At 59.2% G+C, this 88,165-nt stretch carries 74 protein-coding genes and 2 pseudogenes; 32 read left to right on the forward strand and 44 right to left on the reverse strand.

The window, feature by feature from the left end; translation table 11 throughout:
- Nucleotides 1-189 precede the first annotated feature (189 nt).
- From lapG to PMI18_RS31870, 5 genes and pseudogenes are all read left to right on the forward strand, one after another.
- On the forward strand, nucleotides 190-897 hold the full coding sequence (lapG, locus tag PMI18_RS18525) for a cysteine protease LapG (RefSeq protein ID WP_007899008.1): 708 nt from the start codon (nucleotides 190-192) through the stop codon (nucleotides 895-897).
- Between the two features lie 22 nt (nucleotides 898-919).
- Entirely contained in the window at nucleotides 920-2,860 is a 1,941-nt protein-coding gene (lapD, locus tag PMI18_RS18520; protein ID WP_007899009.1) for a cyclic di-GMP receptor LapD, read from the forward strand.
- Between the two features lie 125 nt (nucleotides 2,861-2,985).
- Nucleotides 2,986-4,389: an AAA family ATPase gene (locus tag PMI18_RS18515; protein WP_007899015.1), complete on the forward strand. Its 1,404-nt coding sequence runs from the start codon at nucleotides 2,986-2,988 to the stop codon at nucleotides 4,387-4,389.
- 18 nt (nucleotides 4,390-4,407) lie between these two features.
- Nucleotides 4,408-5,058 (forward strand): retron Ec78 anti-phage system effector HNH endonuclease PtuB, encoded by a 651-nt coding sequence (gene ptuB, locus PMI18_RS18510; RefSeq protein WP_007899016.1) that lies wholly within the window; start codon nucleotides 4,408-4,410, stop codon nucleotides 5,056-5,058.
- Nucleotides 5,049-5,149, forward strand: a pseudogene (locus PMI18_RS31870) (IS110 family transposase); the annotation flags it as partial. The gene ptuB and the pseudogene PMI18_RS31870, both read left to right, overlap by 10 nt.
- A gap of 28 nt (nucleotides 5,150-5,177) precedes the next feature.
- Here the strand turns inward: PMI18_RS31870 and PMI18_RS18505 are convergent.
- The 5 genes from PMI18_RS18505 to PMI18_RS18485 all read right to left on the reverse strand — a co-directional run bounded on the left by PMI18_RS18505 (nucleotide 5,178) and on the right by PMI18_RS18485 (nucleotide 9,498).
- On the reverse strand, nucleotides 5,178-6,233 hold the full coding sequence (locus PMI18_RS18505; protein ID WP_007899017.1) for an AI-2E family transporter: 1,056 nt from the start codon (nucleotides 6,231-6,233) through the stop codon (nucleotides 5,178-5,180).
- An 82-nt stretch (nucleotides 6,234-6,315) separates the two neighbouring features.
- Nucleotides 6,316-7,122 carry a DUF4892 domain-containing protein gene (locus PMI18_RS18500; RefSeq protein WP_007899018.1) on the reverse strand — a complete coding sequence of 269 codons (807 nt, stop codon included), beginning with the start codon at nucleotides 7,120-7,122 and terminating at the stop codon, nucleotides 6,316-6,318.
- 8 nt (nucleotides 7,123-7,130) lie between these two features.
- Nucleotides 7,131-7,790, reverse strand: coding sequence for a glutathione S-transferase family protein (locus PMI18_RS18495; RefSeq protein WP_007899019.1), 660 nt, complete (start codon nucleotides 7,788-7,790; stop codon nucleotides 7,131-7,133).
- A gap of 50 nt (nucleotides 7,791-7,840) precedes the next feature.
- Nucleotides 7,841-8,695, reverse strand: coding sequence for an alpha/beta hydrolase (locus PMI18_RS18490; RefSeq protein ID WP_007899020.1), 855 nt, complete (start codon nucleotides 8,693-8,695; stop codon nucleotides 7,841-7,843).
- Nucleotides 8,692-9,498 carry an alpha/beta fold hydrolase gene (locus PMI18_RS18485; RefSeq protein ID WP_007899021.1) on the reverse strand — a complete coding sequence of 269 codons (807 nt, stop codon included), beginning with the start codon at nucleotides 9,496-9,498 and terminating at the stop codon, nucleotides 8,692-8,694. The genes PMI18_RS18490 and PMI18_RS18485 overlap by 4 nt, the downstream gene beginning before the upstream one ends.
- A gap of 200 nt (nucleotides 9,499-9,698) precedes the next feature.
- Between PMI18_RS18485 and PMI18_RS18480 the strand changes: the two genes are divergently transcribed.
- Nucleotides 9,699-12,605 (forward strand): RHS repeat-associated core domain-containing protein, encoded by a 2,907-nt coding sequence (locus PMI18_RS18480; protein ID WP_033036265.1) that lies wholly within the window; start codon nucleotides 9,699-9,701, stop codon nucleotides 12,603-12,605.
- 43 nt (nucleotides 12,606-12,648) lie between these two features.
- Here PMI18_RS18480 and PMI18_RS18475 read toward each other — a convergent pair whose 3' ends face one another.
- From PMI18_RS18475 to PMI18_RS18455, 5 genes are all read right to left on the reverse strand, one after another.
- Entirely contained in the window at nucleotides 12,649-13,092 is a 444-nt protein-coding gene (locus PMI18_RS18475) for a hotdog fold thioesterase (RefSeq protein ID WP_007899024.1), read from the reverse strand.
- A gap of 32 nt (nucleotides 13,093-13,124) precedes the next feature.
- Nucleotides 13,125-14,792 (reverse strand): AMP-binding protein, encoded by a 1,668-nt coding sequence (locus tag PMI18_RS18470; protein ID WP_007899025.1) that lies wholly within the window; start codon nucleotides 14,790-14,792, stop codon nucleotides 13,125-13,127.
- Nucleotides 14,793-15,011: 219 nt separating this feature from the next.
- The gene (sixA, locus tag PMI18_RS18465) at nucleotides 15,012-15,464 is read right to left on the reverse strand and encodes a phosphohistidine phosphatase SixA (RefSeq protein WP_007899028.1); all 453 of its coding nucleotides are present in this window, start codon (nucleotides 15,462-15,464) and stop codon (nucleotides 15,012-15,014) included.
- Nucleotides 15,461-15,808 (reverse strand): DUF4389 domain-containing protein, encoded by a 348-nt coding sequence (locus PMI18_RS18460; protein ID WP_007899029.1) that lies wholly within the window; start codon nucleotides 15,806-15,808, stop codon nucleotides 15,461-15,463. The genes sixA and PMI18_RS18460 overlap by 4 nt, the downstream gene beginning before the upstream one ends.
- Before the next feature lie 30 nt (nucleotides 15,809-15,838).
- Entirely contained in the window at nucleotides 15,839-16,864 is a 1,026-nt protein-coding gene (locus PMI18_RS18455; RefSeq protein ID WP_033036267.1) for an NAD(P)H-dependent glycerol-3-phosphate dehydrogenase, read from the reverse strand.
- A gap of 196 nt (nucleotides 16,865-17,060) precedes the next feature.
- On the opposite strand from PMI18_RS18455, the gene PMI18_RS18450 reads away from it, so the two are divergent.
- From PMI18_RS18450 to PMI18_RS18425, 7 genes are all read left to right on the forward strand, one after another.
- The gene (locus PMI18_RS18450) at nucleotides 17,061-19,184 is read left to right on the forward strand and encodes a TonB-dependent receptor plug domain-containing protein (protein WP_007899043.1); all 2,124 of its coding nucleotides are present in this window, start codon (nucleotides 17,061-17,063) and stop codon (nucleotides 19,182-19,184) included.
- 1 nt (nucleotide 19,185) lies between these two features.
- Nucleotides 19,186-20,118, forward strand: a complete 933-nt coding sequence (locus PMI18_RS18445) for an ABC transporter substrate-binding protein (protein WP_007899044.1) — start codon at nucleotides 19,186-19,188, stop codon at nucleotides 20,116-20,118.
- The gene (locus PMI18_RS18440; RefSeq protein WP_007899045.1) at nucleotides 20,115-22,016 is read left to right on the forward strand and encodes a response regulator; all 1,902 of its coding nucleotides are present in this window, start codon (nucleotides 20,115-20,117) and stop codon (nucleotides 22,014-22,016) included. Before PMI18_RS18445 ends, PMI18_RS18440 begins: the two co-directional genes overlap by 4 nt.
- A gap of 247 nt (nucleotides 22,017-22,263) precedes the next feature.
- A complete protein-coding gene (gene fabA, locus PMI18_RS18435; protein ID WP_007899046.1) occupies nucleotides 22,264-22,779 on the forward strand; it encodes a 3-hydroxyacyl-[acyl-carrier-protein] dehydratase FabA in 516 nt (171 codons plus the stop codon).
- A gap of 11 nt (nucleotides 22,780-22,790) precedes the next feature.
- Complete coding sequence (fabB, locus tag PMI18_RS18430; RefSeq protein ID WP_007899047.1) at nucleotides 22,791-24,011, forward strand: beta-ketoacyl-ACP synthase I; 1,221 nt, start codon at nucleotides 22,791-22,793, stop codon at nucleotides 24,009-24,011.
- A gap of 56 nt (nucleotides 24,012-24,067) precedes the next feature.
- A complete protein-coding gene (locus PMI18_RS31045) occupies nucleotides 24,068-24,319 on the forward strand; it encodes a hypothetical protein (RefSeq protein ID WP_157221669.1) in 252 nt (83 codons plus the stop codon).
- A 70-nt stretch (nucleotides 24,320-24,389) separates the two neighbouring features.
- Nucleotides 24,390-24,578 (forward strand): hypothetical protein, encoded by a 189-nt coding sequence (locus tag PMI18_RS18425; RefSeq protein WP_007899050.1) that lies wholly within the window; start codon nucleotides 24,390-24,392, stop codon nucleotides 24,576-24,578.
- 158 nt (nucleotides 24,579-24,736) lie between these two features.
- Here the strand turns inward: PMI18_RS18425 and PMI18_RS18420 are convergent, their stop codons facing one another.
- From PMI18_RS18420 to PMI18_RS18385, 8 genes and pseudogenes are all read right to left on the reverse strand, one after another.
- Complete coding sequence (locus tag PMI18_RS18420; RefSeq protein WP_007899055.1) at nucleotides 24,737-25,279, reverse strand: DUF2058 domain-containing protein; 543 nt, start codon at nucleotides 25,277-25,279, stop codon at nucleotides 24,737-24,739.
- Nucleotides 25,280-25,307: 28 nt separating this feature from the next.
- Nucleotides 25,308-26,141 carry a nucleoside triphosphate pyrophosphohydrolase gene (mazG, locus tag PMI18_RS18415; RefSeq protein ID WP_007899059.1) on the reverse strand — a complete coding sequence of 278 codons (834 nt, stop codon included), beginning with the start codon at nucleotides 26,139-26,141 and terminating at the stop codon, nucleotides 25,308-25,310.
- A gap of 127 nt (nucleotides 26,142-26,268) precedes the next feature.
- On the reverse strand, nucleotides 26,269-28,512 hold the full coding sequence (gene relA / locus PMI18_RS18410) for a GTP diphosphokinase (protein ID WP_007899061.1): 2,244 nt from the start codon (nucleotides 28,510-28,512) through the stop codon (nucleotides 26,269-26,271).
- Nucleotides 28,513-28,640: 128 nt separating this feature from the next.
- Nucleotides 28,641-29,993 carry a 23S rRNA (uracil(1939)-C(5))-methyltransferase RlmD gene (gene rlmD, locus PMI18_RS18405; RefSeq protein WP_007899064.1) on the reverse strand — a complete coding sequence of 451 codons (1,353 nt, stop codon included), beginning with the start codon at nucleotides 29,991-29,993 and terminating at the stop codon, nucleotides 28,641-28,643.
- Nucleotides 29,993-30,895 (reverse strand): cysteine synthase CysM, encoded by a 903-nt coding sequence (gene cysM, locus PMI18_RS18400; RefSeq protein ID WP_007899067.1) that lies wholly within the window; start codon nucleotides 30,893-30,895, stop codon nucleotides 29,993-29,995. Before cysM ends, rlmD begins: the two co-directional genes overlap by 1 nt.
- 107 nt (nucleotides 30,896-31,002) lie before the next feature.
- Nucleotides 31,003-32,024: pseudogene (locus PMI18_RS18395) on the reverse strand (PDDEXK nuclease domain-containing protein).
- Between the two features lie 176 nt (nucleotides 32,025-32,200).
- Nucleotides 32,201-33,631, reverse strand: a complete 1,431-nt coding sequence (locus tag PMI18_RS18390; protein WP_007899076.1) for a sensor histidine kinase — start codon at nucleotides 33,629-33,631, stop codon at nucleotides 32,201-32,203.
- Complete coding sequence (locus PMI18_RS18385; RefSeq protein WP_007899079.1) at nucleotides 33,618-34,340, reverse strand: response regulator transcription factor; 723 nt, start codon at nucleotides 34,338-34,340, stop codon at nucleotides 33,618-33,620. Before PMI18_RS18385 ends, PMI18_RS18390 begins: the two co-directional genes overlap by 14 nt.
- Before the next feature lie 215 nt (nucleotides 34,341-34,555).
- On the opposite strand from PMI18_RS18385, the gene PMI18_RS18380 reads away from it, so the two are divergent.
- Nucleotides 34,556-37,306 carry a response regulator gene (locus PMI18_RS18380; protein WP_007899083.1) on the forward strand — a complete coding sequence of 917 codons (2,751 nt, stop codon included), beginning with the start codon at nucleotides 34,556-34,558 and terminating at the stop codon, nucleotides 37,304-37,306.
- A 105-nt stretch (nucleotides 37,307-37,411) separates the two neighbouring features.
- Complete coding sequence (locus tag PMI18_RS18375; RefSeq protein WP_007899086.1) at nucleotides 37,412-38,401, forward strand: 2-hydroxyacid dehydrogenase; 990 nt, start codon at nucleotides 37,412-37,414, stop codon at nucleotides 38,399-38,401.
- 5 nt (nucleotides 38,402-38,406) lie between these two features.
- Here the strand turns inward: PMI18_RS18375 and PMI18_RS18370 are convergent, their stop codons facing one another.
- Entirely contained in the window at nucleotides 38,407-38,793 is a 387-nt protein-coding gene (locus PMI18_RS18370; protein ID WP_007899087.1) for a hypothetical protein, read from the reverse strand.
- A 134-nt stretch (nucleotides 38,794-38,927) separates the two neighbouring features.
- Between PMI18_RS18370 and PMI18_RS18365 the strand changes: the two genes are divergently transcribed.
- Both PMI18_RS18365 and PMI18_RS18360 read left to right on the forward strand, forming a co-directional pair.
- A complete protein-coding gene (locus PMI18_RS18365; protein ID WP_007899088.1) occupies nucleotides 38,928-39,362 on the forward strand; it encodes a hypothetical protein in 435 nt (144 codons plus the stop codon).
- Nucleotides 39,362-39,766, forward strand: a complete 405-nt coding sequence (locus tag PMI18_RS18360; RefSeq protein WP_007899089.1) for an META domain-containing protein — start codon at nucleotides 39,362-39,364, stop codon at nucleotides 39,764-39,766. The genes PMI18_RS18365 and PMI18_RS18360 overlap by 1 nt, the downstream gene beginning before the upstream one ends.
- A gap of 178 nt (nucleotides 39,767-39,944) precedes the next feature.
- Here the strand turns inward: PMI18_RS18360 and PMI18_RS18355 are convergent, their stop codons facing one another.
- Nucleotides 39,945-40,412, reverse strand: coding sequence for a TlpA family protein disulfide reductase (locus PMI18_RS18355; protein ID WP_007899090.1), 468 nt, complete (start codon nucleotides 40,410-40,412; stop codon nucleotides 39,945-39,947).
- A gap of 114 nt (nucleotides 40,413-40,526) precedes the next feature.
- Between PMI18_RS18355 and arsC the strand changes: the two genes are divergently transcribed.
- From arsC to PMI18_RS18340, 3 genes are read left to right on the forward strand one after another with little or no spacing between them, the layout of a single operon-like run.
- On the forward strand, nucleotides 40,527-40,880 hold the full coding sequence (gene arsC, locus PMI18_RS18350) for an arsenate reductase (glutaredoxin) (protein WP_007899091.1): 354 nt from the start codon (nucleotides 40,527-40,529) through the stop codon (nucleotides 40,878-40,880).
- Entirely contained in the window at nucleotides 40,877-41,473 is a 597-nt protein-coding gene (gene wrbA, locus PMI18_RS18345) for an NAD(P)H:quinone oxidoreductase (protein WP_007899092.1), read from the forward strand. Before arsC ends, wrbA begins: the two co-directional genes overlap by 4 nt.
- Before the next feature lies 1 nt (nucleotide 41,474).
- Complete coding sequence (locus PMI18_RS18340; RefSeq protein ID WP_007899093.1) at nucleotides 41,475-41,900, forward strand: DUF2069 domain-containing protein; 426 nt, start codon at nucleotides 41,475-41,477, stop codon at nucleotides 41,898-41,900.
- A 115-nt stretch (nucleotides 41,901-42,015) separates the two neighbouring features.
- On the opposite strand, the gene PMI18_RS18335 is transcribed toward PMI18_RS18340, so the two are convergent.
- Nucleotides 42,016-42,690 (reverse strand): DNA-3-methyladenine glycosylase I, encoded by a 675-nt coding sequence (locus PMI18_RS18335; RefSeq protein ID WP_007899094.1) that lies wholly within the window; start codon nucleotides 42,688-42,690, stop codon nucleotides 42,016-42,018.
- A 182-nt stretch (nucleotides 42,691-42,872) separates the two neighbouring features.
- Complete coding sequence (gene ttcA / locus PMI18_RS18330; protein WP_007899095.1) at nucleotides 42,873-43,697, reverse strand: tRNA 2-thiocytidine(32) synthetase TtcA; 825 nt, start codon at nucleotides 43,695-43,697, stop codon at nucleotides 42,873-42,875.
- Nucleotides 43,698-44,115: 418 nt separating this feature from the next.
- On the opposite strand from ttcA, the gene PMI18_RS18325 reads away from it, so the two are divergent.
- Together PMI18_RS18325 and PMI18_RS18320 are read left to right on the forward strand one after the other, a co-directional pair.
- Nucleotides 44,116-44,718 (forward strand): Yip1 family protein, encoded by a 603-nt coding sequence (locus tag PMI18_RS18325; RefSeq protein ID WP_007899096.1) that lies wholly within the window; start codon nucleotides 44,116-44,118, stop codon nucleotides 44,716-44,718.
- Nucleotides 44,719-44,876: 158 nt separating this feature from the next.
- Nucleotides 44,877-45,371 (forward strand): SprT family zinc-dependent metalloprotease, encoded by a 495-nt coding sequence (locus PMI18_RS18320; protein WP_007899097.1) that lies wholly within the window; start codon nucleotides 44,877-44,879, stop codon nucleotides 45,369-45,371.
- 120 nt (nucleotides 45,372-45,491) lie between these two features.
- On the opposite strand, the gene PMI18_RS18315 is transcribed toward PMI18_RS18320, so the two are convergent.
- The gene (locus tag PMI18_RS18315; RefSeq protein ID WP_007899098.1) at nucleotides 45,492-46,673 is read right to left on the reverse strand and encodes a CaiB/BaiF CoA transferase family protein; all 1,182 of its coding nucleotides are present in this window, start codon (nucleotides 46,671-46,673) and stop codon (nucleotides 45,492-45,494) included.
- A 146-nt stretch (nucleotides 46,674-46,819) separates the two neighbouring features.
- Complete coding sequence (locus PMI18_RS18310) at nucleotides 46,820-48,154, reverse strand: dicarboxylate/amino acid:cation symporter (RefSeq protein WP_007899099.1); 1,335 nt, start codon at nucleotides 48,152-48,154, stop codon at nucleotides 46,820-46,822.
- Nucleotides 48,155-48,493: 339 nt separating this feature from the next.
- On the opposite strand from PMI18_RS18310, the gene PMI18_RS18305 reads away from it, so the two are divergent.
- Entirely contained in the window at nucleotides 48,494-49,507 is a 1,014-nt protein-coding gene (locus tag PMI18_RS18305) for an AraC family transcriptional regulator (protein WP_007899100.1), read from the forward strand.
- Nucleotides 49,508-49,633: 126 nt separating this feature from the next.
- On the opposite strand, the gene PMI18_RS18300 is transcribed toward PMI18_RS18305, so the two are convergent.
- The 4 genes from PMI18_RS18300 to PMI18_RS18285 all read right to left on the reverse strand — a co-directional run bounded on the left by PMI18_RS18300 (nucleotide 49,634) and on the right by PMI18_RS18285 (nucleotide 53,400).
- The gene (locus PMI18_RS18300) at nucleotides 49,634-49,993 is read right to left on the reverse strand and encodes a DUF6124 family protein (protein ID WP_007899101.1); all 360 of its coding nucleotides are present in this window, start codon (nucleotides 49,991-49,993) and stop codon (nucleotides 49,634-49,636) included.
- 595 nt (nucleotides 49,994-50,588) lie between these two features.
- Complete coding sequence (locus PMI18_RS18295) at nucleotides 50,589-51,935, reverse strand: ATP-binding protein (protein ID WP_033036268.1); 1,347 nt, start codon at nucleotides 51,933-51,935, stop codon at nucleotides 50,589-50,591.
- Nucleotides 51,932-52,609, reverse strand: coding sequence for a response regulator (locus PMI18_RS18290; protein WP_007899104.1), 678 nt, complete (start codon nucleotides 52,607-52,609; stop codon nucleotides 51,932-51,934). The genes PMI18_RS18295 and PMI18_RS18290 overlap by 4 nt, the downstream gene beginning before the upstream one ends.
- 188 nt (nucleotides 52,610-52,797) lie before the next feature.
- Entirely contained in the window at nucleotides 52,798-53,400 is a 603-nt protein-coding gene (locus PMI18_RS18285) for a hypothetical protein (protein WP_007899105.1), read from the reverse strand.
- Between the two features lie 147 nt (nucleotides 53,401-53,547).
- Here PMI18_RS18285 and PMI18_RS18280 point away from each other — a divergent pair, with 147 nt between their 5' ends.
- Entirely contained in the window at nucleotides 53,548-54,339 is a 792-nt protein-coding gene (locus PMI18_RS18280) for a dienelactone hydrolase family protein (RefSeq protein ID WP_007899106.1), read from the forward strand.
- Between the two features lie 204 nt (nucleotides 54,340-54,543).
- Entirely contained in the window at nucleotides 54,544-55,269 is a 726-nt protein-coding gene (locus tag PMI18_RS18275; RefSeq protein WP_202949738.1) for a 4'-phosphopantetheinyl transferase family protein, read from the forward strand.
- A 117-nt stretch (nucleotides 55,270-55,386) separates the two neighbouring features.
- On the opposite strand, the gene PMI18_RS18270 is transcribed toward PMI18_RS18275, so the two are convergent.
- Nucleotides 55,387-56,997 (reverse strand): ATP-binding protein, encoded by a 1,611-nt coding sequence (locus PMI18_RS18270; RefSeq protein ID WP_007899108.1) that lies wholly within the window; start codon nucleotides 56,995-56,997, stop codon nucleotides 55,387-55,389.
- Nucleotides 56,994-57,716: a response regulator gene (locus PMI18_RS18265; RefSeq protein WP_007899109.1), complete on the reverse strand. Its 723-nt coding sequence runs from the start codon at nucleotides 57,714-57,716 to the stop codon at nucleotides 56,994-56,996. Before PMI18_RS18265 ends, PMI18_RS18270 begins: the two co-directional genes overlap by 4 nt.
- Nucleotides 57,717-58,451: 735 nt before the next feature.
- Between PMI18_RS18265 and PMI18_RS18260 the strand changes: the two genes are divergently transcribed.
- Nucleotides 58,452-61,346, forward strand: a complete 2,895-nt coding sequence (locus PMI18_RS18260) for a ribonucleoside-diphosphate reductase subunit alpha (protein WP_007899110.1) — start codon at nucleotides 58,452-58,454, stop codon at nucleotides 61,344-61,346.
- Between the two features lie 297 nt (nucleotides 61,347-61,643).
- Here PMI18_RS18260 and PMI18_RS18255 read toward each other — a convergent pair whose 3' ends face one another.
- The 9 genes from PMI18_RS18255 to PMI18_RS18215 form a co-directional block, all read right to left on the reverse strand.
- A complete protein-coding gene (locus tag PMI18_RS18255; RefSeq protein WP_007899112.1) occupies nucleotides 61,644-64,031 on the reverse strand; it encodes a beta strand repeat-containing protein in 2,388 nt (795 codons plus the stop codon).
- Nucleotides 64,032-64,088: 57 nt separating this feature from the next.
- Nucleotides 64,089-65,399, reverse strand: coding sequence for an HlyD family type I secretion periplasmic adaptor subunit (locus PMI18_RS18250; protein WP_007899114.1), 1,311 nt, complete (start codon nucleotides 65,397-65,399; stop codon nucleotides 64,089-64,091).
- On the reverse strand, nucleotides 65,399-67,138 hold the full coding sequence (locus PMI18_RS18245) for a type I secretion system permease/ATPase (RefSeq protein ID WP_007899116.1): 1,740 nt from the start codon (nucleotides 67,136-67,138) through the stop codon (nucleotides 65,399-65,401). Before PMI18_RS18245 ends, PMI18_RS18250 begins: the two co-directional genes overlap by 1 nt.
- A gap of 232 nt (nucleotides 67,139-67,370) precedes the next feature.
- The gene (gene flgE, locus PMI18_RS18240; RefSeq protein WP_007899118.1) at nucleotides 67,371-68,684 is read right to left on the reverse strand and encodes a flagellar hook protein FlgE; all 1,314 of its coding nucleotides are present in this window, start codon (nucleotides 68,682-68,684) and stop codon (nucleotides 67,371-67,373) included.
- Between the two features lie 31 nt (nucleotides 68,685-68,715).
- Entirely contained in the window at nucleotides 68,716-69,405 is a 690-nt protein-coding gene (gene flgD / locus PMI18_RS18235) for a flagellar hook assembly protein FlgD (RefSeq protein ID WP_007899120.1), read from the reverse strand.
- 15 nt (nucleotides 69,406-69,420) lie between these two features.
- Nucleotides 69,421-69,864 (reverse strand): flagellar basal body rod protein FlgC, encoded by a 444-nt coding sequence (gene flgC / locus PMI18_RS18230; protein ID WP_007899122.1) that lies wholly within the window; start codon nucleotides 69,862-69,864, stop codon nucleotides 69,421-69,423.
- Nucleotides 69,865-69,867: 3 nt separating this feature from the next.
- Nucleotides 69,868-70,275, reverse strand: coding sequence for a flagellar basal body rod protein FlgB (flgB, locus tag PMI18_RS18225; protein ID WP_007899124.1), 408 nt, complete (start codon nucleotides 70,273-70,275; stop codon nucleotides 69,868-69,870).
- A gap of 284 nt (nucleotides 70,276-70,559) precedes the next feature.
- Nucleotides 70,560-71,387 (reverse strand): protein-glutamate O-methyltransferase CheR, encoded by an 828-nt coding sequence (gene cheR, locus PMI18_RS18220; RefSeq protein WP_007899126.1) that lies wholly within the window; start codon nucleotides 71,385-71,387, stop codon nucleotides 70,560-70,562.
- Nucleotides 71,388-71,433: 46 nt separating this feature from the next.
- The gene (locus tag PMI18_RS18215) at nucleotides 71,434-72,366 is read right to left on the reverse strand and encodes a chemotaxis protein CheV (protein WP_007899128.1); all 933 of its coding nucleotides are present in this window, start codon (nucleotides 72,364-72,366) and stop codon (nucleotides 71,434-71,436) included.
- Between the two features lie 82 nt (nucleotides 72,367-72,448).
- Between PMI18_RS18215 and flgA the strand changes: the two genes are divergently transcribed.
- The 4 genes from flgA (at nucleotide 72,449) to PMI18_RS18195 (ending at nucleotide 75,066) form a co-directional block, all read left to right on the forward strand.
- Nucleotides 72,449-73,210 (forward strand): flagellar basal body P-ring formation chaperone FlgA, encoded by a 762-nt coding sequence (gene flgA / locus PMI18_RS18210; RefSeq protein WP_033036271.1) that lies wholly within the window; start codon nucleotides 72,449-72,451, stop codon nucleotides 73,208-73,210.
- Nucleotides 73,211-73,388: 178 nt separating this feature from the next.
- Nucleotides 73,389-73,715 (forward strand): flagellar biosynthesis anti-sigma factor FlgM, encoded by a 327-nt coding sequence (gene flgM / locus PMI18_RS18205; protein WP_007899130.1) that lies wholly within the window; start codon nucleotides 73,389-73,391, stop codon nucleotides 73,713-73,715.
- A 48-nt stretch (nucleotides 73,716-73,763) separates the two neighbouring features.
- Complete coding sequence (locus tag PMI18_RS18200; protein ID WP_007899131.1) at nucleotides 73,764-74,231, forward strand: flagella synthesis protein FlgN; 468 nt, start codon at nucleotides 73,764-73,766, stop codon at nucleotides 74,229-74,231.
- An 88-nt stretch (nucleotides 74,232-74,319) separates the two neighbouring features.
- Nucleotides 74,320-75,066, forward strand: coding sequence for a flagellar brake protein (locus tag PMI18_RS18195; RefSeq protein WP_007899132.1), 747 nt, complete (start codon nucleotides 74,320-74,322; stop codon nucleotides 75,064-75,066).
- 63 nt (nucleotides 75,067-75,129) lie between these two features.
- Here PMI18_RS18195 and PMI18_RS18190 read toward each other — a convergent pair whose 3' ends face one another.
- From PMI18_RS18190 to PMI18_RS18175, 4 genes are all read right to left on the reverse strand, one after another.
- Nucleotides 75,130-76,512, reverse strand: a complete 1,383-nt coding sequence (locus PMI18_RS18190) for an MFS transporter (protein ID WP_007899133.1) — start codon at nucleotides 76,510-76,512, stop codon at nucleotides 75,130-75,132.
- Nucleotides 76,513-76,583: 71 nt separating this feature from the next.
- On the reverse strand, nucleotides 76,584-77,825 hold the full coding sequence (locus PMI18_RS18185; RefSeq protein ID WP_177319019.1) for a glutamine synthetase family protein: 1,242 nt from the start codon (nucleotides 77,823-77,825) through the stop codon (nucleotides 76,584-76,586).
- Between the two features lie 234 nt (nucleotides 77,826-78,059).
- Nucleotides 78,060-78,752 carry a sensor histidine kinase gene (locus PMI18_RS18180; RefSeq protein WP_007899135.1) on the reverse strand — a complete coding sequence of 231 codons (693 nt, stop codon included), beginning with the start codon at nucleotides 78,750-78,752 and terminating at the stop codon, nucleotides 78,060-78,062.
- The gene (locus PMI18_RS18175) at nucleotides 78,749-80,353 is read right to left on the reverse strand and encodes a tetratricopeptide repeat-containing response regulator (RefSeq protein ID WP_007899136.1); all 1,605 of its coding nucleotides are present in this window, start codon (nucleotides 80,351-80,353) and stop codon (nucleotides 78,749-78,751) included. The genes PMI18_RS18180 and PMI18_RS18175 overlap by 4 nt, the downstream gene beginning before the upstream one ends.
- Before the next feature lie 384 nt (nucleotides 80,354-80,737).
- Between PMI18_RS18175 and PMI18_RS18170 the strand changes: the two genes are divergently transcribed.
- Nucleotides 80,738-84,874 carry a CheR family methyltransferase gene (locus tag PMI18_RS18170; protein ID WP_007899145.1) on the forward strand — a complete coding sequence of 1,379 codons (4,137 nt, stop codon included), beginning with the start codon at nucleotides 80,738-80,740 and terminating at the stop codon, nucleotides 84,872-84,874.
- Between the two features lie 15 nt (nucleotides 84,875-84,889).
- Here the strand turns inward: PMI18_RS18170 and PMI18_RS18165 are convergent, their stop codons facing one another.
- Nucleotides 84,890-85,429 (reverse strand): hypothetical protein, encoded by a 540-nt coding sequence (locus PMI18_RS18165; RefSeq protein ID WP_007899146.1) that lies wholly within the window; start codon nucleotides 85,427-85,429, stop codon nucleotides 84,890-84,892.
- 856 nt (nucleotides 85,430-86,285) lie between these two features.
- On the opposite strand from PMI18_RS18165, the gene PMI18_RS18160 reads away from it, so the two are divergent.
- A partial coding sequence (locus PMI18_RS18160) for a beta strand repeat-containing protein (RefSeq protein ID WP_007899147.1) occupies nucleotides 86,286-88,165 on the forward strand: 1,880 nt, incomplete at its 3' end.

Raw genomic sequence — 88,165 nt, forward strand, 5'->3', positions numbered from 1 at the left:
CCCCAAACCCTGCGACCCAATTTTTCCTGACACACCGCATTAGCTAGTTTTGCGACTGCTGCGCAGCCGAGCGGGAGCAAGCTCCCTCGCCACAGAAAGCAACCCGCCGATGCCCTTCGTCCGACGACCTGCCCTTCTTCGCTGAAAACACCGCCTAGACTTCAGACATCTGCACCCGAGCAGCCAGACATGTCCCGCAGTCCGCGTAGTCCAGGATGGTCAACGCTCCGACTTCGGTTCGGCGGATGGCTGCTGCTGACGAGTTTTCTGCTGGCTGGGTTGGGCAGTGTCAGGGCCGAGTGGGACTTTGCGCAGATTCTGCAAACGGCCGAAAAACGCTATGGCCCCCTTGGCCCGGCCCGGGGACGGATCGAGGCCTGGAGTCAAATGCTGCAAAGCGAACTCAACGCGCCCGAGCGCGAACAACTGAATGCAGTCAATCGCTTCTTCAATCAACAACTGAGCTTTCAAGACGACACACGTATCTGGCGTCAGACCGATTACTGGGCCACGCCAGTGGAATCACTGATCAAGGCCGCGGGCGACTGTGAAGACTACGCCCTGGCGAAATATTTCAGCTTGCGACACCTCGGAATTCCCAGCGAGAAACTGCGCATCACCTACGTCAAGGCCCTGACCCAGAACCAGGCGCACATGGTGTTGACCTTCTACAGCAGCCCCACGGCCGATCCGCTGGTGCTGGACAATCTGATCGGCGAGATCCGTCCCGCGTCCCAACGCAAAGACCTGTTGCCGGTGTACGCCTTTAACGCCGAAGGCCTGTACTTGCCGGGAGCCAATGGTGGCAAACGCAGCAGCGACTCGAAAAATCTGTCGCGTTGGCAAGACGTGTTGAAAAAGATGCAATTTGAAGGGTTCGCCGTGGGCGAAGGCTAGCCGCTACTGCAAGGAGCGTTTTATGTCACTGCGCAAACAGTTGTTTCTCGCCATTTGCCTGTTCTTGCTGGTGGCCTTCGGCGGCAGTTTTTTTGTCAGCCTGGAAAGTTCTCGCGAACAGATGCTCGGCCAGTTGCGCTCCCACGCCCAAGACGCCGCCACGGCGCTGGGTTTGTCATTGACAGCACAGATCGACGACCCGGCGATGATCGAGTTGATGGTCAGCTCGATTTTCGACAGCGGCTACTTCAGCAGCATCCGTATCGTCAACATTGTGGATGAACGGGTGTTGGTGGAACGCAGCGCACCGCCGCAAATCGAGGGTGTTCCCGCCTGGTTCATCAACCTGGTTAACCTGCGCCCACAAGGTGGCGATGCACTGATCATGCGTGGCTGGGAGCAAGCGGCTCGGGTCGAAGTGCTGAGCAATCCACAATTCGCCTTGGCCAAACTCTGGGACAGTACCCTCGGCAGCCTGATCTGGTTGTTGATTTGCGGACTGCTCAGCGCTGTGTTTGGTGGCTGGCTGTTGCGCCGGCAATTGCGCCCGCTCGACAACATGGTCAAACAGGCTGAAGCCATCAGCAAACGCGAGTTTCGCAGTTTGCCGAAACTGCCGCGTACGCCGGAACTCAAACGCGTGGTGCTGGCCATGAACCAGATGGTCGAAAAACTCAAAGCGTTGTTCGCCGAAGAGGCGGCCCGCAGCGAAAAGCTGCGCTGCGAATCTTATCAGGACAACCTCACGGGCCTGGCCAACCGGCGCTTGCTGGATGAACAACTGGCCGATCAATTACTGGTTTCCGAGCAAAGCCGCGATGGTCATTTGCTGATGCTGCGGATCAATGACCTGAACGGCCTGAACCAACGTCTGGGCGGCCAGCGCACCGATAGCCTGATTGGCGCCGTCGGTGAATTGCTCAAACGCCTGACACAGCCACCGGAACGTCGAACCTGGCTCGCGGCGCGCAATCGCGGTGGCGAGTTCAGCTTGCTGACCCCGGGCCTGGACGGAAAGGATGCTGCACGCCTGGCTTCCGAAATCAGCGCCACCCTGGAAAACCTGCGTCTGACCGGTGCCAGCGACTGTATGCCGGTGGCGCATCTGGGCGTGGTCGCCTATCACCCTGGCGAACCGGCGAACGACGTGCTGCTGCGCCTCGATCAGGCGCTGACCCAGGCCCGGCAACATCCCGAGCGGCCGTGGATACACATGACCCATTCCGATACCGCACAGAACCAGTCCCAACACGACTGGCGCAACTGGATCGACGAAGCGCTGACCGAAGGCAAGATGCAGCTGTATTTCCAACCGGTGGTGCAGTGTGCCGACACCAGCCAGGTGCTGCACCACAAAGTCCTCGCTCGCCTGCTCGATCCGCAGGGCGAGGCGATTGCCGCCGGGCATTTCCTGCCGTGGATCGAGCGTCTTGGCTGGTCGGCTCGATTCGACCTGGCGATGCTCGAAACCACTCTCGAATATCTGGCCGCCAACCGTTGGCCGCTCGCGTTGAGCCTGTCCGGCAGCACCCTGCGCGATCAGACCCAGCTAAAACTGATCTGCGACATACTTGAATCACTGCCGGAACTGGCGCCGCTGCTGACCCTGGAAATCGACGAACGCCAATTGCCGCCCCCAGAAGAACTGCAACGGCTGAGTCACAGTCTGCTCAACACCGGTTATCGCATCGGACTGCAGCACTTCGGCGGCAGCTTCAGCCAGATCGGCAACCTGACGCAACTGGGGCTGGCTTACCTGAAAATCGACGGAGCCTATATTCGGGGTATCGATGAACAGACTGACAAGCGCCTGTTCATCGAGGCGATTTTCCGGGCGACCAACAGCATTGATTTACCGTTGATTGCCGAGATGGTGGAAACACAGGGGGAGTTGGAAGCGATTCGGGAGTTGGGGTTGTTCGGGGTGATGGGAAGACTGATTGGGCCGCCGGAACCGATGTAGTTTTGCAACGCCCTGTGTCCATGGTATTCACCTGTTTTCATTCACAGTAGAATCCGCGCCATGTATGTTCCCCGGAAACATCACCTCTGCCGCAGCCTGGCATCGGTCTACATGGAGGAAAGTCTGTGAAACTGATCAGGCTGGAGCTGGAAAACTATCGCTGCTTCCCCACACTCACTCTCGAGATCGATGAGCAACTGACTTTGTTGGTTGCCCGAAACGGCCAAGGCAAGACCAGCTTGCTGGATGCCATCAAAGTTGCATTGTGGCCCTATCTCCGTGGGTTTGACCTCGGTAGCACCACCAATGACATCACTGGCATACACCCAGATGACGTTTTTTTGCGTCCCGTCAAAGCGCATCAGATGGAGCCTTCGCTCCCCGCTCGCCTGACCGCCCATGCTTTTTTTCTGGAAAAAGAATGGCAGTGGTCACGTCGCCGGGAAAGCATCCGAAAAGGTACACAAACCCGGGGGGATGCCGACGCCACCAGGCTAGAAGCCACAGCCGAAGTACTTGAAGTACAGATCTTTGACAGAGCGGTTTCCGGGCAACTGAAACCGTTCGACTTACCTGTACTGGCTTACTACGGCACCGGACGGCTCTGGAGTCAGAAAAAACTGACGGCAGCTTTTGAAAAAGCCGAAAACGCTGAGTTTTCTAGGACCTATGGCTATCGCGATTGCCTTGACCCGGCCTCCAGCTATAAACACTTTGCCAAATGGTACACACGAATTTTCCGCAGCTATCGTGAAGAACAAATTCGTAATCTTGAGCGTGGAAAGCTCAGCATTGACGTGAAGGATGAGTTCGCCCATCCGGTTCTAGCGGTGCAGAACGCAGTGAATGCTGTCCTGGCAACTCAAACAGGATGGCGAGATCTGGCCTATAGCAGTGAGTTCGCCGATCTGGTGCTAGAACATCCAGTTCACGGAGTTCTGAAAGTCAGCCAACTCAGCGACGGGATTCGCAATATTGTCGCCTTGGCTGCCGACATTGCCTACCGCTGCGTAAAACTCAATCCTCACTTGGGTATCCTCGCCCCCCGTAAAAGTACTGGAGTCGTGTTGATTGACGAGGTCGACATGCACCTTCATCCCTCGTGGCAGCAAACCGTCATACCTGATCTCCTCGGGGCTTTCCCGTGTATCCAGTTCATTGCGACGACACACAGCCCTCAGGTAATTACTTCAGTGCCAGCACGCTGTATCCGAGTTCTACAAACCGTGACTGACGATAAAGGGCGTAGGGTCACCGTGAGCAATGTGGATCAACAGACTCAGGGCGTAGCCAGTTCGCAGGTGCTCGCCTACGTCATGGATATCGATCCGACGCCGGACAATGAACCTGCTCAAAAACTGAGCGAGTACATGGCGCTTATCCAGCAGGACCTTCATGAGTCAGCAAAGGGCTTAGCCCTCCGTGAGTACCTGGATGAACATTTCGGCACTCAACATCCCAACATGCTTGACTGCCAGCGGCTGATCAGACTGGAAACGTTCAAACGCAAACAGCTGACAAAACAGTAAGAAAAGGGAGTCGGGGACATGCGTAAGCTCGTTCGGGGTGAAGGACCACGCTGTCTTACCCGCTACAGACATGGATTGCACAAATGGTCGCTGGACTCGCCGACGCTGCCGGAGCGTGCGCAGATCTGGGAGCATCTGCGAGCCATGCAAGATACTCGTTGCGCCTACTGCGAAGCCGATATCAGCAAACACACCAATGCGCACATCGAACACTTTCGGCAGAGAGAAAGATACCGCCAGGGTATTTTCGATTGGAGCAATTTGTTCGGCTCATGTAAACGGGAAGAATCGTGTGGGAATTTCAAAGACCGGTGTCGTCCCTATGATCACACCGTCCTGATAAAACCCGATGAAGACAATCCTGACGACTATTTCATTTTCGTCAGCGACGGCACAATTGCAGCACGTGCAGATCTCGATGCCCCATTGCGCCACAGAGCAGTCGAAACCTTGCGCATCTTCAATCTGGATGCTGAGAATGGTGCGCTTCGTGAAATGAGGCGAGAAGCTGTGCGTCGCTGCCTGGATACGGCGGAAGCACTCCAACAACTGTTTCTGGAGAATCCGGACAGCGAGGGCTTTCAGCAATTTCTTGAAGAAGAAATTCTGGAAACCGCCCAACAGCCCTTTGCGACGGCGATTCGCCATACATTATCGATGTGCCTTTGACCGGAAAACTCTGCCGGGTGGCATTGGCCCTGATGAAAAATCAGAGCGAATACCAGCCGACCTGAAGTTACAGGGTTGCCCTGCAACATAGAAACTCCCCGGTGTTCAGTGTCGGCACCTCAGGGCCGGCGATCATCGACCCGAGCCTGACTCTTGCTCCAATCGGTCAGCAGGCTGTAAGCCACGGCTAACAATGTCGGGCCGATGAACAGACCGATAAACCCGAACGCAATCAACCCGCCAAACACCCCGAGCAGCACGATCACTAACGGCAGATTCCCGCCCCGGCTGATCAGGTACGGCTTAAGTACGTTGTCGACCCCGCTGATAATGAATGTCCCCCAGCACCCAAGGAACACCGCCATCCCGTACTCCCCTTTCCAGGCCAACCACGCCGTGGCTGGAATCCACACCAACGGCGGCCCCATCGGAATCAGGCTGAGCAGGAAGGTCACGATCCCCAGCACCAACGCCCCGGGTACACCGGCAATCAGGAAGCCGATCAACGCCAGAATAGCCTGAGCCGCCGCGGTGCCGATCACCCCATTGACCACTCGCTGCACGGTACCCGCCACCAGTTCGATGTAATAGCCGGCACGGTCACCGATCAGCCGCTCCAGCAGCCCATGAACAAACACCGCCAACCGTGGCCCGTCGCGGTAGAAAAAAAACACGAACACAATACTCAGCGTCAGCTCGAGAATTCCGCCGCCAATCTGCGCACTGCGTGCCAGCAACCAGTTACCGACCTGCCCCAGATAAGGCTTGATCGCCAGCATCATCGCCGCGCCTTGCTGATCGATGCTGTTCCAGATCCCCACCAACCGAGCGCCGACCAAGGGAATATCGCCCAGCCAGGTCGGCGCCTCAGGCAGTCCATCGACCTGTAAATCCTTGATGAGCGCCGTGGCATCGCGCACATGATCCGCCAGATTGAACCCCAGCCACACCAGCGGCGCCGCCACCAGCACCATCCAGCCGAGTGTCAGTACCAACGCCGCCAGGGATTCACGGCCATTGAGCCAACGGGTCAACAAACGCATCAGCGGCCAACTGGCAAACGCCAGCACCGCCCCCCAGAACAGCGCCGACCAGAACGGCGCCATCACCCAAAAGCTCGCGCCAAACAGCACCAGGAGCAGAATTTGCACCAACAGCCGATCGTTATTGGGCATGTATGATCCTGAAAAAAGTCAGACGAAAAAGTCAGTCAGCAAAGAGTAGGCGAACGCGCAGAACGCGCTCGCCCAATGAAGCTTATCGCAACAGCTCGAAGTGCAGGCCAGAGCCTTCGACGTTGCCGGTTTCCATCCGTGCCGACCGCACACCCTGGCCGATCAGCGCCTGGCGCCAGGCTTCGGCATTGGGCCCCGATACATTGACGCGCAATGTGGTGTCCAGGTTCAGGCCTCGGGAAATCAAACGCAGCCAGGTGTCATCAGGGTCGCCGTCGAGTTTGGGGAAATCAAGCTCACCGGTGCTCTTGAGCTGTCGCAGCAAGGTCGCGGAAGTTGGCAGCAAATCGCCCAATGGCGCAGCAGCGTCGAACTGTTCGACGTGCAGATAAGCCCTGCGATTGCCACGCGTGATGCTGTAAAGCGCCACCAGTGTGTTGTCTTGAGGGGCCGCCAAACGCAGCAACAAATAAGCCTGCTGATTATCGGCGCCATATAGCTTGGCGTTGCCGAAGACTTCATTGGCCCACAGGCTGCTTTCACCACAATCCCGGGCCTGGCACCAGAACAACAACTCGGCGCCCTGCTTTTGCAAGGCTTCGCGAGCGGCTGTGAAGGCATCGGTAGAGGAATGTTCCGGTGGCAATTCGTAGGTCACCGAGGTGGTTTGCCCCCGAGCAGTGACCTGACCGTCGAAACGCAGTTGGCCGCTGATCTTGCGGATCGAACCCAACGGGTAAATCCGCTCGAGCTCGACAGCCGGGCGATAGTCGACGATCTGCGCATCGGCCATACGCGGCACGATCGGCAGGTCCTGACTGCCAGGGATATCAGCGGCAAATAAAAGAGGACTGAAACAACACAGCGCCAGCAGAGTGAGTGAACGCATGGATGGACTCATCGAATCAGCATGGCCTGGGCACCCTTGATGACACTGTCGTCATCAATTCGCTCGGGCACCAGTAAACCGCGTTGTACCGCAGGACGCGCCTCCATTGTCGCCATCCAGCGCTGCAGGGCTGACAAGCCATCCACCGCGACACCAGACCATTCATGGCCACGGACCCATGGATAAGTGGCAATGTCGGCAATGCTGTACTCGCCCGCCAGAAACTCTACGGCTTGCAGACGCGTGTCGAGCACTTCATACAAGCGCCGGGTTTCATGTTGATAACGGTCGATAGCGCCTTGGAGTTTTTCCGGGAAGTAACGGAAAAACACGTTGGCCTGGCCCTGCATCGGCCCGATTCCGCCCATCTGGAACATCAGCCACTGCAATACCACCGAGCGCCCCTTGGGGTCCTGGGGCAGCAGTTTGCCGGTCATCTCGGCGAGGTAAATCAGGATCGCGCCGGACTCGAACACGGCGAAATCGCCATTGGCACGGTCGACAATCGCCGGAATCCGCCCATTGGGATTGATCTTGAGAAAGTCCGGGGACTTCTGTTCCTTTTTGTCGAAACTCAAGGCATGCACCGTGTAGGGCAGGCCGAGTTCCTCGAGCACGATAGAGACCTTGTGGCCATTCGGGGTCGCAGCGGTGTACAGATCTATCATGGTTGTCTCCCATTTCAACCCGCCCAGCCTCGACAGTTGCCGGGCGCAAGTCAAGGAACGGCGAAGAACCGATTGAAACAGTCTGCGACAAGGTCGGCACCGGGTTCGTCATTCAGGTGCAAATGATGGCCGCCAGGCAACTGTTCACGGCTAAAGGGTAGACGTTCCAGCAACTCAGGATGTTTGGCGAGCATGCCGTCAGCCGCGACCACCAGGTGTGCAGGACAACTGACACGCTGGACGAAGGCCATCGCCTGTTCCGTGGTCAGACGTAGCGGCGATGGCAGGGTCAGGCGGTTGTCGGTGCGCCAGGTATAACCGCCCGGCACCGGCATCAAGCCGCGCTGGGCCAACAGTTCGGCGGCTTCACGACTGACCGCCACCAAGCCTTTCATTCGTGCTTCGATGGCGCGATCCAGGGTGTTGTAGACCGGTTTGCGTTTTTCCCGCAGATCCAGCTGCGCTTGCAGGGCCATGCCCATGCGCTCGGCGGCGTTTTCGCCTTTGTCTGTAGGAGGAATGATGCCGTCGATCAAGGCCAGATGCGTGACCCGCTCCGGCAACGACCCGGCCAGCACCAGCGAGACGATCGCCCCCAGGGAATGCCCCAGCAGTGCAAAACGTTTCCACCCCAACTGCTCGGCTACTTGCAGCACATCGTGGGCGTAGTCCCACAGCGCGTAACCGGCGCCGTTCGGTCGATGCCCCGAGTGACCATGCCCGGCCATGTCCAGCGCAATGATGCGCAAGCCTTTGAGCTTGGGCGCCAGCCGGGCAAAGCTGTTGGCGTTGTCCAGCCAGCCGTGCAAGGCGATCACCGGCAAGCCGTCCTCGGGACCGAACAAGTGCGCCGCCAACTCGATATGCGGCAGGCTCAGGCGAACTTCTTCGACGACGCTGTTCATGCACAATCCTGTTGGCTGCGACCGTCCCAGCGACTGAACAGATTCTTCAGCAGCGTGGCCGTATCTTGTGGGCGTTCGAGGGGAAACATATGGCCGCCGGGCATGGTCAAGGACTCACCCAAGGGCATGCGCCCGACGGAACGGGCGTGATGACGCAGCACCACGCGGCTCTTGTGCCCGCGAACCACCGCCAGCGGCACTTTCAACTGCCGTGCACGGCCGGGGCTGGTGTGGGGCACGCCGCGGTAGATGCTGATTTCCGTGGCCGGGTCGAAACGCAGGCGCAGCTTGCCGCCGACATTGTGCAAACCATGTTGAAGATAGGCGTCGAAGCATTCCGGATCAAAGCCACGAAACAGGGTTTTATCGGCGAAATACAGGCGGGCCGCGTCCAGATCGGCGAACTCTTCCCGTCGCCCCAATGTGCGGCCGGCCGGGGTCAGGCGATCGATGAAACCGAAGCGCTTGGCGGCACGGATCACCCATTGATCGGCGCGGGTCAGCACCGGCGAATCGAGCATCACCACGCCGCGATACAGCTCAGGGCAACGCAATGCGGCGTGCAGGTGCAGCACGCCGCCAAAGGAGTGACCGACGCCCCAGACCGATTCCGGCTGCTGCTTGAGGTGATGGATCAGCTCATCCACCAGATTGTTCCAGTTGTCGTCCGCAGGAAAACGCGGGTCATGGGCGTGCTGCTCCAGATGCGTCACCTGATACTCGGGCGCCAACGCCGTGAACAACTTGCCGTAGGTCCCCGAAGGAAAGCCATTGGCGTGGGCGAAAAATATCTGTTGCGACATACCTGCAAATCCATAGCGAGAACAGAGCACGATTGTCCGCAAGCCTACTGGTATCTGCAATGACCGTAACTGCCAGGAATGATGACAGTCGTGCCGTGGCTATGTCAGTTTTAGCGAGTACCTGTTAGTTCTGACAGTTGACAGTCAAGCCTGATGACGCCGATAAGATCATTGTCGCCAAGCCACAGGCAACGCCAGTCATGACCCACGCAAACACTCCAGCTATCGAAGCTTTCGACTCTCGAGGACAAGGGGTGCGGGCCATCGCGTATCACCGTCGTGACGGTGTGACCGCTCCTGAGAGTTGCATCACCCAACAGATGCACGACATTGCCGGTCGTGCGGTGCTAAGCCGCGATCCGCGACTGTTCCTTTTACATCAAAGCACTCGGCAGACGGCCGCCAATCAAAAAAATGTGTTCAGTCTGTCGGGCGTCGTGCTCCTGTCCGAAAACAGTGACGCTGGTTGGCGCCTGGGGTTGTTCGGCGAAGATGGACAAGGTGTTGACGGGTGGGATCAGAAACTCAGCCATAGCCGCGTGGACTATGACCGGCAGCGGCGTCCCATCGCCACATTCGAGCGCGCCCACGGCGGACCGGAGAATTGCGTTGCACGTTTTTCCTACATGGATGCCAGCGCCGATGAAACCCATAACCAGCGCGGCCAATTGATTCGGCATGACGATACCGCAGGAACGCAGCACTTCGCCCAATTCAGCCTCGCCGGCACACCGCTGCAAATCAGCCGTACATTCGTCGCGGATCCACAATGGCCGATTGACTGGCCCGTGGCGGAAGCAGAGCGCGATACTTTTCTGGAAACTGAATCGGCCATTACACGCATCCGCTGTAATGCCGCAGGTGACCCCGTCAGCCAGTCCGACGCACGGGGTAACACACAGACATTTCTTCAGGATCGCGCCGCGCAAATGCGCGAGGTCAGCCTGAAACTCACCGGGCTGGCAAAACAAAAAACGCTGATCAGTGAAATCCAGTACAACGCCTTCGGCCAGATCGAGCATCAACGTGCGGGAAATGGTGTTATTTCTACCGCGACTTTTCGCCCGGAAGATGGTCGACTGGAGCACTTGAAGGCCTGCCTGCCTGGACAGCCTGCGCTGCAGGATCTGACGTACGAATACGACGCTGTGGGCAATGTCACGTGTTTGACCGACGCCGCTGAAGCGGCTCACTACCACCGCAATCAACGGATCGATCCGACCCTTCACTACCGGTACGACAGCCTTTATCGACTGATCGAAGCCCGTGGCCGACAGGTTCGCAATGCCCCCGCCGGGCCGCAATTACCCGATTTCCAGTCCGTCCCCGATCCCGGACAACTGGAAAATTACACGCGGTTCTACACCTACGACAACGCGGGAAATATGCGGGTCATGCAGCATCAGGCGGATAGCGCCAGCCGTACCGAATGTACCGCCATCGCCGGATTGAGTAATCGCAGCCTCCCCCAAAAAGCCAATGGAGAACTGCCGGAGGAGAACGAGATTGCCGCAGGCTTTGACCTGAACGGTAACCGCAAGTACCTCCAACCCAGACAAGACCTGCTATGGGACCTGCGCAATCAGTTGCGTCAGGTCGAGCAGGTAGTGCGCGAGAACGAACCTGACGACATCGAGTTTTACCTATACGACGGCAGCGGCCAGCGACAGCGCAAGATCCGCCAAGCCTACACCGGCACATTGACTCGCACGCACGAAACCCGCTACCTGCCGGGTGTGGAAATTCGCACCTCCCCCGACGAAATCCTCCATGTCATTACGGTCAAGGCCGGGCGTGGGACGGTTCAGGTCCTGCACTGGGAGAAAGAGCCCCCGTCAGGCATTTCACAGGACCAGCACCGCTACAGCTTCACCGATCATTTGAACTCCAGCACTGTCGAGCTGGATGGGGCAGCCAGAATCATCACGTGGGAAAGTTATTACCCCTATGGCGGAACCTGTTGGTGGGCCGGGCGAGACAAACAGGAAGCCAGCTACAAAACGGTTCGCTACTCAGGACAGGAGCGGGATGCTACAGGACTGTATTACTACGGCCAGCGGTACTACATGCCCTGGCAACAGCGTTGGCTGAGTGCCGATCCGGGTGGTACGGCGGACGGGTTTAACTTGTATGCGATGGTTCGCGGCAATCCGATCGGTTATATCGACAATCAAGGTCTCAACCGCACCACTGCCGTGGCGACTAATACCGCCGTCGACGGCATGGCCAGTTTTTTTGGGACAGTGACCCGAATGATCGTTTCCGTCAGCCTTTCTCAGTTGCCTCCCACGGAAACGAGCAACAACTTGCTCTTGGCAACGGCAATTGCACTGGAAAGCAGCTCTGCCGCGTACACGACAGCAGGATTGGCGGCCAATAGCCGGTACAAAAAAGCCCTGCCACTGCTGGCAGGTATAACCGCAGCTACGCTGGCTGCCGTACCAGCGTTCTACAATCGTACCGATCTCGAAGAAGGCCAGTTGAACACTGACGCCATTGATCGGATCGCCACGGTAGCTGGCAACTTTGTTCGAGAAAGTATTCAAGTCGCTGGCAACCAACAGGGCGCAAATTACCCTTGGGGGGATACCGACCTTCTCAGCCGCCTCGGATCTGTGGGGCCGACCGCTCTCGTCTATGGGGGAATAAGGGCTGCATCCAGCTATTTACAAGCCGGATTGCATTCATCCATAAGCGGCTTATTCGCCTTCCTTGCCGAAGCTGCAGACGGCGGCATCGGGACCCTGTTCCGCTCCCTTCACCCCAATACGTCCTATCAGGAAGGCTCTGGGCAAATCAGGTTTGATCGGAATTATGCTCATAACGTTTTGCATGGCAGCATAGGCAGAAACGTATCGGCGACGATCAATCGGGAGTTGACCCGCGTACTCAGACCGCTTATTTCGACACTGCCGTCTGAAATCCAGTCAGCGATACTCGGCGCCTCGGGGTTCTGGACCGAAGGTCGTGGAGTTGTCATGGCAGCGGTCAAACGAGGTTACGACGGTATCCCTGAGAGCCGAGTAACAGGCCCAGTACTCGGCGACTCCAGAAGCGAACACCCTCCGTCCAGGCGAAGCTCCATCAACAACGTGCATCAGGTCTGAAATGACCAAACACTACCGGTTTTCCAGCACTGTAATGGGCGACCTACCGTGCTGGCGGGGCCTCACCCAACGGCACCACTGCCATGGTCAGCCGCGACACGCAACTGGCCTTCCCTTCATCACTGCTCAACCGAATATCCCAGACATGCGTCGTGCGACCGATGTGAATCGCCTTGGCCACCGCCGTCACTCGCCCACTGCGCAGGCCGCGCAAATGGTTGGCGTTGATTTCCAGGCCCACGCAATAAAACTTGCTGGCGTCGATGCACAGGTAACTGGCCATCGAGCCAACGGTTTCGGCCAGCACCACCGAGGCACCGCCATGCAGCAAACCATAGGGCTGATGCGTGCGATGGTCGATGACCATACTGGCAGTCAGGGACTCGTCATCGAAGGCTTCAAAGCGAATATCCAGCACTTCGCTGATGGTATTTTTCCCGATTGCATTCAACTGCTCGACGTTGGGAATGGTGCGCCACAGACTCATCGTTACGTTCCTTTGCTGGAGTTGTTCGTGGCTCAATCCTGCCACAGCACCGCCTCACTACGCTCGCTCCATTCTTCAAAGCGCGCACCGTAAGCCGCTTCGATCATGTTGCGCTTGATCTTCAGGGTCGGTGTCAGGAAGCCGTTTTCCACCGCCCAACTGCCCTTGACCACTACCAGCCGATGCAAGCGCTCATGTCTGTCGAGGACGCCGTTGACCTCCTCCAGCAGTTTTTCCAGGCTTGAATGCAAGCCCGCCCGGGCCGATCCCTTCGCGTCCTGCTGACCGACTGCCGACAACACGCACAACCCCAGCGGTGCGCTCAGCCCATCGCCAACCACACACACTTGTTCGATCCGCGCATGCACCGCCAGGCGATTTTCAATCGGTGCGGGGGCGACGTATTTGCCTTTGCTGGTTTTGAAAATTTCCTTCAGGCGCCCGGTCAGGCGCAGGTTGCCTTCGGCGTCTTCCTCGCCCTTGTCGCCGGTGCGCAGGTAACCGTCCTCAGTGATGGCTTCGGCGGTTTTCCCAGGTTCCTTGAAATAGCCGAGCATGGTCGCGCCGCTGCGCACCAGTACTTCGCCAGACAGTTCGATGCGCACTTCGACTTCCGGGCATGGCTTGCCGATCCAGCCGGGTTTGTTCAGGCCTGGCAGGCCGATGTGGGAATAACCGCAGCTTTCGGTCATGCCGTACACCTCCAGCACATCCAGCCCCAGTTTTCGGTACCAGAGCAGCAAGGTCTGCGGCACTGGCGCCGCACCGGACAAGGCGATGCGCAAGGCATCCAGCCCCAGCCCGGCGAGGACTTTGTGCCCTACCCGTTTGCCAATGAAGGGCAAGCCGAGCAGGAAGTCGAGGCGCTTAGCCGGGATCTTGCTGTACACGCCCATCTGGAATTTGGTCCAGATTCGCGGCACGCCAAACAGCGCGGTCGGCCGGGCACGTTTTAGATCAGTGAGAAAGGTATCGAGGCTCTCGGCAAAAAATACCGTTTGCCCGGTATAAATCGACGCCAACTCGACGAACATCCGCTCGGCGACGTGGCACAGCGGCAGGTAGGACAGCAGGCGATCCGACTCATTCAGGCCAAATAACTGCGTGCCGCGAGTGGTGGCAAATCCAAGCGTGCCGAAACTGTGCATCACACCTTTGGGCTGCCCCGTGGTGCCGGAGGTGTAAATGATGGTCGCCAGCTGATCGGCGGCAGGTTTTGGGTCGTCCTGAATCGGCGAGCTGCGCTGCAGATCGGCCCAGCTGAAATCGAAGGACCCGGCCGGGCACAGCGGCAGGCTGATGGTTGGCAGATCGGACCTGACCCCGGCGGACATGCCCGGCCAGCCATCCAGCTTGCCGATGAACACCAGTGCGGCTTCGGAATGATCGAGCACCTGGGCCACGGAATCGGCGGTCAGATTGGGATAAAGCGGCACCGAGACATGTCCGGCCATCCAGATCGCCAGGTCGGCGATGATCCAGTGGGCGCAGTTTTTCGAGATCAGCGCGATGTGGCTGCCTTGTGGCAACTCGCGAGCCCGCAGCCAGTGAGCGGCGCAGCGCGCCTGATGGCCGACGTCGGCCCAAGTCAACGTTTCGACCTGGCCGCCCCCCGTCGGCTGAACCAGAAAGCGCTGGCGGGGATGACGGGTTTCACGCTCGTAGAAGGCGTCCAATGGCAAACGGAAAGCAGCAGACATGCGACTTGCTCCATTATTTTTTGTCTGGAGCAAGCGTAGTCAACCAAGCAAGTGCTTGGTTGACTATTTCACACAAAAACCAAGAACAAATACGGAACGCCACCGCCCCTGTAGGAGCGAGGCTTGCCCGCGAAGGGGTCTTCGAAAACGCTAAAAGCTTCGCGGGCAAGCCTCGCTCCTACAAGAGCAGAAACAAACCACAGCTAAAACAGAAGCAGATTAGGGGTGCTTGATGCCGTTGAGCTTCATCGACCCGATCAACAGTTCATTATTCTCCAGCTCAGCCAGGCCGGCGGTGCTGACTTTTTCCGGTGGATGGCCGGCGCCATGCTGCAGATAGCTCAGCAAGTTGCCCACCAGCGGATTGTGACTGACCAGCAGCACATCACTCACCGATACAAGCTGCTCCGCCACCTTGTCCGGATCGGTATCCGGGGTCAGCCAGTCGACGGTGCGGATCTCCGGCGCGAAATTGAGCGCCGCACGCACAATTTCTGCCGTCTCCTGCGCTCGCTGATAAGGACTGGCATAAATGGCGGTGAGTGGTTTGCCCATCAAATAGGCGGCAGCACGCAACACCTCTTCACGGCCATGGGCGGTCAATGTCCGCTCGGAGTCGGGACGAGTACCGTGAGGCTCGGCTTCACCATGACGCAATACCCAGAGTTTCATAGCTTCGGTTCCTCATCTCGGGCCGGATGCGGTGCTGGCGCCACAACGTGCGGGGCTTCACCTTCCGGTGTACGCGGCGTCGGCCAGTCGGCGAACGGCCAGGGCTTCTGGTCGCTGTGAAAGCTGCCGAAACGACCGATCTGCGCCAGAAACTGGCTCAGACTGTCGCCGAAGTTCATCAAGCTGGCGCTCGGCGCGCCATAAATCAAACGATAGATCAGCTGCATAAACACCACCGCACCGAGGATCAATTGCGCCACTTGCCATACCAGCACATAAACAATCATCCACAGCACCCGCAGCAGGATGGATTCGTACTTGGCTTCTACCTTCGGATCATTCATGTTTCGCTCCCTGCCCTGTAGATGGGGTATTTAGTTGAAACCGCTGATGGAGATAAAATCGACGTCGGTTTTAGGCTCGGCACGCATCAGTAGACCGATGACCTGCTCCAGCGTGCGCCCTTCGAAGAGGATGGCATGCAATCCGGCGACCAGCGGCATATACACGCCTGCTTCCTGCGCCTTGGCCTTGAGTACCTTCAGGGTGTTCACGCCTTCGGCGACTTCGCCAAGACGCGTCACCGCCTCCTCAAGGCTCAACCCCTGACCGAGGGCAAACCCGACCTGATAATTCCGGCTTTTGGGCGACGAGCACGTCACGATCAAGTCGCCCACGCCCGCCAGCCCAAGGAACGTCATCGGGTTGGCACCCTGATTCACCGCGAAGCGGGTCATTTCCGCCAATGCCCGGGTGATCAGCATGCTCTTGGTGTTTTCACCCATGCCCAACGCCACTGCCATGCCGGCGATGATCGCGTAAACGTTTTTCAACGCCCCGCCCAACTCCACGCCATAGCGGTCGGCGCTGGCGTACACACGAAAGGTCTTGCCGTGCAGCGCTTCCTGAACCTGTTGGCAAAGCGCTTCGTCTTCGCTGGCGACCACCGTGGCGGTCAGCGCGTGCTCGGCGATTTCACGGGCCAGATTCGGGCCCGACAGCACGCCGATGCGCGCTTGTGGGGCGATTTCCTCGAGGATCTCGCTCATCAGCTTGAACGTATGGGCTTCGATGCCTTTAGTCAGGCTCACCAGCAGTTTGCCGCTCAAACGTTCGGCGTGAGGGACCAATACCGAGCGCAGCGCGCTGGACGGCAGCGCGACAAAACACAGGTCGCAGGCCTCCAGGGTGGCTTGCAGGTCCGTGACCGCTTCCACTGCCGGAAGAATCTTGATGCCTTTGAGGTAACGCGGGTTCTCACGATTGACCCGAATGGCCTCGGCCTGTTCCGGGTCGCGCATCCACAGCCGGACCTGATGCCCATTCTCGGCCAACAGATTAGCCACGGCGGTACCAAAACTTCCGCCTCCCAGGACCGCAATTGGGCGCTGTTCAGTCATATGCAATCCGTTAATCCATACCAGTGGCGATGCCGGCATTATACGGAGCGGCCCGGTCGCGGCCAGCCCCAGCATCATTTACCGACACTTGTAGGAAGAAGACCAAGAAAACCGAGGAAAATGCCCATAACGTGACTGGAAAAGTCTTTGCGCTCGGTTAACATGCGCGCCAACTAATCGCTATCAAGGCCGTGCCGTGTCTTTTGGCTTTCCCCGCCCTCGCTCGTCGCTGGTATTGGCGCTGATCTTCAGCTCGCCATTGCTGGCCGACGACCTGTTCCTCGACAATGATCCGTTGCCACAAGTGCTGACGGCGACACGCCTGAAGCAGTCGCCTGCGGCCGTGCCGGGGAGCATGACGGTGATCGACAGCGAACTGATCAATGCCAGCGGCGCGCGGGACATCAGCGAGTTGCTGCGGCTGGTGCCGGGAATGATGGTCGGTAATATCAGTGGCAATCAGGCGGCAGTGAACTATCACGGCACCAATGCCAGCGAAGCGCGGCGCATGCAGGTGTTGATCGACGGCCGCTCGGTGTACCGCGCCGGCCTGGCCACAGTGGACTGGAGTGATATTCCGGTGGCCATGGAAGACATCGAGCGCATCGAGGTTTTCCGTGGCCCGAACACTGTCAGCTACGGCGCCAACGCGCTGATGGCGGTGGTCAATATCATCACCCGCAAACCGGCCGACAGCCACGGCACGCGGCTGAAAGTCACCCGTGGCCAGCGCGGTATCAACGACTTCTATGCCAGCCAGGGCATGGGCTGGGACAACGGCGACTTGCGCCTGTCGCTGTCCGGCCAACAAGACGATGGCTTCGACTCGAACCGCACCGGTGCCGATTACCGCGACAGCCGTCGCTTGAACCGCTTCAGCCTCGCCGTCAGCCAGACGCTCAATGAAAACCAGAGCATCGACTGGCAACTGAATGCCAAGGACGGGACCAACCAGCGGCCCTATACCTATCGTCCAGTATTTTCAGGCATTACCGCCGCAGGGAACAATTCCGATGTCATCGCCAAGGACTATGCCGGCTCGCTGCGCTGGAATCTGGACATCAATCCCGATCACAGCCTTTATATTCAAGGCTCGGCACAACACTGGGATCGCCAGCAAACCTGGCGAGCCTGCGATGCCGAGGTCTCGTTCAGCCCGGAACTGACCCAACTTTGGCAGCTCAATCCCAATTACACCGAACGTCTGGCGCGCAACATCGCACGTTTCGCCGGCCTCGGCGCGCCCTCCGGCACAGCGGCGGAACAAGCCCTGGCCAATCAGGTTCTGACGCAATGGCGAAACGGCGCCAGCAAAACGCTGTGCGGCGACATTGACCAGAGCGCCCGGGAATCACGCTATGACCTCGAACTACAAGACACGCTCAGCCTGTCCGACAGTCTGCGGCTGGTCAGTGGCATGAACTATCGTTACGACCGGGCCAATTCCGAGACCTACTTCAATGGCACGCTCGACGACACCACCTGGCGGGCGTTCGGCCAACTCGAGTGGCGCGCCACCGAACACTGGTTGTTGCAGGGCGGTGCGATGTACGAAGACACGCAATTGACCGGCAACTCGCTGACCCCGCGGGTAGCGGTCAATTACCTGATCAACCCGCGCCACGGCTTGCGCGCGGTGTATTCGGAAGCCATCCGCTCGCCGGACATGTTCGAGAACAACGTGAACTGGAGTTATCAGGTGACCAACCTGAAGCCCAGTGCCTACGGCCAGTCCAGCGCCCGCTATTTCGTCAAGACCCGTGGCCCGGGTGACCTCGAACAGGAACGCATGCGCTCCCGGGAATTGGGCTACAACGGCTACTTCGCAGAGTGGGGGCTGGCGGTCGACGTGAAGCTGTTCTACGACGAAATCACCGGCATGATCAGCGAACCACTGCGCAACAATCAGTACATCGCCAGCAACTCGAACAGCTCGCGCTTCACTGGAACTGAAACCCAGCTGGATTGGCGCATCAGCAGCGCCGATCGTCTGCGCCTGACTTATGCCTATGTCGATGCCGAAGCCAGCAACCCGCTGGATGCACAACAGACTGCGCGCAACAGCGGCTCCGCCGGTTGGCTACACAGCTGGGGCCAGGGCTGGAACAGCGCGCTCTTCTACTATGGTGCCGATGCCCTCAACGGTTATCGTTTCGAACGGGTCGACACCCGCATCGCCAAACGCATCGGTTTGGGCAGGGCCAATCTGGAGCTGGCCGGGGTCCTCCAGCAACGGCTCGACAATCAGCCCACCACCTTCGTCGACAACAACTACGACGATCGCCGGGTACTCTACTTCAGCGCGGAGCTGGAGTTCTAAGATGCAGCATCGCCCGTCACCGAAGACGCCAACCCTTGGCCGCCTGCTGGCCGGGTTGTGCCTGGTGTTTATCGGGCTGCTGTGCAATCTGCCGGCAGGGGCCGCCGACATTCTGCTGACCAGTGCCGAGGACAGTCCCGGCGTGGAGTCTTTCGTTCAGGCCCTCAGCGAGTTGCGCCCCACCGACAGCGTGCGCTTCCAGCCTCTCGCCAGCCTGCCGGCGCCAGGCCAACTGCCCGTCGACACCCGCCTGGTGCTGCTCGACTTGCCCAGCCTCGACTGGCGCCTGCAAGACACTCAGGGCCCCGCAACGCTGGTGCTGCGCATCAGCCGCCTGCAAGCCCGCCAACGCTTGGGCAATGAAATGCCCTCGCACCTCAGCCTGCTCTGGAGCGATCCGCCACTGGACCGACAGTTGCGCCTGACCCGAGTGCTCCTGCCTGAGGCCCGGCGGGTCGGCGTGCTTTTCGACAGCCACAGCGAATTCTTGTTGAAGGAACTGCGTCAGGCCGCCCTGCCCCTGGGCCTTGAAGTGGTCACCGAGCGTTGGGATAACACCAATGACAGCCGCCCCTTGCAGGCCCTGCTGAAGACCAGTGATGTGCTGCTGGGCCTGGACGACCCTGATCTGTACAACCCGAAAACCGTGAAAAACCTGCTGCTCAGCAGCTATGCGCGGCAACTGGCCCTGATCGGTCCCAACGCAGCCTTTGTCAGGGCCGGTAGCCTGGCCAGTACTTACAGTGACCAGAACGACTGGCTGAAAATTCTCGACGAGCTGCTCGACCGCCCCTCGAGCACCTGGCCGCGCGCCCTTTATCCGCAGCACTTCAAGGTCTTGAGCAACCCGCAAGTGGCTCGTTCACTCAGTATTGAACCGATGAATGAAGCCTCTGTCGCAACACAGCTGGTCGAAGGAGAACACCGCCCATGACCTTCCGTCGCGGTTGGGACATCAATACCCGCACCCAGATCATCAGCCTCGGCCCGGCCCTGCTGCTGACGTTGCTGCTGATCAGTTTTTTCACCTTCGTGCGAATCCAGGACCTGCGTCAGGAACTCAATCACACCGGTCAACTGATCGCCAATCAACTGGCGCCGGCCACCGAATACGGGGTGATCTCGGGCAACAACGAGGTGCTCGAAAGTTTGCTCAAGGCCACCCTGGCCACGCCCAACGTACGCTTTCTGGAAGTACAGGACAGAGCCAACCGGATTCTGGTGTACGTCGAGCAACCGTCGGAAGCCCACAACCGCTCGCATCAGGTCGAAGTGTTCCAGGCACCGGTGCGCCTGCAACGCATCGCGCTCCACAATGACTTTTTTCAGAACAGCCGGAGCGCCGCCAGTGCGCCTGGCGAGGATTATCTGGGCCGGGTGATCGTCGGCCTGTCCAATGACGCCTTCAACCAGCGCCAGCAGGAAATCCTCTTCAAGGCCGGGATCCTGGCCTTGTTCGCTCTGCTGTTTACGTTTCTGCTGGCTCGGCGGCTGGCAGGCAGCCTGTCGCAACCGATCCACGACATCGGTAACGCCGTCAAGGCGATCCAGAAAGGCGACTACAAAACGCCCCTGCCGATTGTCGACGACACTGAACTGGGCGCCCTGTCGCAGCACATCAACAACCTTGCCCAAGGCCTTGAGCAAGCCAGTCGCGAACAGCATCAGGCCATGGCGCAATTGATCCAGACCCGCGAGGAAGCGGAAAAAGCCAACAACGCCAAATCCGATTTCCTCGCGATGATGAGTCACGAATTGCGCACGCCGATGAATGGCGTGCTGGGCATGCTGCAACTGCTGGAAACCACCGAGATGACCGAGGAACAGATCGAGTACGCGGCGCTGGCCTCCGAATCCACTGAACACCTGCTCAAAGTGATTAACGACATTCTCGATTTCTCGCGCATCGAGCGTTCGGAACTGGAGCTGGAGCACATCCCGTTCAACCTCGCAGACCTGATCGGCAGTTGCGCCCAGTCGTTCCAGCACAGCGCGGCGCAACGCGGGCTAAAACTGCAACTGCGGATACCCGAAGACATGCGCGTCCTGCAGGTTCAGGGCGATCCGACGCGGATCCGGCAGATTCTGGTCAATCTGGTCGGCAACGCGCTGAAATTCACCGAACGGGGCAGCGTCACGATCGAACCGCAGTGGCAGTCCCTGGATCACGAACTGCTGTGGTTCACCTGCTCCGTGCGCGACAGCGGGATCGGTATCCCGCACGAAAGCCTGGAGTTAATGTTCAATGCGTTCCAGCAGGCTGACAGTTCTATTTCAAGACGTTACGGCGGCACCGGACTGGGGCTGCCGATTGCCCGCACTCTGGCTGAGCGGATGGGCGGCACCTTGCGTGCTCAGAGCGAAGAAGGCGTTGGCTCGGTGTTCACCCTGGAAATCCCTTTGGCTCTGTACAAGCAGCCACTGCCAGTGCTGACACCGCGAGGACATACCGGCAATGACCACGGCGAAGGTCGCGATGTGCTGCTGGTGGAGGACAACGCGGTCAATCGCACCGTTGTCGAAGCAATGTTGCGCAGTCTGGGCTTTACTGTCAGCGTCGTCACCGATGGTGCTCAAGCGGTGCGCAGCGCCGAGAGCCGGACTTTCGACGCGATTCTGATGGACTGCCGACTGCCGGTCATCGACGGCTACGAGGCCACCCGACAGATTCGCCAACTGCCCGGCTGTGCTGACGTGCCGATCATCGCCCTGACGGCCAATGCCTTGCAGGGCGACCGGGAAACCTGTTTATCGGCGGGAATGAACGATTACCTGGCCAAGCCCTTCAAACGCACTGATCTGCAGCAGATTCTGCAGCGTTGGGTGCAGTAGTACAGGCCTTTCGGCTATCTGCGACTGGCGTGAATGACGAAAGTGCGGCAGTCTTAAGCACCCGAACAGGCCCGAAAAGGGGCTTGAATAATAATTTCAGTGCACAAGTGTACATTCATGTCCTTGGTGCTGTGACTTTCACCACAACGCAATAGTCTATGAGTAGGCTGCTGACTCGAGGCATGAACGCTTCGATCGGCCGGGAAGATTCGCCCCACCCTGCCGCATGGACTATTGAGGAGCTCGCATGACCAAACAAAACGCCTTTACTCGGGAAGACCTGCTGCGCTGCAGTCGTGGTGAGTTGTTCGGCCCAGGTAACGCGCAACTGCCCGCCCCGAACATGCTGATGGTCGATCGCATCACCCATATCAGCGAAGAGGGTGGCAAGTACGGCAAAGGTGAATTGGTCGCCGAGCTGGATATCACTCCAGACCTGTGGTTCTTCGCCTGCCACTTCGAAGGTGATCCGGTAATGCCGGGCTGCCTGGGCCTTGACGCCATGTGGCAACTGGTCGGTTTCTTCCTCGGCTGGCAAGGCTTGCCGGGCCGCGGACGCGCCCTGGGTTCGGGCGAAGTGAAATTCTTTGGCCAGGTACTGCCGACCGCCAAGAAAGTCACCTATAACATTCATATCAAACGCGTCCTGAAGGGCAAGCTGAACATGGCCATTGCCGATGGTTCGGTGACCGTCGACGGCCGCGAAATCTATACCGCCGAAGGCCTTCGGGTCGGCGTTTTCACCTCCACTGACAACTTCTAAGGGTTATCCGCATGCGCCGCGTCGTTATCACTGGTCTGGGCATCGTTTCGTGCCTGGGCAATGACAAAGAGACCGTCTCCGCTAACCTGCGTGCAAGCCGCCCTGGCATCCGGTTCAACCCGGAATATGCTGAAATGGGTCTGCGTAGCCAGGTTTCCGGCTCCATTGACCTTCCCCTCGAAGAGCTGATCGATCGCAAGATTTTTCGCTTCGTCGGCCACGCGGCGGCTTACGCCTATCTGGCCATGAAAGATGCCATCGCAGACTCCGGCCTGACCGAAGAGCAGGTTTCCAACGTGCGTACCGGCCTGATCGCCGGTTCCGGTGGCGCGTCGACCTTGAACCAGATGGAAGCGCTGGACATCCTGCGCGAGAAAGGCGTCAAACGCGTAGGCCCGTACCGCGTCACGCGGACCATGGGCAGCACCGTTTCGGCTTGCCTGGCCACACCGTTCAAGATCAAGGGTGTGAACTACTCGATCTCCTCCGCGTGCGCCACCAGTGCTCACTGCATCGGTAACGCTGTGGAGCAGATCCAGTTGGGCAAGCAGGACATCGTGTTCGCCGGTGGCGGTGAAGAAGAACACTGGAGCCAATCGTTCCTGTTCGACGCCATGGGCGCACTGTCCAGCCAGTACAACGAAACCCCGGAAAAAGCTTCCCGTGCCTACGACGCCAAGCGTGACGGTTTCGTCATCGCCGGCGGTGGCGGCATGGTCGTGGTCGAAGAGCTGGAACACGCTCTGGCCCGCGGCGCGAAGATCTACGCGGAAATCGTTGGCTACGGCGCGACCTCCGACGGCTACGACATGGTCGCCCCAAGCGGCGAAGGCGCCATCCGCTGCATGCAGATGGCCATGGCCACCGTCGACACTCCGATCGACTACCTGAACACCCACGGCACCTCGACTCCGGTCGGCGACGTCATGGAAATGAAAGGTGTGCGTGAAGTGTTCGGCGACAAGGCTCCAACCATCAGCTCCACCAAGAGCCTGTCGGGTCACTCTCTGGGCGCCGCCGGCGTTCACGAAGCGATCTACTGCCTGCTGATGATGGAAGGCAACTTCATGGCCGGTTCCGCCAACATCGACGAACTGGACCCGGAAGTGGCAGACATGCCAATCCTGACCAAGACTCGCGAAGACGCCACCATCAACACCGTGATGAGCAACAGCTTCGGCTTCGGTGGCACCAACGCCACGCTGGTACTGAAGCGCTGGCAGGGTAAGTAATACCCTGTCGATTCGCCGTAAATAAAAACGCCCCGACTGGTTCGGGGCGTTTTTTTGTGCCTGTAAATAATGTTCATGATGCGTGGATTGCTCTTGTAGGAGCCAGGCTTGCCGGCGAAGGCGTATTCAAGGACGCTTTCGCCGGCAAGCCTGGCTCCTACAGGTGCAAGCTGCGTTTTCTGCCTTTTGAACATGAAACATTTGTCATGAAACTCAACAGCCTGCGACTGAATGTCGCGTATTTCGCGGGCTGCAGGACTTTTGCCGATTTTGCAAAAATGGGTTGCCGAACTCTGCCGTTTACTTAGCCAGCTAACAAAATATATAACGGAGGCCTGCACACGCCTTGCTGCAGATAACAGAGATTGGAGCTAGCAGATGACTGTAAAAGTAACTGAACGCGACGATTCACATATGTCCCATGAAGGCATCGCCGCCGGTATCCGCATCTGGGATGTACATCAACAAGACCTGTTGGTCGGGATGTTCCACTCCGAGACCGAAGCCCACCAGTACAAGGCCGAACTGGAAATACTGGAGCAGCAACGCGAAGCGCGTTCTGCATAATGACCGCATTGAAAACGACAAACCCCTGAACCAGTGAGAAACTGTGGCGAGGCTTGCTCCCGCTTGAGTGCGTAGCACTCACAAAAATCGGCAATTGCTGCCAGATTTTCAGGGCCGCTACGCAGCCCAACGCGAGCAAGCTCGCTCGCCACAAAGGTTTACCACATCAGATCATCAGGAATCTGATAGGCCGCGTACGGATCGTCTTCGGCGCTGACTTCTTCTGTCTTCACATTCAGCTGCACGATGCGCTGTGGATCGCGCTCCTGAATCTTCAGGGCCGCTTCACGAGGGATCACTTCGTAACCGCCAGCGTGATGCACGATCGCCAGCGAGCCGCTGCTGAGCTTGTTGCGCATCAGCGTGTTGACGGAGATGCGCTTGACCTTCTTGTCGTCGACGAAGTTGTAGTAGTCCTCGGTGGTCAGCTTGGGCAGGCGCGAGACTTCGATCAATTGCTTGACCTGGGCGGCACGGGCCTTCGCTTCGGCCTTCTCCTGCTGCTGGCGGTTCAGCTCCTGGTCGCGCTTGACCTTCTCGGCCATGGCTTCCTGAGCGGCACGCTGCTGGGAGTCATCGAGTTCAATCTGACCTTTATGGGCCAGACGTTGCTGCTTCTGCTTCTCTTTGCCGACCTGTTTGGCCTGCTTTTGATTGACCAGCCCTGCTTTGAGCAACTGGTCGCGAAGGGAAATGCTCATGGTGCTTATTTCTCACTTAGGCAACTGCTCAACCGCAGCTGGGCAAATTCTTTTCCTGACGTTTGGCTTCGCCCCACAAGGCGTCCAACTCTTCGAGGGTGCAATCTTCTATGGGACGGTGGGTGTCGCGCAATGCCTGTTCGATAAATCGGAAGCGTCTTTCAAACTTTGAGTTCGCGCCGCGCAGTGCGGTTTCCGGATCGACCTTGAGGTGCCGAGCCAGATTGACCACGGAAAACAGCAGGTCGCCGACTTCATCGGCAATCGCTGCCGAGTCATTGTCGGCCATGGCTTCGAGCACTTCATCGAGCTCTTCGCGAACCTTGTCGAGCACTGGCAAGGCGTCCGGCCAGTCAAAACCGACCTGCCCTGCGCGCTTCTGCAGTTTTGCCGAACGGGACAGCGCCGGCAACGCGGCAGGCACGTCGTCGAGCAAGGACAACTGCTCTGGTGCCGAAGACTTCTCGGCACGCTCTTCAGCCTTGATCTCTTCCCAGCGTTGCTTGACCTGCTCTTCATTCAGACGCGGGATGTCCAGCGGCGCATACAGATCACCGGTGGGGAACACGTGAGGATGACGGCGGATCAGTTTGCGCGTGATGCTATCGACCACGCCATCGAACTCGAAGCGCCCTTCTTCCCGGGCCAGTTGGCTGTAATACACCACCTGGAACAACAAGTCGCCCAACTCCCCCTGCAAATGATCGAAGTCCCCGCGCTCGATCGCATCGGCGACTTCGTAGGCTTCTTCCAGGGTGTGCGGGACGATGGTCGCGTAGGTTTGCTTGATGTCCCACGGGCAGCCGTACTGCGGGTCGCGCAGACGGTTCATCAGGTGCAGCAAGTCTTCAAGTGAATACATCTTCCAATCTCTACACACTTCACTTGTAGGAGCGAGGCTTGCCCGCGAAGGCGGCATACCTGACACACCGCCTTCGCGGGCAAGCCTCGCTCCTACAGGTGTTACCATCCATTTCCGTGCAGGTCTCTCACGGCGTGCGGTTACGGCGGGTTTCGATGATGTTCGGCAACTGGGAAATCCGCCCCAGCAACCGCCCCAGTGCATCCAGCCCCGGAATCTCGATGGTCAGGGACATCAATGCCGTGTTGTCCTCTTTGTTCGAACGGGTGTTGACCGCCAGCACGTTGATCCGCTCGTTGAGCAGCACCTGCGACACGTCACGCAGCAGACCGGAGCGGTCGTAGGCGCGAATGATGATGTCCACCGGATAGGTGAGCACCGGCACCGGGCCCCAGCTGACCTGGATGATCCGCTCCGGCTCGCGCCCGGCCAGTTGCAGCACCGAGGCGCAGTCCTGACGGTGGATGCTCACACCACGGCCCTGGGTGATGTAACCGACGATCGCATCCCCCGGCAGCGGCTGGCAGCAGCCGGCCATCTGGGTCATCAGGTTGCCGACGCCCTGGATCTGAATGTCACCACGCTTGCCCGGTTTGTAGCCGGTGGCTTTGCGCGGGATCAGTTCCAGCTGTTCGTTGCCGCGTTCCGGCTCGACCAGTTGCTGCGCCAGATTCACCAATTGCGCCAGGCGCAAATCGCCTGCGCCCAATGCAGCGAACATGTCCTCGGCGGTCTTCATGTTGGCCTTCTCGGCCAGCTTGTCGAAGTCCACTTGCGGCAGGCCGAGGCGATTGAGTTCGCGCTCGAGCAAGGTTTTACCGGCCGCGACGTTCTGATCGCGGGCCTGCAATTTGAACCAGTGAACGATTTTCGCCCGCGCCCGCGAGGTGGTGATGTAACCCAGGTTCGGGTTCAGCCAGTCGCGGCTCGGCGTGCCGTGCTTACTGGTGATGATCTCGACCTGTTCACCGGTTTGCAGGCTGTAGTTGAGCGGTACGATCCGCCCGTTGATCTTGGCGCCGCGGCAGTTGTGACCGATTTCGGTGTGCACGCGGTAGGCGAAGTCCAGCGGTGTCGCGCCCTTCGGCAAGTCGATGGCGTGACCGTCCGGGGTAAAGATGTAGACCCGATCCGGCTCGATATCGACCCGCAGTTGCTCAGCCAGACCGCCGATGTCACCCAGCTCTTCGTGCCACTCGAGAACCTGACGCAGCCAGGAGATTTTCTCTTCGTAGTGGTTCGAACCGGACTTGACGTCGGTGCCCTTGTACTTCCAGTGCGCGCACACGCCCAGCTCGGCTTCTTCGTGCATCGCATGGGTGCGAATCTGCACTTCCAGCACCTTGCCTTCAGGGCCGATTACCGCGGTGTGCAGCGAGCGGTAGCCGTTCTCTTTCGGGTTGGCGATGTAGTCGTCGAACTCTTTCGGGATGTGCCGCCACAGGGTGTGGACGATGCCGAGCGCGGTGTAGCAGTCGCGCATTTCCGGCACCAGCACGCGAACGGCGCGCACGTCGTAGATCTGGCTGAACTCCAGCCCTTTGCGCTGCATTTTGCGCCAGATCGAATAGATGTGTTTGGCCCGACCGCTGATGTCGGCATCGACGCCGGTGGCCTGCAACTCGTCTTTGAGTTGGGTCATCACGTCGGCGATAAAGCGCTCGCGATCCAGCCGTCGCTCGTGGAGCAACTTGGCGATCTGCTTGTACTGGTCGGGCTCAAGATAGCGGAAGGACAAGTCCTCCAGCTCCCACTTGATATGACCGATACCGAGGCGATGGGCGAGCGGCGCGTAAATGTCGAAGACTTCACGGGCCACGCGGTTGCGCTTCTCGTCGTCGGCGGTTTTCACCGCGCGGATCGCGCAGGTGCGCTCAGCCAGTTTGATCAGCGCGACGCGCACGTCGTCGACCATGGCCACCAGCATCTTGCGCAGGTTTTCCACCTGGCCCTGAGTGCCCAGCACCAGCGATTGACGCGGGCTCAGGCTCGCGCTGATCGCCGCCATGCGCAACACGCCGTCGATGAGTTTGGCGACCACCGGACCGAAACGCTGGCTGACTGTCGGCAACTGGATCTGGCCTTCGCGCACGCCGCGGTACAGCACGGCTGCGACCAACGAATCCTGGTCGAGTTTGAGGTCGGCGAGAATCTCGGCGATCTCAAGGCCCGTGCGGAAACTCGAGGTCCCTTCGGACCACAGATTCTTCGCCGCATTGGCTTGTTGTTCGGCCTGGCGAGCGAACTCGCAGGCTTCCTTCAAGGCTTCGCGATCCAGTGCCGCATCGACACTGACCGCATGATCGAGCCAAGCCTCGAGATTGATACTGCCGTCGGTGTTGATCGGCTGGTGTGCTCTCACCTGTACCATCTTGCTTTACCTTCCCTACGACGCAGATTCAATGCGTCAAATCGCTGACCCTTGCTGCCCGTGTGCACTCGCGGGGCTAAGACGAATGCGCTTTGCACGAGCGGGTCAGTCGGACCAGACGAGCCGTCCTAGCTCGCTTCAAATAACGCCATGGCCTCGACATGTGCCGTCTGAGGAAACATATCGAGAATCCCGGCACGTTTTAACCGGTAGCCCTGCTTGATCAATTCGACCGTGTCGCGCGCCAGCGTTGCCGGGTTGCACGACACATACACCAATCGTTTGGCGCCCAGGGACGCAATCTTGCGCACCACCTCGAAAGCACCGTCGCGAGGTGGGTCCAAGAGTACCGCACAAAAGCCTTCATCGGCCCATTCGGCATCGGCCAAAGGCTGGGATAAATCGGCCTGAAAAAACTTCGCGTTATGCAGATTATTGCTGACAGCATTCGCGGCGGCACGCTCGACCATCGCCTGCACGCCCTCCACCGCCACCACTTCACGAACCGCTTTGGCCAGCGGCAAGGCAAAGTTGCCCAACCCACAAAACAGATCCAGAACCCGCTCATCAGGATTCGGCGCCAACCACGCCAACGCCTGGGCAACCATCGCTTCGTTGACCCCGGCATTGACCTGAATGAAATCTCCCGGCCGATACGCCAGGTTCAAGTCCCACTGTTCAAGACGATAACCCAGCGACTGATCGGCCTCGACCGGTTGCGGCTCACCATCGCCATGCAGCCACAACTGGGCTTCATGGAACGCGCAGAATTCCTTGAGGATGGTCATGTCGGCCTCGGACAACGGCGCCATGTGCCGCAGCAATACCGCCAGTGACGAACCGCTGAACAACTCCACATGCCCCAGCGCCTGAGGTTTGCTCAAGCGCCGCAGCATCTCCGGCAAGCGGCTCATGATCGGCTGCAAGGGCTGTACCAGCACCGGGCATTCGTTGATGGCGACGATGTCCTGACTGCCGGCAGCGCGGAAGCCGACTTCGAGTTTTTTCGCTTTCATGTCCCAACGCACCGCCACTCGGGCGCGACGACGGTAGCCGAATTCCGGACCGCTCAACGGCGCTGCCCACTCATCAGGTTCGACACCGGCAACCCGCGACAATTGCTCGGCGAGCATGCGCTGTTTCAGGGCGAGTTGTTCATCGTGGGGCAGATGCTGCACGCTGCAACCGCCGCAGCGAGCGGCATGAGCGCACGGCGCCGGACGGCGCAATTCATTGGCCTGGAACACGCGCTCGGTGCGCGCCTCGACCACTTTGCCGTGGGCACCCAAGACCCGCGCCTCTACATCTTCACCGGCCAATGCGCCGATGACGAACCAGGTGCGACCTTCGAAAAACGCGATACCGCGACCGTCATTGGCCAGACGCTCAATCGTCAAGCGCTGCTTTTTGCCGGTCGGGACTTGCGGGGCCTTGCTGCCGCCCGTGGGCTGGAAGCGCAGGCCTCTCTCTTGCTTGGCCATCAGTTGGGCGCGTCGAAAATGCCGGTCGACAGGTAACGGTCGCCACGGTCGCAGATGATCGCGACGATCACCGCGTTTTCAACTTCCTTGGACAGACGCAGCATCGCCGCCACGGCACCGCCCGAGGACACGCCGCAGAAGATGCCTTCTTCGCGCGCCAGACGACGGGTCACGTCTTCGGCTTCGCTTTGCGCCATGTCGACGATCCGGTCCACGCGCTCGGCCTGGTAGATCTTCGGCAGGTATTCCTGCGGCCAGCGACGGATGCCCGGAATCGCCGAGCCTTCCATCGGTTGCAGGCCGATGATCTGCACGTTGTCGTTCTGCTCTTTCAAGTAGCGCGAAACGCCCATGATGGTGCCGGTGGTGCCCATCGAGCTGACGAAATGAGTGATGGTGCCTTCGGTCTGGCGCCAGATTTCCGGACCGGTGGTGGTGTAGTGCGCCTCGGGGTTGTCACCGTTGGCGAACTGATCCAGCACCTTGCCACGGCCTTCGGCTTCCATTCGCTGGGCGAGGTCGCGAGCGCCTTCCATGCCTTCTTCCTGGCTGACCAGAATCAGCTCGGCGCCATAAGCCGTCATGGCGGCTTTACGCTCGGCGCTGGAGTTGTCCGGCATGATCAGGATCATCTTGTAACCCTTGATCGCGGCAGCCATGGCCAGGGCGATCCCGGTGTTGCCCGATGTCGCTTCGATCAGCGTATCGCCGGCGTGGATCTGCCCGCGCAATTCGGCGCGGGTGATCATCGACAGCGCCGGACGGTCCTTGACCGAACCCGCCGGGTTATTCCCTTCGAGCTTGAGCAAAAGGGTGTTGCTGGTGGCGCCAGGCAGGCGCTGCAAACGGACCAGCGGAGTGTTGCCGACGCAATCGGCGATGGTTGGGTACTGCAAGGTCATGGCGTATTCGCAATCCAGACTGCGGGGGCGCCTATCATACCGGCAAACGTGCGCAGGCCATATCACGCAAAGTAAGGGGCTTATGGCGAATGGGAATAAGAAGGAGATTACCCGCTCTTCTCCTGCTCAAAATCCAGCGCATAAAACTCATGCAATTTAGCCTGCAACAACTGCTTGTCCGGCAGGCGAGTCTGGTATTCGGCAATTAACGCTGGCGACAGGCTACGGTTAAGGGCGTACTCGACCACCTCGTCATCCTTGCTGGCACAAAGCAACACACCAATGGCAGGGTTTTCGTGGGGTTTGCGCTCATTGCGATCCAGCGCTTCCAGATAGAAATCCAGCTTGCCCAAATACTCCGGCTCAAACCGACCGACCTTGAGCTCAATGGCTACCAGACAGTTGAGCCCACGGTGGAAGAACAGCAGATCCAGGGCGAAATCACGCCCGCCGACTTGCAGCGGGTATTGGGAGCCGACAAAACAGAAATCACGACCCAGTTCGATCAGAAACTCCTTGAGACGCGCCAGCAGCCCCTTATGCAAATCGGTTTCGGCATGGCCGCCGGGCAGGTCGAGAAACTCGACCATGTAGGCATCGCGGAAAATCTCAAGCGCCGCAGGGTGAGTATGTCTTAGCACTGCGGAGGTTTTTGCCGGTTGGGTCACGCTACGCTCGAACAGCGCAGTTTTGAACTGACGCTCCAGCTCGCGCTTCGACCACTTCTCCTGAACCGCCATACGTAGATAAAACTCCCGCTCTTCCGGGAGTTTGCCCTGACTGAAGATGACCAGATTATGGGTCCAGGGTATTTGTCTCACCAGCGGTGAGACTTTCTCGTCACCCCGGTAAGTCTCGTAGAACTGACGCATGCGGAACAGATTGGGGCGAGTAAAACCACGTAACCCTGGTTGAGTCTGGGCCAGATGCTCGGCCAATTGACTGACTACAGAATCGCCCCACTCAGCCTTTCCAGCTTGCGACTGATATAGGCACCCACCTGCCAATACAGCTCAATCAGCTGAGTATTCACCGCCTGCATGGCTTGCTGTTTGGCACTTTGAATCAACGCAAGCACTTCATTGAAACGGTCGTCGGTTGCGTTGTCGGGGACGCTGGATGCATTCATGCCGAACTCCTTGAGGACGAGGAAAAACGCGAGTCTATTCCGTCGAATCAGGCATAAGGTGTCGGCAATACCCTTTAGGAAAGGTCGTACAAATAATCGGGAACGCTCCGGCAAAAGCTGAACGGCGGTGACCGGGAGCCGCATCGCGAGCAGGCTCCCACAGGAGTCAAGGTTGATCACACAATGTGTGGCAGACACACATCAACTGTGGGAGCGGGCTTGCCCGCGATGGCGTCATCACTAACACCGTCATCATCCGCCAATAACCGCATATTCAATCGCAGCCCTGCCCCGCTGTTCTCCGCCCACAAACGCCCACCCTGCCTCTGCACCGCATTCCTCGCGATGCTCAACCCAAGCCCAAATCCACCATCCCCCGGTCGCGATCCATCAAGCCGGATGAACGGCGAGAAGATCCGTTCAAGATCCTCGTCCGCCACTCCACCGCCCTCGTCCTCCAGCCACAGGTGCCAGAAGTCGCCATCGCGCCGACCGCCGAGCGTCACGACACCTCCCTTGGGTGAATGACGAATGGCATTGCGCAGTATGTTTTCCAGCGCCTGGGCCAGGGTATTGAGATGGCCGCGCACCCAGCAGGATGCATCTACCGCGCAGTGCAACTGACTCGCCGGCCAGCCACTTTCATAGCAGGCGTTTTCCGTGAGCATTTCCCACAAGGCCTGGACCTGGATCGCTTCATCGGGCAATGGCGCGCGCTCGGTGTCGAGCCAGGCCAGTTGCAGGGCGTCCTCGACCAGACGCTGCATGCCGTCGACTTCCCGGCCAATGCGTTCGCGCAATTGCCCCAGGTCTTGCTCGCTTTCGCTGGCCACCCGCAGCCGGCTCAGTGGCGTGCGCAATTCGTGGGACAGGTCGCGCAGCAATTGTTGTTGCAGAGCCACTGTGCTTTGCAGGCGCTCGGCCATGTGATCGAAGGCCCGGCCCAGTTCACCCAATTCATCCGAGCGGTTGGTGGTGCGACTCGATAAACGCACAGTCAGTTGGTCGGCGCGCCAGGCGTTGGCTTGTTCGCGCAGGCTGTTCAGCGGGACGACCAGCAATCGATACAGCCCCACGCACAGCAGCAGGGTGAACAGCCCGGGAATCACCCCATTGGTGATCACCCGCCAAAACACCCGGTAGCGTCCGGGCATGAAACGCTGAGGCAGCTCGATCACCAGACTGCCGGCAGACGGGTCGTTGGGAAACGGGATTTTCAACCATGGCAGGCCCTGGTGACGCCGACTCACTGGCCAATCCAGACCGCGCAAAAAAGTCAGGCGCTGGATTTCCTGGTTGGCCAGCGGGTAACTGCTTAGCGATTGCAAGTCGCCGCCGATGACGCCGACCCAGGTCGACTCGTGCTCGCCGACACGCTGCAACCAAGCATCAATGCCGGCACTCTGCTGCTCGTTCCACGCCCGCTCCGCCTCCGCGGCGTAGCGAGTCAGGGCGCCCCGGGCCTCGTCGGACAGGAACAGGTTTTTCTTCTCCATGTAGCGGCCCCAGGACCAGCTCAACCAGATCATCAGCAGACAGAACGCCACCAACAAACAAGCCAGTTTCCAGAACAGTGAATGCTTGCCCGGCACGTCAGACCATTTCATCGGCCGCGCTCAAAACATACCCCTTGCCCCAGACCGTACGCACTTCGCGCTCGGTGTAACCGATGGCTTTGAGCTTGCGGCGAATCTGACTGATGTGCATGTCGAGGCTGCGGTCATGGGGCGCATAACCGCGCTGCAACACCTGCTGATAAAGGAACGCCTTGCTCAGCACTTCATCGCCGTTGCGGTTCAGCGTGTCCAGCAATCGGTACTCGCTGCGGGTCAGGCCGGCAGCGTGCTCGCCAAAAAACACCTCGCACAGCTCATCGTCGAAACGCAGGTTGTCCATCGCCGGGGCTATCGGTGCCGGCGCCGGCCGCCGGTCAAGCGCCACCCGCCGCAGGATGGCTTCGATGCGCACCCGCAGCTCGGCCATGCTGAAAGGTTTGGGCAGGTAATCGTCGGCGCCGAGGCGAAAGCCACTGATGCGATCCGCCTCCGCGCCCAGCGCCGACATCAGCACCACCGGCGTAGGGTGGCTCTGGCGCAGTTGAGTCAGCACCGCCAAGCCATCCAGCCCCGGCAGCAGAATGTCCATCAACACCACATCGAAGACCTGCTCGCGCGCAATGGCCAGCCCTTCCTGGCCGTTCTGACACCAGGTCACCTGAAAACCGCAGCGCCCCAGATGCTCATGGACATAAGCACCGAGCACCAGATCGTCTTCGATGGAGAGGATACGGGGATGACTGATAGAGATGGGAGTCATGAGTATCTGCAAATAATTCTCAGTTGCCGATTATTCAAGATCGCCTCACCAGGGGCAACCCAAGGTTTGCCTCTCAAGACCAAAGCGCGGAACTAGCCGACGAATGACGACATCAATTTTACGAAGATTGCCCGCATGCAAGTCGCTACACTGCGCAGGTGGCGCGTGCCGGACGCATGTGCAGGTCAATAAACAGCTGGATGCGGGAGAGATGCGTGCTCAAGAAACTGGGAATTAAAGGCCGCGTGCTGTTGCTGACCCTGTTACCGACCACCCTGATGGCGCTGGTTCTGGGCGGCTATTTCACCTGGATGCAGCAATCGGACCTGCAATCGCAACTCATGCAGCGCGGCGAAATGATTGCCGAACAGCTGGCACCGCTGGTGGCCCCGGCCATGGGTCGCAAAGACAACGACCTGCTGGAACGCATCGCCACCCAGTTCCTGGAACAAACCGACGTGCGCGCGGTGACCTTCCTCGCCCCCGACCGCACGACACTGGCCCATGCCGGCCCGACCATGCTCAATTCGGCGCCTTTGGGCAGCGGTTCACAGATGTTGCGCCGCAGTGGCAATGACGCCACGCGCTACCTGCTGCCGGTGTTCGGCAAGCACCGCAACCTGGCCGGCGACCTGATCCCCGATGAATCCGACCGTCTGCTGGGTTGGGTCGAACTCGAGCTGTCCCACAACGGCATGTTGCTTCGCGGTTACCGTAGCCTGTTCGCCAGCCTGCTGCTGATCGGCGGGGGACTGGTCGGTGCGGCGCTGTTGGCGTTGCGCATGGGTCGGACCATCAACCGACCGCTGAGCCAGATCAAACAAGCCGTGGCACAGCTCAAGGACGGCCACCTGGAAACCCGCCTGCCGCCCCTCGGCAGCCAGGAGCTGGATGAACTGGCGTCCGGCATCAACCGCATGGCCGGAACCCTGCAAAACGCTCAGGAAGAATTGCAAAACAGCGTCGAACAGGCCACCGAAGACGTGCGTCAGAACCTGGAAACCATCGAAATCCAGAACATCGAGCTGGACCTGGCGCGCAAGGAAGCCCTGGAGGCGAGCCGGATCAAATCCGAGTTCCTGGCTAACATGAGCCATGAAATCCGCACACCGCTCAATGGCATTCTCGGCTTCACCCATTTGCTCCAAAAAAGCGAATTGACGCCACGTCAGCTCGATTATCTGGGCACCATCGAAAAATCCGCCGACAGCTTGCTGGGGATCATCAACGAGATTCTCGACTTCTCGAAAATCGAGGCCGGCAAACTGGTACTCGACCATATTCCGTTCAACCTGCGCGATCTGCTGCAAGACACCTTGAATATCCTCGCCCCGGCCGCCCATGCCAAAGAGCTTGAGCTGGTGAGCCTGGTTTATCGCGATACGCCACTGTCACTGGTGGGCGATCCGCTGCGACTCAAGCAAATTCTCACTAACCTTGTGAGCAACGCGATCAAGTTCACCCGCGAAGGCACCATCGTCGCCCGAGCCATGCTCGAAGAAGAGTACGAAGACAGCGTGCAATTGCGCATCAGCATTCAGGACACCGGCATCGGTCTGTCGAATCAGGATGTGCGCGCCTTGTTCCAGGCCTTCAGCCAGGCTGATAACTCGCTGTCCCGACAACCTGGCGGCACCGGCCTGGGGCTGGTGATTTCCAAACGCCTGATCGAACAGATGGGCGGCGAGATCGGCGTCGACAGCACACCGGGCGAAGGTTCGGAATTCTGGATCAGCCTGAGCCTGCCCAAAACCCGCGACGACGCCGAAGACCTGCCCGGCCCACCGCTACTCGGGCATCGGGTGGCGGTCCTGGAAAACCATGAGCTGGCCCGTCAGGCCTTGCAGCATCAACTGGAAGACTGCGGCCTGGCAGTCACGTCGTTCAACACTCTGGAAAGCCTGGCCAATGGCGTGACCGGCGCCCATCAGACCGATCAGGCCATCAGCCTGGCAGTGCTCGGCATCACCAGCAACGACATGCCGCCGGAGCGCCTCAACCAGCATATCTGGGACCTCGAACACCTGGGCTGCAGAGTGTTGGTGCTGTGTCCGACCACCGAACTGACGCTGTTCCACCTATCGGTGCCCAACCCCCACAGCCAACTCCAGTCCAAACCGGCCTGTACGCGCAAACTGCGTCGGGCCCTGTCCGACATGGTCAACCCTCGCCAACAGCGCAGCGCCCCCGGCGAGCCGCTTTCGAGTCGCGCACCGAAGGTCCTTTGCGTCGATGACAACCCGGCCAACCTGCTACTGGTGCAAACCCTGCTCGAAGACATGGGCGCCAAGGTGCTCGCGGTGGAAAGCGGTTACGCCGCGGTCAAGGCCGTGCAGAACGAGACCTTCGATCTGGTGCTGATGGACGTGCAGATGCCTGGCATGGATGGCCGCCAGAGCACCGAAGCCATTCGCCAGTGGGAAAGCGAGCGGCATTGCACGCCATTGCCGATCGTTGCCCTTACCGCCCACGCGATGGCCAACGAAAAACGTGCGTTGCTGCAAAGCGGCATGGACGACTACCTGACCAAACCCATCAGCGAGCGGCAACTGGCGCAGGTGGTGTTGAAATGGACCGGCCTGGCGTTGCGTAATCTGGGGCCGGAGCGCTCCAGCGAAAGCAACAACGGTAATGAATTGCAGGTGCTCGATCACGAAGAAGGCCTGCGCCTGGCGGCCGGCAAAGCCGATCTGGCGGCGGACATGCTGGCAATGCTGCTGGCCTCCCTGGAGGCCGACCGCGAGGCCATCCGCATCGCTCGTGAAGCCAATGACCAGAACGCCCTGATCGAGCGAGTCCACCGCCTGCATGGGGCGACCCGTTATTGCGGCGTCCCGCAACTGCGCGCCGCCTGCCAACGCAGTGAAACCCTGCTCAAGCAACAGGACCCCAAAGCCCCCGGCGCGCTGGAAGAACTCGAACGAGCCATCAATCGCCTGGCAGCCCATGCGCGTATCAATGCCTGATGCAGCGCAATAACGCCGGGCGCCTTGAAGGCTAAGCTCAAGGTCTGTAGCAGCTGCCGAACGCAGGCTTCGCCAGCTGTTACAGGTAACTTCCAGGAGGACAACATGCGCACGATTCTTTTCAGCAGCCAGGCCTATGACCGCGACAGTTTTCTGAGTACCGACCTGCCCGCCGGCATCGAGCTGCATTTCCAGCCGGCGCGACTGAGCCTCGACACGGTGGCGCTGGCGGAGCATCACGAAGTGGTCTGTGCCTTTATCAATGATGACCTCAGCGCTCCGGTACTCGAACGTCTGGCCGCGGGTGGCACACACCTGATCGCCCTGCGCTCGGCCGGTTACAACCATGTCGATCTGGCGGTAGCTAAGCGCCTGGGGCTGGCGATTGTGCGGGTTCCGGCTTACTCGCCTCACGCGGTGGCCGAACACGCGGTGGCGCTGATCCTGGCGCTTGATCGCCGCCTGCACCGTGCCTACAACCGTACACGCGAGGGGGATTTCAGCCTGCATGGGCTCACCGGTTTCGACCTCGTGGGCAAGACCGTCGGCGTAGTCGGCACCGGGCAGATCGGCGCGACCTTCGCGAAAATCATGAACGGCTTCGGCTGCCGGTTGCTGGCCTGTGATCCTTACCCGAACCCACAGGTCGAAGCGCTCGGCGCGCGCTACCTCAGCTTGCCGCAACTGCTGGCCGAGTCGCAGATCATCAGCCTGCATTGCCCGCTCAACGAACAGAGCAAACACTTGATCAACAGCGAATCGCTGGCGTACATGCAGCCCGGCGCGATGTTGATCAATACCGGGCGTGGCGGTCTGGTGGACACCCCGGCGCTAATCGACGCGTTGAAGGACGGCCAATTGGGCTATCTGGGGCTGGATGTTTATGAAGAGGAGGCGCAGCTGTTCTTCGAAGATCGCTCCGACTTGCCGCTGCAAGACGATGTGCTGGCGCGCCTGCTGACCTTTCCGAATGTAATCATCACGGCGCACCAGGCCTTCCTCACCCGCGAAGCCCTGGGCGCGATTGCCGCGACCACCCTGCAGAACATCGCGGCCTGGGCAGCCGGTTCGCCACAGAATCAGGTCGAGAGCTGATCGGCTCAGGCCTTGGACAAAAGGATCATCAGGGCCAGCCAGCCAAAACCCAGCAAGCGCTGCCCCAGCGAATGCCCGCGACGCAGCAGGAACCAGACAAAAAACGGCGGCAGAAAGAAAATCATCAGTTTCAGCCAGAGTTCCACAGGACGCGGCCCGCCGGGTGCCACTGCCGGGATCTCTGCCTCGACTTCGACTTTACGTTTGCGCCCAAAAGCGGCCGGGGTCACCCTGGGCACGCTCTCATTGGTCGGTAAACGCCCGAAAGAAAGAGGCGCCTGCGTTGCCGTCGATGTAGCCGCTTCTGCCACCGAAGGCGCACCGCAATGAATGCAAGCAGGCGCCGTGGAGCTGATGCGTTGCTTGCACTCAAAACATTCGATCAACGCCATTTCTATTCCTTAGAGATGCAAAAGCGGCAGTTTGCCATGAGTCGGCAGGTAATTCGAACCAGATCGAAGGTCACATGCCCGCGCCATGCTGCGTTCATGCCCGTGCTAGCATATCGCGCATATTTGGAGGACCCATGGTCGAACACGATTTCCGCTACAGCCTGATGAACCCGCAACACACCCTCACCGAATGCCGCGCCCTTGTGCCGGGGCGTTATCAAGTCACCGGCAACGGCGGCTCGATTCGTAATAACGACGTGCTGGTAGTGACCCTTAAAGGCAGCAAGGACTTGTCCATGCGCCTGACCGTCGAAACGGTTCGCCATCTGATCAACCCGCCGGGCCAATGGGTCGCGGTGGCCAGTGGCCCGGTGTTCGGCGAACTGGCGATCCACACCTGGAAAGTCAACTGCGACAGCTGCGCCAAAGAGCTGAGCTTTGAGTTCGCGGTCGACGCCAAGCTGGGCAACAAGGCGGAAAAACCGGCGGCCACTGCGCGCATTGCCGAGCTGGGCTGGGCCACGGTTGCCGACAAGCACCTGTGCAAGAAGTGCCAGGAGCCTGCGTGATGAAACGCCTTGCTCTGACCGCCGTGGTTGGCGCCAGCCTGTTGGGCTGCGCCGCCGAGCCGGTGCAATTGCAACACAACCGCAGCTACATTCTGGAGTGGATCGGCGAACGTCCGCTGATGGACTACAGCCATCTGACCATCACCCTGGATGATGACGGTCGGGCCTATGGCAATGGCGGCTGCAACCACTGGTTCGCGCCGTATACCCTGCAAGGCGACAAGCTGAGCTTCGGCAAGATCGGCAGCACCCGCAAAATGTGTGCGCCGGCGTTGATGGAGCAGGAAAAACGCTTCCTGCAGGCGTTGGAAAACGTCCAGCGCTGGGACGTCTCACCGATCGACCAGATGCGCTTCTGGTCGGCGCAAGGCAAACCACTGCGTTGGTGGCTTGAAGAGGGTTGATCACCACGGCTGTAGCCAAGTGAATGACTGTGGCGAGGGAGCTTGCTCCCGCTGGGCTGCGAAGCAGCCCTAAACCCAGTCACCTTGTTTTGTCAGGTGTTCCGCGCATACCGTTTTTGCGACTGCTGCGCAGTCGAGCGGGAGCAAGCTCCCTCGCCACAAAAGCCGCCCTGCGCAATCAGTTGGTTGCCTGCAACGCCTCAAGCTTCGCCATCACCCCCGCCGCCGTCTGCTCCCCCATCAACTGTTCCCGCACCTTGCCCTTGTCATCAATGATGTAAGTCACCGGCAACGCTTCACTGCGCGGCAATTCGAAAAGGTCGGCCGGGTCCTGGGCCAGCACGGTGAAGGCGATCCCCAGTTTCTCACTGGCGCTTTTCAGCTCTTCGCCCTGCACATTGTCGAAGTTGACCCCGAACACACCGATCTTCTTGCCCTTGAGCTGCTCGGCCAGCACGTTCAACTCGGGAATCTCGGTACGGCACGGGCCGCACCATTCGGCCCAGTAATTGAGCACCAGCCATTGTTTGTCCAGACGCTCGGCGGCGACTTTGTGACCGTTCTGGTCGACGCCATAGTCGTTGCCGCAACCCCCCAGCAATAACGTCCCCATAATCGCCAATGCCGCTGCCAGTCGCCTTGTCATGTCTCAATCCTTGTCAAAAATGGAATGCACCTGCGACCCATCGCCTCCCAAGGTTCTGGATTACGCGCCGCACAGTTAGAATAGCCGCCACCTTACGCAAGATGCGACCCGCACATGACCGATCTGACGCTTTATCACAACCCGCGCTGCTCGAAATCCCGCGGTGCGCTCGAACTCATCGAAGCCCGTGGCCTGGCGCCAACGGTCGTCCGCTACCTGGAAACCCCGCTGGACGCCGCGCAAATCCAGAGCCTGTTGAGCAAACTGGGCATCAACGCCCGGCAATTGCTGCGCACCGGTGAGGACGAGTACAAAACCCTCAACCTGGCCGACAACAGCCTGAGCGAGGCGCAATTGATTGCCGCCATCGCCGCGCACCCAAAACTCATGGAGCGACCGATTCTCGAGGTCGGCGACAAAGCCATCATCGGCCGTCCGCCGGAAAATGTGCTGGAGTTGCTGCCGTGAGTACGCCGTACATTCTGGTGCTGTATTACAGCCGCAGCGGCTCGACCAATGAAATGGCCCGGCAGATTGCTCGTGGTGTCGAGCAGTCCGGTATGGAAGCGCGCCTGCGCACCGTGCCGGCGATCTCTACCGAGTGCGAAGCCGTGTCGCCGGACATTCCCGATGAAGGCGCGCTATACGCCAGCCTCGACGACCTGAAGAACTGCGCCGGCCTGGCCCTCGGCAGCCCGACCCGCTTCGGTAACATGGCCGCACCGTTGAAGTACTTTCTCGATGGCACCAGCAATCTGTGGCTGACCGGCGCCCTGGTAGGCAAACCGGCCGGGGTCTTCACCTCCACCGCGAGCCTGCATGGCGGCCAGGAAACTACGCTGCTATCGATGATGTTGCCGTTGCTGCATCACGGCATGTTGATCACCGGCCTGCCCTACAGTGAATCGGCGCTGCTGGAAACCCGCGGTGGCGGCACGCCGTACGGCGCCAGTCATCACGCCGGTGCCGATGGCAAAAGCGGTTTGAATGAACACGAAGTTGCGCTGTGCCGGGCCTTGGGCCTGCGGTTGGCGAAGACTGCGCAAAAGTTGGTGAGCTGATATGGCCAAAAAGCCGAAAATCCTGCCTTCCATCGAATGGCTCGAACCGCGAGTACGGGCGATGCGCGTCATCAGCCTGCTGTGCTTTTTCGGCCTGGTGGGACTGCTCTGCGCCTACTACCTGGTATTCGCCGACCTGCATGGCGCGCGGCCGTGGGTGATACTGCTGATCGAACTGGTGCCGCTGCTGTTGCTGGCGCCGGGGATGATCGTCGGCAGCGCCCGCGGGCATTCGTGGATGTGTTTTGTGGTGAACCTGTACTTCATGAAGGGCGCATTGGCCGCGTATGACCCGAACCGGCAACTGTTCGGTTTACTGGAGATGGGCGCGAGCCTGGCGGTGTTCTGCTCGGCAATGTTGTATGTGCGGTGGCGGTTTCAGTTGAACCGCAAATTGGCGGGTGAAGGCGAGACCTCTGTCGCCTGACATATCGCCATCGCGGGCAAGCCCGCTCCCACAGTGACCGGGGTCGTTCACACATTTTGTGCTCAAAACCAATACCTGTGGGAGCGGGCTTGCCCGCGATGGATTCGATGCGGTCTCAATGATTCACTGTGTAAGCCAGCATCATCGAAATCTGGCTCATCGGCCGCCCACCGCTCTCTTCGTGCCACTGGTTGAACGCATTCTGCACTGTGGCCATGTCCCTCAGACTAGTCGGGACCTTGTCGACGATCTTCTGCGCGCTCAGCGCTGCTACCACGTCGTAGCTCGGCACGAACGTGTCCTTGCCCACCATCCGCAAGAATCGCGGTGCCGATAATCCGCCCAACTGATGCCCGTGTTTTTTCAGATAGGTCCACAACCCGACAATATCGGTCACCGGCCATTCGGCGATCAACGCGCCAAAACTGCCCTTCTCATGGGCCACGTCCAGAATGAACTGCGCATTGCGCGGCACACTCTTGAGCTTGCCCAGGTGGCGGATGATCCGCGCATCCTGCATCAAGCGCTCCAGATGTTCAGCGCTCATCAGCACGACTTTTTCCGGGTCGAACTTGAAGAACACCTCTTCGAACGCCGGCCACTTGGCGTCCACCAGGCTGTGCTTGAGCCCGGCGCGGAACACCCGCAACGCCATGGTCGAGAGGTAGCGGTCGTCGCTGATCTTGCGCAATTGCGCCGGGGTCTTGGGAACCGGCAGATGGGCTTCCAGTTCAGCCGCTGAACCGAAGCGGTTCAAGCAGTATTCGTTCAGCCACTTGTAATCGCGCATGCCCTCTCCTGAGGATTGAAGCGAAAAACCAACTGTGGGAGCGCCCCGTGGCGAGGGGGCTCGCCCCCGTTGGGCTGCGAAGCGGCCCCAAAGTCTCTGATGTACCAAAGATCTTGTGAGTGCTACGCACTCAAACGGGGGCAAGCCCCCTCACCACAGGCTGGCTCCCACAGTGATTGTGTTTAGAGGTTTACAACGTTGACGAACCGCGAAGCCGCGGTTTCATCGATGCGCAGGTTGGTGAAGTCAAACAGGTTACGGTCCGCCAGTTGCGAGGGGATCACGTTCTGCAAGCTGCGGAAAATGCTTTCGGTACGGCCCGGGGTCTTGCGTTCCCACTCCTGAAGCATCTCTTTAACCACCTGGCGTTGCAGGTTTTCCTGGGAGCCACAGAGGTTGCACGGGATGATCGGGAATTGCTTGAAGTCCGAGTAAGCCTGGATATCTTTTTCGTTGCAGTAGGCCAGCGGGCGGATCACCACGTTGCGACCGTCGTCGGCGCGCAGCTTCGGCGGCATGGCCTTGAGCGAACCGTTGAAGAACATGTTGAGGAAGAACGTCTCGACGATGTCGTCGCGATGGTGACCGAGGGCCATTTTGGTCGCGCCGATTTCATCGGCAAAGGTGTAAAGCGTGCCGCGACGCAGGCGTGAGCACAGCGAGCAGGTGGTCTTTCCCTCAGGAATAAGCTCCTTGACCACCGAATAGGTGTCTTTCTCGACGATGTGGTACTCGATGCCCAGTTCTTTAAGGTAAGCCGGCAGCACGTGCTCGGGAAAGCCTGGCTGCTTCTGGTCCATGTTCACGGCCACGATATCGAACTTGATCGGGGCGACCTTCTGCAAATGCATCAGCACGTCGAGCATGGTGTAGCTGTCTTTGCCACCGGACAGGCAGACCATGACCTTGTCGCCGTCTTCAATCATGTTGAAATCGGCGACAGCCTCACCGGCCTGGCGGCGAAGGCGCTTTTGCAGTTTGTTCTGGTTGACCGTAAGAGTGCCCATGACGCGAAATCCGTGAGGTGTGACGAAAGGCCGGCATTTTACGCAAAAACCCTTTCGGGGCGAAGCCTGCACTTGTATGACTTGAGCATACCCCTGTGGCGAGGGAGCTTGCTCCCGCTCGGCTGCGCAGCAGTCGCAAAACCTGCCGACACGGTTTGCCTGACACAACATCAGGGCCGCTTCGCGTCCCAGCGGGAGCAAGCTCCCTCGCCACAGGTTCATTCGGCACAGACCTGGCGGCGATTAACAAGATTGTTTACAGCGCGATTTGCTCTAAGCCCCTCGCACTATTTCCGGTAACTCCTTTCTATACTGCGGCATAAGGTCGCACACGTATTCAGACCTGTACTTACCTGGCCACTTTGGCCCGTAAGCGCTCCGCTGGGGGGCGATGGCAACAACAAGAGGAGTGACTGGCATGATCCATCACGTAGTGGGGCTCTTCACCCACCCTGACCAGGAATGGAAAGAAATCCGTGGCGACCAGGAGGAAAGCATCAGCCACATGTATCTCACGCACACCCTGATTCTGGCGGCGATCCCTGCCGTGTCGGCGTTTATCGGCACCACGCAGGTCGGCTGGGTCATTGGTAGTCGAGCGCCGGTAATGCTGACCACGGAAAGCGCGCTATGGATGACCATCATGTCGTACCTGGCGATGCTTGGCGGTGTCGCGGTGATGGGCGCGTTCATCCACTGGATGGCCCGCACCTATGACGCCAACCCGAGCCTGGCACGCTGTGTCGCGTTCGCCACGTACACCGCAACACCACTGTTCATCGGCGGTCTGGCGGCGCTTTACCCGCACATGTGGCTGGGAATGATCGTCGGCACCGCAGCCATCTGCTACACGGTGTACCTGCTGTATGTGGGGCTACCCACTTTCATGAACATTCCATCAGACGAGGGATTCCTGTTTTCAAGCTCGGTGCTCGCCGTTGGATTGGTGGTGCTGGTAGCGATCATGGCGTTCACGGTGATTGTCTGGGGACTTGGCGTGGGGCCGGTCTATACGAATTAGCGACACGCCCACCAAAAACAAGATCTGCCAACACAGGCCGCCGCAAGGCGGCCTTCTACTCTCTAAGAAAGAGCAGGAGGTACGACCATTCAGCGCCTCGGCGATTCGCAAGTCCCGAGGGTTGCGGCATACTCGACGTCTCTGGAGATCCATCAAGCATGCCCGAGCAACTCAATACCCGCGTCGAAGACTGTTTCCAACAAGCTGAATCCTTTTTCAAACGACCTTTCAAACGCCCCGTGGTGAGCCTCAAGCTGCGCGGGCAAAAAGCCGGTGTCGCGCATTTGCACGAGAACCTGCTGCGCTTCAATCCGCAGTTGTACCGTGAAAACACCGAAGACTTCCTCAAGCAGACCGTGGCGCATGAAGTCGCGCACCTGATCGCCCATCAACTGTTCGGCGACCGCATCCAGCCTCATGGCGAAGAGTGGCAACTGATCATGCGCGGTGTTTACGAACTGCCACCCAATCGCTGCCACACCTACGACGTCAAACGCCGCAGCGTGCCCCGCTACATCTACAAATGCCCGTGCCCCGACAGCGATTTCCCGTTTTCGGCGCAGCGACATGGTTTGGTGAGACAGGGGCGGCGGTATCTGTGTCGGCGGTGCAGGAGCACATTGGTGTTCAGTGGGGAGATGCGGGTCGAATAGTCAGATTTGTGGTGGTTGGGCCGGCCTCTTCGCGAGCAAGCCCGCTCCCACACTGGGCCTGCGTCGCGCCGAAGATCAAATGTGGGAGCGGGCTTGCTCGCGAAGGCGTCCTTACAGGCACTACACAACCACCTTGGCACGCCGCAATTCCTCGATCCGCTCAACACTGAACCCCAACTCCCCCAACACCTGATCGGTATGCTCACCCAGCCCCGCCCCGATATGCCGCGGCTCAGGCAGCCCTGCTGAAAACTTCAACGGGCAAGCCATCTGCGCCTGAGTCGTTCCATCGCCCCTCGGCACCTCCGTCACCAATTCCCGCGCTTTCAACTGCGGATGCCGCACCGCTTCGCCCAGGCTTAATACCGGCTCGACGCACGCATCGACCCCGGCGAACAGCTCACACAACTGGGCAAAGTCGTATTTTTCGAATTCAACTTTCAACGCCTCCTTGAGCGCCTGTTGCCGGGCCGGCTCGGGTGAGAGCCCCTGGGTCGCCAGTTCCGGCCGGCCCAGCGCCGCGCAGAGTTGCTGCATGAACGCCGGTTCCAGACTGCCCACCGACAACCAGCGTCCATCGCGTGAACGGTAATAGTCGTAAAAGCTGCCGCCATTGAGCATCTGCTCTTCCCTGTCCGGCTCCACGCCACAGGCCAGGTACCCGGCACCGGCCATGGCGTTCAGGCTGAAGGCGCAGTCGGTCATGCTCACATCCACATGCTGCCCCTGCCCTGTCTGCTGTCGCGCGATCACCGCCGCCAGCAGGCCGATCACCCCGTGCAGCGAGCCGCCCGCGACATCCGCCACCTGCATGCCCAACGGCAACGGGCCGCTGTCGGCGCGACCGGTGTAGCTCGCCAGCCCCGCCAGCGCCAGGTAGTTAATGTCGTGACCGGCGCGGTCCTTGTAAGGGCCGGTCTGGCCGTAGCCGGTGATCGACACATAAATCAGCCGCGGATTGATCGCCTTCAAGGCCTCATACCCCAGACCAAGTCGGTCCATCACACCGGGACGGAACTGTTCCAGCACGATGTCGTAGTCCAGCAGCAACCGCTTGATCACTTCCAGCGCCTCGGGCTGCTTGAGGTCCAGGGCCAGGCTGCGCTTGTTGCGATTGAGGTACGCGTGGCTGGCCGACACGCCTTGATCATGCGGCGGCAATACTCGCAGCAGGTCCATGCGGGTCGGCGATTCGATGCGCAGCACCTCGGCGCCCATGTCTGCCAGCAGCAACGAGGCGAACGGCCCCGGTAGCAGTGTCGAGAAATCCAGAACCTTGAGTGATGCCAGTGGACCGAGCATAAGTGTTCTCCAGTGCAATCCCCCAAGCCTAGGTAGCCGAGGACATTGCAGCAATCACCTTATGTGTCAGCGGCAGTGACCGTTGTGCTCAAATCGCAGCTATGAAAAAACCCGCCGAAGCGGGTTTTTCATTACAGTCAGAGCGTTTACTTGACGGTGCTCGGGGCCGGGCCTTCAGCCACGCCCAGATCGTCTACTTCACGCTCATCGGAGATACCGCGACCGCCGGAAGCCAGCTCGACTTGCAGCGTGTCTTCGTCCAGCTCTTTGACCCACTTGGCGACCACGATGGTAGCCACGGCGTTACCCACAAGGTTGGTCAGCGCACGGGCTTCGGACATGAAGCGGTCGATACCAAGGATCAGCGCCAGGCCGGCAACCGGCAGGTGGCCAACGGCGGACAGGGTAGCGGCCAACACGATGAAGCCACTGCCAGTCACGCCCGCAGCACCTTTGGAGGACAACAGCAGCACCAGCAGCAAGGTGATCTGGGCAGTGAGGTCCATCGGGGTGTCAGTCGCCTGAGCGATGAACACAGCCGCCATGGTCAGGTAGATCGACGTACCGTCGAGGTTGAACGAGTAGCCAGTCGGGATCACCAGACCTACAACCGATTTCTGCGCACCCAGGCGTTCCATCTTGATCAGCATGCGTGGCAGCGCGGATTCCGAAGAGGAAGTACCCAGTACGATCAGCAGCTCTTCACGGATGTAGCGAACCAGTTTCAGCACGCTGAAGCCGTGCGCGCGGCAGATCGCGCCCAGTACAACGACCACGAACAGGATGCAGGTGATGTAGAAGCAGATCATCAACTGACCGAGTTGTACCAGCGAACCGACACCGTAGGCACCGATGGTGAAGGCCATCGCACCGAAGGCACCGACTGGCGCCAGCTTCATGATCATGTTGATGATGTTGAACATCACGTGAGCGAAGCGATCGATGAAGTCCAGCACCGGTTTGCCGTAGGCACCCAGGCGATGCAGGGCGAAACCGAAGATCACCGAGAACATCAGCACTTGCAGGATGTCGCCGTTGGCGAAAGCGCCGACGATGGTGTTCGGGATCACGTTGAGGATAAAGCCGATGATGCTCTGGTCTTTACCGGCCGAGATGAAGCCAGCGATTTTGCTGGTGTCCAGGGTCGATACATCGATGTGCATGCCGACGCCCGGTTGCACAACGTTGACCACGACCAGGCCGATCAGCAAGGCGATGGTGGAAACGATTTCGAAATACAGCAGCGCATAGCCGCCGGTCTTGCCGACCGATTTCATGTTCTGCATGCCGGCGATACCACTGACGACGGTACAGAAGATGATCGGCGCGATGACCATTTTAATCAGTTTGATGAACCCGTCACCCAGCGGCTTGAGGGCTACACCAGTCTGCGGGTAGAAGTGACCGAGCAGGATGCCGATAGCGATGGCAACGATCACCTGGAAGTACAGGGATTTATACAGTGGCTGACGAGTCGTCATTGTAAGTTCCTCAAGAGTGCCTCAGTAACAACATCCATCTGTTGCCCCTGACACCTCAATTGCGAACCCTCCTGCACTGGAGGGATTTGTTTTGTCGAGCTGCACGCCGGCAGACCTCTGCGGCTTGTATCGCAAGCGCCGTGCCACCTTCGAAAAAAACCCCGCCAGCCTTGCGACATCAAGGGTTACATGTTTTTTTGGGTCACTCACCCGCTACAACGATGTGGCGGGTTTCCGCCCACCAGCCAAACCTCGTCCTGCAATTTGGCGGATATCCGCCTTGTTCATTCTCGACGGGCACCGCTACCATCCATTGCTCAGTGGACGGACCTGCCCTCTATGCGCGAACGCACCATCGCCAGCCATTTCGCCCGTGCCGCCCTCGGCGGCGCGTGTCGGCGTGGCTACGACTATTCAAGTCTTTTGCAGCAACTGGGGATCAGCCCCGAGTTGCTTGAGGAGCCGCGCGCCCGAATCGCGCCCGAGCAGTTCGCCCGATTGATCCAGGGGCTGTGGCTGGCCCTGGACGATGAATACCTGGGCTTCGGGCAGGCGCCGAGCAAACCCGGCAGCTTCGCGATGATGTGCCACGCGGTGATCCACTGCCGCACACTGGAGAAAGCGCTCAATCGCGGTTTATTGTTTTACAGCCTGTTCCCCGGCGCGCCGCATCTGACGCTGAGCCGCGAAGGCGACAGGGTTCGCCTGAGTCTGGACGATTCGCCGCTGTGGGATCCGGACCATTTCCTCAGCGAAAGCCTGTTGGTGATCTGGCATCGGTTCGGCAGCTGGCTGATCGGCCAGCGCATTCGTCTGGAGCAGGCCACGTTCAGCTACCCGAAGCCCGGACACGGGGCCGAATACGACTTGCTGTTTTCCTGCCCGCTGAGCTTTTCCACCGTAAAGAGCACGACGGCGCAAAGCAGTCTGTTATTTCACAGTCGCTACCTGAATATGCCGCTGCTGCAGGACGAACGAACCCTCAAGCTCTTTCTCGAGCGCTCCCCCGCCGACCTGCTATCGCGCCCCGACGAAGGCGACAGCCTGAGCAGCCAGTTGCGGCGCTTGCTCAGCCGCGACAATGCGCGCTGGCCGGACCTGGAAGCGGTGGCCGCGCACCTGCACATCAGCCCGCAAACCTTGCGTCGGCATTTGCGCGAAGAAGGCACGAGTTTTCAGGAATTGAAGGATCAGTTGCGGCGGGACATCGCGATTTATCACCTGGGGCGTGCGGATCTTTCGTTGCAACAGATTGCCGAGCAGTTGGGGTTTTCCGAGCCGTCGGCGTTTCACCGGGCGTTCAAGAAGTGGACCGGCCTTACGCCTGGGGCTTATCGAGCTCAGGAGCATTGAGTTCTAGTGATCGTTCCCACGCTCCGCGTGGGAATGCAGCCCGGGACGCTCCGCGTCCCATCTAAAGCCGAACGCGGAGCGTCCGTTGAGGCATTCCCACGCAGAGCGTGGGAACGATCATCCTCGCTAGCCTCGCGGGTCGAGGTTATCCAGCACCCGATTCACGGCCAACTCTCCGAGCATGACCACCGATTGAATCCCCAACATCATGTTGCGATGTGGCATGTCCATCAATCCGGCGAACTCACTGAGCATCATGCTCGCTGACGCCAAGGATTCGCAGGCGTTGACCAGCAGGGTTTCGTTATCGACCTCGGTGCCCACATGGTAAATGGTGCTGGGCTTGCGCTTGGTGTCTTTGGGAATGTCCGGTTTTAGGTAGTAATCGAGGGCGCGGTCGGCGGCTTCGTTGAGTTTTTTGGAGTTGGGGGATTCGTACGGGGAAACGTCGTCGGTTTCCGGTGGATTTGGCGTGATCTTGAACATGTGAAGCTCCGTGGTTGATTGAGCCGCCACGACCTATCGCTAAACAAGTAAAGGTGGCGGCTGTACGCAGGTTAGCGATCCGGGTCACAGAAACCCCGGGTAGACTCGAAGGTCTCCCACGCACAGCCACCATTACGCGAATTGCAGGCACTAAAACTGCAATCAAAACTTGGGCGCTTTTGCGTCTGTGTATGGGATCGGATCGCTAAACCCGATCGCTGATTCGTCAGCGACCGGCAAAGGATAGAGCCCGCGCCCCAGGCGCACTAGCCGGCGGATTCTGGCGTAGTCGTAGGCAGCGGCGCAAGAATGTGTAGCCTGAGTGAGTATCTGGAAGTGTCGTTTAAACAGTGCTTGTTTAGCGGTCTGACACCGAGCCTTGTGGTAGCTGTGCCGACCTCATCGCGAGCAGGCTCGCTCCCACATTAGATCTGCGGCGCTCACAAATACCGTATTTATGATCGTTCCCACGCTCCGCGTGGGAATGCAGCCCGGGACGCTCCGCGTCCCTTTCCAGAGCTGGAACGCGGAGCGTCCCTTGAGGCATTCCCACGCAGAGCGTGGGAACGATCAGTGACACCATCAATCCAAGGGATCACACCACCGGAAAATGAATCCGGAACGCCGCCCCGCCCATCGGAGAATCCCCCAGCGTCAGCTTGGCGCTGTAACTTTCGATGATGTCCTTGACCACCGCCAACCCAATCCCCTGCCCCGGATGCTGACGATCAAGCCGTTCGCCCCGCTGCAGAATCCGCGCACGCTGATCCGGTGGCACGCCGGGGCCGTCGTCTTCGACGCACAGCTCAATGCCACTGAGGGTTTCGCGCACGCTGATGCGCACTTCACTCAGGCATAGGCGATAGGCGTTTTCCAGCAGGTTGCCCATCATTTCCAGCAAGGCGCCCTGCTCGATCGGCACATAACACTGCTCCGGCAGATCGAAAGTGACCTGCACGCGTTTGTCGCGGTAGACCTTGTCCAGGGTGTCGCAGAGGCTTTGCAACACCGGGCGCAGGCGCACTTGGTGGCGTACCAGGCCGCTTTTGCGCAGGCTGGCGCGTTGCAGCTGATAGCCAATCTGCTGGCTCATGCGTTCGATCTGGGTTTGCAGCACCCAGGCCTGATCGCGCTCTTGCGGCTTTTGCGCCATGTCTTCGCTGACGCCTTGCAACACCGTCAGCGGGGTTTTCAGGCTGTGGGCCAGGTCGTCGAGGGAATCGCGATAACGGCTGCGCTGTTCACGTTCGCTGTGCAGCAAGCGGTTGAGCGAGCCGGTCAGGCGCAGCAGTTCCCGTGGATGTTCTTCACTCAGGCTTTCACGCGTGCCGCCCTCGATCTGGTCCAGCTCCTGGCTCAGCCGGCGCAACGCCTGCAAGCCCCAGGTCAGGCCGATCCACAGCAAGGCGAGCAACACCAGCAAGGCTGCGCCGAAACCCAGATAAAGGTTTTCCCGCAGGCCTTCGAGGGTGATTTCGTATTCGCGCACCGGTTGCAGGGCGACGATGCTGAACGCTGCGCTCTGGCCGCCTAGCAGTTTGACCTCGACGTCATAGACGAAGAACTCTTCACCATTGGCTTCGCTGATCCTCGCGAACTCGTTACCGCGCCCGTCGTAACGCGGTTTGTAGTTGATTTTCTCTTCCTGGGTGGCCTTCGAGCGCCAGACCAGATGACCTTCGCGGTCATAGATGTAGCCGAGCAAACGGCTGTCGGTGAGGTTGAAGCGCTCGTCGGGCAATTGCGCGGGCATCTGCAAGCGGTTGTTATCCACTCGGGCAGCGGAGATCAGCGTGGTGACGTCAGACGCCAGGCGCTGCTCGATGGAATCCTGCAACGCCAGGCTGAACGCGCCCTGCATCGCAGGCAACAACGCCAGCATGAACAACACCGCCAGGACCGTGGCGGCGAGCATCAATCGGACACGAAGGGAACGAATCAAGTGCAGCGCTCGTTAAACAGGTAGCCAAGGCCACGCACGGTATCGATCGGCTTGAAGCCGGCCGGGCCTTCGAGTTTGCGGCGCAAGCGGCCGACCAGCACTTCGATCACATTCGGATCACGCTCGCCGTCATCCGGATAGAGCTGCTCCATCAAGCGGTCCTTGGCCACCACTTGCTGGTGATGCCGCATCAGGTACTCAAGGATCCGGTATTCGTAGGCGGTCAGCGCCAGCGGTTGTTCATCGAGGGAGGCCTGTTTGCGATTGAGGTCCAGCAGCAAAGGGCCAGCGACGATGGTCGACTGGGTGAAACCGCTGGAGCGGCGCAGCAAGGCATTGAGCCGGGCGTCCAGCTCTTCGAACTGGAAGGGCTTGACCACGTAATCATCAGCGCCGGCGGCGAGGCCTTCGACCTTGTCCTGCCAGTTGCCCCGCGCGGTGAGGATCAGGATCGGAAACGTCTTGCCCCGGGAGCGCAATTGACGAATCAGATCGAGCCCGCCCATGCCTGGCAGACCGAGGTCGATCACCGCCAAGTCATGGTTGAACTGCTCGGCCTGGTACAACGCCTCCTCGGCGTTGGCCACGGACTCGACCACGTGGCCGCTATCCGTCAGGCGGGTTTGCAGGTGATGGCGCAACAGCGCTTCATCTTCGACGACCAGCAATTTCATAACGCTCTCCTGGGCAAATCAACATCTCCAAAGACAAACTTCAACGGCTGACAGGGCGTCCTGTGGGAGCGAGCCTGCTCGCGATAGCGACGGGTCAGCCAATATTGATGCTGAATGTACCGCCGTCATCGCGAGCAGGCTCGCTCCCACAGGTTGCGCGGCTTAACCGACTGGCCGCGAAACGCTTTTTAGAAAGCGTAGTTGGCGGACAGGTAGGTCTGGGCGCTGCTGGTCAAGTCCAGCGACCCCTGTTTGCTGCCGCCGCGCTCGCTCATCTCGGTGCTGGCGTTGCTGCGCAGGTAACGGTAACCCAGCTCGACCGAGGTGTTTTGCGAAACTTGCTGCAATACACCGACCTGGCCGCCAATGGCGTAACCGATGTCGCTGTCGCGGCTGAAGCCTGGCGACTCCTGAGTCAGTTTGGTCAAACCGGCGGTGGCACCGCCGAACAATTTGGTGCTGCCACCCACCGGGTAGAACAGATCGTAACTGCCCAGCAGGTTTTCCTGACGCAGTTTAATGCCATTGTGCGAGCCCGACACGTTGTCATAAGTGGCGTAGTAGCGGGCCTTGCTGTCTTGTTGGCCCAGACGCACGCCCCAGGTGTTGTCCTTGCCGATCACACCGTCGGCGTTCGGGTGGTTGAGGTTGTCGTTCAGGGCGCTGGATTTTTTAACCTTGTCGCTGGTCTGGCCAAAGGTCAGGCCCGCGAAATTGGTGGTATCGGCGTGGGCCGCGACACTGGCGCCCATCACGGTGAAAGCCAGAAGCAGTTTTTTAAAAGTAGTCATTGGGGAGTTTCCTCATGCGCTATGTGCTTTTTGGGTACGGGGCAAGGTTACTGACCCCTCCCTGTACTGCCCCTGAACGCACTCTGAACCTGAGCTGAATCAAATCGACTACGCTGTTCTGACGACTCTTGATAAGGAGGTTTGATCATGCGTGTGTTCCTCGCCCTCGTATTACTGGCTCTGAGCGGGGTCAGCCAGGCCGCCATCCAGACCCAGGAAATTCCCTACCAGAGTGCCGACGGCACCAAGCTGATCGGCTATTACGCCTATGACGACGCCATCAAAGGCCCGCGCCCGGGCGTGGTGGTGGTGCATGAGTGGTGGGGCCTCAACGACTACGCCAAGCGCCGCGCCCGTGATCTGGCCGGTCTGGGCTACAGCGCGCTGGCGATCGACATGTTTGGCGACGGCAAGAACACCGAACACGCCAAGGACGCCATGGCCTTCATGCAAGCAGCATTGAAGGACAGCGCAGCGGCCAGTGCGCGGTTTCAGGCCGGGCTCGACTTGCTGAAGAAACAGCCACAAACCGACCCGGCCAAACTGGCGGCCATCGGTTATTGCTTCGGCGGCAAGGTGGTGCTGGACGCGGCGCGTCAAGGCGTACCGCTGGCGGGGGTGGTAAGTTTCCACGGTGCGCTGGTAACCAATACGCCAGCGACGCCTGGCAGCGTGAAGGCGAAAGTCCTGGTGGAACATGGTGCTCTGGACAGCATGGTCACGGCGCAAAACGTGGCGGCGTTCAAGACTGAAATGGACAAGGCCAAAGCCGACTACAAGTTCGTCACCCTCGAAGGCGCCAAGCACGGGTTCAGCAATCCCGAGGCGGATCGTCTGAGCCATGGCGACCACGGCGGGCCGGACATTGGTTACAGCAAGACCGCGGATGAGAAGTCCTGGGCGGACATGCAGGCGTTTTTCAAGAAGATATTTAGCTGACACACCGACAGCATTGCTCCCTGTGGCGAGGGAGCTTGCTCCCGTTGGGCTGCGAAGCGGCCCCAAACCCGGTAATCACGTTTTTTCAGACACACCGCGTTCACCGGTTTACGACTGCTTCGCAGCCGAGCGGGAGCAAGCTCCCTCGCCACAAAAGCGTTCAGCTACTACCCAGCCTCAAGGCAACCCGGCAAAATGCCCGTCATGAATTCCGTCCCCGCCCTACCCGCCTGCTGCACCCCACTCGACGCCTATTGGCCGCTGCCGTTTGCGCTGCCCGATACGGTCCTGCTGGGTACCCACTTCGATAGCAGGCAACTGGCCAGTGATGATTTCCAGCGCAGCGCCATCGATCCGCCCGCGAGCATCCAGCGTTCGGTGGCCAAGCGCCAGGCTGAGTTTCTCGCCGGGCGCGTCTGCGCTCGGGCGGCGTTGCAGCAACTGGAAGGGCTGAGTTTCATCCCGGCCATCGGCGAAGACCGCGCACCGGTGTGGCCAACGCATATCACCGGCTCGATCACCCACAGCACCGGCCGGGCAGCTGCGATTGTCGCGAACAAGGCGCACTGGCGCGGTCTGGGGATGGACCTGGAAAACCTGCTCGATGCGGAGCGCGCCGAACGCCTGGCCGGGGAAATCCTCACGGGGCCTGAGTTGCAGCGCATGAGTGCCGGGGCTCGCGATCAATTGGCAATGCTGGTGACGTTGACGTTTTCGGTGAAGGAAAGCCTGTTCAAGGCGCTCTACCCGATCGTGCAGAAGCGCTTCTATTTCGAACACGCCGAAGTGCTGGAGTGGAGCGCGGGGGGGGAAGTGCGGTTGCGGTTGCTGACGGACCTGTCTGGTGAATGGCGTCACGGCACTGAGCTGGATGCGCAGTTTGCGGTGATGGATGGGCAGCTGTTGAGTCTGGTCAGCATCAAGGCCTGAGGATTTGTAGCGCCTGACAGGGCCTCTTCGCGGGCAAGCCTCGCTCCTACAGGAGTTGTGTGAATCCTGTAGGAGCGAGGCTTGCCCGCGAAGGCGATTGTCCAGACAACAAAAATCTCAACGCCGCTCCTGATTCCTCGGCCAGCTCAAACTGAAACAGGCCCCGCCCAGGCTTTTGCTCCTGCCGATCAATGCTCGTCCGTCATGCCAATGAATGATTCGCCGCACGATCGACAACCCTAACCCATGCCCGCCCGAGGCACGGGTGCGGCTGTCATCGAGGCGCAGGAACGGGGTGAAAATTTTCTCCCAGGCTGTTTCCGGCACGCCCGGCCCGTCATCCTCGACATCCACCCGACAGCGCTGCTGCCCCACCTGATAGCTGACGGTCACTCGTGAATGGGCGTGGCGCATGGCGTTACTCACCAGGTTCTGCAACGCTCGGTGCAGGTAGCGAGGCTCGGCCTCGACCCAGGCGTCGTCGCAATCGGCGGCCGACAGGCACAAACCGCGCTGCACCGTGACCTCGGCGCGCAACGGCGCCAGTTCTTCGATCACCTGATTGACCAACGCATCCAGATCGATCCGCTGAAAATTCAGCGCTGGCGAACCTTGCTCCAGCCGCGCATAGGTGAGCATCTCGTCGACCAGCCGATCGAGGTCCTCGATGTCGTGATCCATGCCTTCGCGGTATTTTTCCAACGCTTGCGGTGTGGTGGCCGAGCCGATCATCTCCAGGCCAAAACGCAACCGCGCGACCGGCGTGCGCAGTTCATGGGACACGGCACGCACCAGTTCTCGCTGAATCGCCAACAATTGCTGCAAGTGCTCGGCCATGCCGTTGAACGCTGAGGCCAGGCGCCCCACCGAGTCCGCGCCGCGTGCCGGCACGCGGGTTTCCAGGCTGCCCTTGGCGATGCGCGTGGCGGCGGCTTCCAGCCCGCGCAAACGGCGCTCTAGCTGACGCACCAACAGATAGACGATCAAACCGATCAGGCTCAGGCCAAGGGCCGCAATCAGCACCAGCCACTCGGGCGGGTAAGGATTCATTTGATACAGCGGGCCGATTTCCAGCACCCATGGCGTACCGACCATGCCGGCAAACACCCGGATCGAATCGCCGCCCTTGCCCAGCGCCATTACCGTGTCGCCTTCGGACACGCGGCGGCTCTGGTCTTCGTCCATGTCAGCCTGATCGATCGTGACTAGCTGCAGATCAAAACCGAACCCCTTCTCTTCCTTTAACTGCGCCAGACGTTTGGGTTGCTCGGCCACCGGGTAGCGCACCAGCTCATCAGCCAACAGGTAAATGGTCGCCCGCGCCAGTTGTTCGCTGATCTGCTGGACTTCCCCGGTGAGCACCAGTTGTTCCTTGTCGCTGACCAAACGGTAAACCTTCGCCGCATGCGGGCCGGTCTGCTCCACCAGTGCCTGACCACGCAGCACACGGGTGCGCTGGGTCAGGTCGAGGTCGGTCTGGGGGAATGTCTTCAGCGCCAGCGGAATCCCGAGCAAGCGCTCCCACACCAGCAAGGCCCGATGGCGCTCGGTTTCGTTCATCGGTTGCAGGTTGTCGGCCATCAGCGAGAACGTGCCGTGGGCCAGGCGCTCGCGGTATTGCTCGCTGCGCACCTGATTGAGCAAGTGCAAGGCCAGCACGCCGAGTACGGCCACCAGAATCAGCGCCGCGCACATGCCGCCATAAATGCGCAGGAAGATCGAGTTCACAGCGACATGTCTGCGCAGGCTTCAGGAACGAACAGATAGCCTTTGCTGCGGATGGTTTTGATCAGCCGCGGATGCTCAGGGTCATCGCCGATCTTCGGGCGGATGCGTGAAATGCGCACGTCGATGGAACGGTCCTGGCCGTCATAACCGATACCGCGCAGCGCGGTGAATATTTCCTCGCGAGACAGAATGCGCCCGGCGTTGGCCACCAGCAGCCAGAGCAAATCGAACTCGGCACTGGTCAACTCGATGCCTTTGTCATGCAGCCAGGCCTCGCGCAACGCGTTGTCCACCACCAACGGGCCGAACTGCAGACGCCGTTGTTTTTCCGGAGCGGGTTCAGGGGGTTCACTGCGCCGCAACAAGGCCTGGATGCGCGCCAGCAGCAGGCGTGGGCGAACCGGTTTGCAGACGTAGTCATCAGCGCCGAGGTCGAGGCCGAGGATTTGATCGGTGTCATCGGTGCGTGCGGTGAGCATCAGGATCGGGCCGTCATACTTGTCGCGAACCTTGCGGCAAATGCTCAGGCCATCTTCGCCCGGGAGCATCAGGTCGAGGATCACCAGGTCCGGTTTCTCCTTGATGATGCGTGCTGCCGCAAGGGCGCCGTTGCCCTCGATCGACACGCGCAGGCCATTGGCTTCGAGGTAGTCGCGAGTCAGTTCGGCCAGACGCTGGTCGTCCTCGACAATCAATACCTGCCAGACTTCTTGCTCCACGGTGACCTCTGCTTGCCAACATCACTTTAAAAGGAAGGATCCTCCCGTCTTTTTGTAATGATTGGGGAGGATAAGAATGCATCTGCATTGGCCGATTGTATAAACGGCGCACGTCTGGAACACAAGCGGGTAAATGCGTTCGGACACAGCGGTTTTTTGTGATAGGGTTCGCGCCCTTAAAAATCCGAATGACTGTTTTCAATCGTTGAAAATCAGTGAAAAACAGTCCGCTCCAGCTAGGTCGCGGCCTACACGCTCGTTCCACCTTTCACACACAATTTACGCACAGGTTTATCCACAGGTAGTACGTTGCAACACCCTCAAAAACGCATTATCTTGTACCTCGGCGCCAAAAAAACCCTACATGTAGGGTTTTAGCTTAAAAGCCCAACCACATTTCAGACCAGAAACTCAAGCGCTTTATTGCCTGTTTATGGTTGAACCAAGCACGATTTTACAAGCCCAAACCGCATGTGCGGATGGCACCGTTTTTTCAGGCCAGAACAGCCAGAACGGTACGGGTGTTGCAGTCAAAACTGGCACCCCTGAAAGGAATCCGGCTTCGAGCCCTGGCTCGAGGCCAAAGACTTCGGCAAGGAAGCGGCATCATTAGCCTTTTCCTACTGTCCCGAAGTTGTTATGCCCGACGCCACGTCGGTTGTAGTGCTTCAGGACAGAACGGTGGGCACCGTGATGGTGCCCAAACAAACATAGAGAATGTGGAGACAACCCCCCATGCAAACCGACACAACTCGCGAGAACCCGCAGGGCACCTTGCCGCAGGCCGCCGATTCGAATTCGGATCTGTCCGCCACCGCGCCTGGCCAGCTGCGCGTGATCAAGCGTAACGGGACTGTCGTTCCTTACACCGATGACAAAATCACCGTCGCCATCACCAAAGCGTTTCTTGCAGTTGAAGGCGGCACCGCTGCCGCTTCGTCGCGCATCCACGACACCGTTGCCCGCCTGACCGAACAGGTCACCGCGACCTTCAAGCGTCGCATGCCATCGGGCGGCACCATCCACATCGAAGAAATCCAGGACCAGGTCGAACTGGCCCTGATGCGTGCCGGCGAGCAGAAAGTGGCGCGCGACTACGTGATCTACCGTGACGCCCGCTCCAAGGAACGCGCTGTACGCACCCCTGCCGAGGAAGCGGTTCAGGCTCACCCGTCGATCCGCATCACCCGCGCCGATGGCAGCCTTGCACCTCTGGACATGGGCCGTCTGAACACCATCGTCACCGAAGCGTGCGAAGGCCTGGAAGAAGTCGACGGCGACCTGATCCAGCGCGAAACCCTGAAGAACTTGTACGACGGCGTGGCCCTGACCGACGTCAACACCGCCCTGGTGATGACTGCCCGTACGCTGGTCGAGCGTGAGCCGAACTACTCGTTCGTGACCGCCCGCCTGCTGATGGACACCCTGCGTGCCGAAGGCCTGAACTTCCTGGGCGTCGCCGAGAGCGCGACCCACCACGAAATGGTCGACCTGTACGCCAAGGCGCTGCCGGCGTACATCGCCAAAGGTATCGAATTCGAGTTGCTGAACCCGGTCCTGGCGTCCTTCGACCTGGAAAAACTCGGCAAGGCGATCAACCACGAGCGCGATCAGCAGTTCACGTACCTGGGCCTGCAAACCCTGTACGACCGTTACTTCATCCACAAGGACGGTATCCGCTTCGAACTGCCGCAGATTTTCTTCATGCGCGTGGCCATGGGCCTGGCAATCGAAGAGAAGAACAAAGAAGACCGTGCAATCGAGTTCTACAACCTGTTGTCGTCCTTCGACTACATGTCGTCGACCCCGACCCTGTTCAACGCCGGTACTTTGCGTCCACAGCTGTCGAGCTGCTACCTGACCACCGTGCCGGATGACCTGTCGGGCATCTACCACGCGATCCACGACAACGCCATGTTGTCGAAATTCGCTGGCGGCCTGGGTAACGACTGGACGCCGGTTCGTGCACTGGGTTCGTACATCAAGGGCACCAACGGCAAATCCCAGGGCGTTGTACCGTTCCTGAAAGTAGTGAACGACACCGCCGTCGCCGTTAACCAGGGTGGCAAGCGCAAAGGCGCTGTCTGTGCCTACCTGGAAACCTGGCACATGGACATCGAAGAGTTCATCGAACTGCGCAAGAACACCGGTGATGACCGTCGTCGTACCCACGACATGAACACCGCCAACTGGATCCCTGACCTGTTCATGAAGCGCGTCTTCGATGACGGCCCGTGGACCCTGTTCTCGCCATCCGAAGTTCCGGACCTGCACGACCTGACCGGCAAGGCCTTCGAAGAGCGTTACGAGTACTACGAAGCCCTGTCCCAGTACCCAGGCAAGATCAAGCTGTTCAAGACCATCCAGGCCAAAGACCTGTGGCGCAAAATGCTGTCCATGCTGTTTGAAACCGGCCACCCATGGCTGACCTTCAAAGACCCGTGCAACCTGCGCAGCCCGCAGCAGCACGTGGGCGTGGTTCACAGCTCGAACCTGTGCACCGAGATCACCTTGAACACCAACAAGGACGAGATCGCCGTTTGCAACCTGGGCTCGATCAACCTGCCGAACCACATCACCAATGGCAAGTTGGACACCGCCAAGCTGGAACGCACCGTGAACACCGCCGTTCGCATGCTCGATAACGTTATCGACATCAACTACTACTCGGTGCCACAAGCGAAGAACTCCAACTTCAAGCACCGTCCGGTCGGTCTGGGCATCATGGGCTTCCAGGACGCTTTGTACCTGCAGCACATCCCTTACGGTTCCGACGCTGCCGTCGAGTTCGCCGACAAGTCGATGGAAGCGGTCAGCTACTACGCGATCCAGGCTTCCTGCGACCTGGCCGACGAGCGCGGTGCCTACGAGACGTTCCAGGGTTCGCTGTGGTCCAAAGGCATCCTGCCGCTGGATTCGCAACAGATCCTGATCGAGCAACGTGGCCAGAAGTACATCGACGTTGACCTGAACGAATCCCTGGACTGGGCACCGGTTCGCGCCCGTGTGCAGAAAGGCATTCGTAACTCCAACATCATGGCCATCGCACCGACCGCGACCATCGCCAACATCACTGGCGTGTCGCAGTCGATCGAACCGACTTACCAGAACCTCTACGTGAAATCGAACCTGTCGGGCGAATTCACCGTGATCAACCCGTACCTGGTTCGCGACCTCAAGGCTCGCGGTCTGTGGGACTCGGTCATGATCAACGACCTGAAGTACTACGACGGTTCGGTGCAGCAAATCGAGCGCATCCCGCAAGAACTCAAAGAGCTCTACGCCACTGCGTTCGAAGTGGACACCAAGTGGATCGTTGACGCGGCCAGCCGTCGTCAGAAGTGGATCGACCAGGCTCAATCGCTGAACCTGTACATCGCCGGCGCTTCGGGCAAGAAGCTGGACGTGACCTACCGCATGGCTTGGTACCGTGGTCTGAAAACCACCTACTACCTCCGCGCCCTGGCCGCGACCAGCACCGAGAAGTCGACCATCAACACCGGCAAGCTGAACGCTGTTTCCAGCGGCGGCAACCACGGTGACGACTCGGTCCTGGCAGCTCCTGCCGGCCCTGCTCCAGTGCCGAAGGCGTGCGCCATCGACGAGCCGGATTGCGAAGCTTGCCAATAAGCTGAGCCGGTGAGCGCTGAAAGGCGCTTACCTCGATACCCCCCGATGAGCCTCTGGCTTGTCGGGGGTTTTCTTTTGCCCCAAGAAAAGACAGATCAAAAGATCGCAGCCTTCGGCAGCTCCTACAGGTGTACGCAAGACCTGGGTAGGAGCTGCCGAAGGCTGCGATCTTTTGATCTACCTAGCCTGGAGAAAAACCACAGCAAAAAAAAACGGCAAAACCTGAAGCGCAGGTTTTGCCGTTTGTGCTTTACAACCGCAGCCTCCACCGGACGTCCGGTGGAGGCTGTCACCGGGTTAAACCGGAACGGTGAAAGAGTCTCCGTTGTTGGTCATGAACGTCTCGATGGTGTTGGACCCGGCATACCAGTCCTTCAGGAATACCCCGGAATCCAAGTTGCCACTTGCAAGGTCGGCGGCATTGAAGATGTAGGCACCCAAGTCGTTTTTGACCACCCGAACATCGCTGAGGCTCTGGATGTTTTTCAGGGTAACGGTGTCGATGCCGGTTGTGCCTTCATCGAAGATGCCGACCATGGTTTTGGAGTAGACAACATATGAATCACCTCCTTCACCACCGAATCCGTCACCTGAAGCACTCAAGTAAAGAGTGTCCGCCCCGACGCCACCGAGAAGTTCATAGCCGTGGCCAATCCCCGTCAGCGAGTCATTCCCATCACCTCCATCAGCCACTCCTGAGTACACCGTCAGCCGATCATTGCCCATCTCACCATAAAGCGTAGTTCCGGCGTCATGGTTGCTGCTGACCATGTAATCGTTACCGCTACCACCATACAACGTATCAGCTTGTTCGGCAGTCGATGGGGTCAAGAAGAGAGCACTAACGTCACTACTCGTATCGCCGTATATGAAATCATCGCCGTCGCCCCCGTAGATAAGATCGTTACCGCCCCCCCCTTCAAGCGTGTTGGACAAAGCATTGCCGGTAAGCGTGTCATTGAGGCCTGAGCCAATCAGGTTGTCGATGTTGTTCAGTACATCGCCTTGCGCGTCACCACCAGATGCGGTGCCCGCCTGAAGGTTTATCTGGACTGCATCGGTGCTGGTCAAATACCACGCCCCATCGCCTCTACCAGTACCATTCAAAATATCAGCACCGCCTCCCCCGATGAAATTTTCCTTCGCCCCCGTGCTTCCAGTGAAGGTATCCGCCTGGCTCGTGCCCTGAAAGACCTCGAAGGATGTATAAGCGTCGCCAGCAGCAACGCCGGTCAACACAGGTACACTTAGATCAAGAGTGATGCCCGAGCTCTCATTGGCAAAGCTGATCATGTCAAAACCATCCCCACCATCGAACCGGTCAGCGCCATTGCTTCCGATGAATACATCACCGTAGCTGGAGCCTTTAAGCACCTCGATACTGTTGTAGGTATCACCAGTCGCAATACCAGTGTTGACCCCGGTATTGGTGTTGATCGTCACACCGGTCAGGCTGTCCGCATAACTAACCGTGTCAGTACCATCACCGCCGATGAACTGATCCGCACCTGCACCACCCAACAGAACATCGTTACCGATGCCGCCAGTGATGACGTTGTCGCCGGCATTGCCATAACCCGTAAAGTTCCCGGTACCCGTATACGTCAGGCGCTCGATGTTGCCCGCCAGAGAGAGCGATGACATCGTGGTACGTACTTCGTCATCACCGCCGCCGATTTGTTCGATGATTGAGACACCATTGCCACTAATGACGTAGACATCGTTACCAGCGCCCCCTTCAAGCACGCTGCTACTGGTGTTACTGGCCAGCGTGTCATTGAACGCGGTACCAATGACCTTATCGATGCTGCTGAGCTTGTCGCCCTGGGCGTCACCACCGGCACCCACGGCACCGGCGACCAGGCTAACGCTCACCGCCGCACTGGACGTTGAGTAATCGACTGTATCGTTGCCGGCGAGCCCGTCAAACGTGTCCGCGGCGCTGCCACTGATGAAGGTGTCATCACCCAGCCCACCCTGAATAATTTCGATACCGTTGTAGGTATCGCCAGCCGCAATCCCGGTATTGATCCCGGTCTTGGTGTTGATCGTTACCGCAATGTAGTTGCTGTCGGAATAGCTGACGGTGTCGATCCCGGCACCGCCGATGAACTGGTCAGCACCCGCGCCCCCCATCAACGTGTCAGTGCCGGCACCGCCAGTGATGACGTTGTCACCGGTATTGCCATAACCCGTAAAGCTACCGGTGCCGGTATACGTCAGGTTCTCGATGTTAGCTGCCAAAGACATCGACGTCAGAGTGGTACGAATTTCATCGTTACCTCCGCCCGCCTGCTCAATAGTCGATACGCTGTAACCATTAACGATGTAGACATCATTGCCAACACCACCCTCCAGCACTGCGCCGCTGGCATTAGCGCTCAGTGTGTCGCCGAAAGAGGAACCAACCACACGCTCGATCAAGCTCAAACTATCGCCTTGAGCATCGCCTCCCAAGCCAGTTCCCGTAACCAGACTCACCGTCACTGCGGCGGCTGAGTTCAGATAAGAGGCGGTATCGACACCATTACCACCATTCAAGACATCCGCACCCGCCCCACCATCCAGCAGGTCATTGCCATCTCCACCGCTCAGCGAATCATTCCCCACGACCCCATAAAGCTCATCCGCTCCCGAAGTACCTACCAGAGTATCCGTACCCACTGTTCCATTAATCACTGCCATTTTTTCTTCCTTGCCGTTTTGATGAATCGGTAGCTAACGCAATAACTCAGCAGCGTCTCATCCTTCCCGGAATGCCCGCTGAGCATGATCACTGATCGGTTTGAGCAGATAAGAAATGACGCTTCGGGATCCAGTCTTGATCATCGACTCCACGGGCATACCCGGCACCAATGCCAGCCCTTGCAGCTTTGCCATTTCGGTCTTGGGAATTCTTATGCCTGCACGATAGAAGCCAACACCCGTGCGTTCGTCCTGAATCAAATCCGCCGACAGGCGAGCCACGGTGCCGCTCAATTCGGGAGTGGTGCTGCGATTGAAAGCACTCAGGCGCAACGTGGCGTCCTGACCGAGAGACACCTGATCGATGTCCTGGGCACTAATCTTCGCCTCCACCAACAACTCATCATCGGCCGGCACGATCTGCATCAAGCCTTCAGCCGGGGAAATCACCCCCCCCACCGTATGCACCGACAGTTGCTGCACGCGCCCGGCTATCGGTGAAGTGATGTCGATGCGCTTGAGCTGATCACTGGTGGTAATTTCACGCTCGATCAACTCGCCCTGGCGTGCGAGCAAGTCGCGTAGCTCCTCCGAGACTTCGCTGCGAAAGGTCTGATCGATCTGAAGCCGCTGCAACTCGGTTTCGGCGATTTTTCCCCGGGCTTCGGCGATAGAGGCCATCAGTTGTCCGCGCTCACCGCGCAATCGAGCGATGCCACGGGCCAAGGCGTTAACCCGATCCAGGGTCATCAGGCCTTTGTCGAAGAGTTTTTTGACCGCCTGATATTCCTTGTCGATCAGTTCGATTTCTTCGGTCTTGGTTTTCTGCTGAATATCGTGGCCGACGATGGTCTCCTTCAGTTGCTGCATCCGCTCGTGCAGTTGCTTCTTCTGCCCTTCGCGGGACGCACGCCGGTCCAGGAACAACTGCTGTTCGCTGACCATGACAACTCGCGCCTGCTCGGCACTCATGCGTGCGAGCAACTCGTTCGGCACCACCACTTCACCGGCATTGTCGCGTTCAGCCTCTAGCCGTGCCTGCCGTGCCCACGCTTGATTCAATGACTTGCTCACAATCGACTGACTGGCCGCTGACAACGTCGCATCGAGGCGCAGCAAGACATCCCCCGCCGAAACCTGCTGGCCTTCCTTGACCAGTAACTCAGCCACTACGCCGCCGGTGGGGTGCTGAATTTTTTTGACGCTGCCTTCTACCGCGAGAGTGCCGGTGGCAATCACTGCACCGGACAAGTTGGTGCAGATCGCCCAGGTCAGACCGCCACCGAGCAACACCACCAGCGAAATCACACCCAGGCGCAAGTGACGGGACAACGAATGGGTCAGGGTACTATCTTGATCGTTATGCATCAGTTGGACACTCCCATTTCCACGACATTGGTTGCTGGCCGGGAGGCCGGTGGAGCGGGTTTTCTCAGCACGGATTCTTTAGGCCCAAAGGCAGCCTGAATCCCGTTTTCCAGAATCAGCACCTGATCGATCACCGATAGGATGTTGGTGCGATGGGCGATGACCACAACGATGCCGCCGCGCGCCTTGACTGCCAGGATCGCCTTGGCCAGCGCATGCTCGCCTTCGGCATCGAGGTTGGAATTGGGTTCGTCCAGTACCACCAGGAACGGGTCGCCGAACAATGCTCGGGCCAGGGCAACGCGTTGACGCTGACCGGCAGACAGATTGACACCCCCCTCACCAACTTGGGTTTCGTAGCCTTGGGGCAATTGCAGAATCAGCTCGTGAACACCCGCCAGTTGCGCGGCGGCAACAATCGCACCGTCTGCAGCCGAAGGGTCAAGTCGTGCGATGTTCTGAGCCACTGTGCCGGTGAATAACCCCACGCTCTGTGGCAGGTAGCCGATCAGCTTTCCGCGAGCCTTATCCGTCAACAGATCAAGCGGCGCAGCGTCAAGCCGCACATGTCCACGGGCCGGCCGCCAGGCGTTGACCAGAACGCGGGCTAATGAGGATTTGCCCGACGCGCTCGGTCCAACCACGCCGACAGCGGTGCCTGCTGCTACGGTGAAATTTACGTTTTGAAGTGTCAGGCGCTGACTGCCGGGAGGTGCAGCGAAAATCCCTTCCACCTGCAAACTACGGTGAGCCGCTGGCAACTCGGTCTTGTTTTGCTGATCAGGAAACAGGCTGAAGACTTCCAGCAGTTTCTGCCAGGCGATATGCGCGCCTAGCAAGCTGCGCCAGGTGGCGATGACTTGCTCAGCAGGCGCCAGCGTACGGGCCACGATGATTGAAGCGGCAACCATCGTGCCGCCACTCAGGTCACCTTCGATCACCAGATAGGCACCAAGGGCTAGCGATCCAGATTGCACAGCCAGTCGCAAGTTTTTCGAAATACCGCCAAAAAAGCTGCCGATATCCACGGAGCGCCGCTGCAGGGTGGTGTAAGTACCGTGGTAGTTTTGCCAAATGGCCGAGGCATTTTCAACCATACCCATGGCCGCGAGCGCTTCGGCGTTCTGGTGGGCCTGTTGGCCGTGGTGATTGCGCTTGTTCAATGCTTCGGCCGTGGCCTGCATCAACTTTCTGGTTTGTCGGTCAGTCATGATCGTCAATGCGATCAGGATGATCATCAGTGCAGTGGTCAACCAGCCGAACGACGGGTGGATATAGAAGCAGACCGCCAAATAGACCGGCATCCACGGCAAATCGAAGAATGCCACCAGCCCAGGCCCGCCGATAAAACCACGGATCTGATCCAGCTCCTGTGCTGGTTTCAGGGCATCTCCGGTAATCGGCGTTTTCAATGAGGCGCCGGAAATGACGCTGAAGACCCGAGAAGACAACGCCAGATCGAGGGAGGAAGCAATTCTGACCATGACCCGGGAACGCACGATGTCCAGCAGGCCGGACAATGCGTAAACACCAAGCACCAGCAGACCCAGGGCGACCAGCGTCGGAATGCTTTGACTGGGAATGACCCGGTCATAGACTTCCAACATGAACACCGGGCCGATCAGCGCCAGAATATTGATCACACCGGAAAACAATGCAGCGCCGATCAGTCCCTGACGCAATACCGATTTCAGTTGCAGCGCCACGACAGGCGCACTGACGGCTTTATGACTTTTCACTGGCCTTCCATCCCTAGGGTTTTGCATGGCTTCCATGTCGCCGAACAAATGTTCTGGCTGTATGACTCAGGTCGAATGAAAACTTGACGCGCATCGACCTGCGTACGCCGAGAGTGCAAGTTCCACACCAGACAGGCCCGACGAACGGTAGAAATTCACTCAGCCACTTTTCCATCGGGAACAAAAAAACCGATGCCTTGCGGCATCGGTTTTTTAGAACTGGCGAATTACATCAGGTCATCTGAATGATGGTCTGCATGATGGTGCTCTGGGTGGAGATGGTCTTGGCGTTTGCCTGGTAGTTGCTCTGGGCCTTGATCAGCTCGACCAATTCATTGGTCAGGTTGACGTTGGACTCTTCCAGGGAGTTGGACACGACCGAACCCAGAGTGCCAGTCGTTGGCGCATCGACACCCGCCACGCCTGAGGCGAAGGTTTCTTTCCAGCGGGTACCACCGATCGGCTGCAAGCCTTGCTCGTTGGCGAAGCTGGCGACTGCAACCTGGCCGATGGCCTTGGTTTGCTGGTTGCTGAAGTTGGCGGTCATGACGCCGGTGGCGTCGATGGTCAGGCTGGAGATCTGGCCAGTGGCGTAGCCGTCCTGGTATTGGGCGGTACGAGCGGTTGGCGAGTTGTAAGAGGTGGTCAGCGCCATGTTGAAAGCGATACCGCCTGCAGCCGCCGTGGAACCATTCGGCCCCCAAGTCGGCGGAATCGTCGCGGCGTTGGTCACTGCCCCCGGGACCCAGCCTGACATGGTCAAGGTGTTACCAGTCTTGGTCCAGCCAGAAACTGCGGTAAGCGTAGCGATACTACCGTCAGAGTTGAAGGTGATTTCAGCCACGGCTGGCGTCAGGGTGGTACTGGCCGGGTTCGATGGGGTGCGACCATCCATGTAAGTGTGGATACGCCAGGCGTTAGTACCCGTTTTCACGTAGTACTGATCCATGGTGTGCTCGTTGCCCTGACTGTCATAGACCTTGGTAGAGATGGTCTTGTTATAGCTATTGGTGTCAGTCGGGCTGAACGTGGCCACAGTCGGCGTAACCTCGGACGAGTTCAGGTTCATCGTCTGATCGACTTTGGTGGTCGGATTCGGCTTGAGGGCCGTGGTATCGATCTTCAAGTCAGTCAACACACCGTTGACGATCTTGCCGTTGGCATCGACGCCGTAACCCTGCAAACGGTTGCCGTTGTTATCCACGACATAGTTTTCAGCGTCGGTCTTGAACGCACCGGCACGGGTGTAGCTCAGGGAACCGTTGTCACTGAGGATGAAGAAGCCGGTGCCCTGGATGCCCATGTCCAGCACGTTGCCGGTGTTGTTCACGTCGCCCTGGCTGAACTGTTGGGAAACGTTGGCCAGGCGCACGCCGTTACCAATGGTCTTGCTGCCGGTACCCAGGCGAGTGGCCGAGTACACGTCTTCGAATTCTGCACGGGACGATTTGAAACCGGTGGTGGCAACGTTGGCGATGTTGTTGCCGGTCACGTCCAGTTGTTTGTTGGCTGCATAGAGACCGCTAAGGCCGATACTGAAAGACATATTCCACTCCTTTGTGCCGTGTTAGTCGGCTCTATATACCAATGGTTTGTACTTTGGACAGGGCAACGCTGCCCATGCCTGCCAGGTTCAGCATCAACTCACCGCCGGTCTGGCTGATGGTCACGCTGTTAACGGTCGCTGGCAGATAAGTAATCAGCGATGTCGCCTTGCTGTCGATGGTGGCCGTCGCGCCGAAGGTGTAAGTACCCGCCGGTGCTACCGCGCCCGCATCGTCCTTGCCGTCCCAGATGAAACTGGTGTTGCCGGCACTTTGACTGCCCAACTCGAGAGTACGGATGGTCTTGCCTTCCGAGTTGTTGATCTTGACGGTGGCGGCGGCAACCGAAGTTGGCACCACGACGGTCCCGTTGAGGCTCTTGGAGGTGTCGACCACGGCTTTGTCGGTCTGCGCGATGACCGAACGGCCCACCAGCGAAGAAGCCTGCAAGGCTTGCGAGGAGCTGTAGCTGCTGGCAAGGCCGCTGACTGTATCGTTCAGCGTGGTGATACCTTCCAGGCTACTGAACTGCGCCAGCTGGGCCACGAACTCGCTGTTGTCCTGAGGATCGAGCGGGTTCTGGTTTTTCAGCTGAGTTACCAGCAGTTGCAGGAACGCGTCCTTGCCCAGCGCCTGGCCGCCGGTAGAGGCCGAGGTCAGGCTGTCTTTAGTGGTAGTGGTCTGGACCGAAGAGTTGGCCAGAACATCGCTGATAACGCTCATACGAATCGCCCCTTATCACTGACCGAGGGTCAGGACCTTCTGCATCATGGTTTTGGCGGTATTCATCATTTCGGCGTTGGTCTGGAACGAACGGCTCGCGGAAATCATGTCGGCCATTTCTTCGACGACGTTGACGTTGGGGTAGTAGACGTAGCCCTTGCCATCGGCAGCCGGATGGTTCGGCTCGTAGCGCGCTTCAAGGTTGCTCTGGTCTTCGACCACGCCCAGCACTTGCACGCCTTGACCGGCAGCGTCCTGGTTCTGGAACAGCGAATCGCTGCCGCCGCTCTGGCCGCCCTGGAACATGGTGGCGAACACCGGGTGACGGGCGCGGTAGGTCTGGTCGATGCTCGACGAGACGGTCTCGGCGTTGGCGATGTTACTGGCGACGGTGTTCAAGCGAGTGGTCTGGGCACTCATGCCGCTACCGGCAATGTTGAAAACACTGGATAGAGACATGGATTACTCTCCGCGCAGGGCTGATACCAGCCCTTTGAATTTACTGTTGAGCAGGGTGAAGCTGGCCTGGAAGTTGACCGCGTTTTCCGCGTAGTTCGACTGTTCCAGTTGGGCGTCCACGGTGTTTTGGTCGATCGACGGTTGCATCGGCGTGCGATACATCAGCGACTCGTCGCCATTGCCCAGGCCTTCAGCTTCGATGTGACGGCTGTTGGTCATGTTCAAGGCGAACTTGCCGTTTTTGGTTTTCTCGTTCTGCTCGGCGAGCACTTTCGAGAAGTCCAGATCCCGAGCCTTGTAGTTCGGGGTGTCGGCGTTGGCGATGTTGTTGGCCAGGACTTCAGCACGCTGAGCGCGAAAGCCCAGGGCTTGTTCGTGGATACCGAGCGCTTTATCGAAGCTGATGCTCATGTCGGGAAACCTTCGGGTGACCTGATTTTTCGTAACATGGACATAGCAAGCGGCGTGCCAATTAAAAAAAGCCCATAAACCGGGGCTTTGCGCGCGGTGGCAAAGCGGCAATGCCAGAAAAGCGGCAACCGATTTCCGCCGCCTGCCGCTTTTCTGCCGCTTATCACGGTAGAAAGAACACCACCCGCTTCCACATTGGATCGTGGTGGTGCCGGGAAAATCATCAGGCACAAAAAAAACGGGAGCCCCTGAGGACTCCCGTTTTTATGCCTGCCGCTTTTGCATCACTTCGCCTGGTAAATGATCCCCGGGCTGCACTGGACCATCTGGTAATGATCCGGCAAACCGTTCAGCGCTTCGGATGCGCCAAGGAACAGATAACCGCCCGGCTTCAGCGTGCTGTGAATGCGCAACAGGATGTCTTTCTTCACCTCGGCGGAGAAGTAGATCAGCACGTTGCGGCAGAACACGATGTCGAACTTGCCCAGGGCCGCGTAGCTGTCGAGCAGGTTGAACGAGCGAAATTCCACCCGACTCTTGATCGGCGCCTTGATCGCCCAGCGTCCCGGCCCTTTCGGGTCGAAGTAACGCTGAAGGCGCTCGGGCGACAGACCGCGACCGATGGCCAGGCTGTCGTACTCGCCGGTTTTGCAGTTGGTCAGCATGGTGCCGGACAGGTCAGTGGCAACGATCTGCACGCCCATCTTCAACTGGCCCATGTTGACCCGCTCGAACTCATCGATGGACATCGACAGCGAATACGGTTCCTGGCCCGACGAACACGCTGCCGACCAGATCCGCAGGCGCTGGCCGGGGGCTGCCTTGATCGCTTCGGGCAATACCTTGTTCTTCAAGACTTCAAACGGATAGGTGTCACGAAACCACAAGGTTTCGTTGGTGGTCATGGCATCCACCACCATCTCGCGCAAACCGCTGCGCGGCTGAGTCTGGATGCGCTGAACCAGCTCACCCAGCGATTTGATGCCCTGCTGTTCCATCAGTTTGTTGAGACGGCTCGAGACCAGGTATTGCTTGTTTTCACCGAGCAAAATGCCACAGGCTTTTTCCAGGAATACCCGGAACTGTTCAAAATCCAAATTACCCGTAGACAAAGATGCCGCCTCTTAAATCGTGTTGACCGCCAGGGACAGAAGGCCCCTAGCTGTTATCTGCTGCTTTGATCCGGTCGACTACCCGGGATGCCAGGTCATCAGGACGGAATTTGGCCAGGAAGTCATCGGCACCGACCTTCTTGACCATCGCCTGATTGAACACACCCGACAACGAAGTGTGCAGGATGATATGCAGCTTTTGCATGCGCGGGTCGTTGCGGATCTCGGCCGTCAGGGTGTACCCGTCCATCTCCGGCATCTCGATGTCGGAGATCATCATCAGGAACTCTTCTTCCGGCTTCTTGCCCTCGTCGACCAGCTTGCGCAGGTAATCCAGCGCTTGCTTGCCATCGTTCAACGCGACCACTTCGACACCGACCGTTTGCAGGCAACGGGTCACCTGCTTGCGCGCCACCGACGAGTCATCGACCGTCAGCACGCGCAAGGACAACGCCTTGTGCTGAGTCTCGACATCCACCACGCCCACCGAAATCGCTTCCGGTGTCGGTGACACTTCCGCCAGCACCTTCTCGACGTCGATGATTTCGACTAACTGATTGTCGACCCGAGTCACAGCCGTCAAGTAATGATCGCGCCCGGTGCCCTTGGGTGGCGGATGAATCTCCTCCCAGTTCATGTTGACGATGCGCTCTACCGACCGAACCAGGAAACCCTGAGTCTTGGTGTTGTACTCCGTGATGATCACGAAGGGATTGCTTTGATCTTTCAGCGCTCCGGAACCGGTCGCCATTGCCAGATCCAGAATCGGAATGGTCGCCCCCCGAATATTCGCCACACCGCACACGACAGGACTGGACTTGGGCATCAGGGTCAGTTTGGGGCATTGCAGCACCTCACGAACCTTGAATACGTTGATGCCATACAGCTGCTGGCCGTCAAGACGGAACAACAACAGCTCAAGGCGATTCTGCCCTACCAGTTGCGTGCGCTGGTTCACCGAATCCATTACACCAGCCATGCCCAGACTCCTACACCAACGCTAAGTGTGTTTGCGACGCACATTCATCACTAAACGGCACGGCGCTTGCTTTTTAACTTTTATGAACACAGAACCGACATTTTTCCGACACCTGACATCAACCTGCCGCAGATTACTCTGCGCGATGTCGGCCGCTTGCCTGTTCAACGCTGGCAGCCCTGCCCTTGCTGACGCGGTTACCTTGCCTGACATGCTTATCGGCGTCACTCAGGGCTTTCTTGAATTCACCGTAGAAGACTATCTGGCGACGAGTCAAACACAAGGACGCTACGAAATCGAGGTCAACCAGCTCGATCCGCGCCTGCGCATGCCTATGTGCGACAAGGAATTGACAGCCACCCTCGAGAGCCCCGCGAGGCCTCTGGGTCGGGTCACGGTCAAGGTTCGCTGCGACAGCGCCTCCCCTTGGACAGTCTTCGTACCCGCTCAAGTACGGCTGTTTCGCGACATTGTGACCACCACCCGCCCCCTTAAGCGCACAGGGATTATCGAACCCCAGGACGTGACCCTGCGTGAGCGCGATATCAGCCTGATAAACCAGGGTTTTCTGACCTCCGTCGATCAGGCGATCGGACAGAAACTTACCCGACCAATGGTCGCCGATCAGGTCATAACCCTGGTGCATCTCGAACAGGCGGAAGTGGTTCGCAAGGGCGATCAGGTGGTGATTACCGCCCGCAGTGGTACGCTCAGCGTGCGCATGCCGGGTGAAGCGCTGTCCAACGGCGGCATGAGCGAACAGATTCGCGTGAAAAACCTTAATTCCCAGCGGGTTATCAAGGCGCAAGTCACCGCGCCCGGGCAGGTGGAAGTGGGTATGTGAGCGACCCTATAGGGCTCTGGGCCCGTGAAGATATGGCGCGCCACCCGGCTGTTGCCTAAACTGTGCCCCATGCAGGACACACGCTGGCGCATGCAAGCTCATTGATAAATGGGCCTAAAGTTTTCCGGGGGAGAGCCGAAAACATGGCAAGCGTCCAAATACCCAGAGGTTTTTTGTCATGGTCATCGATTTCAGTCGTTTAAACAGCTCCTCGTCACTTACGGGCAGTACGCGTACCAGCGTTGCTAAGGAAACCGCCGAAGCTGGCCAATCCGCGCCGCTGAATACCCCGGCCGAACAGGCCAATACCACCCAAAGCGGGGAATCGGTACACCTCAGCAATGAGGCTCAACAGTTGCAGAAGGTCACTGACAAGCTGCGCGATCAGCCTGCCGTCGACAACGCCCGCGTGGCCGAGTTGAAAGCAGCGATTGCCGATGGCAGCTATAAAGTCGACAGCAACCGTGTAGCCAGCAAACTGCTCAACTTCGAAGCCCAGCGCTAGGCCACGGCCAGCGCCAGGCTTTTGGACGCTTAAAACCCAAGGCCAGCCATGCACGACACTAATTTACTGCAACTGATCATCGACGACTTTGCTCCGGCGCAACACCTGCTGGAACTGCTGCAAACCGAGTCCCTCGCGCTGCACGGTCGCGACATGCCACTGCTCGAAGACATTCTGGCGCAGAAACAGGCAATGATCATTTTGCTCGAGCAGCATGGCCGCAAGCGCAGTGAAATCCTCGCCAGCCTCAACCTGCCGACCAATCGCCAAGGCCTGGAGCAACTTGCCAGCCATTCGAGCATCGGCGATCAGTTGCTGGCACAGAGCGACGTGCTGACCGATCTCCTGGCCCAGTGCCAGGCTGCCAACGTTAACAATGGCCAGTCGATTCTGGTTCAGCAGGCCGCCACGGCCAACCAGCTGAAAATCCTCACCGGCGGCGAGCCGCCAGCGCTCTACGATGCCCGCGGTTCAACCTCAAAACTCGCAAAACCACGCCCGCTCAGTCAGGCTTGAGCCTTTCAATGAGCACGCTCTATCAAGACACGAAACATGCTGGCAGAATGCTGGCCAGTAGTCATATTTGTCTGGAGATTGATACCCCGTGTTCAATGCCTTAAGCGCGGAAGAGGCTACGCAGCCTCCCAAGGTGCTCACCACACCCCTGGAAATCTCCGGCAATCTGCGTCAGCTGCAAGACAGCCATGACCCGCTGATCATCACGTTCCACGAGCGCAGCCAGCGTTTCCAGAGTTACCTGGTGGACGTCGACCGTGACAGCAACATGATCGCCCTGGACGAAATGATCCCCCGCGATGGCGAACGTTTTCTGCTGGCCGGCGAACCGTTCAAGGTCGAAGGTTTCCACGACGGCGTACGCATCGCCTGGGAAAGCAATGGCCCGCTGACCATCGACGACTCCGGCGATGGTCGCTGCTACCGTGGCGCGCTGCCCGATGAGGTGGTTTATCACCAGCGCCGCAATGCTTTTCGCGCGGCGTTGAAGCTGGCGCAACTGGTCGATGTCGAGCTGGGTGGCGAAAAACTCAAGTCGCCCGTCACAGGCAAATTGCTGGACATCTCCGCCACCGGCTGCAAGTTGCGCTTCGAGGGCGACATCACCGCCAGGCTGCAATTGGGCCAGGTCTACGACCGTTTCGTCGCTGCCCTGCCCTTCGGCAGCATGACGGCACCGGTCGAACTGCGCTACCTGCACTTCGAAGAAAGGATCAACACCACCTTCGCCGGCGTGCGTTTTCACAACATGAGCGGCCAGGTGCAGCGGCAGGTCGAGCGGTTCGTCTATCAGCTTCAGCGCGAAGCACGGCGTTTCGATAAAGACGACTTCTGATACGCCACTCCCATAAAAAACGGGCAGTCCCTTGCGGTGACTGCCCGTTTTTTTATGCCTTGATCAAGGCCTTGCTTCGGTAAAACTTTGCTCGCGACCTGTGTCAGGGTCTTCGGGTTCCGAATCCGTTTCAGGCACTGATTCGGGCTCTGCATCCGGATTGAAATCAGGTTCCGGGTTGACCGGGTTCTGCATCTGATCCTGCACCACCTGCTCATCGACGCGCGGGTCAAGGCAAGCCACCAGTGGCGAGCTCGACATACTGTCTGGCATGGCCACGTGATGCAGTGGAGCATCGTCCACCTGATGCAGGTTGGTGACCGCTTTCGGCCGGATTCGCCACACCAGCACCAAGGCGAAGAAGCTGAAAAAGGCATAGAGCATCTGACTGCCGAACAGCTTCATCAGCACCCCGGCCACCAGCGGCCCGATACTCGCGCCGACACCGTAGGTCACCAGCAGCATCGCCGTCAGCGACACCCGACGATCACCCTCGACGTGGTCGTTGGAGAACGCCACCGCCAGCGGGTACAGGCAGAACTGCACCAACGAGCAGAGGAACCCGGCGATGAACAGCACCTCCAGCGGCACCTGCCGCATGATCGCCAGCGGCAACGCAGCCAGCGCCAGGCTAAACGCGAAACAGCGGATCAACAGCGCCCGGTCATATCGATCCGACAGCCAACCCAACGGCCACTGCACCACCAGGCCGGCAAAAATGCAGCTACCCATGAACAGACCAACCTGTTCGGTCGACAATCCTTGCTGCGAGGCATACAGCGGCGCCAGACCGTAGAACGAACCGACGATCAAACCCGACCCCAACACCGTACTCAATGACTGCGGCACGCGCTTGATGAAGAAGCGTGGTTCCATCGGCGCCGGGTGCAAAGGCGCCGGGTGAATCCGCCGTGTCAGGGCCACCGGCACCAGGCACAGGGCGAAACACAAGGCGACCAGCATCAGCAGTTCCAGGCCCAGGCCCGGGTGCATGACCAGAATCAGTTGACCCAGCACCAACCCCAGGTACGAAGCGATCATGTAGCCGCTGAACACCACGCCACGCTTATTGGCTTCTGCCTGCTCATTGAGCCAGCTTTCGATCACCATGTACTGGCACATCATGCCCAGGCCGACGATCACCCGCAGGAACAGCCACGCGGGCAGCCAGTCCACCAAACCATGGCCCAGCACCGCCGCGCCGACGATCCCGGCGCAGGCTGAATAGGCTCGAATATGCCCGACCCGGGCAATCAGCCGATGGCCGATCTTGCCGCCCAGTACCAGGCCGAAATAGTTGGCCGCCATCAACGCACCGACCCACAGGCTATCGACTTTATCGGCCGCCAGGCGCAGGGCAAGGTAAGTACTCAACAGGCCCGAGCCGATCAACATCATCAGCGAGGCGAAATAAAGCCCCCGAAAAGATTTCAAGATTTGGCGCATCGGCGTTCCGAGCGGCTCCTTGCAGTGAATATCGGGCTATCGACAAACGATAGCCCGACGGCGACGGGTCGTCAGGCCTGGGCTGCTAGAACACGCCGTTCCCAGGGAGTAATTTCATCAAAGAAGCTGGTCAACTCCATAGTCTTCGAAGCGATGTAGCCTTCGATGAACTCCTTGCCGAACAGTTCCTTCGCCAATTGGCTACGTTTCAGACGTTCGAGAGCGGCATGCAAGGTACACGGCAACGAAAGATTATCCGGCACAACGAACTCACCCTGGATCGGCTCGCTCGGCTCCAGTTTGTTCTCAATGCCATACAACCCCGCGGCCAGGCTCGCGGCGATCGCCAGATACGGATTGGCATCGGCCCCAGGCAAGCGGTTTTCGACCCGACGAGCGACCGGTGAACTGGCCGGAATGCGCAGCCCGGCCGCACGATTGTCGTGGGACCAGCAGGCATTGTTCGGCGATGCGAAAGGATGGCACAGGCGCTGATAGGAGTTCACGTTCGGCGCAAACAGCGCAGTGAAATCCGCCATACCGGCCTGCTGGCCACCGATGAAATGACGGAAGGTCGCGGTCGGCTCGCCGGCCTTGTCGCTGAACACGTTACGCCCGGTGTCGATCTCGACGATGCTCTGATGAATATGCATCGAACTGCCCGGTGTGTGAGCCAACGGCTTGGCCATGCAGACCACGGTCAGGCCATGCTTGAGCGCCACTTCCTTGAGCAGATGCTTGAACAACAAGGTCTGGTCGGCCAACAGTAGCGGATCGCCGTGCAGCAGGTTGATCTCGAACTGGCTGACGCCCATCTCGTGCATGAAGGTATCGCGCGGCAAGCCCAGCGCCGCCATGCATTCGTAGACTTCATTGAAGAACGGCCGCAAGCCGTTATTGGAACTGACGCTGAACGCCGAATGACCGTCCTCACGACGACCGTCCAGGCCCAGTGGTGGCTGGAAGGGTTGCGTCGGGTCAGGGTTGGGCGCGAAGACGAAGAACTCCAGCTCGGTCGCCACCACCGGCGCCAGACCGAGAGCGGCGTATCGAGCGATCACGGCCTTGAGTTGGCCGCGGGTCGACAATGGCGAGCTCTCGCCGGTCAGCTCATCCGCATCACAAATGGCCAGCGCCCGAGGCTGCGAGCTCCAGGGCAAGCGGTGGATCTGCGCGGGATCAGGCACCAGCGCCAGATCGCCATCATCGCTGCCGTAAAAGCGCGCTGGCGGATAGCCGCCCATGATGCATTGCAGCAGCACTCCCCGCGCCATCTGCAAACGCCGCCCTTCAAGAAATCCTTCGGCGGTCATCACCTTGCCGCGTGGTACGCCGTTCAGGTCCGGCGTGACACATTCAATCTCATCAATGCCCGTCAATCGCTGCGCGAGTGAACGATGGCCATCGGTTGTCATGACGCAATCCTTGTTGTTGTACGAGCCGCGAACGGCGACTCGTACAAAATAGGCTCCGGCTGTTCGGAATATCAAGCAGCGTCAAACAAAAAGGTGCAGGAGCCGCCTTCGGCAGCTCGGGGGAGGTGTTATTCAGGGGATATAGAGGCTGAACAAGCCGCCGCCTAACGGGCCGCCATTGCTGATTTCGGTGCGTCCGCCCACGCCATTACGCTGGTGCAACGCGGCAATCCGCCCGGCAAAGTACAGGCCCAGGCCGGTGCTGCCACTGCTGTGGTTGATACCCTGCACGTAATCGGCCTGACGCTCGATCATCTCGGCTGGATAACCCTCGCCATCGTCGTTGATGGTCAGCACCAGTTGCCCGGCCTCATCGCTGACGCTGATCAACAAGGCATGGCGGGCATAACGAATGGCGTTGTTGATGCTGTTGGCAAGCACCGAGGCAATCAGCTCCCGATCGAAGAAACCCAGCGGGCTCAACGGGTCCACTTCATAGGTCGCGATAATGCCGCGGCTGGCGAACACTTCCTGGTGAGCCGCCAGTTGCGCCTCGATGAAGTCATCCAGCTCATGGTAGGCCGGCTGCAACGGCATCTGGTTGACGCCGAGCTTGTACAGCCCCAGCAACTGCACCAGCATGCCGTTGAGGTGGGCGAACTCGTAGTCGATCACGCCCTGCTCCGGAGTGTGCTGTTCGGGATCGGGCAAGCGCGCCAGCCATTGGCTGTGCGCCTGCATCAGCATGGCCAGGGAGTTCTTCATGTCATGCACGGTGGAGGCAATCACCGTGGAAAAGTCGAGTGACGGTTCGCTGTCGATCATTCGCCGAACGCCTTGATTTTCAGTTTCTGGTAGCGCGGATAACGCGCGTCGGTATCAGGCATCAGGCCGACGGTTTTCAGGCAGGCGCGACATTCTTCCAGTTCGGCCGACGGCACACTGGTGTCGGTGCCATGCAGCAGCGACTGCGCCATGTTCAGGGCAATACTGATGTTCTTCGGCTGCAGTGCCAGGGCTTTGCGGAATACATCCCGGGCCTCCACCAGGTTGCCGGTCTTGTACACCCGCACGCCCTGACGGTTGAGGTCGGCGGCCGCGTTGCTGGATTTGAGGATGGTCGGGTCATCGGTCAGCTTGGCGATGTCCTTCATCACGGCCGGATCGTCGCCGTAGATTTCCGCACAGTTTTTCAGCATCGAAGCGCCGGCACTCGCCTGCCCGAGCATTTGCAGCTGCTTGGCGACCAGCAGCGCCGCTTCGGCGCTCATGAACTGCTCCATGCCATCGAGGCGCATCATCGCCTGCTCGGTGAGCTTCTCGGCGGTTTCGGCATCGTTGAGCAACAAGCTGGTGGCTTTCATCAGACGTGCACGAATCTGCAAGCCGGGGTCGGAAGGATTCTCCTTCGCCACCGCACTCAGCGTTGTGTTGATTTCAAGACGGGTGCGGGTGTCCAGGCCCTTCTCACTGCCTTTGCTGATCAAGGCATGGGCCAGGCCGAGGTTACTTTCCGCATCCTTGAAACGTGACTGTGCCCCTTGGGCCACGGCCTGGCGATAGGCTCTGGAGGCGGTGTCGAAATCTTCGTTGGCCATCGCCAGCTTGCCCAGCAATGCTTGTCGGCGCACCGCCAGCGGCGACAGGCGAATAGCCTCCTCCAACACTCTCTGCGCTGTCTTGGTGTCGCCTTCGCAGACCAGCACATCAGCCATGCCGTCGTAGAGGGCCGGCATCATCGGGAAGACTTTCAGGGCCTTCTCGTAAACGCCTTTGGCCTGGCTGACCTGGCCACGCTTGAACAGCAACTGGCCCAACCCGGCAAACGCCCACGGTAAAGGCCGATCAGCAATAATGCTGTCATAGAGCCGCTCCAGCGCTTCGTTCTGGTTCATGTCACGCAACGCATCGGCGCGGTAACGCAGGCACAGCGGGGAATAACGAATGTCCTGTTTGCACAGGGCGATGCAGGCATTGAGCACTTCAACCGGTTTGCCTCGGTCAAGGGCTTGCAGGATCGGTTTGAGCAAGGTCTTACGCTGTTCCAGTCGTTCCAGGCGCTGGGCCAGGCCGGAACGGTTGAACGGCTTGGTCAGGTAAGCATCGGGCTCATGCTCCAGTGCGCTGAGCACCATGGCCTGGCTGGTTTCGGCGGTGACCATGACAAACACACTTTCATGGCTGATCAGCTTCTCGATCATCAGGTCTTCAAGCACCTGCTGACCGTTCTTCTTGCCGTCGCCCAGGTGGAAATCCTGCAGGATGAAGTCGTAGGACTTCTGCGAGCACATGCGCAGCGCCTGTTCACCGGTATCGGCGGTGTCGACGTCCTTGACGCCCAGCTCCCGCAGCATGGACCTGACGGAACTGCGGAAATCCGAGAAATCATCGACGATCAGGAAGCTTTTTTGGTGATACGACAGCATCGAAGATTTCCAGGCAATTTAAGAAGAACAACCCAAAGGCAACCACACGGGCGAGCTCAGCTTCGCGGCCTTTTTTGGCGCGCAAATGATAGCGGGAGGCCATAGGCTATCAAGCAATTTCGCATAAACCTGTGATGACGATTGCCGGCCGCCAGAAATAAAAATGACAACGACTGTTCGGGTTATCGGCCAGTAGTCGCGTTCCCTTGAAGCGGCAGGAGCGCAATTGCGCATTTGCTTGTCAAAAACTTATATCGGCCCATAAATGCGCGCTAAATAATTGAAGGCCATATTGAAAAACGGGATTATTCTGTTTTATGACCCGCGCTTTTTATACCCGCTTGCATGCAAAGCGTTTTACATCGCCAGCAAAGGCAGAAAGAAATGACCACCACCCCCAAACCCTCGGCCACAGCTCCCGAGCGACAGGCCTTGAGTCCCAGCACCCTGGACTTTCCGGTGGTGGGCATCGGCGCGTCGGCGGGTGGGCTCCAGGCCATTAAGTTGTTCTTCGAGAACATGCCCCACGACAACGGCATGGCGTTTGTGATCATTCTTCACCTGTCGCCCGACCACCAAAGCATCGCTGACAAGATCATCCAGGAATCGACCCGGATGCCGGTCCTGCAGGTCACCGAAACCGTGCCGATCGAGAAAAACCGGGTGTACGTCATCTCTCCGGCGCAGCGGCTGACGATGAATGACGGCAACCTTGAAGTCAGTGAAAACGACCCGCAGTCAGGACGCCACGCCTCGATCGATCTGTTCTTTCGTGACCTGGCCGACGTACACCAGGAACGCGCCTTTTGCCTGGTGCTCTCCGGCAGCGGCTCCGATGGCGCGGTCGGCTTGTCACGCATCAAGGAACAGGGCGGTATCACCTTGGCCCAGGTGCCGGAAGACGCCGAGTTCGACGGTATGCCACGAGCGGCCATCGAGACCGGCATGGTCGATCTGGTGTTGCCCGTGGTGGAAATGCCGCAAAAGCTGCTGGACCTGTGGCACAACTCCCGGGAAATCACCTTGCCCGCCGCCAACGATCCGGAACTTCAATCCTTCGCTTCGGTGTCCGAACGCGATGCGGCGCTCGCCGAACAAATGCTGCATGACATCCTGATCCAGTTGCGCACCGGCACCGGCCATGACTTCAAGCACTATAAACGCGCGACGGTATTGCGCCGGATCGAGCGTCGAATGCAGGTCACCGCCCAGCCAGACTTGGGGGCTTATTACCGCTACCTGCAAAGCAACCCCGAAGAAACCAAGGCGCTGCTGGGGGACATGCTGATCGGCGTGACCAACTTCTTCCGTGATCGCGAAGCCTTCGAAGCGCTGGAGCGAGACGTCATACCGCAACTGGTCAGCGCCGCGGTCTCGGCGCAGCCCGAGAAAGAAGAAATACGCGTGTGGTCGGCTGGTTGTTCCACCGGCGAAGAAGCCTATAGCCTGGCGATCCTGGTCAACGATCAGCTGCAACAGGAGGCCAGCCAGGCCTCGCTGCAAGTTTTCGCCACCGACATCGACGAACGCGCCATCAGCGTCGGTCGGGCCGGTGTGTACTCGCAAGCCATCGTCACGGATGTGCCGCCAACACGGCTGCGGAGCTATTTCGTCAAGGACGATGATCACTACCGGATTCGCAAGGAAATCCGCGAGAAGGTGCTGTTCGCCAAACACAGCCTGCTGTCCGACCCACCTTTTTCGCAAATCGACCTGATCGTTTGCCGTAATCTGCTGATTTACCTGGATCGCGAAGTACAACGCGAAATCCTTCAGATGTTCCACTTTGCATTGCGGCCCGGCGGCTTCCTGTTCCTGGGGTCTTCCGAAAGCGCCGAAGCTTGTCATGAGCTGTTCACGCCAGTGGACAAACGCAACCGGATCTTCCGCGCCAAGACCGGCACCGCCAATAGCCGGCGCACGCCCACCGTGCCACGCGGTGGTTATGTGCGTACCAGCGTTTCGCAGCAGGCACCGCAAAGCACCGTGCAGCGCAAGCTGTCCTTCGCCGACATCCACCAACGCGCCCTCGAACGCTCCGGCCCGCCGAGCATGATCGTCGATGCCAACGCCGACATCTTGCACATGAGCGAAAGTGCCGGGCGTTTCCTGCGGCATGTGGGCGGTGAACTGTCACGCAACCTGCTGACACTCATCCTTCCAGAGTTGCGCCTGGAAATCCGCACCACGCTGTTCCAGGCCCAGCAGAGCGGCATGGCCGTCAAATCCCGCGAGGTGCCGCTCAAGCGCGAAGACCGACGTTACGAGGTCAGTCTGCAAGCGCAGCCTTACAAGGATGAAGAGTCGGACGGCGAGTTCGTCCTGGTGATTTTCGAGGAGGTCGAAGTCGATCCTTCACTAGCGACGGCCACGACCCTGCTGCAAACCGAGAGCCAGGTACTGTCCAACCTGGAACGTGAACTGCAACGCACCAAGGTGCACTTGCAAGACACCATTGAACAATCGGAAATCTCCAGTGAAGAACTGAAAGCCTCCAATGAAGAAATGCAGGCAATCAACGAAGAATTGCGCTCGGCCACCGAAGAGCTGGAAACCAGCAAGGAAGAGCTGCAATCGATCAACGAAGAGTTGCTGACGGTCAATTACGAGCTGAAAACCAAAGTCGAAGAAACCGACAAGATCAACGACTACCTGACCAACCTGATCGCCTCCACCGACATTGCCACGGTCTTTGTCGACCGCAGCATGCGAATCAAATGGTTCACCCCGCGCGCCACCGACATTTTCAGCATGTTGCCGATGGATACCGGCCGTTCCCTGCTCGACATCACGCATCGCCTGCACTACGAAGAGCTGGCGAGTGACGCCGCACAGGTATTCGAATCATTGAACATGATCGAGCGCGAAGTGAGCAGCACCGACAAGCGCTGGTACATTGCCCGTCTGCTGCCCTACCGCTCCAGCGAAGACCATATCGACGGCACGGTGTTGACCTTCATCGACATCACCAAACGCCGCGCGGCCGAAGAAGAACTGCGCCTGGGCGAAGAACGCATGCGCCTGGTGGCCGAAAGTACCCGCGACTACGCGATCATCACCCTCGATGAACAAGGCGTGATCACCAGCTGGAACAAAGGCGCCGAGCTGATCTTCGGCTACAGCAAGGCCGAAGCCGAAGGCGCTTACTACGACTTCATTTTTTCCGCCGAAGACCGCGCCTCCGGCGTGCCCGAGACCGAACTGCTGGGGGCTCGTACCCATGGCCGCTCCGAAGATGAACGCTGGCACCTGCGCAAGGACGGCAGCCGCTTCTATTGCAGCGGCGAAGTGACCCTGCTCAGCGGTGACCACCTGCGAGGCTACGTGAAAATCGCCCGGGACCTGACCGGTCACAAACGCCAGCATGAAGAGCAGAGTCAACAACTGGCCGAGACGCTGAACACCAATTACCTCAAGGATGAGTTCTTCGCGGTCATGTCCCACGAACTCAAGCATCCGCTGAACCTGATCCAGCTCAACGCCGAACTGCTGAGGCGCTTGCCGGTGACCAAGTCGGTGGCGCCGGCCGCCAAGGCCGTCAGCACCATCTGCGATGCCGTCAGCAGCCAGGCACGGATCATCGATGACCTGCTGGACGTTGCCCGTGTCCGTACCGGCAAGCTCAAGCTGAAACCGATCGCCGTGGACCTGGCCAGTGTGCTGCGCGATATCCACACTGTCGTCCTCAATGATCGGCACAGCACCACCGTCGAGTTGCAAGTACCGTCAGAGCCGTTGATGGTCTGCGCCGATCCGACGCGCCTGGAGCAGATCATCTGGAATCTGGTGAACAACGCACTGAAATTCACCCCACCCAACGGCCACGTGCAATTGATCGCCCAGCGGGCGGGTGACATGGCGCGCCTGGACGTCAAGGATAATGGCATCGGTATCGCGGCCGAGCACCTCGAACACGTATTCGACCTGTTTGGCCAGGCAGAAACACAGCACGCCAACCATCAACGCGAGGGGCTGGGCATTGGCTTGTCACTGGTCCGCCAATTGACCGAGGCCCAACGGGGTACGGTTGAGGTGAGTTCACCGGGCGTCGGGGAAGGCTGTACCTTCAGTGTCTACTTGCCACTGGCCATCACCGAAGGAAAAACCCAAACCGAAGCTCAAATCGACGATGTGTCAGGAAGACTGAGCGGCTTGACGATTCTGCTGGTCGACGATTCTGCCGAGGTACTGGAGACCTTGAAAATGCTGCTGGAAATGGAGGACGCCGAAGTCATTGCCTTCGATCGTCCGATGGCCGCTCTGGACGCAGCGAAGAGCACCCGTTTCGATCTGATCATTTCGGATTTGGGCATGCCGGTCATGAACGGCCATGAGCTGATGAGTGCATTACGTCAGTTGCCGCTTGCCAAGGATGTGCCGGCCATTGCCCTGACCGGCTATGGCGCCAGCAGCGACATTAAAAAGGCCCACCAATCGGGTTTTAACCAGCACATTGGAAAACCGGTTTCCTACGATGACCTGATCACAACCATCGAGACCCTGCGACAATCCCAGGCCTGAGGATCCGGCAAAGGCTCAGCGCAAATAGGTGCGTTGCACACAGACGCGCCGATCAATCGCCTGTTTCAGTCGCTCCTTGTGGTCTGCCCAGACCTTGGGATCGACCTTGGGCGCGCGCATAAGGTTCAACATGGCCGCTTTGGCGGCCAGGTATTCCGACCATGCGTCTTCGCAACTGAGCTTGAAGCGCTCATGCTCGCTCATTTCCATCCGCCGCAACGCCAGCACCGATTCATCGGTGATGACCGTGCCTAGCGTCAGCTGCACCCGATGAGGCGCGACGAATGCCTGCGTGTCCGCCACCATATCCCTCGCTCGCTGAGCGCCCCACTCCAATGCCGCGCAGTAAGGTACATCGCGGCCTCTGTCGTGAAACTCCTCCCCCATCAAAATCCCATGTTCATCGTAAACACCGATGAACACCTGGGTGACACCCTCATGACTCACACGCGCCCGCACTTCCACCTGCACTCCGTCGCCGAGCACTTCTTCATGGATGTGGAGAGGTAGCCGGGCGTCGGTCCATAACCAGAACTGCGCGCCTCTGTGTCGCATTGCTTGGCTCCTTGGGTGGAGTGAGCAGTAAGGCACAGCAATGACAGACTTTCCATGTAGGTCGTCGGGTGGTTTTCAGCCATGAAAAACCTGCCACAGCAGACGCGGGACCGCTTTTCGCAGGAGCCAGGCTTGCCGGCGAAGGCGTCCTTAAGAGCGCCTTCGCCGGCAAGCCTGGCTCCTACCTGTCCGATTTATCCTTAACCGACCTGCATCAGGCTCTGGCGGGGTCTTTTTAACACTGAACGCAGAAATTTCAGGGGCGTCCCAGCACCGATAAAACACAGCCAGCCCATGCCGCACAAGGGTTTCAGATCATTTTAGCCGCACCAATGTTGTGAGCCTTCGGCCCCTTCGCCAAAAACAGATCGACATAATATTGACACCAAAACATCCACTTGTCGGAATATTGGCACATGGCACCGTTTCATCCGGTTAACACCTTTACAAAGCCTGAGCCCACAACTAAACACCTATCAAACTGATATCAGGAAAGGCCGTACTCCTGAGTCAGGGCTATCCCAAGACACGGCCTCATTCAGCCATTACTTCAGGAGTCCCTTCCACATGGGAGCTCTCAGATTACTGCGCGCCGTGCGTAATGCAGCCCCAGGTTCGGGCCCACGTTCGCCCAACCGGTCCTGCGATTCGCTCCTCAAGTGCGGCGAGTTTCTTCACCCCCGCAATACCCGCGCGCCTCTGCCGGCAGCGCTTGTCCCGTCAGCTGGCCGACGATGTCCGGCGCCCCCCTCGCACCACTCTTAAACGACCTGAGCGGTGCAAGAACGGGACTTCGCCCTGTTAGCAGTCCCTAGCGATTCTAAAAATAAAAAAATGGTATTTTCGGGAGAAAGACATGGCTACCACCACAACTACCAGCGGCGGCACCGTTACTTCGCTTTCCAACACTCCGCAGGCGCAGGACGACATTTTCACTGCCGGAGTTATTGGCACGAGCACCGCGGCCATCACTGAAGACCTGCTGGGCGTCGTGTACCTGGACGTCATGTCCAATGACCTCGGTGGCAGCGCAAAGACACTTTGGTCACTCGATGACGCGACCAGTCTTTCTACCGCCACCAAGGTTTATGCTCCGGCCGACCTGCTGGTCCAGGACACCGGCAGAATCGAGGCGACGAGTACTGACACCAGTTTCAATGGTGCAAAGATCTGGATTACCTCCGATGGCAAGGTCGGCTACGACGCCGCTACGTTGTCGACTACGTTCAAGGCACAACTCCAGGCGCTGGCCGCTGGAGGGTCCCTGACGGACAGTTTTACCTATGCGATTCGTCTGGGTAACGGCACGCTCAGCTGGGCTACCGCGCAGGTGCAGTTCGCTGGCATGAATGACAGTGTGACGATGAGCCTCGGCGCACAGGCCAGCACGGTAACCGAAGATGCGACCACGACGCCGAGCACCACCGACTCGCTGAGCGCGACAGGCACTATTGCTTTTAGCGATGTAGACCTGAGCGACACGCATACCGCCTCTTTCGTGGCTGCGGGAGGCAATACAACCGCGCTGGGCGCCTTCGTCCTTGCCCCCGTGACCGAAGCGGCCAACACCGCCGACGGCTCCGTCAACTGGACTTACACCCTCAATAATACGGCAGCCCAGTCTCTGGCCCAGGGTCAGACGGCTACCGAAACTTATGTGGTCACCATCAGTGACGGGCATGGTTCGTCGACCACGCAGAATGTGACGATCACCATCACCGGTACCAACGATCAGGTGCAGATCACCAGCGGCGTGCAAGCCGGCGATGCCAAAGAAGACAGCGACGACTACGCCGCCAACGGCAGCATCACCTTCACCGACGCCGACCTGATCGACACCCACAGCGTCAGCGTCACGCCGGGCGCTTCCGGCTATCTGGGCAACTTCACCACCAATCTGAGCGACAGCACCGGCACGGGCAGCGGTTCACTGGGCTGGAACTTCGCGGTGGACAACGCCGCCCTGCAGTTCCTGGGCGAAGGCCAGAGCATCACCCAGACCTATAACGTGGCGATCGGCGACGGCGCGGTGCAGACCGTGACCATTACGATTACCGGCACCAACGACCAGCCGACGCTGACGATTACCGACAGCAGCGGTGCAATGAACGAAGGCAACGGCACCGCCACGCTGAGCGACAGCGGTGCACTGAGTTTTGCCGATGTAGACAACATCGATGTGGTGACTGTGTCGCACACCTCCAATGGCAACATCGCCTGGAGCGGCGGCACGCTCAACGCGGGCGTGGCTTCGGCGCTGGTGGCCGGTTTCTCGGTCGATCAGAACAGCTGGGACTACAGCACCAGCCAGAACCTCGACTTCCTCGGCGCGGGTGAAACCGTCACCTTCTCGTACACGGTGATTGCCACCGACAACAGTGGCGCGGCTAATGCTGCTTCGGCGACGCAGACGGTGACCATCACCATTACTGGCACCAATGACGCGCCGGTGCTCAGCTTTGCGACCGGCAATGATGCCGGCGCTGTGCAGGAGGACACCATCCTCAGCGTCAGCGGCCAGTTCAGTTCGACCGACATCGATCACGATGCCACGACCAGTTGGACCATCAATGGCTCGGCTACGGGAACCTATGGCTCGATCGCCGTCGACAGCACCGGCCAGTGGACGTACACCCTGGCCAATGGCACCGATGGCGTCGCCAGTGCCGTGCAGTCATTGAAGGCTGGCGAGACTCATAATGAAGTGTTCACCGTGCAGGTCAGCGATGGCCTCGG

Source organism: Pseudomonas sp. GM102 (assembly GCF_000282555.1).
In the GTDB taxonomy this organism is placed as follows: Bacteria; Pseudomonadota; Gammaproteobacteria; order Pseudomonadales; family Pseudomonadaceae; genus Aquipseudomonas.

Excerpts from the sequence above, each read along its gene's own strand:
- lapG (WP_007899008.1), top strand. The coding sequence starts at position 190 with ATGTCCCGCAGTCCGCGTAGTCCAGGATGGTCAACGCTCCGACTTCGG.
- lapD (WP_007899009.1), top strand. The coding sequence starts at position 920 with ATGTCACTGCGCAAACAGTTGTTTCTCGCCATTTGCCTGTTCTTGCTG.
- ptuB (WP_007899016.1), top strand. The coding sequence starts at position 4,408 with ATGCGTAAGCTCGTTCGGGGTGAAGGACCACGCTGTCTTACCCGCTAC.
- PMI18_RS18505 (WP_007899017.1), bottom strand. The coding sequence starts at position 6,233 with ATGCCCAATAACGATCGGCTGTTGGTGCAAATTCTGCTCCTGGTGCTG.
- PMI18_RS18500 (WP_007899018.1), bottom strand. The coding sequence starts at position 7,122 with ATGCGTTCACTCACTCTGCTGGCGCTGTGTTGTTTCAGTCCTCTTTTA.
- PMI18_RS18495 (WP_007899019.1), bottom strand. The coding sequence starts at position 7,790 with ATGATAGATCTGTACACCGCTGCGACCCCGAATGGCCACAAGGTCTCT.
- PMI18_RS18490 (WP_007899020.1), bottom strand. The coding sequence starts at position 8,695 with ATGAACAGCGTCGTCGAAGAAGTTCGCCTGAGCCTGCCGCATATCGAG.
- PMI18_RS18485 (WP_007899021.1), bottom strand. The coding sequence starts at position 9,498 with ATGTCGCAACAGATATTTTTCGCCCACGCCAATGGCTTTCCTTCGGGG.
- PMI18_RS18480 (WP_033036265.1), top strand. The coding sequence starts at position 9,699 with ATGACCCACGCAAACACTCCAGCTATCGAAGCTTTCGACTCTCGAGGA.
- PMI18_RS18475 (WP_007899024.1), bottom strand. The coding sequence starts at position 13,092 with ATGAGTCTGTGGCGCACCATTCCCAACGTCGAGCAGTTGAATGCAATC.
- PMI18_RS18470 (WP_007899025.1), bottom strand. The coding sequence starts at position 14,792 with ATGTCTGCTGCTTTCCGTTTGCCATTGGACGCCTTCTACGAGCGTGAA.
- sixA (WP_007899028.1), bottom strand. The coding sequence starts at position 15,464 with ATGAAACTCTGGGTATTGCGTCATGGTGAAGCCGAGCCTCACGGTACT.
- PMI18_RS18460 (WP_007899029.1), bottom strand. The coding sequence starts at position 15,808 with ATGAATGATCCGAAGGTAGAAGCCAAGTACGAATCCATCCTGCTGCGG.
- PMI18_RS18455 (WP_033036267.1), bottom strand. The coding sequence starts at position 16,864 with ATGACTGAACAGCGCCCAATTGCGGTCCTGGGAGGCGGAAGTTTTGGT.
- PMI18_RS18445 (WP_007899044.1), top strand. The coding sequence starts at position 19,186 with ATGCAGCATCGCCCGTCACCGAAGACGCCAACCCTTGGCCGCCTGCTG.
- PMI18_RS18440 (WP_007899045.1), top strand. The coding sequence starts at position 20,115 with ATGACCTTCCGTCGCGGTTGGGACATCAATACCCGCACCCAGATCATC.
- fabA (WP_007899046.1), top strand. The coding sequence starts at position 22,264 with ATGACCAAACAAAACGCCTTTACTCGGGAAGACCTGCTGCGCTGCAGT.
- fabB (WP_007899047.1), top strand. The coding sequence starts at position 22,791 with ATGCGCCGCGTCGTTATCACTGGTCTGGGCATCGTTTCGTGCCTGGGC.
- PMI18_RS18425 (WP_007899050.1), top strand. The coding sequence starts at position 24,390 with ATGACTGTAAAAGTAACTGAACGCGACGATTCACATATGTCCCATGAA.
- PMI18_RS18420 (WP_007899055.1), bottom strand. The coding sequence starts at position 25,279 with ATGAGCATTTCCCTTCGCGACCAGTTGCTCAAAGCAGGGCTGGTCAAT.
- mazG (WP_007899059.1), bottom strand. The coding sequence starts at position 26,141 with ATGTATTCACTTGAAGACTTGCTGCACCTGATGAACCGTCTGCGCGAC.
- relA (WP_007899061.1), bottom strand. The coding sequence starts at position 28,512 with ATGGTACAGGTGAGAGCACACCAGCCGATCAACACCGACGGCAGTATC.
- rlmD (WP_007899064.1), bottom strand. The coding sequence starts at position 29,993 with ATGGCCAAGCAAGAGAGAGGCCTGCGCTTCCAGCCCACGGGCGGCAGC.
- cysM (WP_007899067.1), bottom strand. The coding sequence starts at position 30,895 with ATGACCTTGCAGTACCCAACCATCGCCGATTGCGTCGGCAACACTCCG.
- PMI18_RS18390 (WP_007899076.1), bottom strand. The coding sequence starts at position 33,631 with ATGAAATGGTCTGACGTGCCGGGCAAGCATTCACTGTTCTGGAAACTG.
- PMI18_RS18385 (WP_007899079.1), bottom strand. The coding sequence starts at position 34,340 with ATGACTCCCATCTCTATCAGTCATCCCCGTATCCTCTCCATCGAAGAC.
- PMI18_RS18375 (WP_007899086.1), top strand. The coding sequence starts at position 37,412 with ATGCGCACGATTCTTTTCAGCAGCCAGGCCTATGACCGCGACAGTTTT.
- PMI18_RS18370 (WP_007899087.1), bottom strand. The coding sequence starts at position 38,793 with ATGGCGTTGATCGAATGTTTTGAGTGCAAGCAACGCATCAGCTCCACG.
- PMI18_RS18365 (WP_007899088.1), top strand. The coding sequence starts at position 38,928 with ATGGTCGAACACGATTTCCGCTACAGCCTGATGAACCCGCAACACACC.
- PMI18_RS18360 (WP_007899089.1), top strand. The coding sequence starts at position 39,362 with ATGAAACGCCTTGCTCTGACCGCCGTGGTTGGCGCCAGCCTGTTGGGC.
- PMI18_RS18355 (WP_007899090.1), bottom strand. The coding sequence starts at position 40,412 with ATGACAAGGCGACTGGCAGCGGCATTGGCGATTATGGGGACGTTATTG.
- arsC (WP_007899091.1), top strand. The coding sequence starts at position 40,527 with ATGACCGATCTGACGCTTTATCACAACCCGCGCTGCTCGAAATCCCGC.
- PMI18_RS18340 (WP_007899093.1), top strand. The coding sequence starts at position 41,475 with ATGGCCAAAAAGCCGAAAATCCTGCCTTCCATCGAATGGCTCGAACCG.
- PMI18_RS18335 (WP_007899094.1), bottom strand. The coding sequence starts at position 42,690 with ATGCGCGATTACAAGTGGCTGAACGAATACTGCTTGAACCGCTTCGGT.
- ttcA (WP_007899095.1), bottom strand. The coding sequence starts at position 43,697 with ATGGGCACTCTTACGGTCAACCAGAACAAACTGCAAAAGCGCCTTCGC.
- PMI18_RS18325 (WP_007899096.1), top strand. The coding sequence starts at position 44,116 with ATGATCCATCACGTAGTGGGGCTCTTCACCCACCCTGACCAGGAATGG.
- PMI18_RS18320 (WP_007899097.1), top strand. The coding sequence starts at position 44,877 with ATGCCCGAGCAACTCAATACCCGCGTCGAAGACTGTTTCCAACAAGCT.
- PMI18_RS18315 (WP_007899098.1), bottom strand. The coding sequence starts at position 46,673 with ATGCTCGGTCCACTGGCATCACTCAAGGTTCTGGATTTCTCGACACTG.
- PMI18_RS18310 (WP_007899099.1), bottom strand. The coding sequence starts at position 48,154 with ATGACGACTCGTCAGCCACTGTATAAATCCCTGTACTTCCAGGTGATC.
- PMI18_RS18305 (WP_007899100.1), top strand. The coding sequence starts at position 48,494 with ATGCGCGAACGCACCATCGCCAGCCATTTCGCCCGTGCCGCCCTCGGC.
- PMI18_RS18300 (WP_007899101.1), bottom strand. The coding sequence starts at position 49,993 with ATGTTCAAGATCACGCCAAATCCACCGGAAACCGACGACGTTTCCCCG.
- PMI18_RS18290 (WP_007899104.1), bottom strand. The coding sequence starts at position 52,609 with ATGAAATTGCTGGTCGTCGAAGATGAAGCGCTGTTGCGCCATCACCTG.
- PMI18_RS18285 (WP_007899105.1), bottom strand. The coding sequence starts at position 53,400 with ATGACTACTTTTAAAAAACTGCTTCTGGCTTTCACCGTGATGGGCGCC.
- PMI18_RS18280 (WP_007899106.1), top strand. The coding sequence starts at position 53,548 with ATGCGTGTGTTCCTCGCCCTCGTATTACTGGCTCTGAGCGGGGTCAGC.
- PMI18_RS18275 (WP_202949738.1), top strand. The coding sequence starts at position 54,544 with ATGAATTCCGTCCCCGCCCTACCCGCCTGCTGCACCCCACTCGACGCC.
- PMI18_RS18260 (WP_007899110.1), top strand. The coding sequence starts at position 58,452 with ATGCAAACCGACACAACTCGCGAGAACCCGCAGGGCACCTTGCCGCAG.
- PMI18_RS18255 (WP_007899112.1), bottom strand. The coding sequence starts at position 64,031 with ATGGCAGTGATTAATGGAACAGTGGGTACGGATACTCTGGTAGGTACT.
- PMI18_RS18250 (WP_007899114.1), bottom strand. The coding sequence starts at position 65,399 with ATGCATAACGATCAAGATAGTACCCTGACCCATTCGTTGTCCCGTCAC.
- flgE (WP_007899118.1), bottom strand. The coding sequence starts at position 68,684 with ATGTCTTTCAGTATCGGCCTTAGCGGTCTCTATGCAGCCAACAAACAA.
- flgD (WP_007899120.1), bottom strand. The coding sequence starts at position 69,405 with ATGAGCGTTATCAGCGATGTTCTGGCCAACTCTTCGGTCCAGACCACT.
- flgC (WP_007899122.1), bottom strand. The coding sequence starts at position 69,864 with ATGTCTCTATCCAGTGTTTTCAACATTGCCGGTAGCGGCATGAGTGCC.
- flgB (WP_007899124.1), bottom strand. The coding sequence starts at position 70,275 with ATGAGCATCAGCTTCGATAAAGCGCTCGGTATCCACGAACAAGCCCTG.
- PMI18_RS18215 (WP_007899128.1), bottom strand. The coding sequence starts at position 72,366 with ATGGCTGGTGTAATGGATTCGGTGAACCAGCGCACGCAACTGGTAGGG.
- flgA (WP_033036271.1), top strand. The coding sequence starts at position 72,449 with ATGAACACAGAACCGACATTTTTCCGACACCTGACATCAACCTGCCGC.
- flgM (WP_007899130.1), top strand. The coding sequence starts at position 73,389 with ATGGTCATCGATTTCAGTCGTTTAAACAGCTCCTCGTCACTTACGGGC.
- PMI18_RS18200 (WP_007899131.1), top strand. The coding sequence starts at position 73,764 with ATGCACGACACTAATTTACTGCAACTGATCATCGACGACTTTGCTCCG.
- PMI18_RS18190 (WP_007899133.1), bottom strand. The coding sequence starts at position 76,512 with ATGCGCCAAATCTTGAAATCTTTTCGGGGGCTTTATTTCGCCTCGCTG.
- PMI18_RS18185 (WP_177319019.1), bottom strand. The coding sequence starts at position 77,825 with ATGACCGCCGAAGGATTTCTTGAAGGGCGGCGTTTGCAGATGGCGCGG.
- PMI18_RS18180 (WP_007899135.1), bottom strand. The coding sequence starts at position 78,752 with ATGATCGACAGCGAACCGTCACTCGACTTTTCCACGGTGATTGCCTCC.
- PMI18_RS18175 (WP_007899136.1), bottom strand. The coding sequence starts at position 80,353 with ATGCTGTCGTATCACCAAAAAAGCTTCCTGATCGTCGATGATTTCTCG.
- PMI18_RS18170 (WP_007899145.1), top strand. The coding sequence starts at position 80,738 with ATGACCACCACCCCCAAACCCTCGGCCACAGCTCCCGAGCGACAGGCC.
- PMI18_RS18165 (WP_007899146.1), bottom strand. The coding sequence starts at position 85,429 with ATGCGACACAGAGGCGCGCAGTTCTGGTTATGGACCGACGCCCGGCTA.